This is a genomic window from Psychrobacter sp. NPDC078501 (assembly GCF_044900935.1).
Classification (GTDB): domain Bacteria; phylum Pseudomonadota; class Gammaproteobacteria; order Pseudomonadales; family Moraxellaceae; genus Psychrobacter.
The window spans coordinates 288358-403700 of record NZ_JBJDOS010000002.1; the positions used below are offsets into that span (position 1 = coordinate 288358).

Annotated in this window: 93 protein-coding genes (2 of these 93 only partly in view); 63 read left to right on the forward strand and 30 right to left on the reverse strand. The window is 41.2% G+C overall.

Features of this window, described 5'->3' with window-relative positions:
* Both ACI2IW_RS04205 and ACI2IW_RS04210 read left to right on the forward strand, forming a co-directional pair.
* A protein-coding gene (locus ACI2IW_RS04205; RefSeq protein WP_404692748.1) for a BCCT family transporter crosses the window boundary here: on the forward strand, positions 1-1466 show its 3' portion. Its footprint begins 187 nt before the window's first position; only the last 1466 of its 1653 coding nucleotides appear in the window; its start codon lies off the left edge, out of view; the stop codon is at positions 1464-1466.
* 242 nt (positions 1467-1708) lie between these two features.
* Positions 1709-3361: a BCCT family transporter gene (locus tag ACI2IW_RS04210; RefSeq protein ID WP_404692749.1), complete on the forward strand. Its 1653-nt coding sequence runs from the start codon at positions 1709-1711 to the stop codon at positions 3359-3361.
* A gap of 127 nt (positions 3362-3488) precedes the next feature.
* Here the strand turns inward: ACI2IW_RS04210 and ACI2IW_RS04215 are convergent, their stop codons facing one another.
* The 8 genes from ACI2IW_RS04215 to dnaQ form a co-directional block, all read right to left on the reverse strand.
* The gene (locus tag ACI2IW_RS04215) at positions 3489-3737 is read right to left on the reverse strand and encodes a hypothetical protein (protein ID WP_404692750.1); all 249 of its coding nucleotides are present in this window, start codon (positions 3735-3737) and stop codon (positions 3489-3491) included.
* Positions 3738-4078: 341 nt separating this feature from the next.
* Complete coding sequence (locus ACI2IW_RS04220) at positions 4079-4435, reverse strand: DUF3144 domain-containing protein (RefSeq protein WP_102078350.1); 357 nt, start codon at positions 4433-4435, stop codon at positions 4079-4081.
* 76 nt (positions 4436-4511) lie between these two features.
* Entirely contained in the window at positions 4512-5678 is a 1167-nt protein-coding gene (metK, locus tag ACI2IW_RS04225) for a methionine adenosyltransferase (protein ID WP_057760687.1), read from the reverse strand.
* Positions 5679-6167: 489 nt separating this feature from the next.
* Positions 6168-6863, reverse strand: a complete 696-nt coding sequence (gene nth, locus ACI2IW_RS04230) for an endonuclease III (RefSeq protein ID WP_404692751.1) — start codon at positions 6861-6863, stop codon at positions 6168-6170.
* Between the two features lie 120 nt (positions 6864-6983).
* Complete coding sequence (locus tag ACI2IW_RS04235; RefSeq protein ID WP_404692752.1) at positions 6984-7829, reverse strand: RnfABCDGE type electron transport complex subunit B; 846 nt, start codon at positions 7827-7829, stop codon at positions 6984-6986.
* A gap of 257 nt (positions 7830-8086) precedes the next feature.
* The gene (gene nudC, locus ACI2IW_RS04240; RefSeq protein WP_404692753.1) at positions 8087-9025 is read right to left on the reverse strand and encodes an NAD(+) diphosphatase; all 939 of its coding nucleotides are present in this window, start codon (positions 9023-9025) and stop codon (positions 8087-8089) included.
* A gap of 261 nt (positions 9026-9286) precedes the next feature.
* On the reverse strand, positions 9287-10969 hold the full coding sequence (locus ACI2IW_RS04245; RefSeq protein ID WP_404692754.1) for a hypothetical protein: 1683 nt from the start codon (positions 10967-10969) through the stop codon (positions 9287-9289).
* Positions 10970-11116: 147 nt separating this feature from the next.
* Complete coding sequence (gene dnaQ, locus ACI2IW_RS04250) at positions 11117-12763, reverse strand: DNA polymerase III subunit epsilon (RefSeq protein WP_404692755.1); 1647 nt, start codon at positions 12761-12763, stop codon at positions 11117-11119.
* A gap of 349 nt (positions 12764-13112) precedes the next feature.
* On the opposite strand from dnaQ, the gene ACI2IW_RS04255 reads away from it, so the two are divergent.
* Positions 13113-13658, forward strand: coding sequence for a hypothetical protein (locus ACI2IW_RS04255; protein ID WP_404692756.1), 546 nt, complete (start codon positions 13113-13115; stop codon positions 13656-13658).
* A 116-nt stretch (positions 13659-13774) separates the two neighbouring features.
* A complete protein-coding gene (locus ACI2IW_RS04260; RefSeq protein ID WP_114700242.1) occupies positions 13775-14080 on the forward strand; it encodes a hypothetical protein in 306 nt (101 codons plus the stop codon).
* Between the two features lie 109 nt (positions 14081-14189).
* On the opposite strand, the gene ACI2IW_RS04265 is transcribed toward ACI2IW_RS04260, so the two are convergent.
* A complete protein-coding gene (locus tag ACI2IW_RS04265) occupies positions 14190-14648 on the reverse strand; it encodes a YkvA family protein (protein WP_404692757.1) in 459 nt (152 codons plus the stop codon).
* Between the two features lie 203 nt (positions 14649-14851).
* Between ACI2IW_RS04265 and ACI2IW_RS04270 the strand changes: the two genes are divergently transcribed.
* Positions 14852-16129 (forward strand): LD-carboxypeptidase, encoded by a 1278-nt coding sequence (locus ACI2IW_RS04270; protein WP_404692758.1) that lies wholly within the window; start codon positions 14852-14854, stop codon positions 16127-16129.
* 19 nt (positions 16130-16148) lie between these two features.
* Here ACI2IW_RS04270 and ACI2IW_RS04275 read toward each other — a convergent pair whose 3' ends face one another.
* Positions 16149-17171, reverse strand: a complete 1023-nt coding sequence (locus ACI2IW_RS04275; RefSeq protein WP_114700239.1) for a GlxA family transcriptional regulator — start codon at positions 17169-17171, stop codon at positions 16149-16151.
* Between the two features lie 181 nt (positions 17172-17352).
* Here ACI2IW_RS04275 and ACI2IW_RS04280 point away from each other — a divergent pair, with 181 nt between their 5' ends.
* From ACI2IW_RS04280 to arfB, 6 genes are all read left to right on the forward strand, one after another.
* Entirely contained in the window at positions 17353-19158 is a 1806-nt protein-coding gene (locus ACI2IW_RS04280; RefSeq protein WP_201567559.1) for an acyl-CoA dehydrogenase, read from the forward strand.
* A 22-nt stretch (positions 19159-19180) separates the two neighbouring features.
* The gene (locus tag ACI2IW_RS04285; RefSeq protein ID WP_404692759.1) at positions 19181-20188 is read left to right on the forward strand and encodes an NADP-dependent oxidoreductase; all 1008 of its coding nucleotides are present in this window, start codon (positions 19181-19183) and stop codon (positions 20186-20188) included.
* A gap of 3 nt (positions 20189-20191) precedes the next feature.
* On the forward strand, positions 20192-20974 hold the full coding sequence (locus ACI2IW_RS04290; RefSeq protein ID WP_102078818.1) for an SDR family NAD(P)-dependent oxidoreductase: 783 nt from the start codon (positions 20192-20194) through the stop codon (positions 20972-20974).
* Positions 20975-21131: 157 nt separating this feature from the next.
* Positions 21132-21896: an SDR family oxidoreductase gene (locus ACI2IW_RS04295; RefSeq protein ID WP_404692760.1), complete on the forward strand. Its 765-nt coding sequence runs from the start codon at positions 21132-21134 to the stop codon at positions 21894-21896.
* A gap of 236 nt (positions 21897-22132) precedes the next feature.
* A complete protein-coding gene (locus ACI2IW_RS04300; protein WP_404692761.1) occupies positions 22133-22975 on the forward strand; it encodes an HpcH/HpaI aldolase/citrate lyase family protein in 843 nt (280 codons plus the stop codon).
* Between the two features lie 357 nt (positions 22976-23332).
* The gene (arfB, locus tag ACI2IW_RS04305; RefSeq protein WP_404692762.1) at positions 23333-23746 is read left to right on the forward strand and encodes an alternative ribosome rescue aminoacyl-tRNA hydrolase ArfB; all 414 of its coding nucleotides are present in this window, start codon (positions 23333-23335) and stop codon (positions 23744-23746) included.
* Positions 23747-23881: 135 nt separating this feature from the next.
* On the opposite strand, the gene ACI2IW_RS04310 is transcribed toward arfB, so the two are convergent.
* The 3 genes from ACI2IW_RS04310 to ACI2IW_RS04320 all read right to left on the reverse strand — a co-directional run bounded on the left by ACI2IW_RS04310 (position 23882) and on the right by ACI2IW_RS04320 (position 28850).
* Positions 23882-25783 carry an autotransporter domain-containing protein gene (locus ACI2IW_RS04310; protein ID WP_404692763.1) on the reverse strand — a complete coding sequence of 634 codons (1902 nt, stop codon included), beginning with the start codon at positions 25781-25783 and terminating at the stop codon, positions 23882-23884.
* A 219-nt stretch (positions 25784-26002) separates the two neighbouring features.
* A complete protein-coding gene (locus ACI2IW_RS04315) occupies positions 26003-27280 on the reverse strand; it encodes an MFS transporter (RefSeq protein ID WP_404692764.1) in 1278 nt (425 codons plus the stop codon).
* A gap of 370 nt (positions 27281-27650) precedes the next feature.
* The gene (locus ACI2IW_RS04320; RefSeq protein WP_404692765.1) at positions 27651-28850 is read right to left on the reverse strand and encodes a sugar transporter; all 1200 of its coding nucleotides are present in this window, start codon (positions 28848-28850) and stop codon (positions 27651-27653) included.
* 739 nt (positions 28851-29589) lie between these two features.
* Between ACI2IW_RS04320 and ACI2IW_RS04325 the strand changes: the two genes are divergently transcribed.
* The 5 genes from ACI2IW_RS04325 (at position 29590) to ACI2IW_RS04345 (ending at position 33959) form a co-directional block, all read left to right on the forward strand.
* Positions 29590-30504, forward strand: a complete 915-nt coding sequence (locus ACI2IW_RS04325) for a hypothetical protein (RefSeq protein ID WP_404692766.1) — start codon at positions 29590-29592, stop codon at positions 30502-30504.
* A gap of 37 nt (positions 30505-30541) precedes the next feature.
* Positions 30542-31126, forward strand: a complete 585-nt coding sequence (locus ACI2IW_RS04330) for a YqiA/YcfP family alpha/beta fold hydrolase (protein WP_341609483.1) — start codon at positions 30542-30544, stop codon at positions 31124-31126.
* Between the two features lie 96 nt (positions 31127-31222).
* Complete coding sequence (locus ACI2IW_RS04335; protein ID WP_404692767.1) at positions 31223-31855, forward strand: TetR/AcrR family transcriptional regulator; 633 nt, start codon at positions 31223-31225, stop codon at positions 31853-31855.
* Positions 31856-31936: 81 nt separating this feature from the next.
* Positions 31937-32920, forward strand: a complete 984-nt coding sequence (locus ACI2IW_RS04340; RefSeq protein WP_404692768.1) for an MDR family oxidoreductase — start codon at positions 31937-31939, stop codon at positions 32918-32920.
* Positions 32921-33323: 403 nt separating this feature from the next.
* Positions 33324-33959, forward strand: coding sequence for a hypothetical protein (locus ACI2IW_RS04345; RefSeq protein WP_404692769.1), 636 nt, complete (start codon positions 33324-33326; stop codon positions 33957-33959).
* 174 nt (positions 33960-34133) lie between these two features.
* On the opposite strand, the gene ACI2IW_RS04350 is transcribed toward ACI2IW_RS04345, so the two are convergent.
* Positions 34134-34772, reverse strand: a complete 639-nt coding sequence (locus ACI2IW_RS04350; protein WP_179799292.1) for a TetR/AcrR family transcriptional regulator — start codon at positions 34770-34772, stop codon at positions 34134-34136.
* A gap of 378 nt (positions 34773-35150) precedes the next feature.
* On the opposite strand from ACI2IW_RS04350, the gene ACI2IW_RS04355 reads away from it, so the two are divergent.
* The 7 genes from ACI2IW_RS04355 (at position 35151) to ACI2IW_RS04385 (ending at position 43808) form a co-directional block, all read left to right on the forward strand.
* Positions 35151-36302, forward strand: a complete 1152-nt coding sequence (locus tag ACI2IW_RS04355) for an acyl-CoA dehydrogenase family protein (protein ID WP_404692770.1) — start codon at positions 35151-35153, stop codon at positions 36300-36302.
* 62 nt (positions 36303-36364) lie between these two features.
* Positions 36365-37573 (forward strand): acetyl-CoA C-acetyltransferase, encoded by a 1209-nt coding sequence (locus ACI2IW_RS04360; protein WP_404692771.1) that lies wholly within the window; start codon positions 36365-36367, stop codon positions 37571-37573.
* Between the two features lie 70 nt (positions 37574-37643).
* Positions 37644-39833, forward strand: coding sequence for a 3-hydroxyacyl-CoA dehydrogenase NAD-binding domain-containing protein (locus ACI2IW_RS04365; protein WP_404692772.1), 2190 nt, complete (start codon positions 37644-37646; stop codon positions 39831-39833).
* Positions 39826-40965, forward strand: a complete 1140-nt coding sequence (locus ACI2IW_RS04370) for a CaiB/BaiF CoA transferase family protein (RefSeq protein WP_404692773.1) — start codon at positions 39826-39828, stop codon at positions 40963-40965. The genes ACI2IW_RS04365 and ACI2IW_RS04370 overlap by 8 nt, the downstream gene beginning before the upstream one ends.
* A gap of 296 nt (positions 40966-41261) precedes the next feature.
* Positions 41262-41966: a hypothetical protein gene (locus ACI2IW_RS04375; protein WP_404692774.1), complete on the forward strand. Its 705-nt coding sequence runs from the start codon at positions 41262-41264 to the stop codon at positions 41964-41966.
* Positions 41967-42278: 312 nt separating this feature from the next.
* Positions 42279-43283 (forward strand): 23S rRNA pseudouridine(2604) synthase RluF, encoded by a 1005-nt coding sequence (rluF, locus tag ACI2IW_RS04380; protein ID WP_404692775.1) that lies wholly within the window; start codon positions 42279-42281, stop codon positions 43281-43283.
* 81 nt (positions 43284-43364) lie between these two features.
* Positions 43365-43808, forward strand: coding sequence for an SRPBCC family protein (locus ACI2IW_RS04385; RefSeq protein WP_404692776.1), 444 nt, complete (start codon positions 43365-43367; stop codon positions 43806-43808).
* A gap of 87 nt (positions 43809-43895) precedes the next feature.
* Here the strand turns inward: ACI2IW_RS04385 and ACI2IW_RS04390 are convergent, their stop codons facing one another.
* Entirely contained in the window at positions 43896-44207 is a 312-nt protein-coding gene (locus ACI2IW_RS04390; protein WP_194364083.1) for a DUF1244 domain-containing protein, read from the reverse strand.
* A 991-nt stretch (positions 44208-45198) separates the two neighbouring features.
* Positions 45199-45273, reverse strand: coding sequence for a pyrroloquinoline quinone precursor peptide PqqA (gene pqqA, locus ACI2IW_RS04395; protein ID WP_082894360.1), 75 nt, complete (start codon positions 45271-45273; stop codon positions 45199-45201).
* 453 nt (positions 45274-45726) lie between these two features.
* On the opposite strand from pqqA, the gene ACI2IW_RS04400 reads away from it, so the two are divergent.
* Positions 45727-46155 carry a DUF2231 domain-containing protein gene (locus ACI2IW_RS04400; protein WP_404692777.1) on the forward strand — a complete coding sequence of 143 codons (429 nt, stop codon included), beginning with the start codon at positions 45727-45729 and terminating at the stop codon, positions 46153-46155.
* 578 nt (positions 46156-46733) lie between these two features.
* Positions 46734-47447 carry a PQQ-dependent sugar dehydrogenase gene (locus tag ACI2IW_RS04405; protein ID WP_404692987.1) on the forward strand — a complete coding sequence of 238 codons (714 nt, stop codon included), beginning with the start codon at positions 46734-46736 and terminating at the stop codon, positions 47445-47447.
* A gap of 1592 nt (positions 47448-49039) precedes the next feature.
* Here ACI2IW_RS04405 and ACI2IW_RS04410 read toward each other — a convergent pair.
* A complete protein-coding gene (locus ACI2IW_RS04410; protein ID WP_404692778.1) occupies positions 49040-49537 on the reverse strand; it encodes a GNAT family N-acetyltransferase in 498 nt (165 codons plus the stop codon).
* A gap of 400 nt (positions 49538-49937) precedes the next feature.
* Between ACI2IW_RS04410 and ACI2IW_RS04415 the strand changes: the two genes are divergently transcribed.
* The 9 genes from ACI2IW_RS04415 to ACI2IW_RS04455 all read left to right on the forward strand — a co-directional run bounded on the left by ACI2IW_RS04415 (position 49938) and on the right by ACI2IW_RS04455 (position 62393).
* Complete coding sequence (locus tag ACI2IW_RS04415) at positions 49938-50846, forward strand: LysR substrate-binding domain-containing protein (protein ID WP_404692779.1); 909 nt, start codon at positions 49938-49940, stop codon at positions 50844-50846.
* Between the two features lie 214 nt (positions 50847-51060).
* Positions 51061-52338 carry an aspartate aminotransferase family protein gene (locus ACI2IW_RS04420; protein WP_404692780.1) on the forward strand — a complete coding sequence of 426 codons (1278 nt, stop codon included), beginning with the start codon at positions 51061-51063 and terminating at the stop codon, positions 52336-52338.
* 63 nt (positions 52339-52401) lie between these two features.
* Positions 52402-53850, forward strand: a complete 1449-nt coding sequence (locus ACI2IW_RS04425; RefSeq protein ID WP_404692781.1) for a VOC family protein — start codon at positions 52402-52404, stop codon at positions 53848-53850.
* A 148-nt stretch (positions 53851-53998) separates the two neighbouring features.
* Entirely contained in the window at positions 53999-55489 is a 1491-nt protein-coding gene (locus tag ACI2IW_RS04430) for an aldehyde dehydrogenase family protein (RefSeq protein WP_404692782.1), read from the forward strand.
* A 106-nt stretch (positions 55490-55595) separates the two neighbouring features.
* The gene (gene nhaC / locus ACI2IW_RS04435) at positions 55596-57053 is read left to right on the forward strand and encodes a Na+/H+ antiporter NhaC (RefSeq protein ID WP_404692783.1); all 1458 of its coding nucleotides are present in this window, start codon (positions 55596-55598) and stop codon (positions 57051-57053) included.
* A 17-nt stretch (positions 57054-57070) separates the two neighbouring features.
* Positions 57071-58357 (forward strand): NAD(P)/FAD-dependent oxidoreductase, encoded by a 1287-nt coding sequence (locus ACI2IW_RS04440; protein ID WP_404692784.1) that lies wholly within the window; start codon positions 57071-57073, stop codon positions 58355-58357.
* Between the two features lie 167 nt (positions 58358-58524).
* A complete protein-coding gene (locus ACI2IW_RS04445) occupies positions 58525-59922 on the forward strand; it encodes an FAD-binding oxidoreductase (protein ID WP_404692988.1) in 1398 nt (465 codons plus the stop codon).
* Positions 59923-60014: 92 nt separating this feature from the next.
* A complete protein-coding gene (locus ACI2IW_RS04450) occupies positions 60015-61043 on the forward strand; it encodes an ornithine cyclodeaminase family protein (protein WP_404692785.1) in 1029 nt (342 codons plus the stop codon).
* 96 nt (positions 61044-61139) lie between these two features.
* A complete protein-coding gene (locus tag ACI2IW_RS04455; protein ID WP_404692786.1) occupies positions 61140-62393 on the forward strand; it encodes an NAD(P)/FAD-dependent oxidoreductase in 1254 nt (417 codons plus the stop codon).
* A gap of 228 nt (positions 62394-62621) precedes the next feature.
* On the opposite strand, the gene ACI2IW_RS04460 is transcribed toward ACI2IW_RS04455, so the two are convergent.
* The 10 genes from ACI2IW_RS04460 to ACI2IW_RS04505 form a co-directional block, all read right to left on the reverse strand.
* Positions 62622-63422: an alpha/beta fold hydrolase gene (locus ACI2IW_RS04460; RefSeq protein WP_404692787.1), complete on the reverse strand. Its 801-nt coding sequence runs from the start codon at positions 63420-63422 to the stop codon at positions 62622-62624.
* Positions 63423-63819: 397 nt separating this feature from the next.
* Positions 63820-65439, reverse strand: a complete 1620-nt coding sequence (gene actP, locus ACI2IW_RS04465; RefSeq protein WP_404692788.1) for a cation/acetate symporter ActP — start codon at positions 65437-65439, stop codon at positions 63820-63822.
* Positions 65432-65743, reverse strand: coding sequence for a DUF485 domain-containing protein (locus tag ACI2IW_RS04470; protein WP_404692789.1), 312 nt, complete (start codon positions 65741-65743; stop codon positions 65432-65434). The genes actP and ACI2IW_RS04470 overlap by 8 nt, the downstream gene beginning before the upstream one ends.
* Positions 65744-65770: 27 nt before the next feature.
* The gene (locus ACI2IW_RS04475) at positions 65771-67405 is read right to left on the reverse strand and encodes an AMP-binding protein (RefSeq protein WP_404692790.1); all 1635 of its coding nucleotides are present in this window, start codon (positions 67403-67405) and stop codon (positions 65771-65773) included.
* A 115-nt stretch (positions 67406-67520) separates the two neighbouring features.
* Positions 67521-69425: a sigma 54-interacting transcriptional regulator gene (locus ACI2IW_RS04480; RefSeq protein WP_404692791.1), complete on the reverse strand. Its 1905-nt coding sequence runs from the start codon at positions 69423-69425 to the stop codon at positions 67521-67523.
* Between the two features lie 24 nt (positions 69426-69449).
* Positions 69450-70217, reverse strand: a complete 768-nt coding sequence (locus tag ACI2IW_RS04485; protein ID WP_404692792.1) for an SDR family NAD(P)-dependent oxidoreductase — start codon at positions 70215-70217, stop codon at positions 69450-69452.
* A 10-nt stretch (positions 70218-70227) separates the two neighbouring features.
* On the reverse strand, positions 70228-71388 hold the full coding sequence (locus ACI2IW_RS04490) for an acyl-CoA dehydrogenase family protein (RefSeq protein WP_404692793.1): 1161 nt from the start codon (positions 71386-71388) through the stop codon (positions 70228-70230).
* A 4-nt stretch (positions 71389-71392) separates the two neighbouring features.
* The gene (locus tag ACI2IW_RS04495) at positions 71393-72103 is read right to left on the reverse strand and encodes a histidine phosphatase family protein (protein WP_404692794.1); all 711 of its coding nucleotides are present in this window, start codon (positions 72101-72103) and stop codon (positions 71393-71395) included.
* Positions 72096-72437, reverse strand: a complete 342-nt coding sequence (locus ACI2IW_RS04500) for a hypothetical protein (RefSeq protein WP_102094028.1) — start codon at positions 72435-72437, stop codon at positions 72096-72098. Before ACI2IW_RS04500 ends, ACI2IW_RS04495 begins: the two co-directional genes overlap by 8 nt.
* Positions 72434-73426: a phosphotransferase family protein gene (locus tag ACI2IW_RS04505; protein WP_298807374.1), complete on the reverse strand. Its 993-nt coding sequence runs from the start codon at positions 73424-73426 to the stop codon at positions 72434-72436. The genes ACI2IW_RS04500 and ACI2IW_RS04505 overlap by 4 nt, the downstream gene beginning before the upstream one ends.
* A 483-nt stretch (positions 73427-73909) precedes the next feature.
* Here ACI2IW_RS04505 and ACI2IW_RS04510 point away from each other — a divergent pair, with 483 nt between their 5' ends.
* The 5 genes from ACI2IW_RS04510 (at position 73910) to ACI2IW_RS04530 (ending at position 76950) form a co-directional block, all read left to right on the forward strand.
* Positions 73910-75265: a hypothetical protein gene (locus ACI2IW_RS04510; protein ID WP_298807375.1), complete on the forward strand. Its 1356-nt coding sequence runs from the start codon at positions 73910-73912 to the stop codon at positions 75263-75265.
* Between the two features lie 4 nt (positions 75266-75269).
* Positions 75270-75617, forward strand: coding sequence for a hypothetical protein (locus ACI2IW_RS04515; RefSeq protein WP_404692795.1), 348 nt, complete (start codon positions 75270-75272; stop codon positions 75615-75617).
* A gap of 17 nt (positions 75618-75634) precedes the next feature.
* Complete coding sequence (locus ACI2IW_RS04520) at positions 75635-76006, forward strand: hypothetical protein (RefSeq protein ID WP_404692796.1); 372 nt, start codon at positions 75635-75637, stop codon at positions 76004-76006.
* A gap of 177 nt (positions 76007-76183) precedes the next feature.
* The gene (locus ACI2IW_RS04525) at positions 76184-76501 is read left to right on the forward strand and encodes a hypothetical protein (protein WP_404692797.1); all 318 of its coding nucleotides are present in this window, start codon (positions 76184-76186) and stop codon (positions 76499-76501) included.
* A gap of 134 nt (positions 76502-76635) precedes the next feature.
* A complete protein-coding gene (locus ACI2IW_RS04530; RefSeq protein ID WP_298807379.1) occupies positions 76636-76950 on the forward strand; it encodes a hypothetical protein in 315 nt (104 codons plus the stop codon).
* Here ACI2IW_RS04530 and ACI2IW_RS04535 read toward each other — a convergent pair.
* Complete coding sequence (locus tag ACI2IW_RS04535; RefSeq protein ID WP_298807380.1) at positions 76926-77723, reverse strand: IclR family transcriptional regulator; 798 nt, start codon at positions 77721-77723, stop codon at positions 76926-76928. The genes ACI2IW_RS04530 and ACI2IW_RS04535 overlap by 25 nt on opposite strands.
* Positions 77724-78319: 596 nt before the next feature.
* Between ACI2IW_RS04535 and ACI2IW_RS04540 the strand changes: the two genes are divergently transcribed.
* From ACI2IW_RS04540 to ACI2IW_RS04605, 14 genes are all read left to right on the forward strand, one after another.
* On the forward strand, positions 78320-78631 hold the full coding sequence (locus tag ACI2IW_RS04540) for a non-heme iron oxygenase ferredoxin subunit (RefSeq protein WP_298807381.1): 312 nt from the start codon (positions 78320-78322) through the stop codon (positions 78629-78631).
* Between the two features lie 35 nt (positions 78632-78666).
* Positions 78667-78966, forward strand: coding sequence for a recombinase-like helix-turn-helix domain-containing protein (locus ACI2IW_RS04545; RefSeq protein WP_298807382.1), 300 nt, complete (start codon positions 78667-78669; stop codon positions 78964-78966).
* Positions 78967-78993: 27 nt separating this feature from the next.
* Entirely contained in the window at positions 78994-80037 is a 1044-nt protein-coding gene (locus ACI2IW_RS04550; RefSeq protein ID WP_298807383.1) for an aromatic ring-hydroxylating dioxygenase subunit alpha, read from the forward strand.
* 63 nt (positions 80038-80100) lie between these two features.
* Entirely contained in the window at positions 80101-80859 is a 759-nt protein-coding gene (locus ACI2IW_RS04555) for an SDR family oxidoreductase (RefSeq protein WP_298807384.1), read from the forward strand.
* 49 nt (positions 80860-80908) lie between these two features.
* On the forward strand, positions 80909-81841 hold the full coding sequence (locus ACI2IW_RS04560) for a VOC family protein (RefSeq protein WP_298807385.1): 933 nt from the start codon (positions 80909-80911) through the stop codon (positions 81839-81841).
* 59 nt (positions 81842-81900) lie between these two features.
* The gene (locus ACI2IW_RS04565) at positions 81901-83127 is read left to right on the forward strand and encodes an NAD(P)/FAD-dependent oxidoreductase (RefSeq protein WP_298807387.1); all 1227 of its coding nucleotides are present in this window, start codon (positions 81901-81903) and stop codon (positions 83125-83127) included.
* A gap of 138 nt (positions 83128-83265) precedes the next feature.
* The gene (locus ACI2IW_RS04570; protein ID WP_298807388.1) at positions 83266-84504 is read left to right on the forward strand and encodes an MFS transporter; all 1239 of its coding nucleotides are present in this window, start codon (positions 83266-83268) and stop codon (positions 84502-84504) included.
* An 84-nt stretch (positions 84505-84588) separates the two neighbouring features.
* Positions 84589-85110, forward strand: a complete 522-nt coding sequence (locus tag ACI2IW_RS04575; protein ID WP_197130885.1) for a cupin domain-containing protein — start codon at positions 84589-84591, stop codon at positions 85108-85110.
* 79 nt (positions 85111-85189) lie between these two features.
* Positions 85190-85999 carry an alpha/beta fold hydrolase gene (locus tag ACI2IW_RS04580; protein WP_404692798.1) on the forward strand — a complete coding sequence of 270 codons (810 nt, stop codon included), beginning with the start codon at positions 85190-85192 and terminating at the stop codon, positions 85997-85999.
* Positions 85996-86790: an SDR family oxidoreductase gene (locus ACI2IW_RS04585; protein WP_404692799.1), complete on the forward strand. Its 795-nt coding sequence runs from the start codon at positions 85996-85998 to the stop codon at positions 86788-86790. The genes ACI2IW_RS04580 and ACI2IW_RS04585 overlap by 4 nt, the downstream gene beginning before the upstream one ends.
* Positions 86791-86812: 22 nt before the next feature.
* Positions 86813-87604, forward strand: coding sequence for an aspartate dehydrogenase (locus ACI2IW_RS04590; protein ID WP_404692800.1), 792 nt, complete (start codon positions 86813-86815; stop codon positions 87602-87604).
* A gap of 24 nt (positions 87605-87628) precedes the next feature.
* On the forward strand, positions 87629-89098 hold the full coding sequence (locus ACI2IW_RS04595; RefSeq protein WP_404692801.1) for an aldehyde dehydrogenase: 1470 nt from the start codon (positions 87629-87631) through the stop codon (positions 89096-89098).
* Positions 89099-89168: 70 nt separating this feature from the next.
* Positions 89169-90809: a thiamine pyrophosphate-binding protein gene (locus ACI2IW_RS04600; RefSeq protein ID WP_404692802.1), complete on the forward strand. Its 1641-nt coding sequence runs from the start codon at positions 89169-89171 to the stop codon at positions 90807-90809.
* A gap of 61 nt (positions 90810-90870) precedes the next feature.
* Positions 90871-92070 carry a hypothetical protein gene (locus ACI2IW_RS04605; protein WP_404692803.1) on the forward strand — a complete coding sequence of 400 codons (1200 nt, stop codon included), beginning with the start codon at positions 90871-90873 and terminating at the stop codon, positions 92068-92070.
* A 415-nt stretch (positions 92071-92485) separates the two neighbouring features.
* Here ACI2IW_RS04605 and ACI2IW_RS04610 read toward each other — a convergent pair whose 3' ends face one another.
* Complete coding sequence (locus tag ACI2IW_RS04610; protein ID WP_404692804.1) at positions 92486-98197, reverse strand: UvrD-helicase domain-containing protein; 5712 nt, start codon at positions 98195-98197, stop codon at positions 92486-92488.
* A gap of 401 nt (positions 98198-98598) precedes the next feature.
* Between ACI2IW_RS04610 and ACI2IW_RS04615 the strand changes: the two genes are divergently transcribed.
* The 9 genes from ACI2IW_RS04615 to ACI2IW_RS04655 all read left to right on the forward strand — a co-directional run bounded on the left by ACI2IW_RS04615 (position 98599) and on the right by ACI2IW_RS04655 (position 114092).
* A complete protein-coding gene (locus ACI2IW_RS04615) occupies positions 98599-99471 on the forward strand; it encodes an exonuclease domain-containing protein (RefSeq protein WP_404692805.1) in 873 nt (290 codons plus the stop codon).
* Between the two features lie 52 nt (positions 99472-99523).
* Complete coding sequence (locus ACI2IW_RS04620; RefSeq protein WP_404692806.1) at positions 99524-102007, forward strand: TerB N-terminal domain-containing protein; 2484 nt, start codon at positions 99524-99526, stop codon at positions 102005-102007.
* Between the two features lie 25 nt (positions 102008-102032).
* A complete protein-coding gene (locus ACI2IW_RS04625; protein WP_404692807.1) occupies positions 102033-103346 on the forward strand; it encodes an ATP-binding protein in 1314 nt (437 codons plus the stop codon).
* Positions 103347-103385: 39 nt separating this feature from the next.
* The gene (locus ACI2IW_RS04630) at positions 103386-105725 is read left to right on the forward strand and encodes a DEAD/DEAH box helicase (RefSeq protein WP_404692808.1); all 2340 of its coding nucleotides are present in this window, start codon (positions 103386-103388) and stop codon (positions 105723-105725) included.
* A gap of 125 nt (positions 105726-105850) precedes the next feature.
* Positions 105851-107770: an AAA family ATPase gene (locus ACI2IW_RS04635; RefSeq protein ID WP_404692809.1), complete on the forward strand. Its 1920-nt coding sequence runs from the start codon at positions 105851-105853 to the stop codon at positions 107768-107770.
* 7 nt (positions 107771-107777) lie between these two features.
* Positions 107778-109070 (forward strand): hypothetical protein, encoded by a 1293-nt coding sequence (locus ACI2IW_RS04640; protein WP_404692810.1) that lies wholly within the window; start codon positions 107778-107780, stop codon positions 109068-109070.
* Between the two features lie 638 nt (positions 109071-109708).
* The gene (locus tag ACI2IW_RS04645) at positions 109709-110764 is read left to right on the forward strand and encodes an HNH endonuclease domain-containing protein (protein WP_404692811.1); all 1056 of its coding nucleotides are present in this window, start codon (positions 109709-109711) and stop codon (positions 110762-110764) included.
* A gap of 32 nt (positions 110765-110796) precedes the next feature.
* On the forward strand, positions 110797-111192 hold the full coding sequence (locus tag ACI2IW_RS04650; RefSeq protein WP_404692812.1) for a (deoxy)nucleoside triphosphate pyrophosphohydrolase: 396 nt from the start codon (positions 110797-110799) through the stop codon (positions 111190-111192).
* Positions 111192-114092, forward strand: coding sequence for a DUF3427 domain-containing protein (locus tag ACI2IW_RS04655; RefSeq protein WP_404692813.1), 2901 nt, complete (start codon positions 111192-111194; stop codon positions 114090-114092). Before ACI2IW_RS04650 ends, ACI2IW_RS04655 begins: the two co-directional genes overlap by 1 nt.
* Before the next feature lie 125 nt (positions 114093-114217).
* Here ACI2IW_RS04655 and ACI2IW_RS04660 read toward each other — a convergent pair whose 3' ends face one another.
* Positions 114218-114772, reverse strand: coding sequence for a 3'-5' exonuclease (locus tag ACI2IW_RS04660; protein ID WP_404692814.1), 555 nt, complete (start codon positions 114770-114772; stop codon positions 114218-114220).
* 460 nt (positions 114773-115232) lie between these two features.
* Between ACI2IW_RS04660 and ACI2IW_RS04665 the strand changes: the two genes are divergently transcribed.
* On the forward strand, positions 115233-115343 hold the 5' portion of the coding sequence (locus tag ACI2IW_RS04665) for a hypothetical protein (protein ID WP_404692815.1). It continues 1410 nt past the right edge of the window; only the first 111 of its 1521 coding nucleotides appear in the window; its start codon is at positions 115233-115235; its stop codon lies beyond the right edge, outside the window.

Genomic DNA, 115343 nt, shown 5'->3' on the forward strand with positions numbered 1-115343 from the left:
TCGTTAATGTGGCCTTAGGACTTTGTGTTTATTTGTCTATGAGTCGTTATGGCGATATTCGCCTTGGTGCTCAAACTGAGACACCACAGTACAGTCTATTTTCGTGGATCGGTATGCTGTTCTCTGCTGGTATCGGTATTGGACTTGTCTACTGGGGTACAGCAGAGCCCTTATATCACTTTATGGCACCGCCACTTGGTGAAAAAGAAACGATAGAAGCCGCCAAGCAGGCGATGAATATTACCTTCTTACATTGGGGCTTACATGCTTGGGCATTGTACGCGATTGTAGCGCTATCTTTAGCCTATTTCCATTTTCGCCGTGGCTTACCACTATCGATTCGCTCAACCCTTTATCCCATATTGGGTAAAAAGATATATGGCTCGTGGGGTCATGCCGTTGATATCTTAGCCGTATTCGGTACGATGTTTGGTGTGGTGACGTCACTCGGTCTTGGAGTGATGCAAATTAACTCAGGGCTTGAGAAGTTATTTGGTATTCCTAATACTCTCACAATACAAATCGCTCTGATTGCTTTTGTTACTGTTTTAGCCGCATGTTCTGTCATGATGGGCTTGGATAAGGGCATCAAGCGTCTAAGCGATGTGAACATTGGTCTAACGGCTATTCTGCTTGGTTTTATGGTCGTCTTAGGGCCGACGCTTTTCATTTTTGATAGCTTCCTAGAAAATATCGGCAACTATCTTTCAGTGGTTGTGCCATTAGGTCTGTGGGGGGAGTCTTATGAAGGTGAGGCAAACTGGCAGTCAGCATGGACGATATTTTATTGGGCATGGTGGGTAAGTTGGGCACCATTTGTCGGCGTGTTTATTGCTCGTATCAGCCGTGGCCGTACGATTAGAGAGTTCGTACTTGGGGTATCACTTATCCCTATGACCATATTGTTCTTTTGGTTTTCAACTTTCGGCGGTGTTGCTATCCATATGGAGCTGCTCGCTGCTATTGATCCAGCGTTGGTTAGTCCTGGACTGGTCGAGGCGGTACAAACAGATTTTGGTAGTGCCATTTTTAAATTGGTTGAGTACTATCCATTGGCGCAACCCATCACATTCATGATTGTGATTATGATTGTATTGTGGTTTGTGACCTCATCAGATTCAGCAAGTTTTGTCATTGATATGCTGACCGCAGGTGGTGATACCAATCCGCCAAAGATTCAACGTTTATTTTGGGCAAGCACTGAAGGCGTTATTGCTGCTGTTTTGTTAGCTGCTGGTGGATTGAGCGCGTTACAGGCAGCCGCTATCGTAGCAGGATTACCATTTGCCTTGGTTATATTTGCCATGATGTATGCGCTACTGCGTGGTTTGAGTCGCGATCGACTGATACTATATAGAGCGCAGCAGCACTATATTACTGAAGAGTCAGCAGATCACAACTCGGCAGATGAATTTGCTGATGAGCATCTACTAAAAGGGCCACCCAAGATTGTTAAAGGTGACTAAAAGCAGGTAAAAGTAAGACAGCTACTCAAGCTTTTAAAAGAAGAAGCCCCAATTTATTTTTAAGTTGGGGCTTCTTTATTGGGTGAAGATACTTAAATTTATTCAGGACAAATTCGGATTGTTGAAAATTATTACCGAAATGTTACTACCATTTCTATACATTCGGTAGTATTTACAAGGTGTTATATTTGATAATTCGTTCATACCTTGGTATGGTTACGCACTTTTTTGGGGATATACCTATGGATCATGTAAAAGTTGGCCGATTAGGCCCTTTTCCGCGGGTAAGTAAACCTGTATTTTTGACTTCAGCAATCTTGATACTGGCGTTCATTATTTTTGGCGCTTTATTCAACGAACAAGCAGAAGTAGTATTTAACCAAGCAAAAGCATTTGTCTCTTTGCGCTTCGGCTGGTTCTTTATTGTCGTGGTCAATTTAACATTGGTCATGAGTATATATATGATATTTAGCCGCTACGGCGATATCAGACTCGGTCATCAGAATGAAAGACCAGAGTACAATATGGTTTCGTGGATTGGCATGTTGTTTTCAGCCGGTATCGGTATTGGGCTGCTTTATTGGGGCACCGCTGAACCGCTGTATCACTTCATGGCACCACCATTAGGCGAGGCGGAGACAGTTGCCGCTGCTAAGCAAGCGATGAACATCTCGTTCCTACATTATGGTCTACATGTATGGGCGCTATATGGCATGGTCGCGCTATCGCTTGCTTATTTTCATTATCGAGTAGGTCTGCCATTGGCTATCCGTTCGACACTTTACCCAATATTGGGTAAAAAGATCTACGGCGGTTGGGGACATACGGTAGATACGCTTGCCGTATTTGGTACGATGTTTGGGGTAGTGACCACGTTAGGTCTTGGCGTCTTACAGATTAACTCAGGCCTTGAGACGTTATTTGGTATACCCAATAATATTACGGTGCAGATTATTTTGATTGGCCTTATCACCATGCTAGCAGGGTTATCTCTGTTTATGGGATTGGATAAAGGCATCAAGCGTCTAAGTGATACCAATATATTGTTCACTGTGATATTGCTAAGTTTTGTGATTATCTTTGGGCCTACGCAGTTTATTTTTAATAGCTTCGTAGAAAACATCGGTAATTATTTGCACCAAATCGTGCCGTTAGGTCTATGGACAGAGTCTTATAGAGGCGAAGAAAACTGGCAAGCTTCTTGGACGATTTTCTATTGGGCATGGTGGATCAGTTGGTCACCATTTGTTGGGGTATTTGTTGCACGTATCTCTCGTGGCCGTACCATCCGTGAGTTTATATTAGGGGTACTATTAATTCCTATCACGATACTTTTCTTGTGGTTTACTGCTTTTGGTGGTTCTGCAGTAAATATGGAGTTGGTGGCAGCAGCAGACCCTAACATAGTTAGCCCAGGTCTGATCGAAGCGGTCAAAGCCGATACAGGTAGCGCTATCTTTAAATTGATGGAGTCTTACCCATTAACGGGTGCGGTCAACTTGCTCATCGTGGTGATGATTGTCCTATGGTTTGTTACCTCATCGGATTCAGCCAGTTTTGTCATCGACATGCTGACATCAGGTGGTGATACCAATCCACCAAAGATCCAGCGCTTATTTTGGGCAGGTTCTGAAGGTGTTATCGCTGCTGTATTATTGGCAGCAGGTGGTTTGAGTGCACTACAAGCGGCATCGATTGTCTCAGGATTTCCTTTTGCTATTGTGATCGTCGTGATGATGTATGCTCTATTGCGCGGTCTCAGTCGAGATCGTTTGATACTGTATCGTAATCAGCAATGGTTCACCACAGAAGAGTCGGCAGAGCACAACTCGGCCAATGAATTCCGTGATGAAGAGTTACTAAAAGGCCCACCAGCACTTGAGAAAGATGCTTAAACTTTAGATTTTATTTCTTAGCTACAAAAATACCCAGCTTATATAGGCTGGGTATTTTTATGGATGTTCAATATTTTTAATACAGCAGATTTCAGTACAGTAGATCTCGATACAACCATTTTATAGATTAGCTACATTCGCCTTTTGTGTAACTAACGGCTTCAGGGATATTACAGGCTGAGCAGGCATTACTAGCCGTTCGGTAGCTAACAACTGATCCAACTTTCGTCTTTACACAGACGGGTTCATATTGTGCCGTACAGATATTGTTGGCAGGATTAGCGGGTGGACATTGAGTAAGAGCATCTTCAAACTGCTGACTGATATCAGGGCTGGATGGGGTAGGTGTTTGACCAGACGTGCCTACATCAGACATAGAGCTACAGCCCGTCAAAGCTAGAACTAATATCAATATAAGTGATGATGGTTTGAACGAAGATTGATTAATTTTGGAAAATCGACAATTGGATAGAGTTTGTTTCATAAGAAATGTCCTTATTAATAATATTCGATAGCGTCCTGTTATCGCTGATGGATTTGCCTATTGAGGCTAAACGCTTAAGTATTTATGGTAGCTCATTTATCAATAGCTATCCACTTAAACACCATACAAAAAACCCCAAGCTCAATTAAGCTTGGGGTTTTGTTTTCTGCCATCAAATATTGATACTACGACAGCATGTCTAAATGAAAGACATCTAGACTGACGACATTCGCTTATTCAGCTGGTTTGTCATCTTGGTTTAGCTGCACATACTTGTCAAAGTTTTGAGCATAATCAGTTAAATTATCGCTTAGCATTTGGCGATACTGTTTGACATAAAACTCGACGATATCGTCTTTTTCTTTAGCGAAATCATCACCTTTGACGAAGCCGATAGAGGCAACTGACGCGCTATAGCGTGCTGCAGCATACAATAAAGAAGCACCTACTTGACCTGAATGTGCTTCAGGACCTAGCTGGCTGTTGGCGATACCGATGATAGCGTCAGCACGTTGATAGAATGCCTGCATTTCAGGGGTAATTTCGATGTTAGCATCAGCGTTTTGGTCTTGAATATTGTCTTGAGACATAAGCAACTCCTAATAATAAGTGTCAGTAGTTTTTAGTATATAAAAATGGTTGGCAAACGTTTTAAAGTAATGACTCTTATAAACCAGCGTCTGCTTTTAAGATATCAGCTTTGTCTGTTTTTTCCCACGTAAAGGCAGTCTCTGAGCCTGGACGACCAAAGTGTCCAAAGGTAGCGGTCTGCTGATACATTGGCTGTAGTAAGTTCAACATACGGGTAATGCCGTAAGGGCGTAGGTCAAAGTGAGTACGAATCAAGCGAATGATCTCATCGTTGCTGATTTTGCTAGTACCAAAGGTATTGACAGAGATAGAAGTCGGCTCAGCGACACCAATTGCATAGCTGACTTGTACTTCACAGCGCTCAGCAAGACCTGCTGCTACGATGTTTTTGGCCACATAACGTACCGCGTAAGCAGCACTGCGATCCACTTTTGAAGGATCTTTACCACTGAACGCACCGCCACCATGACGTGCCATACCGCCGTAAGTATCAACGATAATTTTACGACCAGTCAGACCAGCATCACCGACAGGACCGCCAATCACAAATTTGCCAGTTGGATTGATATGATAGCGTGTGCCAGCGTGCAACAAGTCAGCTGGGAGCACTTGCTTGATGATAGATTCCATCACGGCTTCTTGTAGGTCTGACTGCGAGATGCTTGGATCATGCTGTGTTGATAATACAACAGCATCGATGGCGACAGGGCGATTGCCGTCATACTTCAAGGTTACCTGCGCTTTGGCATCTGGACGCAACCATGGCAACTCGCCTGCACGGCGCAGCTCCGACTGACGCTCCATCAAACGATGAGCATACTCGATAGGCGCTGGCATCAGGACTTCGGTTTCATTACTGGCATAACCAAACATTAAACCTTGGTCGCCTGCACCTTGCTCTTCAGGGTCGCTACGATCGACGCCTTGGGCGATTTCAGGAGATTGCTTGCCTAGCATGTTGATGACTGCACAAGTCTCGCCATCAAAGCCTAAATCTGAATGATGATAGCCAATGCCATTTACAGTGTCACGAACCAGACGCTCTAAATCGATATTTGCCGTTGTAGTGATTTCACCTGCAAGTATGACTGCGCCTGTTTTTACTAAGGTTTCGCATGCCACACGTGCGTGCAGGTCTTCACGTAAGATAGCGTCAAGGATAGCATCTGAGATTTGGTCAGCCATTTTGTCAGGATGGCCTTCGCTCACAGATTCTGAGGTAAATAAGTTGTATTCACGCATAATGGGATCGCTTAATTGAATCAATAAGGGTAGGAAAAGCAGCACATCTGGGTGCTGCTCTAATTAATTTTGACCACGCATTTACGCGGCAGATAATCGGTATTTCTCAATTTAAAATCGGTTTTGACTAAAATCTTTGCTAATAAATATGACCAAAGGGTGAGCTGACTATCATTCAATCAATATATAAAATGATACTGCCTCGCTCTAATATGGTCTTGTCGGTAACGAGTTGGGTCATTACTTGCCCTAATAGACAACGCTAATGTGCAGATTGCCTTATCAGAAGCAGAGTAATAGCCAAAATCTCTTAACGCAAAATAGGGTTATTCTACCTTGAAACGTTATAAAACTCTAGTGAGCAACACTTGCTCTACTATAAGAAATGCTCAACAAGCAATTCATTGCAATCAAAGGTGGTTACTGGATAGCGATTTATTTAGCTGAGTGATTAGCTAGCAGCAGTATCTGCTTAAAATGAACAATACGTTACAACTCTAAAAATGCAGCTTTATCTTTGAACATGCATTCTTCATAAACAGGACAGGCGCCGCATTTGGGTGTACGAGCCTGACAGGTATAGCGGCCGTGTAAGATAAGGTAATGATGGGCGTCTACGATGAAGTCTTCTGGGATGCGCTCGACCAGCTTTTTTTCGACGACGAGTACGGTTTTGCCAGTGGCAAGCCCAGTACGATTGCCCACGCGGAAGATATGCGTGTCAACGGCCATGGTCGGCTGGCCAAAGGCCGTATTCAACACGACATTGGCAGTTTTACGGCCCACGCCTGCCAGTGACTCTAAGTCTTTGCGGTTATCAGGAACAGTGCTATCAAATTTCTCAATCAAATCACGGCAAGTTTTGATGACGTTTTTTGCTTTGGCATTATATAAACCAATGTTTTTGATATAGGATTTTAGACCGTCTTCGCCTAGTGCCAGTATTGCTTCAGGCGTGTTAGCTATTGGGTACAATTGCTTGGTAGCAATATTGACACTGACATCAGTTGCTTGTGCGGACAAAATTACCGCGATAAGTAACTCAAAATTACTGTCATAATTAAGTTCGGTGACAGGCTCATCAATAGTCGCTGCCAGTTTTTCAAAGAATGGACGCACGTTACGATTGGGCATTCGTCTAGAGGGCGGCGTGTCAGCTGTTTTATGTTTGACCGTTTTACTCATGGCATTTTGACTATTATTTTGATGAATGGTGGTGCCAAATTATATGCTAGCGCTAGCATTCATGTTAATGATTAAAGTATCAATTTATTAACGAATGAATTGCATAGTCAGCTATTACCATTATAGCGCTACTTGCAATGGCTCAAGCTCGGCTTGTAAGGATTCGAGTTCTGCTTGTTTCTTATCGTTTGCGCGCACACTCAGTTGTTTTTCTAGTTTTTTGATTTTGGTACGGAGCTTGGCTGCTGTAATGGTATTCTTTGCTTGTGACTCACTGATATTTAGAGACTGGCTTGCTGCATTATTGAGCTTAGCCTCTACCATACTAACGACAGGTCTACTATTGCTCGTATCGGCAAGCTGTTCTGTGACACGTTTCAAATGAGTGTGGTAGCGTTGTCTTAGATCCTCTTGCTCTGCTATGCGCTCAGGCTCAGATATTTCCCGCTCAATCGTGACTAAGTCGATGCAATCAACAGGGCAGGGCGCGATACATAGCTCACAGCCCGTGCACAAATCTGTAAAAATCGTATGCATATGCTTGCCAGTACCAACGATAGCATCGACTGGGCAAGCAGGAATACATTTGGTGCAGCCGATACAGTCATCTTCACGGATAACCGCACGAACCTCGGTCGGACGTTCGGAAGTGGCATCTATGGGCCACTGTGAAGGCACTGCCATAAGCGTAGTGTTAGGAGTGTCTATATCGAGAGTCTGAGCAATCGCGTCCGTGACGGGTTGACCACCGGGCACACATTTATTGTACGGCTCGCCATCTAATACAATCGCAGCGGCATATGGCAGGCAACCATCTGGATGCTCACATAGTCCGCATTGCGTCTGTGGCAAACAAGCATCCACACGTGCAATTTTTGCCTGTATGTCAGCGGGCAAGGTATCAATGTGTAATGCATCGAATAAGATAGGTAGATTGACTAAGCGTATATTGGTGCTACTTTGCATTTAATTAAGGACCTTAATACCAGTCGTAAGAATAGGTATTAGTATAAATAGAGATAAAGTATTGAGAAAGCGGTCTTTGTAAAACAGTGTCTATAAGAGCATCTGCTCTGTCAGCGTTTTACTGCTCAGGTTAGCGTGTTACTTATTAAAAAATAAAGTTTAAAGTAAAACGCTTATCACAGGAGCAGCGATTTTAAAGATATGAGATTGAAAATACAATACTATAGCGTAATGTGGTGTTTATAGATAAGGACTGATTATAAATCTATATTTTGTTCTTTAGCCACTTGGTCAATCAAATCGCGAGCGATACTACCCTTTGGTGGGATTCTAGGTAGATTTGAAAGATCAAAGAAATCAGCATGAGCTAGCTCATCTTCTTGCAAGATAATATCGCCACTGGCATACGAGGCTCGAAAACCAAGCATTAAGTTAGAGGGAAATGGCCATGGCTGACTGCTCACATAGCGGATATCTGTTACGCTGATATTGACCTCTTCTGCTACTTCACGTACTACTGCATGCTCCAGACTCTCTCCAACTTCTACAAACCCTGCGATCAAACCATACATTGGCGGCAGGTTCTGCTGTCCATGACGATGATGGTGAGCCAGTAAGATTTGCATCTCACCTGTCACTGGGTTTGGCCGAGTAATAGCGGTGATGACGCACGGTTGCACGCGAGGGTATTGGCGCAATCGACATATTGGACAAACCATGGCACGTTCGCCTTGGTTAGCATGTACGGTAGGGCTAGCACAGCGACTACAAAACTGTGTATCTGCTTGCCAGCTTAATAGTTGTATTGCCTGACTAATCTGATCTGATAAAGCGACTGGCAAATGAGTCATTAGTTTTCGATAAGGAACAAAAGTGTTACCACTGCTTTCAGCAATAATTGGTAGCGTCACGTTATGAGCAACTGCATAGTCATAAGTCATGGCACTCGTCGCTTGAGCGGTAAAGCTATGAGCCATATTGGCATCAACCGTATCATCTGCATGGTTGCCAGTGCTATCGTCTGATAACCAATGATTTGGTGCTAGGCTTTCGTGCAGCGTTACGTGACCAACCTGATAAGCTTGCTCGCTTAAGTCATTACTGTCGGGCGATAGCTGAACTTGCAAAGGCCACCAACCATCTGGCATTTGACGGCATAAGATACTGTCATCACTTAATACAAAAGCATGGGCCATATAAAATTCCAAACATTATAAAGTAAGTCCGCATCGACGTAGACACAGACTGTCTTAGAGTAAAATATCAATAATTCTATGTAACCGGATACCCAGATATCCATATATGTTGTCAGGCTGGTTCAGCCTAATGACCAGGCTAGTTCAACCTAATGACTGTAGCGCTTTCACATGCCTGACTTGTACTTACATTATCTTGAGTTATCTGTATTCAAATGAGATGTCATGGCTAAGAGATAATGACCATGACAATGAGAAAAGTTAAGCAGCAAGTAGGTGGCTCAAGCTTTGCTGACCCACATCAAGCGCTTGCTTGCTAACAGGGCGATTATTCTCAAAACCATCTAAGTGATGATCGACCGCCATAATAACATCAGCGATGCAGGCTAACGTACTGTCTTCGATACGTCGTCCGCCTTCGATACGCTTTTCAATGTAGTTAGCTAACTGACTCAGCATGCTGGCAGGTGTGGCCAGTTGTAAGAAACGTACTGCGCCTGCTACTTGACGCATCATCCCAGGAATATTTTGGATATTGAGCATATCGCGTTCAGGCTCCGCCAAATAATCATTGATGGCTTGCTCAGCACTAGCAATCGCAGTTCGGCTTTCTTGTATCAAGGTGTCATTGGCCGTATTAAGCTGATGCAATGAGATATGCGGATTATTCAGTGGCAGATAGATTGCCCCTGGTGTATGCATCTCTGCCATAGCAATGGTAGCGTTCTCTGCATGCATTAACGCTAGTAGCAAATGATCGAAATCTTCAGGAGAAGGCGCTTGCCAATGGCTCACAGCTTCTGCTGCTTCGCTAAGACTATTGGCTGCGTTGGACAGACCTAACAAACGTAATGCCGAACTTAGTTCAGTCAGCTCTTTAATAATCTGCGCTGTCTGCATATCAATAGGATTGATTGAATCGCCACGTGCATAACTATCGACGTGTTCTTTAATGTTATTGATCTGATTTTGAATAATTGTGTTTAACGTATCGGTAAGTTCGCGGTTAGGACCGAATAAAAAGCGCTTCATTTGTTCTAGCTGAGCACCTTCTAAATGGTTACTGGCATATTGTTCACGTAATTGATGCGCTTGCTCGTTATCACGTTGACAGGCAAAGCTCACTAAATCTGCAAAGCGGGTATCCATGACTGGTAAATAGCTTTGAAACTGCTGTTCTAAATAGATAAGTGTGTGTTTTTGACTTAAGTTTAATGGTAATACTGCTGCGATATCAGTCACGGCAGCAGACGCTGCTTGCCAAAATAAGCTATCAGTATTTGAGGCGATTAATGCACAGGCTGCACTCATGGCATCAAGCTTTTGCTGATCTGCTGAGTCAATGTTGTCATCTTGATTGAGTAGTGCAACCGCAAGGCCACTACGATACGCGTTGGTTAGCAGCTCTGTGTCTAGATTGAGCGTGCTTAGAGATTCAAAGTTTTGTTCAGGATTGGCGATGATGACACTACTGCTACCAAATGCAGAAAAATAGTCTGCTGTAATAGGAGCTTTTTGACTATGTGCATTAAGCTTGTTGATTACAGGTATGAGTAGAGTAGGCTCTACCGATTCAGTCAATAGTACAAACTCGACATAACGATCCAAGGTCATGATGGCTTCTGATAGATCCATGATCAAATCAGTATCGTTGTTATCACCATTGTCATAAAGTCTCTGTAGACCACCAACAATAGCATCATTCAATGCTTCTGCACCGACCAAAGAAATTAGTTTGAAAATACAAGACAGCTGCTTTAATACTTCGATAGAATCTGACAACAAAGGCGCCTGACTACTATCATCATTGAACTCACCTAGATGAATTTCAGTATCTTTAAGCGTTGCTATAACCTCATCATGCAGTAAATGGAGTGATGGTAGGTTAAAATCAGTAACACTAAGCGTTGGGGCGGTTAGCTTCATTTGCGCAGACTGGTCCATAAGTATTTTTCCATAATGTACTGATGAGAATAGCAATAGTGTAAATTTGATTTAGAAAATATTGGTTAGTGATGTTTTAACGCTTTCTATCATAATAATCAAGACTAAATTATACAAATGTCGGTTCAATAAAAATTAAAATGACAATTACGTGCTAGCTTTTAGGGCAGGATAATCTTCTGCCAAAGCGGCATACCAGCTTTGGTCAGCAGTATCATCCGCCGTTGAAGCCAGCAATAAATTCGCTAAATTGGCGAAATTTGCATGAGCGGTTTGTCCGCCATCGGTATCTGTATCCTCTTCGATGGCAAGCGTGACCTGTCCACCAGTCATTGCCAAATAAACTTCGGCTAAAATCTCTGAATCAAGTAATGCCCCGTGAAAAGTACGGTCTTGCTTACCAACATCTAGGCGACGTACGAGGGCATCTAGCGTGTTTTTTTGCCCAGGATATTGCTGCTTGGCCATTGCTAGTGAATCGGTTACTTGCACTCGATTAGCAAAGTCATTCAGACCAACTTTTGCAAACTCCATATTTAAGAAGTTCATATCAAAAGTAGCGTTGTGAGCAATAATCTCAGCGCCATCCATAAAGTCGTACAAAGACTGAGCCACTTGATCAAAGGTCGGCTTATCGGTCAAAAATGCTTCAGAGATACCATGAATACGAATGACTTCATCATCCATACCGCGCTGCGGATTGATATAAACGTGCAGCTTTTCACCAGTAAACTTACGTCCGACCAGCTCCACAATACCGACCTCAATAATACGGTCGCCTTTTAGTGCATCAAGCCCTGTGGTTTCTGTATCCATAATAAGCTGACGATCTGCTTCATGGCGGTGTATCGGCTTTGGTAGTAGCGGCTTGAAATATGGGTTGGCACGGCTAGTATCCCCATCGAATTTAGGTGCGTCAGATTCTACATTTGGCAACATATCATTGTCGACGGTATCATCTAGGTGCGTTTGAATATCTGGCATAGCTTTGGTACTCGTCGGGTTGGATGTATTGTCTTGATGATTGCTAGATTCTACAGCAATGTCTTCATTTATCTTAAGGGTGCTAGCTGTACTCTGACTATCTTCTCTTAGCGGTTCAGGTTCTAAGAGCTCTTCATCACACTCATCGTCCATCATATCTAGACCCAATGGATCGAAACTTAGCCAGTCAGCGCTAGACGATTTTTGCAAGGTATCAGTGTTAGCGTCAGTATTAATAACAATATCAGACGCTATTTGGTCTTTTTTTTTAGTCGTATCTGCTTCATTGAGCATAGCTGAATGCCCGCTGTTTGAGGTGACACCTAAGTTTGCCAGCTCATCTGCTTTTTCGTTACCAGCATGTCCAGCGTGACCCTTGACCCAATGCCAGCTAACATCACGCTGTTGGCAGAGCTTATCCAATTGTTGCCATAGGTCTTGATTGGCGACTGGCTTTTTACTGGCAGTTTTCCAGCCCTTTTTTTTCCAACCCTCAATCCATTCAGTGATGCCTTTTTTGACATAACTGGAATCGGTCCAAATCTCGAGAGTATGCTCGTGCGGGCTCTGGGTCAGGGCTTGTATCGCGCCCATTAGTTCCATACGGTTATTGGTGGTTTCTTTATCGCCGCCGTACAAATCTTGCGTGCTGCCATCACTAAATATAAGATGTGCTCCCCAGCCGCCAGCGCCAGGATTGCCTTTGCAAGCACCATCAGTATAGGCCACAGTGGTATTTGTTTTAGCAGCCAATGGATCAATCGCGTTGTCTTTATGAGTGTTTGGCATTGAATTACGGTTGTCTGACATAAAAGAGTATGGACCTGATAATTGGTAAGCATAGGGTAGTACTAGAGCATCTCGTTTACGCTATTCGAACGATGATGATGACGTTGTGAGTATAGCAAATCTATCATAAATATGGGCAGTCGTGATGCACAAAGTCAGAAAATCGTTACGGTAACTTATAACATAATAGTAACGTCTTGGTTTTCTGTTAAAATAGCGAAGCTCTCTGAAAGGCACTGGTTTTTAATGACAGAGCTGTCTTTGCTACAAAGATGCCCAAGCGCATTTTTTGTATCTGCTATTTGATGGTTTTTTGACAATAGTACACTTAATAAAAGTTTTTAATGCATGATTGCAGGATAACCCCATTATGTCTTTACGCTCGAATTTATTTAATAAGAGACTGACGTATCTGATGCTCAGTGTGACTGCTAGCAGCGCGATTTTTCTAAGCGCTTGTAATGATACTAGCCTTCAAGCAGATACCGAAGTTGCGGCAGATCTGTCTGTCTTTGAGGGTTGTTATACGGTGAGTCAAGATGAACCTGCACAAATAAAAGTCAGCCAGCAAGATGACACTTGGGTGATGCAGATGAAAGAACCCGTCACTGCTAAGCGCGTCTGGGATACACCAGAGCCGTTAGAAGTGATAGACAATAGCGACATACCGCAGTTCTTCTCTATCGATCCAGATAATGTCGATGCAGTCATTGGTCGTCCTGATCGTGTACTTGTACTGGCTCATGTCAAACCAGCCTATGCAAATATTGATCCGCTCTTAGACAGTGAGTACTTGTCGTATATTTACCGAGGTGCCAACACGATCTACCGTGTGGAGTGCGATGAGGTGAATACTGATATTTTAGCCAATCCACATGCCAATCTTGTTATCGATAATGTTGATGACAGTATTTAAATAAGCGTTGACGATAGTACTTGTATAAGTATCAACTATAAATATTATTGTTGGTCGATGATATTTGCATAGACAGTATTTTGTTATAAACAGTCATACCATTAGAGTTAAGCAATATGAATTTTTTCAGTTACGTGGTGTTAGGCGGGTTCTCTTATGCAGCTGGTTGGGCGGTAAGGACGTATGTATTAGACAAACAACCGACGCCTGAGCAGCCTTATAATTTAAAACATCCTGCAATTTTGGCATATTTGGGTGCATTTTTTATTATCATGTTGATCGTCTCGTGGCTGCTTGGTCGCTATGCACTTGGTCATGCTGCGATTGATTTACCTTTCATTATTATCAATAGTCTCGTTGCGACATTCGTCTACTCGTTTGGTCTTAATCCAGAAAAAGCTAATTATGAAGTACCTGATTAAAATATAGTATTGAATGAATTGTAAATAACAAAAGCCACGACCGAAGTATTAATTCGCGGTCGTGGCTTTTTCGATAGTGCAGTTTTTTAATAGTTGAAAGTATTAATATTTATGAGGCTTTCTTCAGATTAGTACCAGTCTCGTCACTATCTTTCTCATCAGGGCTAGTCTTGTCGTTGTTAGCTTCTAATTTATCCTTAGTAGCTGATTGTTCCTGCTTCCATTCTTTGTATTTTTGTAGATCTTTTCTGGCCTGCTTTAAACAAAATTTAAGTACTAGCGCATCATCGATATGGCCGATAAACGGAATAGAATCAGGAATGAGGTCAATTGGATTTAGCACATAGAGCGCACCAATAACGCCAGCTGAGATTGTCTTAAAAGGAATCTTACGGTAGTCACCTTTATAATAGTCTTTGACAAGACTCATAAATAGCATTAAATCATCACTAAACGGCTCAAGATAGCCGCTGTCTTCTAATTTTTCTTTCAGCTTATCTTCTTTGCCCAGCAAGTATTCTAAATTAGAATCAAGTGACTTGTTTTTATCGGTTTTTTTATTAAACATAATTATTACCTTTTGTTTTTTGCGATGAATTTGTATTTACAGTAACAAATCTAATCGACCTATATTGTGTGTCTCAGTAGCGAAAAAGTAAATATCGGTAAAGATTAGGCAACCATCAGTGTCAGAAAAGCGTCTACAATATGCTGCCACAAGGTCTAAAAACACAAGTCATAAAAATAAAAGCGATAAGGTAGCAGCAAGATATGGGGATTAAGCGTCAGGCATGGACAGATGATGAAAATAGTCGTGCAACTGAAACAACATCTGGGCTAAACCGTCGGCAGTTTCTACGTCGAATCGGTGTAAGTGCAGGAACAGCAATATTAGCGAGCCAAGGTATTTCTCAAGCGCTTGCAGCCAGTCCTATCGAGTCTGGTCATAGTACGCAGCTGACCAAGGATGATCTACCAACTTCATTATTGGATAATCGTTCATTAGCACAAACGTCACAGGAATCACTGACGCAGACAGGTTGTATCACGCCTACGATTGAGACGCGACTTTTTGCTAGCTCTAACGTTGGTGGTAGTGATGAGCGTAATCAGTTGGCATTAGATCGCGTGGCTTGTGCTGGGTTTAAAGTAGAAAATCCTGCTATTACCAATCGTCAGTATTTACGCTTTGCGGGAACGGACTCACAGCGTGCTAGCGATTTTCAAAATCTTGCCACTGGAGCAATAGCCGCGCCAAAGCTGCTGCTAGGTGTGCGCGGTGGTTACGGTGCCATGCGTATATTGCCTACGGTGGACTGGTCGACGCTAGGACGGATTATGAAAGAGCGCGGCACGATACTCGCAGGCTTTAGCGATGTAACAGCTATCCAATGTGCGCTATTGGCAAAAGGGTCAATGAGCTCGCTTGCCGCACCGATGCTCTATAGCGAGTTTGGTAAAACTGCGCCTGATAAAGTCAGCTGTCAGCAGTTTGTTGAAGTGTTAACCAATCCCAATCTAACTATCAGCATACAAGATGCTTCATTAACCAGTCAGCAGCTACCTGCCATACTGACAAAAGGTGAGCCAAAACCATTAACTGGTACGATTTGGGGTGGTAACCTAAGTGTCGTGTCAGCGCTGGCAGGTAGTGAATATTTACCGCGTATCGATGGCGGTATTGTATTTCTAGAAGATGTCGGCGAGCAGGCGTATCGTATTGAGCGCATGTTATATGACTTATATCTCGCAGGCATATTTAAAGGTCAACAAGCGATTGTATTTGGAGCATTGTCTGGTACGGGTGAGGACAGCTATGATAAACGTTATGATGTCGCCACAGTCATTCGCCAACTACATGAACTAACAGGATTGCCGATATATAGTGGTATGCCTTTTGGTCATATCGGCAAAAAATACAGCTTTCCGCTGGGAGCGACTTGCCAGCTGAGTCCTAATGCAAATGGCGGCTATCAGTTGGCATTTACCGATTATCCAACCATCAAGGCTGATGCCATTCAAGTAGAAGGCTTGTGGCAGACTGCTTAAACGCTAATCACTGTCCTTTTTAAATAGCTAACCGCGAAAACTTATCTTGATACTCTTTAGGTGTAAGTTCAGTCGCACGTTTAAATAGACGCGTGAATGAAGAGATATCATCATAACCTACTTGATCGGCAAGAGACTTTATCGATACATCGCCCAACTCAAGTAAGCGTTTGGCTTGTTCAATTCTAACGGCCTGAATATACTCAATCGGTCGCATCGCTACGCAGGACTGGAAACGTCTATTTAAAGTGCGCGGGGTAATATTTACCATAGCGGCTAAACTACTGACCTGCAAAGAATGCTGAAAGTTTTCTTCGATATATTCTTGTACTTGTTTAATCAAATGGTCCGAATGCGGTTTGTGCAACGTCACATTAGTGTAGCTATTTTGACTGCCTCTTTTGCTATCAATAATTTGGGTTTTTGCCACCTGTGTAGAGATTTCACGTCCGCAGTAGCGCTCAATCAATAATAGCCCCAAATCATAAAAGGCGCTGCCGCCAGCTGCACAAAATATATTGCCTGACTGGTTTGTTGACTCGCTTCTTGAATGAGTCACAAACTGATTCTCTTGTAAGTCCACCAATGGAAAGTCTGCCTTAAACTTATTGGCATAGCCCCAGTGCGTGGTGGCTATCTTATGATCTAATAATCCTGCCTTTGCCAAAAAAAATGCTCCGCTACAATTGCTTGCTATATCGGCCTTGGTATTCGCAAGCCGTACTAAGTGGGGCAGTAGCTCACTGTTTTGCGTCAATACCTTATCAATAGAGTCGCCAATAGTGGGCACAAGCAATAAATCACATTCTGTCACGTCTCGGATATCACAGTGGGCTTGCATGATTAACCGATTGCTGCACCTAATATCGCCGCCACCCAAGCTGGCGATTTGCACATTAAACCGTGGCTCTACAGACTCATTTGAAAAGCGCTGCCAGCTGACCCCTGTGAATGAAAACAAGTCCAATGCGCCAGAGAGTACACTACCGAGCACACCATCGAAGCCAAGAATAATCATTTTAAAAGGTTTGAAATAGGGCATAAGTCACTCGTTTCCTTGGCTGTGCTTACCAAAATAACCATTGTTTGGTTGATTTTAACTGGTTAGATACTCTGTTTGTGTCTTATTTGACCATAATTATGTCATAAATGACAATACGGACAAGTATCAAATTAGACTAATATCAATTGATAACCACATTTAATCAGTTAATGAGAATACTATGGCCGCAGATACCCTCCTAAACGATTTTGAATTACCTTTCCAATTGTATGATGTACTAGGCACAGAATCACTCACCGAGCACGCAAAGTTCTCAGAACATAGCCGCGAGACATTTGATGCTGTATTAGAGACGGCAAATAAGATTGCGACAGATTTATTTTTACCGCACAACCATATTGCAGATAAGAACGAGCCGCAGTTCGATGGTAAAAAAGTCAGCATGATAAACGATGTAAAAGTCGCTTTTGATGCGTTCCGCGAGTCTGGGTTTATCGCAGGTCGTTATAGTTTTGAAGACGGTGGCATGCAGTTACCTGAGACGGTTATGACTGCTGTGGCAGGCTACTTTATGGCAGCCAATCCATCAACGACTGCCTATCCATTTCTGACCACTGCGGCAATCAACGTTATCTCGCATTTTGCTAGCGATGATATCAAAGCAGCCTTTATGCCGCGCATGCTGACAGGCGAGTTCACCGGCACCATGGCATTGACCGAGCCGCACGCAGGTTCGTCGCTTGCTGATATCAAAACCATTGCGGTAAAACAAGACGATGGCTCGTATCGAGTCAAAGGCAGCAAAATTTATATCTCAGCAGGTGACCATGAGCTGTCTGATAATATTGTACATTTGGTATTAGCAAAAGTACCAGGTGGTCCAGGCGGTGTTAAAGGTATCTCTTTATTTGCCGTGCCTAAATATCGCTTGAACGATGACTTGTCTGTTGGCGAGCGTAATGATGTACATCTGACTGGACTGATTCATAAGCTTGGTTATAGAGGTGCGACTTCTACAGCATTGAGCTTCGGTGATGAAGGCGATTGTCATGGTTATTTGATCGGCGAAGAGCACTTTGGCTTGCGCTATATGTTCAAGATGATGAATGAGGCACGTATCGCTGTCGGTTTTGGCGCTTCTATGATTGGTTATCGTGGCTATCAGTATTCGCTAGATTATGCCAAAGACCGTACACAAGGTCGCATTGCGCCAAACAACAAGCCTGAAGATGATGCAACGGCTATTATTCAGCATGGTGATGTAAAGCGCATGCTATTGGCGCAAAAAGCTTACTCTGAAGGTGGTATCTCATTGTGCTTATATGGCTCAAACCTAATTGACCGTATCAATACCTGTGAAGACGAAACGCTAAAAAATGAGCTAACCGAACTATTAGATTTGCTAACGCCAGTGCTAAAAGCATGGCCGTCTGAATATGGGCCAAAAGCCAATGATTTGGGTATTCAAGTATTGGGCGGCGCAGGCTATACGCGTGAATATCAGGCTGAGCAATTTTGGCGTGACAATCGTCTAAATCCTATCCATGAAGGCACAAACGGTGTGCAGGCGCTAGATTTGTCATTCCGTAAGTTATGGCAAAAAGGTGGGTTAGGTATTCAAATCCTAAAACGTGAAATTACAAAAGATTTAGAAAGCATCACTACGCCTGAGAGCGCGCAACTTGCAGGCAAGCTGATGCCTTATATGGGTCAGCTGCATGAAGTGCTCGTGCATTTGGGCAAAGTGTTGCAGACAGAAGAAGCGCTGACATTGACTGGTAATGCTCAAGCACTAATGAATATTTTTGCCTCAATTGTACTGAGCTGGATTTGGATTCGCCAAGCCAGTAAAGCCGAGCAGCTGCTAAGTACGACGCAAGATGTCGAGCAGCAGAACTTTTACAAAGGCAAGATACAAGCGGCCAAATACTTCATTGATTGGGAACTACCATTAGTTAAACGCGACATCGAATTATTAACCAACACCAACTCGGTTTGCACTGATATGCAAGCGGACTGGTTCTAAGGACAACTCTAAGGAAAGAGACATGACAACGATAAACAAACAATGGCGCCTAAAAGCAAGACCAGTAGGCGAGCCAAGCGCTGAAACTTGGGATTATACCGAGACAGAAATACCGACTATCACCGATGGTCAGCTACTGATTAAGGTTGAGTACATCTCTATCGATCCGGCGATGCGTGGTTGGCTGAACGATGCCAAATCTTATATCGCGCCAGTACAAATTGGTGAAGTTATGCGCGCCGGTACTGTGGGTAAAGTGATTGAAAGTAAGCATGAGAAATTTGCTGTTGGAGACTATGTCGCAGGTCACGACGGCGTGCAGTCCTATGCAGTCAGCGATGGTACAGGCCTGCATAAAGTTGATCCAAGCCTAGCGCCGCTGTCTTACTACTTGGGTGTACTCGGTATGCCGGGTATGACAGGGTATTTTGGTCTGCTAAAAACGGGTCAGCCAAAAGCAGGCGAAACGGTAGTGGTATCAGGAGCTGCTGGTGCAGTTGGTAGCTTGGTTGGTCAGATTGCCAAAATTAAAGGCTGCCGCGTCGTCGGTATCGCGGGCGGTGCTGAGAAATGCAAATTCTTGGTCGATGAGCTTGGGTTTGATGCGACGATTGATTACAAAAACGAAGATGTGAAAAAAGCACTAAAGAAAACCTGTCCAAACGGCGTCGATGTGTACTTTGACAACGTAGGCGGTGATATCTTAAATGACGTGCTTACTCAGATTAATCTACATGCGCGTATCGTTATTTGCGGGGCTATCAGCCAATATAACAACACCACAGCAGTAAAAGGCCCATCGAACTATTTATCATTATTGGTCAATCGTGCTCGCATGGAAGGCATCGTGGTGTTCGATAATATCAAAGAATATCCAATCGCTATGAAGGATATCGCTGGCTGGATTCAGTCAGGTGATATGAAAGTAAAAGATCATATCGTTGAAGGTATCGAGACGTTCCCTGATACTTTGATGATGCTCTTTAACGGTGAAAATTTCGGCAAACTAGTACTTAAGGTAGAGGGATAGGACATGACACTGAATACAAATGGAATTGCATCAGATGTAGCTGGCAAACGAATTTTGATCACGGGCGGTGCATCAGGCATCGGTGCAGCAAGTGCGTTATTGCTGGCTAGCCGCGGCGCAAAAGTTGTCATTGGTGATATGGCAGAAGAGATGGGCGAAGCGGTTGCCAAGCAAGGCCAAGATGCTGGCAACAGTATCGTCTTCAAAAAAGTAGACGTGACCAGTGGTGATGAAGTGCGTGCGTTGTTTGATTTTGCAGTAGAAACGCTTGGTGGCTTAGATGTTGTGGTAAACAATGCTGGTATCGATCACAAGCCTTCGCCAATGCACGAGCTAAGCGATGATGATTTTGATCGCAATATCGCAGTGAATTTAAAAGGTGTTTGGCACTGTATGCGTGCCGCTGTCAATTGCATGATCCCTAATGGCGGTGGTCATGTGATCAATGTCGCCTCTATTGCTGGTCTGCGTTCAGCGCCTATGATTTCAGCCTATAGTGCAGCTAAACATGGGGTTATGGGTCTGACCAAATCTGCTGCCCATGAGTATGCCCGTGCCAATATCCGTTTTAACGCGGTATGCCCAAGCTTCATTGATACGCCAATGGTACGCAATACCATGGCAACGATGGATGAGCGTACACAGCAAGCAACGATTAAGGCCAGTCCACTGCGCCGCCTAGGAAACGTCAGTGAAATCTCTAGTGCGATTGCGTGGCTTGCCAGCGATGAAAGCAGCTTTATGAATGGTCATGCCTTCACCTTAGATGGTGGTATGCTAGCGTAACTGTGATCGTTGAGCGCTCTTTGTTCAGTTCATTAGTGCTCGATAATCGCTGTTAGTTATGACAGCGATTATCTTATTTTAGATACACGTTTTAGATATATGAATTCAGCGCTCAAAAATTATTGAAAATATAAAGTTTATAAAAATACAAGGAATAATGATGAAAGATTTATTTGATTTAACCGGTAAGATTGCTCTAGTAACTGGTGCTAGCCGCGGTATTGGTGAGTCTATTGCCCGTCTATTGGCATCAAGAGGCGCACATGTGATTGTCTCAAGCCGAAAAATCGATGCTTGCCAAGCAGTTGCTGATAGCATCAAAGCTGACGGCCATAATGCCAGTGCTTTCGCTTGTCACGTGGGAGACATGGAGCAAATTGACGCAATTTTTGAGCATATCAAAAGTGAATTTGGTCAAATCGATATCTTAGTCAATAACGCTGCAGCCAACCCTTACTATGGCCATATCTTAGATACGGATTTAGCCGCCTTTGATAAAACGGTTGAAGTTAATATCCGTGGTTACTTCTTTATGTCGACGGCCGCTGGCAAAATGATGAAAGAGCAGGGCGGCGGTGTCATCTTAAATACCGCGTCGGTCAATGGTTTAGTAGCAGGCGACAAACAAGGTATCTACTCAATCACCAAGGCAGCAGTCATCAGCATGACCAAAGCCTTTGCTAAAGAGTGTGGCCCACTTAATATCCGTGTCAATGCGCTATTGCCAGGTTTGACGGATACTAAGTTTGCCTCTGCATTGACTACTAACGATAAAGTCTTAAAAATGGCGCTACACTCGATTCCGCTAGGACGTGTGGCTGAGCCTGATGAAATGGCTGGTACCGTATTGTATCTAGTGTCGGACGCCTCAAGCTATACCACAGGCGCGACTATCGTTGTCGATGGTGGCATGCTAGCTTAATTAGACAATCTATAAGACATAGATTAGATAAGAAAGTAATTGTTTAAAACTGCATGAGACTCAAGAACCGCATGAGATTAATTTTCATGCGGTTTTTTTGATTTGGTTTTTTAATAGAATGTCTAAGTAATCTTGGTTTTGCACTATCGAATAAATTGCTAATTTTAAATGAACATCAGCTGTATAGTGGCATAATAAATATGCTAATAGCTACTTGAATAATATAGGAATTAAGCATGGATTCAGTTATCAAAAATAAAATAAAAACGATTTCTCAAAATAAAACATGGCTGTTTGTGCCAGCGACTCGTATCGATAGAGTAGCGAAAGCATTTGCTAGTGGTGCAGATGCGGTTATTGTCGATTTAGAAGATGCCGTTGCGCCAGAAGATAAAGCATCGGCACGTGAAGCATTGCAGCAATATCACGACAGTGCAGGTTATCAGCCGATTTGGGTGCGTATTAATAAGGCAGGTAGCAAAGAATTTTTCAAAGACATAGTGCTCTGTCAGAAAATGTCTAATTTGGCTGGCGTGTTATTGGCCAAAGCTGAGCAAGCAGAAGATATTAATAACGTACATCAGCTTACCAATTTACCTGTTATTGCATTGATCGAGAGTGCGATGGGATTGTATCAAATCGATAGTATGGCAAAAGCAGTTGGGCTAGCCGCGTTTAGTTATGGATTTTTAGATTTGTGCAATGATTTGCAAGTGCAAGTAGGAACGCCTGCCGCTGATATCATCGCCAATCAAATCCGCTATCAACTAATCCTAACGTCAAAAGTGCACCAATTATCGCCGCCCATCGATACCATTTATCCTGACTTCAACAATGAAGTTGGACTGAGCGATCGAGTACAGTTATGGTCACAAATGGGGATGTCAGGAATGCTGTGTATTCATCCCAAACAAGTGGCTGTCGTCCAGCAGGCATTACAACCAACAGACGAAGCATTGTCATTTGCGCAGCGTGTGGTCGAGGAGTATGAGCGCAGTGGACAGGCAGTATTCAAAATAGATGGCGAGATGGTAGATGCGCCAGTGATTGAGCGTAGTCGTCAACTGTTGGCAAAGTAGCAGGCCAATCCATATTCAGTTAAATGTGAGTAGTCGGTTCAATATAATTTAGATACTAGGGCGTGGCCTCAATTCAATCGATAGTTATCTAAATGAGTTAAAAATGGCTAAATCTTGCCAAATGGCGTCAAATAGCTGACTAATATCTCGATATTATCTGCGCTATTTTCCTTGTTTGACTGCGATTTATCTCATTTTTATCCCCATTCTTAAAATGAGGACACGCCCTAGAAAGCCGAGTGAAAGTATTACAAGCAGTATACTAAGCGAGACTGACACCGTACCTAGTTTATATAGGATTGACTATATAATGCTTTATCATGAACCATATCCATTCACATTCGATAAAAGCAAACTATGATTTTCATTAATAATAATATTAGCCTCAACGATAATGAGGTAGAGATCAGCGCCATACGAGCGCAAGGCGCAGGTGGGCAGAATGTCAACAAAGTATCTTCTGCCATTCACCTGCGTTTTAATATTAACGACTCAAGTCTGAGTGATGAGTACAAGCAGCGACTGTTAAATAGCAAAGATGGCCGAATAACAAAGGAAGGCGTGCTGATTATCAAGGCGCAGCAGTTTCGTACGCAAGAGCGCAATAAAATGGATGCGCTTGAACGTCTGCAAAGTTTTATCACCAAAGCTACTTACGTTAATAAAACGAGAAGGCCGACCAAGCCAAGCAGAAATGCCAAACGTAAACGGGTAGATAAAAAAACCCAGCGCGGTAAGACAAAGGCTTTACGCGGTAAAGTAGATTTTTAGAGAGTTTGTGATAGTAGGTTTTACAAGAAGAAAGGTTAGAGAACAAAAACCGTAGAGGTTATGGCAGTTTTTGAATTTATTATGGTATAGGCGATTAATTATAACCTATACCATTTTTCTAAGTTAACGGCTTATTTAGAATGCACCATTAAGTCCAACGAATAAGCTGGTTGAGTCGTCGTCATTACCTTGTGAATGTGTGACACCAGCATTAGCATTCAATAGACCAAAGCGTCTAGATAGGCCAAGTGTCATAGCAACGTTATCATCATCAGTTTCGACCATAGGCGTCTCAAAGCTGATATTTGGTAGCGTATTTAAACGTGCGGTTACCGCTTCGCGATTGTCACTCAGCTGCTTTTGGTAATGAATATCACCAAATAAGTTTAGGTTCTCCATCAAGCTATGATTGGCTTTGAGGCCAAGCTTGCCATATGTCGTAGAGTATTTCTGCTCATCGAACTGCATAGCAATGCCAGACATCTCTTTTTCTTTGAGTCCGTCAATTTTTACGCGGCTCGCTGTTGCACCGATATAAGGCGTAACGGCAATATTGCTCACTTGCATTGGGTAGCCTGCCTGCAAGTTGGCATAAAAGCGCTTGCCATCAGCATTTGACTTAAACTGTTGTTGGTTACTGCCAAGTGTGACAGCACGTGTGACATCGACATCCATGTTGCCAAATCCTGCAGCACCATTGATCTGTAAACCGCCAAACTTGTTGCTATGATAGACACCAAAACCAACTTCTCCCAGATCAATATCACTCAAACCTGTGCCAACGTCTGAGTTCTCAAAGTCTTTTTGAGTGATGTTGCCGTATAAGCCTGTCACTGCATTTGCTGAGTTAGGATGAGCAAAATCTACACCAAGCAATACTTGGGTATTATTATCACCATCAAACCCTGCAATTTCTTGATTAGCGACTTCACCAACGGCCCATAGTGTACGAGCAGGTTTTTGCTCACTGCTTTGGATTTGGTTGACGTGTGACTGTAAGCGCTCATTGGTTGCAAGTCCGGTGGTCGTTGCAATATGAGGCAGTACACCGATTAAGCTAGGCGCAGTGACAACAGCGTTTGCATAGTCAGCGATCAGTTGATGCGCTTGACCAGTCGGGTGAATGCCATCAGCGAAGAAGTAGGTTTCGTTGGCATTTGTTTCTATAAGAGTATCACGGCCGCAAGTGAGAGAGCTGGCATCTCCACAAGCCTCATCGGTGACATTAGTAAAACCATACTGAGTAGGTGACGCAATTATCGCTTTTGATAAGCTAAACACATCGAGCGGTATGATATTTGCCCCAGTACCTGCGACGCCACTAAGCATAAACTGATTGTAGAGACTGGCTGCACCAGTTGCAGATGCTTGGGCTGTCAACGCATCTATAAGATCTTGACCTTCAAGACCAGGGTCTGGAGTGAATCTAGGGGTTAGACCGACATCAGGGATATTAGGTACTAAAATATATTTGGCACCATTGTCCTTTAGTGCCTTAATCGTTTCGGTTTGGCTAGCTACTGCACCTAGTATGGTCGCTTGGGCACTAGCAGGATTTTCAGATTCACCTGCAGCAAGCAGGTCATTTGCCCCTGCCCATACGATATAGAGTCCATTAGGGTCTACTTTGTTATTAGCGAGATAACTATTCACTTGGCTATTGGCAGAAGCTACTGGAATACCGAAAGCAGCAACATCTACGCCAGCTCTTGCACCGCCAATGGCATAATTATTCCCAGTTTGACTACCGTCATAAGTATTGGCGACAGAGGTTGTACCCAATTGCTCAGCGAATGAGGTCGCCCATGTATTATCAGGATTGGTAGTAAACTGACCTGACTCTGGAATCCCAAAATTATTTTGAGTTAGAGGACTAAAGTATCCGCCATCGGTCAGGCTATCACCAAAAAAGGTGACACTGTCATAAGCATTTGCGTGAGTAATACCAGCGATAGATAGGCTGACAGCCAGCATGCTTTTGGTAAAAGTTTTGAGAGTGGTATGGCTAATTTTAGAACGTGAGGTATTACGAGGCATAGCGACTTCCTTGTCATCAATGTAATAGTTTGTCAACCGAGTGTAACCACTTTTTAGAAAGCTAGCAATCGTTTTGATTGCAAAACTGCAAGAATATCTCCTTATTTAAATAAGTTTTTAGAGCACTAAAAAATGGCAATAAGTATTAAAAAATCATACAGACGTCACTGGTGACAAGAGTAAGTATAGTTAGCAGTATCAATACTATAGAAAATGGAATTAAGCTTGTTTTTGTGGACGCAATAATAAGGCAAGCCCAAGTGCTACAAAAGCGGCGATACCAGATATCATATAACTGATACTAAAGTCCCCAGTGATTTCTGCAAGATAACCTGCGGCTACTGGCCCAAGAGCCTGTCCACCTGAAAAAGCAAAAGTCAGTGCCGCAAGTGCACTTGCCGCCGCTGCAGGACCGAAATAGTCGCCCGCCGAGGCAGCCATAATGACAGGCACACTCCAAACCACTAGGCCAAACAGGATAATTGATAAATACAGTCCTAAATGCCAATCAGTGAGTCCGACCAACAGATAAGCGATGGCAAGGAAGAAAAAAGCTAGCGCCAGACCAAGGCGTCTACCAATATGGTCAGAAATCCAGCCAAACAACATGCCTGAGAACATGCTCAGCAGTCCAATCCATGCCCAAACACCACCAGCAGTCGCTTCACTTAGTTGATACGAGCCAACCATACTGGTGACAATGAAGGTGACGTAAACCATATAGGTGGCGCCATAAATAGCAAAGATGACACCTAGATGTACGAGTAGCTTAATATTGCTACGTTCTAGCTTTTTCTTATTTTTAACAGGTAAGGTAGGTGCGCGCCCAAAAGGGCTTTGTCTGACATCGTCTGGATGGTTGCGAATCAAAGTAAAGGTAAGCCAAGCTACCGCAATATTAATTACGGCAAAAATTAGCCAACCTGTTTGCCAAGACAGTAGAGTGGAAATGGGTAAGAGTTTGGGTACGACAAATCCCGATAAAATGATACCAAATCCAGGCCCAGCCATGACTAGTCCTAGAGCAAGCCCGCGGTGTGAAGGAAAAAACCAATGCGACATGACGCTCATCGTTGGTAAGACCACGCCGCCGCTACCGATACCTGTCAGCACATAGAGTGCGCAAAGTATTGGAAAACTGGTGGTAAAAGCCATACCGAGCATAGAAACAGCAATGAGGAGGAGGCTTGCCGTCGCAGTCGTTCGAGTACCCAACCGAGGCAGAATAAAAGGGCTTAAAAGCACCGCAACGAGATATCCTATCAGGTTGGTGAATCCCAAGATTCCGCTTTGGGTATAGTTTAAGCCTAAAGAAGATGACATGGATGGCAGTAACATGCCAAATGCGAATCGTCCTAATCCAAGTCCGCAGAACATTGCTACAGAGCCTGTAGTGGCAACGATCCAAGCATAATGCAATTTACCCAATCTAAGGGGCGCAGTGTTATCTTGATTTCTTTGATCTGGACTGTCTTTTTGAGTCATTCCATCAGCCATCACGAATCTCCAACAAGTTGAAAATTCGCAATATATATCGTTACTAAATTTAGATCGTAGGTAATGACTTCCTTGTTTTGAATAGTATCCATTTCACACTCATCCTTTTGTGCTTAATCCCTATCAGTCCTTTATTGAGTATACTTATAGCCTAAGCATACTTATGTCCAATGAAATTAGTATAACTGCACCTGAACGTTCGTTCAATGAGTATCTAAGCAATCATCGTTATGATTCATAGGCTACAGTGTTATATTCACAAACAAAAAAAATGCCAGCCCATTTATATGGCTGGCATTCTGCTTATTGTTCTCTGACGGTTCCTTCCCGACTACTATTTTTTGGCTATCTTTTAATATCGACTTATTAGCTAGCCAAGTCGTTTACTCAATTCAGGAAAGCGTTTAATCATAAATAGCATCAAGAGTAACGCCACAACTGCGATAGCCGCACCTGTGTACCCTACGCTAGATAGTGAAATATGCGTGACGGCATAACCACCGAATAGCGCACCCGTACCAATTCCCAAATTAATAATACCTGAGAACATCGACATCAGCATGTCTTGCGCATTGACATCGACCATGATGACTTTGGCCTGCATTGAGATAATCAGTAGCATGAGCGCCGCGCCCCAAAGTAGAGCGATAAAACTGAGCGCCCATACAGAGGTCACCGCTAGCAACAGCGCAAGCATAGACACGAGCATCAGTATGGTCGATATCAGCATCAATCTGGTATTGAACCGATCTCCCCAACGACTGAAAATAATACTGCCTACAATTCCTGCTGCACCGAATAGTAACAGTACAAAAGTTGCAGCGTTTTCACTGATATTACCGACTTGGCGCATGAATGGTTCTATATAAGAATAAGCTGTGTAGTGCGCTGTAAAGACCAATAAAATAAGCAGGTACAAACAGACTAATAAGGGATTTTTGAGGAGCTCTGGAATCTTTCTAAAAGACCCTTCAAACATACTCGGTAGCGTCGGTAAGAGTCTCGCTTGTAGGATAAATACGATTAAGGCGAGGACGCCAATACCGCCAAAGGTCGCTCGCCAGCCAAACCATTGCCCAACCAAACGCCCCAGCGGCACACCCAGTACCATTGCTAACGACGTACCCGTTGCTAGTACACTAAGCGCCATGGCTTTTTTGCCTTCAGGTGCGACGCGTATCGCGATTGCAGCTGTGATCGACCAAAATATCGCATGAGATAACGCAATTCCAACTCGGCTAATGAGCAGCACGTCAAAGCTCCAGGCAAATACGGACAGTACGTGACTGGCAATGAATACGGCAAAAAGACCCAAGAGCAAGCGTTTGCGCTCAAATCGACTGGTTAGTAGCATTAGTGGTAATGACATCGCTGCGACAATCCAAGCATAGAGTGTCAACATCCAGCCAGTCTCTGCCGTCGTAATGGAGAAGTCTTGGGCAATGTCGCTCAACAGCGCCACAGGGACAAATTCTGTGGTGTTCATAATAAAGGCACTAACGCCCATCAAAAATACTTGAAAATACTGAGTTCGGCGAGCGTTTGAGCTGGCCTCAAGGTTATGTGTCATAAAATCCAATACAGATGCGAATACTACGTGTGATAGGTCAAAGTGGGGCAGGCTTAATTAGAATACAAGGTTTGCGCGGCAAGATAGCAAGCCCACGTCGATCGTGAAAGGTGTTTTTTGATAAGGATTGTTAATTGAACGTTTATTGAGGATGCTTGAGCAATATGAAACTGTCGCTAATGATACTTATTGTGTTGGGATACTTGCTAATGACTAAACTACAACTCATTTAAAGAGAGGCGACACCAGTTGTCGTAGAAGGTTTTAAACAGCTTTATTTTTATGTGAGCTTATACTATAGTTATTAAGTCAGGCAAAATAACATGAGATAAAAACCAGTTAACCCTCGGAGCGCAACGCTTCACTTCTTAACTGAGTTTTTAAAACGCTATCTTAGCGAAGTCTTTCTAGTAGTGTTATTTACGTTTAATCCTAAACTTTTACGCCTGTACAAACCCAAAAAACCATATTTATTAATAAACAAAAAACCTAGCAGAAAAAAGCTCGTTGGCGTTGCAAAAATATTAGCAATGTAACAGCGAAAAACTGTGGCTAAAAAGCCTATCAGAATCAAAGGCTACTACCTTACCAAGTCGATTAATTTACTTAACTTTATAGATAATGACGTCATTTAAACAATGGCGAATAGGCTCGGCTGACTTGAAATCGGCATTCAGAATATAACAACAAAGAAAAACTGCAGCGAAAAAACCAAAAACAAAATAATAAGGATATAACGATGACGACATTAACGTATCAGTTTGAGCAAAAACGGTTAGATAACTTTAAGTGGTCGGATGGCTCAAAGCTATCTGGTATAACGGCACTAGCAAATGATGAGAAAGGCCGAGTACGAAAACAGCCATTGTTTTACCTCGAAACGGTTTCTATAGACAGTTATGAAGATGATATTTATTTCGTGAACAATACTGATGAGACGCTCAGATGGGTAGCACCATTTAAACCCTATCGAAACATAACTGAAGCACGAGCAAAGTTGGGCGATACCAGTGATGAAAACTTACGTAAAGTGACGCTCTATAGTGATGATATAAATAGCGTATATCAGGATGTACTACCTAAGCAGGGCGTGCGGATAGGTAGTACTCATATCATGTATGACAGTGATGCGATGATGCAGTGGTTCATACATGTGCCCTATAAAGGGCCAGATACTCATTATGCGATTTGGCAATTTAATGTAGTGGAAAAAGGCGGAATTCGCGGAATTTATCCACTGCTGTGGGATGATTTTAGTCAACCTTCGCACATGGTGAGTTGTGATTGTCTGTTTGAGCAGGCTGATATGCCGATAGAGGTCAGTATTTATGAAGAGCGCTGTGCAATGCTTGACAGGCTTATCGGTCCATTTGGGGTGTCCAATGCCATATTCATACTGGCGATTAATGACGTGCTTTATCGTTATGGCGTGGGCTGGAGCGCGCCCTATAGCGAGTCGGATATACAAGCGCAAGACATTGCGATGAAACTAAAAGAACAAAAGCCAGAAAATACGGAAGCGGTGAAAGCCATTGTCCAAGCGGTTTATGATTTTTGGTTTAACGAAGGTTTTGCAAAAAATATCTCAATGCAGGCTTGTGAGGAGATTTTGAGTTTGTATCAAGCGCAGGTTGCTAGCCAAAAACCAGTTTGATTTATAAACTAAATTACAATTAAAAAAGGAGAACCTTATGATGTTTCCTATTGAAAACAATGATACGTTTTTACTGTTTTTTCATGGTCTCGATTCTAGCAATGAGACCAGTAAATATACCTGTATCACACGTGAGCCTAAATATTGCCAAACGGTCAACTATCGAGAGAATTTTGCAGAAATATTTGAGATTTATGATGCTTTGATTCGCGAGAAAATCGCACAGTACCCGCAAGTAGTGTTGGCAGGGCATTCGCTTGGTGGCTGGTTTGCCAATCATTTTGCCCATAAATACAACTTGCGGGCACTGTTGATTGCGCCTTGTATCTATCCAAGTGAGGTATTGGTTGACCGTATCCCTGACGTAGTTGATATGAAGCTGTCTTTTCCCACGACCAATACCGAGATGGTACGAGTTATGGTAGAAGTCGACGATGAAAGCTTAGACGTAGCAGTCGCTAGACGAACCTTAGTGAATCTGCCTGACAGCTGGGAAGTTGATTACTTTGCAGGCGGTCATCATCGTATCGCTCGTAGCAGTGATATCTGGTATCACGTAACGCATCTGTGCGAAGATCCCATCGTTTGGATGGATGAGGCAACATATCATGGTGAAAACTAATAGCAAGGGCAGTCAAAAACTGTCGCGACTGATGGATAAATAGACCACTAAAAATAATTGATTGACATTAAAGACGATCGGTCATAATATTTATGCATGACGATTACTAAGCCAAAAGCCCGTCGAGGGCGTCCACCCAATGTTGAACGAGAGTTTACGGATACCCGTGAAGCTCTTTTGAGATCTGGGATGGAGATGTTGACAGAGCAAGGTTTTGCGACCACTGGTATCGATGCCGTACTCAAACGTATCAATGTGCCTAAAGGCTCTTTCTACAATTATTTCAAAAACAAAGAAGCATTTGGACAGGAAGTGTTGCGGCAGTACGCGTTGTATTTTGCTCGCAAGCTAGATCATTGTTTTCTGAATGAGCAAGTATCTCCTATGCAGCGTATTAGTGACTTCGTTGAAGATGCTAAGTCGGGAATGATCAAGCATGAATTTCGACGCGGCTGTTTGGTAGGCAACTTGGGCCAAGAGATTGTCGTGTTGCCTGAGAGTTTCCGTTGTGAGTTAGAAGGTATATTACTTGATTGGCAAAAGCGTTTAGCGGCTTGCTTGCGTCTGGCAGTACAACAAGGACAAATACATTCTCATAGTGATTGTGATGAGCTTGCTGCTTTCTTTTGGATTGGTTGGGAAGGTGCGGTTCTGCGTGCTAAGTTAGTACAAGATGTCAGTCCATTAGATACTTTTTTCCGAGGTTTTGTAGCAGGAATACAGAAGTAATTTTTTTATCTATATTTTTAGACGACTGGTCTAAATTATTTTTTACTCATTTATAGACGATTGGTCTAAATAGGAGCTGCTATGTTTAATGCAATATTAATTGAAAAGAATGACGATGTTTATCAGTCCAATCTGACTGAGATACAGGACACGCAATTGCCAGAAGGGGATGTCACGGTTCGTGTGGCATATAGCACGCTCAACTACAAAGATGGATTGGCTATTACGGGTCGTAGCCCTGTGGTACGCACATTTCCCATGGTTCCAGGAATCGATTTAGCGGGTACCGTCGAAACAAGCAGTCATCCCCGCTACAAAGCTGGCGACAAGGTGTTGTTAAATGGTTGGAGTGTGGGTGAGAAGTATTGGGGCGGTCTATCACAAAAAGCGCGATTAAACGGTGACTGGCTCATCCCGCTCCCTGAGTCGATGACTGAACGTCAGGCGATGGCGATAGGTACAGCAGGGTATACTGCAATGCTTTGTCTAATCGCATTAGAGCGTAATGGACTCACACCAGAGCGTGGCGAAGTATTGGTGACTGGTGCTAATGGCGGCGTTGGTAGCTTTGCCATTGCACTTTTAGCAAACCAAGGTTACTCTGTCACTGCCTCTACGGGACGTCTGGAAGAAGCCGAATACTTAAAGAGCCTTGGTGCAACGACGATCATTGACCGAGCGGAATTAAGCAGTCCGGGACGCGCGCTTGGTAAGGAGAGATGGGCTGCCGCAATTGATTCTGTTGGTAGTCATACGCTGGCCAACGTTTGTGCTAGCACGTGTGAAGATGGTTTAGTCGCTACTTGTGGATTGGCTCAAGGCATGGATTTCCCTGCTACTGTCGCGCCATTTATTTTACGCGGTGTCAGTTTGCTTGGTATCAATAGTGTGACGCGACCTTATAATGAGCGTGTAGAAGCATGGCAGCGTTTGAGTACAGGTTTGGATATGACGCAATTAGATGCAATCACCAGAGAGATTGGTCTAAGCGAAGTCATTCCGACAGCAAACGAGTTATTGGATGGCAAGGTTCGTGGTCGAATAGTTGTTGATGTCAATCGTTAGGCTATCAAGCATAACTTTTAATACTTCAACACTAATGTTTCGATGCTAAGCTTCTTTTTAATACATGAACAAATGATGCATCGAAAGGTCCAAGATTGAATCATCAAAGTGAAAAAGAATTATTCACAAACGGTCACAAATATCGGTATTTATTTTTTATCATCTGATGTGCTATCATCGTTGAACGATCTATCGTGGGTTTAACAGTTTTGTTATTGCCGACCATGACAATAGTCTAATGGTGGCGCGACAAACCTTGCAACTTCCAGCACGATATAAAACAACTCTGGTAAAGCGCATGAGCCTGTACTCCGACAACCTCATTTGTGCCTGATTTTTTGCCTATTTGGGCGTATATCATACTTTTTCGTCGGAGTAACAGGAGTCTAAGGTGTTCAATATCATGAGCCACATTGCTAACCCATCTAAATATACCCGTCGTTATCACCCACGCCATCCTCTAGCGCAATATATTATCAATCAAATAGAGTCGCTTGAGCTGCGCCCGCAAGATATCGTCAAGCAAATGGGCTATCCTCTTAAACACACTATACCTGCCTATGACCGCCTGCGCCATGTACTGTCGAGCAAATTCCTTGGGCTTGATGGTAGCTATATGGACAAGCACTTTACCGCTGATGAGTTTTTAGCAAAACTGTTTGCCGTACTTGAGATACCGTATCAGCCATTCGCAGAAGATATTGCGCAGATCAAATATGACTTGGCGAATCACTCTAATACGCTACCCAGATATAGCTTACGAGCGGAAGTAGATTTCACATTTACGAGTGCTGATAACTGGATGTCTCGTGGTGCGGCTTCACGTTTTGCGCAAGTACATCTGCCTAGTGGTTTTGCCAAATTAGACGATGCTGCACGTAAATCAGTGATTCAAGACAGCATCTGCGAGCATTATCAGCAGTATGAGGGCAGTTTGCCATACGATGGTATCATCAAAGGCTATCGACTGACTATTGAACAAAACACCCATGTGGTCGACCATGCAGAGTATGGATTGCCAAAATCTAGCAGTATCTAAAAAACTTTGAATGTATAAGCAGTACGAGCTGTTCATTACATTGACTGCATAATCACATTGACTGAAAAGTAAACACCAAAAAGCCTCACTTTATCGTGGGGCTTTTTAGTGTTTAGCTTAGTGTTTTATTCTAAGAGTCAAACACTGCTAAATATCAGTTTTATAAAATTCATTTTAAGCTTCAGGTTTAGAGATGGCGCGCCATAAAATCACAAATAGCGCATCAAATTCTGCATTTAACGGTGTTTCTGTTTGGCGAATGGTATGCATTAATCCAAGTCGACTGATAAACCCCATAAACACATCGAAAAGTATGTGCAGTGGGACAGTGTCATTTAGCACACCGCGATTTTGACCATCTTCTAGTACCGCCAAAAACGCGCCAATTAGCTCTTTGTTCTCATAGATCGCGATATTACGTATACGCGAGGCCGATACAGAAGACAGCACCATCACCGCATCTGGATGCGAGTCGACAAAATCAAAGCAGACCCACAGTGTCTTACGTAGACGATCTTGTACGCTATCAATCCCTTGCAGATGATCCATAATCCGAGCGGCTAATCTGCCGAGCACAATATCCATAATGGTATAAAACAGCGTTTGCTTGTCCCCGAAGTACTTGTAGAGTGTTTGCAAAGAGACGTTTGCAGACTTTGCAATCTGCGCCATCGTCACCTCATTGGCGTCAAATCCTGCAAAGACTTTACGAACGGCTTGTTCAATTTTATCCAAAGTTGCGGGCCGCATATCGGATAAGGGTGCTAGAGATCGAGTTTGTGTGAGGCTATCTGACTGACTAAAGGTTTTCATATTTATCGCTTCTTAAAGTATTGGCTATTTGATACGCCCTATCAGTTAAATGATTTGCTCGATAATTTAACGTAATTAAATTAACAAGTAATGTAAATTACCATTTTTATTTAATTGATTGCGAAGTGGTTTTTCGTAGCCTAGTATAAGACTCATATATTAATAAATACAAAGAATTTATAGTATATCTATAACGGTAATATAAATTACCATAATTTACAAAATGGCTTAGATATAGTCAGTTCAATATAATTTCGATACAAGGAAACCGAGTGCAAGTTATACATTAGTATGCTTAGCGAGGATGACGATGTAGCGGACTTATATAGACTTGACTATATAGTTGTTATTCACTCCACCTTGTCAAGGATAGACATCATGAGTATCGAAAAGTTCACCCCAAACTGGATGACCGAAGAGCATCAGATGGTGCACGACAGCGCCTTAAAAATGTTTCAATCTTGGGATCCTAAAGATGAGCAATGGCGCAAAAATGGCATGATTGATCGCGATGCATGGGAAGAAGCAGGCGAGATGGGGTTTTTATGTGCGGCGATACCAAGTGAGTATGGCGGTGGCGGCGGTGATTTTGGTCATGAAGCCGCGCTCATCTACGCTCAAACCGAGGCCAATCAGTCAGGATTTGGGGGTATGGTGCATTCAGGTATTGTCGCGCCTTATATTTTAGACCACGGTACTGAAGAACAAAGACAAGCGTGGCTACCAAAAATGGCAACGGGCGAATATATCGGCGCTATCGCCATGACCGAGCCTGGTACTGGCTCCGACCTGCAGAACATCAAAACCTATGCGGTAAAAGATGGTGATGACTATACTATCAATGGTTCTAAGGCTTTTATCACCAATGGTCAGCATGCCAATCTTATCCTATTAGCGTGCAAAACAGACCGTGAAAAAGGCGCACAAGGCGTCTCACTTATCATCGTAGAAACGGACAAAGTAGAAGGGTTTGAGCGTGGACGTAACCTAGATAAGATTGGTCTGACATCTCAAGATACCTCAGAGTTGTTCTTTAGCAATGTACGTGTGCCGCAAACCAACCTATTGGGCACGGTAGAAGGTATGGGCTTTATCCAAATGATGCAAGAACTACCACGTGAGCGCTTAATCATTGCGCTATCAGGGGTTGGCTCAATGAAACTTGCTATCAATCTAACCCTAGATTACGTAAAAGGCCGCGAAGCCTTTGGCAAACCTATTTGGAAGTTTCAAAATACGCGTTTTAAGATGGCAGAGTGCTATGCTGATTATCTCGCTGCCAGTACCATGTGTGATGCGGCAGTCGATGCGATGTTAGATGGCAAACTGTCTGTACCGCATGCCTCATTAATCAAATATTGGGTCACCGAAAAACAGTGCGAAGTCATCGACGAGTGCGTGCAGCTGTTTGGTGGCTATGGCTATATGACAGAGTATCCTATCGCACGTTTATATGCCGATGCGCGCGTGCAAAAAATCTATGGCGGTACCAATGAGATTATGAAGGAACTGGCTTCACGCTTTATGTAGACGCTTATATTATAAGACTACGATAATTGTTGTTTATTTAAAAAATAAAAAAAGGATTTTTTATGACTGAGACCGCTTACATTTATGACGCTATCCGCACGCCACGTGGCAAAGGCAAAAAGGACGGTTCGTTGTATCAGGCATCACCGATTTGGCTGACGCGAACTTTGTTAAAAGAGATGCAACAGCGTCACAACTTGGATACCAGTTTGGTCGATGATGTGGTACTTGGCTGTGTGACACCAGTGGGTGAGCAAGGCTCTGATATCGCCCGCATTGCTGCTATCGATGCTGGCTGGGCACAGAGTGTGGCAGGCCTTACCTTATCTCGTTTTTGTGCCTCTGGTCTGGAGTCTATCAACCTAGCAGCGGCCAAAATCATGTCAGGTATGGAAGACATGGTAGTGGCAGGCGGTGTTGAGTCTATGAGCCGTGTACCGATGGGCTCAGATGGCGGTGCTTGGTACATGGATCCGCGAGTCAATGAAGCGACGCATTTCGTACCGCAAGGAGTAGGTGCGGATACCATCGCAACGCTCAAAGGCTTTAGTCGTACGGATGTTGATGCCTTTGCCACCGAGTCGCATCGCCGCGCTGCACAGGCATGGGAGAAGGGTTATTACGATAAGTCTGTTGTCCCTGTCACCGATATCAATGGCATGATGCTGTTAGATAAAGACGAAACCATCCGTCCTAATACCAATGTCGAGACCTTAGCTGGGCTAAAACCTTCTTTTGTTATGCCGGGTAAAATGGGCTTTGATAGCGTTATCTTGGACAGATACACCACGATTGAAACCGTAAATCATGTGCATCATGCGGGTAACTCCTCTGGCATCGTCGATGGGGCTGCCATTTGTTTGGTCGGTAGCGCGGCGGCTGGTCAAAAAGCAGAGTTAAAACCACGCGCCAAAATCACGATGGCGTCAGTCATTGGCTCAGAGCCTGCCATCATGCTGACAGGCCCGACACCAGCTTGCCAAAAAGCCCTCGCCAAAGCGGGCATGCAAGCCGCTGACATAGACCTTTGGGAAATCAACGAAGCATTTGCTGCTGTGCCGATGAATACCGCTGATGATTTTGGCATCTCGCTTGATATCGTCAATGTAAATGGAGGTGCAATATCCATGGGTCATCCGCTTGGAGCGACAGGCGCGATGCTAATGACGACTGTCCTTGATGAGTTAGAACGACGCGACCTAAAGACCGCTATGATTACGCTATGTGTAGGCGGTGGTATGGGGATTGCCACCATTATCGAGCGTGTTTAACTTTTTCTAAAATAGACTGAAACCAATTAGACTAAAACGCAACATACAAAGAATCATTTAAGGGATAAAAATGATGACAAATAACCAGACAGCAGATAGCGTAATAGCAATTAACGAATTAGAAAACTTCTTTGCCCAGCGTGATGCCGACGGTATCGTCACTGTCACAATTGACCAAAGCAAACGCAAAATGAATGTCATCGGTGATGGCTTTACGGAGTCGTTTGCCACGATGGTGGATAGTTTTATCAATGATGATTCAGCTACAGGCTTGATTCTCACATCGGCCAAGGAAACCTTCGTGGTTGGCGCAGATATCGATCAATTGAACCAGATAAAGACAGCCGAGCAAGCATTTGCAGTTACTGAAGAATTGAAAAGTAGTTTGCGTACGCTTGAAACATCAGGTAAACCTGTCGTCGCTGCTATGACAGGAACCGCATTAGGCGGCGGTTTAGAGTTGGCACTTGCCTGTCATTATCGTATTGCGATTGACACGCCTAAGACCAAGCTAGGTTTGCCTGAGGTGAAACTGGGCTTGCTACCTGGCGGCGGTGGTACTCAGCGTTTACCGCGATTGGTCGGTATTCAAATGGCACTAGAGTTGATGACGCAAGGTAAAGAATTACGCCCAGCAGCGGCAAAAGACATTGGACTTATTGATGCAATAGCCACTGATCAAGCAGATATGCTGAAGCAAGCAAAAGACTGGATTCAAAATAATCCAAGCGCTCAGCAGCCATGGGATAAGAAAGGTTTTAAAATTCCTGGCGGCGATAGCAAGCATCCAAAAGTAGTTCCTATATTCTCTATCGCCCCAGCCATGGCTAATCAAAAGTCACATGGCAACTATCCTGCGATTACCCATATTATGTCTTGCGTGTTTGAGGGGTGCTTAGTAGACATCGATACAGGGCTTGAGATTGAGTCACGTTATTTCGCAGCTTGTGTACTATCTGCTGAATCTAGAAACATGATCAATACCCTGTGGACTCAGCTCAATAGCATCAAAAAAGGTCAGTCTAGGCCCCAAGGGTTTGAGCGAACCCAAATTAAAAAGGTCGGTATCTTGGGCGCTGGCATGATGGGCGCTGGCATTGCTTATGTCACTGCCAAAGTAGGTATAGACGTTGTCTTATTGGACACAGAAATTGCCAATGCAGAAAAAGGCAAAGCGTATTCTGCTAGTATTTTGGATAAAACCATTAGCCGAAAGCGCGCTACCGAAGAGAAAAAACAAGCCCTCCTAGAACGCATTACGCCAACAGTTTCTTACGATGATTTGGCAGATTGCGATCTTATTATCGAAGCGGTATTTGAAAACCGAGAAATTAAAGCCAAGTGTACCCAGCAAAGTGAAGCAGTGATTACAAACACGGCCGTCTATGCTTCTAACACCTCAACACTACCAATTACAGGATTGGCAAAAGCCAGCACGCGACCAAATCAGTTTATCGGTCTGCATTTTTTCTCGCCAGTAGACAAGATGCCGCTCGTGGAGATTATCATGGGCGAGCAAACCGACGATGCGACATTGGCCAAAGCATTCGACTATGTTGTGCAAATAGGTAAAACGCCTATCGTCGTCAATGATAGTCATGGCTTTTATACCTCGCGGGTATTTGGTACCTATGTATCAGAGGGCATTGCGATGCTAGGGGAGGGTGTGCATCCGCGTAGTATCGAAGTCGCCGGTATGAAAACAGGTATGCCGATGCCACCGCTAGCATTGCAAGATGAAGTGTCGTTGAGCCTTGCATTGCATGTCAGCGAACAGCAGCAAGCGGATATGGCAGCCGAAGGTAAGCCAATCGTAGTGCGTCCTTCTTATGACATACTAAAAACATTGGTTAATGAGCATGGGCGCGAAGGTAAGAAAAATGGCAAAGGATTCTATGACTATCCAACAGAGGGCGATAAACATCTATGGCCTGAGCTGGTAAATTTATATCCGCCAAAATTGGAGCAACCCTCGCAGCAAGATTTGGTCGATCGCCTGATGTTTATTCAAGCCAATGAATCCGCTAAGTGCTATGAAGAAAATGTTGTGCGCTCAGTTGCCGACACCAATATAGGGTCTATCTTTGGTTGGGGGTTTGCACCGCAACACGGTGGTACGCTACAGTTTATCAATGCAATGGGCGTGAGTGCGTTTGTTGAGCGGAGTCGTGAGCTGGCTGCGAAATATGGCGAACGTTTTGAGCCAGCTCAAATCTTGTTAGATATGGCAGCCAAAGGCGAGGCGTTCTCCGATGACTGACATGCATGTATCAAATCATGATCAAATGGCGGACTGTCTACAAGGATTACGAGTGGTCGATCTGACTCGTAATCTACCTGGGCCATTTGCCACGCGTTTGCTTACGGATTTGGGCGCGGACGTCCTTAAAATCGAGCCCAAACAAGGCGATCCTGCTCGGGTATTTGGTGAATTATTCGCAGCTCTAAACCATGGTAAGACGACCGAAAAGCATGACTTTCATGATCCCGAAGCGATTGAAGCTATAAAAGCACATCTTAAAGAAGCCGATGTGATGCTAGATAGCTTTCGCCCAGGTGTCTTGGCAGAAATGGGACTAGATGCTAAGACCCTGCATACCATCAACCCAAAGCTAGTAATAGTGTCAATCACTGGCTATGGCGTAGCAGGCAATTACGCAAAAGAAGGTATTTACTTAGAAGGTGCTTACTCAATAGATGGCTCTCAAGTGAATCATGACTGGTCTGATAAGGCCGGTCATGATATCAATTTTATGGCTATGAGCGGTGTACTAGATCAGCTAAGAACAGCGCAGGGTGAGCAGGCTATGCCTAATATTCAGTTTGCGGATTTGGCAGGTGGTAGTGACACAGCTGTGATAGCACTGTTGGCTGCCGTATTTGCCGCCCAGCGTACGGGCAGGGGACGACACATTGCTATTAGCATGACGCACAGCCTTTATAATCATATGGTCATGCCAAAGGTCACAGGCAAACTGATTAATAGCCTTTCAGGAAAGGGCTTGAACGACACTCTACTGCCGCAGCATGACTTTTTGGGTGGTGCATTGCCATGCTATCGATTGTACCAAACCGCTGACCAGCGCTATATGGCCGTTGGTGCATTGGAGCTGAAGTTTTGGCAAGGTTTATGTGAGGTATTGGATTTACCCGAACTCAAAGGGGTACATTGGCAACTTGGTATTATGCCTAATAGGCCTGAGAGTCAAACAGCGATTAAAACAATAGCGGCAAAATTCGCTAGTCAAACGCTTGAGCATTGGCAAGGCGTATTTGCGGCAACAGATGTCTGTGTGACCCCTGTGCTGAGTTTGCAGGAAGCCAAGGCTCACCCTTTGTTTGCGCATCAAAATGAACATCAGGCAACCTCAGGGTGGCAGCAAGTGAATTAGTATGTAAGTAGCTTTAGAGAAAAGTGAAAATTGGATTATCACTTGAAGGCTATCTTAAGATACTGCTGGCTAGTATCGTCTTTTTAGTCTGTATTATTCTGACTGCCTGTCTAAACCAGAATAATTGAACTTGTATATTTATAACTGTCTATCTAAAATTGCCTGAATAAGAGACAATACGCCCATAAATCATAAAGTCTTACGGTACTGAAAAATAGTAGCACGTTCAAAAGCTCTTAGAGATTGAGCAACACAGACATTTAATAAATTTGACTTAAGCAAAAAGGCAGTTCTGAATGACCAAACATAACCCGTATAATTTTTTACCTTTGCAGCCAACAGGTAGAAACGAGACCAATACTGCTAATACTTATGCTCCTGAAGATATGATTAAAATATACGAGCAGCAGTTTCTCATTCAAGTGCCTGAAGAAGAGCTGACAGAGTTTTTGCCAGCGTTAAAAGCATTCTATGATATCGATAACCATACCTTAGACGTCAGTGCCATTATTTTCGATGCAATTGCAGACTCTGCTATCATTTATAATCATAAAATCAAAGTCGGCGACTATCAGATATTAGGTGAGTTGATAGAAGAGGCGATTGAATATGATGAAGGCAACAAAAGTGATGAAAGCGCTGAGAGTGAAGAGATTCAAGCCTATACATTAGAGTGTCAGCGTACTTTCTTCATTAATGATGTAGAAATACCTTATCATTTCAACCTATTTATTTATGGCGATGGTTATTCTACTTTGACCAAAAAAGAAACCGTACTAGAAAAAATGTACTGGTTTGTCAGAGGTAGATTTGAAGAGGATTTGCTAGATGATGCTGAAGATAACGACAGCTTAGAGTCTATTAATGCGCAACTAGCCAGTTTAGGCATTCGTGAAATGGATCTGACGACTGTAGATGAGATAATCAGCTATGTAGAAGGCAGTATCATTGATGATCCAATGGTGGAAGAGCTTAATAAACTTTTAGATGATGCTGAGTAGTGTGGAGGATAAGTTAGTAGAGTAATCAGCAAAAGAGCAGCTTCGAAAAATTATATAGCTGAACAACTAGAAAAAAGCCTCACTGCTCGTATGATGAATGGTGAGGCTTTTTAAACTCACAACCTCATAAATAAGTTCTTTCGTCATCATCCAAAATTACATGACGCTATACATTTCTAGGTTTTTACCCATCTCCCCTCAAAGGGTCAGTCGATTTCCTATATAATGTGAGCTATTTCGTTATTGTTGATCCATTCAATTTAGGCTTTTTTCTTAGCAAAAAACGCTTCTTATCAGGTAAAACGGTGCTTTATGTTCAACGCTTCCTCGACTCGTTTAAATAAATACATCAGCGAAAGTGGTATTTGCTCTAGGCGAGACGCTGACCGCTTTATTGAACAAGGTAATGTATACATCAATGGCAAACGTGCGTCGGTCGGTGATCAGGTGGTTGCTGGTGATGCAGTAAAAGTTAATGGTCAGCTTATTGAGCCGCGAGAGCCTGATGATTTTATTTTTATTGCGTTGAATAAGCCAGTAGGCATTGTGAGTACTACAGAAAGCTCTGAGAAAAATAATATTGTCGATTTTGTGCGACATAGTTTGCGTATTTTTCCGATTGGTCGTTTGGACAAAGATTCTCAAGGTTTGATCTTTTTGACTAATAATGGCGATTTGGTCAATAAGGTACTACGTGCTGGCAATAACCATGAGAAAGAGTATCTAGTTACAGTAAACAAGCCGTTAACGGATAGTGTTATCGAAGGTTTGGCGGGCGGTGTGCCGATGCTTGGCAAGATGACCAAAAAATGCCCAGTGACTAAAGTAGCGCCTAATGTATTTAACATCACGCTCGTTCAAGGCTTGAACCGTCAAATTCGTCGTATGTGTGAGCACTTTGGCTACGAAGTCGTCAAGCTTGAACGTACGCGGATTATGAATGTAAGTCTCAAAGGTCTTCCCGTTGGTGACTGGCGAGACTTAACCCCAAAAGAGCTGTCTGTGTTACTTAAATCTGTAGAAGATTCCTCTTCGCAAGACAATCATGCGGGCAAGAAATCTCGCAATGCGCCACGAAAAAAACCTCGTGCTGATACTTCGTCAAAATCAAAACCATCTACGAAATCGGTAGGGGCAGCAAAGGGGCGTAACAAATACGCCAAGGACGATGCTAGAAAACCAGCAGGTTCTAAAGGTAGGGATGGACGTCCTACTGGTCGTGGTAAGCCGTCAGGCATTAATGGTAAATCTGGAGGCAATGGTAAACCTACTACCAATGGCAGGCGTCCTTCGAAAGGTAGAGGTTCTTCACGGTAATAATTTTTCACAATGTGACGGCTATATTTATTTCTAAAATGGCAGTAAGCTAAATAACTTTAATCTTAATGAGATCATATTATGTTTAAAATAAAAGTAGAGCGCATTGTCAAAAAACCGATTGATGAGGTGTTTGAAGCACTGAGTGACCATGCCAGTTATGGCTCATTTAAAGCGGTGGGGGTTGCTAAGTTAATAGCTGAAGGCAATGAAGAGCGCAATGGCGTTGGGGCTTTACGTAGCATTCAAACGGGACCCGTTAAGTTCTGGGAGCGGATTACGGCGTTTGAGCGTCCTACTCATATGCAATACCAAATCGAAAAATCTAAACCTATAAAAATGCGACATGATAAAGGTATCATTGATTTAAAAGACTTGGGCGATGGCACCACACACGTGACTTGGGTATCTGAGGGTCGATTGATGGTACCATTGCCATTAGTCGGTCGACTATTTGACCGTCAAATGCAGAAACAAGGAACCATAGGGTTTAGTAGCATACTCAAATCTATCGAAAGCCGCTAATCTAGCGGCAATGTTGGGTTTTTTGATATAGTTATTTAGGACACGCCCTAGTGATGGCTTATTTTATTTGAGCCATCACTGTCAGTTTTAATCCGCTTTATTCTTAGCAGCTTCAATCTCGTTAAAACGTGCTAACTGCTCTGGCGTTGCTTTCTGCTGATACTTTTCTTTCCACTCAGCATAAGGCATACCATAAACAAGCTCGCGCGCATCCTCGTATTCGATTTCAATACCACGCTCTTCACCAGCCGCTTTATACCATTTGGATAAACAGTTACGACAAAAGTCGGCAAGGTTCATTAGCTCAATATTTTGTACATCTTTACGTTCGTCTAAATGAGCTAGTAAGCGACGAAATGCCGCCGCTTCTAACTCGATGTTTGATTCTAATTTTGCCATAATATTTTCCTAGTTATAATTGAGCCACTTTCAAACCAACATGATACTAACGACATAAATATTGCGCAACCTATGTCGTTGACTAGAATGCACTATAGTGAGAGTCAACTCTAATAGTACTATGTATTCTTCTAATATCAATCACGACTTGTCATCAATTAAATTAAAAAATACAAGAAGCCAAATGGATAGAGCTTCCAAAACAAAGGCCTGATCTATCATATTAAGTACAAAATGTGTGATATAGCTTCATCTTTGCAAAGAAATTCTAAGTTAATTAGCGTGCTTTATAAAGCTATCTATTCAATTTTTGGCTGAGGTAATTGACATACTTGGCTAATAGGCTTTGCAACATATTGTGTTGTGCTCTTTAGAAATATAAACCCCTATTTGTTATATGGATCATTATGGTAAGTAGAGTAGAGTGATGCATAGTTTCTAATCACCAGAGTCGTCAATTTTAAATTGCCAAACCTTTCAATCTTAAAAGCTTTTTTTGGATCGATTTGACGGCATTGCAAATCGTCGTGCCAGTGCTTCAACATGTTAATAAAAGGAGTCTTGTCGTTAGATCTTGATAGACCATGTTAATGTGCCAAACAAGAATCGAACAACCTTCACATAGAGTTAATAACCCCCGTCGCATGATCAAGCTGACTGTCTATCAAGACCACATTGGTGATGCCAGTATTTCTCAATTAACGTGCTAGCTGTAAAGACTTAAATCCGAATATTTGCTGACTAATGTCAACCTATAGGTTGAATGAAATCCAATCTATATGATTTTATGATATAGTTATCTAAGATTGGGTGCAGGTCTTTTTTTGTATGGTTCCTAGCCGAATACCGTGATAGTTATGGCAATTGCAACTCTGGGGCGAAAAAAGAATATCAGCAGCAGAATCTAAAACATAAGTATAAATAAATCAGTATTTCCAAAAAAAAGCCCTAGTGATCTAGGGATTTTTAATGGATGTAAGTTTAGTAAATTTTAACGGGCTTCGAAATACATAGTAACTTCAAAACCGATACGGATGTCTTGAAAAGCTGGTTTGGTCCACTGCATGAGATTGCTCCTGAATGATGTTACTAGTTGATAGACAGTATTAATAAAGGGAATAACTCATGCTATTACAACCTGACCCCTGCTGTCAATTCATTAGATGTTAACTTGAAATATTTTAGCTATGAAGTTTAGCGGCAACAGTAAAGTTTACTTATGTTTATAAATAACCCCCTAATTGTGAAGTTAGTATTTGAAGGTTGTCGATGGAGTACGCTAATCGGGGACTTCAGGCTCGGTAATTTAAAAAAGACTGTAGCTAATGCTTATTTAAGAAATAATAACCAGCTTATGTTCATTAAATAACCAAAAAAAGATTGAAGAACTCTCTTGGCTTTGGTATGTTTCAAGCCATGCTTTCATTTCATGTAATTTAAATTCTATCACGCGTAGTTCGGGCCAGTACAATCAGTACGGTCGATCGAATCCTCATTTACTATCAACAAGGAAACTGCCATGACTAGTGCTGTTGCCCGACACTCCGGCACCGCGCTGCACCCGCTGCATGCGTTTTTTTTAGCCGGAATGGTGCCTCTGTTTATCGGAGTCTTACTTAACGATTACGCCTATTGGTCCAGCTACGAGCTGCAATGGAAGAACTTCGCTTCTTGGATGCTTATAGGTGCGCTGGTATTCAATGGTTTGGCCATGCTAGGCTCAGTTTTATCTCTAGTTCGCGCTGATAAGCGCATGGGTACACCAATGGCTTATTTTCTGTTGCTACTGGTCACCTTTGTACTAGGTATCCTCAACTCATTTATCCATGCAAAGGATGTCTGGGCCAGTATGCCGACTGGGCTTATTCTATCTGTTATCACTGTCATTCTGGCCTGCATTGCAACCTGGATTGGCCTCACAAGCTGGCGCATTGGAGGTGCAAGATGAAATCACTCAATATCTTATCGATATCTTTTTTAGTTGCTGCTCTCTTAAGCGCATGTGGCGAAAATAATGTAAACGATGCAGAACAGTTAGGTGCCAATCCAACCTTGCCCGAAGCCCAACGGGGCCTATTACCCACTTTGAAAATAGCTGAGCCAGCAGGTTGGGGAGATAACCGCCCTATAGTGCCGTCAGGTTATAAAATCACAGCTATTGCCACTGACCTTCAGATTCCACGGCAGACGCTGGTCTTACCTAATGGCGACATACTGATTGCTGAGGGCAAGGGTGGTGGTGCACCCAAGCTACGTCCTAAGGACATTATTGCTACTTATTTCAAGGCTAAAGGTACTACATCCGTTAAAGGAGGCAACCGTCTGACTCTTCTGCGCGACAGTAATGACGACGGCACTTACGAGACACGTACTGTATTCGCCGAGAATCTGAATGCGCCTTATGGTCTTGCACTAATCGAAGACCAACTGTACGTTGCCAATCAAGATGCGGTAGTGCAATTCGATTATCAGCCCGGACAGACCACCGCTAGTGGACCGCCACGCAAACTCACCGACCTGCCTAGCATGGTCAATCATCACTGGACCAAGGCGATGACGGCCAGTCCGGATGGGCAATTCCTGTACGTGGGCATTGGTTCCAACAGCAATATTACTGAAAACGGACTGGATGTAGAGGCGGATCGTGCCATGATCTGGGAAATCGATGCCAAAAGCGGTGCTCACCGACCTTATGCAACCGGTCTGCGTAATCCAACGGCGTTAGCTATCCTGCCTGGTACTAACCAGTTATGGGCCGTGATCAACGAACGTGATGAGCTCGGTCCACGACTGGTACCTGATTACTTGACCTCAGTTCAAGAAGGTAAGTTTTATGGTTGGCCCTACAGCTATTGGGGACAAAATGTCGATCCACGGGTCAAGCCAGAGCAACCTGATATGGTAGCCGCCGCGATTGCTCCAGACTACAGCCTTGGGTCGCACAAAGCTCCTTTGGGTATAGCGTTCTCAACGACAACCATGGGCAGCAAGTTCAGCGAAGGCGCATTCATCGGTGAACATGGCAGCTGGAACCGCTCAGACCCAGCGGGCTACGACGTAGTGTTTGTCCCTTTCAGCAACGGGAAACCAGCTGGGGACCCAGTTAACTTTGTCACTGGATTTCAGGGCGAAAATGGTAAGACCTTTGGTCGACCAGTAGGCGTGACAGTGGATCCAAAAGGGGCACTCATCGTTGCCGATGACCTTTCTAATACCATTTGGCGGGTGACACCAAATTGATAAGCAGCATGTAGCAAACCCCCTACGTGGGTTGCTTTTACCCATGTAGAGTTATCAAATAATAGCTCTCCTATCATTAGCAGAGCGAAATAGACTATAGCCATGCCGGAGGTGTTTTCAGAAAATCGATACCTCCATTGCTTTTCGCTTGTATAAAGGTAGGAATGGGTAGTCGTCTTCTACTTCTATAAATATGCGTACAGCGCGTTCCTTATTATCAAGAGTATAGGTGACTTTTCATTATAGTTTGAGTGGTCAATAAGATATAAAAACGCTGTAGCCCTTGAAAATTGAATAAAAAAAAGCCTCACTGTTAAGTGAGGCTTTTTAAGTATTTGGAGCGGAAAAAGAGATTCGAACTCTCGACCACTACCTCTGGCGTATCTATGGTGAAAGTCGAGTTTGATATGCATACAGAGGTTCGAAGTGATATCTATAAGTACTTAATTGATGAGTAGAAAAGTAAGATTTATTGCTTGAAAGTTCTAATGGTTTTGAATAGATTATTTTAATCTGCTAAGCCTATTCTACAATAAGCTTAGCTGCCTAGATTTTTTTAGTGATAACGAGTGTAGTGGCATAATAGGCCTTGATAAACATGAGGAGTTTAGTAGTCTGTTATAAGTAATTCCATTATACCAGTCTGTTTTAAGTGGTCTATTAATAGGTTTGAAGGGCAAAATAACTGGTTACCTTGGGGTATACCCTAATTTACAATCTTTACTTTGAATCGATAAGTACAAAAATATTTACTGATAATTTTTAGATGATTTACAAGACTCCTTGTAAAGGTGCCATTTTATTGACTTCCAATGGATAGAGCCAACTTATGCAAGAGATCTATTATAATATGAAATATATTCAGCAACTCCGGAACAAATAATACCAATGAAAAAAGTCATTAACCTAAAGCTCGAACTAGAGTAAGGAAGTACTATCAAAGTGAATAACATAGATGCTATTCCTCCAAAAATTAAGATCAGTCCTACTTCTGTTGCTTTATTATTAAATTTTAAAAAGAATAACAATTCTGAAAAAATATAAGTTATAAAAGCTGGAACACAATAGACTAAACCTAAAACAGGTGACCCAAGTAAAGGAAATAAAAGACCACTCCATAAATCATTATGAATATAAAAATCTTTATTCATTTGTATTGTGAGCAACATATACAATATAAAAATAAAGCCTCCTATACTTGGTACAGTCAAACAATAAACGACGAGCTTATTCCTAAATATTTTCCTCATCATTTACATCCTTATGAGCTATGCTGAAGGAACCGTACAAGTAAACTTGGTAAACTAAGCGTATTAATCGGAGTTTATCATGACCAAGAAAGTAAGAAACTACAGTGACGAATTTAAAGTAACCGCAATATAAAGTAAATATTGAGTATGGCTACTATGTAGCGCACTGACCGTAGACAGAACATGTATGATAAGTACACCATGAAGTACACTGTGGCTATATCAAAAAGTTAAAACCTTGATACCACTAACCTACAGCCTTATTTTCAAGTCCTCACTAGGGTACCGAACTAGTTAAAGCACCTGATTGGCTCGCCATAGGTATACTTAAAATAACAGATATTAGAGTGATTTTATCATTTTGATATCTGTTATTTTGGTGCCCTCGTATAGCTCTTCATGACATTGGCCGTAAGACTCAAAACCAAATTTTTCATAGAAACTAATCGCAGATAGATTGGTTTGTAAAACCCATAAAGATAGACTAGAGCAGCTATTACACTGAAAAGCATCAATTAAAGCTGCATTCATTAACTTAGTGCCTATCCCTAAATTCTGATATTGAGGTAAAAGATATAGAGTGGTTATTTCACACTCATGATCTTTCTCAAAGTAAGAAATAAACCCTACAGTGGTATTCTCAGTATCATATGCTACCCATGTGTTCACACCAGAGCTAGATAATATTTTACCCCACATCTCCATCTTTTGAGATAAGTTATTTTCTTTGTTTCTATACGTTTCGGGTAAAAGGTTCGAATACGTAGCATTCCAACTTTCAAAGTGTATATGAGCAATATCTGCTGCATCGTTCTGGTCTGCTTTCCGTATAAAAAACATGTGGCACTCCATAGTTAAATATTATAGTAATACCACAGCGTAGCAAAATGCATCATCTGAGGTCTCTAAATAGTTTTGAGATTATCAAAGACTAAAGCTTATTCATCGAATCGTATAACGGACGTTATGGTAAATGGGTTTAGAACCAAAAAAATCCGTTCATAACAGTGGACCGCCCCGGGGCTGTCATATTCTCTCAGAATGTTCGAAGTGGAACTAGAATGCAGATAAGTTTTAGCTATAAAACGCCAAGACAAGTATGGTTTGATTATTATCGCTAGGCTGCGTCAGTAAAATTTCCCAAGCTAATGACTAGAAGATTGACCGCATAGGTCAACCCGAGTAAAACAGAATATGTTTTTACACTCTAAATCATATGGTACACAAGAATAAATAAATTATGAAAACTGAAATCAAAACTCCACTAGCTTTTAGGAAGTATCCTTCAACGACTGCTTTACAGTGCTTTGAGACGGCAGCTCGACATTTAAGTTTCACTAATGCTGCGCAAGAAATGCATATGACTCAAAGTGCCGTTAGTAAGCAGGTTTCTCAGCTAGAAGAGATGTTAAATCTTTCTCTGTTTTACCGTACACCTCAACGAATATCTTTAACACCTGCTGGAAAAGCTTATTACATCGAAGTTCTAGGTATTCTTAAGCATATTGAATTTGCGACTACGAACTTGATGTCACATAGTAGTAATACAGAGGTACTTAAAATAGTAGCACATCCAACTTTTTGCTCGCGTTGGTTGATTCCTACATTGAAGGGATTTAGCAAGGAATACCCGTTAATTACATTAGATATTAAGGAAGAAGTTTGTCCATTTTTTCCTGAAGATCAAAATATCGATATCGCTTTTTTGTATGGCGATGGTGTTTGGGGAGGAATGGAAACTATCAAATTGTTTGATGAATATTGTGTTGCAGTTTGTCAGCCCGAATACCTACAGGGTAAGACCTTGTGTCTCGATAATTTAGATGCATTTACATTATTGCAATTAAGCTCTCGCCCTAGTGCATGGTATGAGTATTTTAAACAGCAAAGTATCAGTGTTGATGGAACATTTAGAGGGCCAAGGTTTGATACTTTTCATGCCTGTATTGCTTCCGCTTTACTTGGATATGGTATTGCCCTCGTACCGTTACGTTTGGTAGAACCGGAGCTGAAACTAGGAACATTAGTAACGGTGTGGGATTATGAATCAAAGGGTAGAGGAGCGTATTATATGTCTTATCCTTTATCATTAGGCAATTCACATAAAGTGAAGGCTATTTCAGAATGGATTACAGAGTCTATGGCTTGATATTCTCGTCTGATTCAATAAAGGCTGGCTTTTTCAGTTAAATAAATGCTGCTTAATTCTCACACAAAAAAATCTAGGTTTATGCCTAGATTTTTTGATTCAAACAACAATCGTACTGACAAAAAGGAATGAGAGCATAACTATTATTCGTTTGCTGAACGTATCAGGTTTTGCTGAAATGAGGGTCACACTTAAGGAAGATAAGAGACTCTTAATGGATAAGTTATACAATGTCACTGATGCTTTTACGATGGTGCATCCCATCACCTTAACTAAAGGTAAAAATGCAAAAGTTTGGGACAATAACGACCAATGCTATATTGATTTTGTGGGTGGTATTGGGGTCTTAAACTTCGGACATTGCCACCCTCACATCGTGACAGCCATTATCAATCAAAGCCAATCGCTCATTCACTATGCTTACAATGCAGCTGCTCACACTCCCTATCAAACCTTCATGCCACGATTGTGCGAGCTCACTCCTATCAGTGGTGAGCTATCGGGCATGCTCACCAATTCTGGTGCGGAAGCCACAGAAAACGCCATAAAAATTGCCCGTCTCAAAACCCAGCGCGTCGGTGTCATTGCGTTTGATGGTGGGTTCCATGGACGGACGCTCGCTGCTGTCAACTTGAATGGTAAAGTTGCTCCCTACAAGCGAGGGTTGGGACCGTTAGCCGGTAGTGTCTATCACATTCCTTTCCCTAGTCCAGATAATGAGGTGAGCGACCAACAGGCAATCGATGCATTAAATCGTTTGTTTGAAGTAGAAACTGACATCAGTAATATTGGTGCGATTATCGCAGAGCCTATACAAGGGGAGGGTGGGTTTCAGTTAATGTCGCCCTCTTTTGCTCAGTACCTGCGCGCCTTTTGTAATGAGCAAAGTATCTTGTTGATTATGGATGAGATTCAATCAGGCTATGGACGTACTGGCTCACCATTCGCCTTTTCACATTTAGGCATTGAGCCAGATATGATACTGCTTGGCAAAAGTATTGCAGGCGGCTTGCCCTTAGGTGCGGTTGTAGGCAAGGCCAGTGTCATAAATGGCCTGCCTAAAGGCAGTTTGGGCGGTACATACTCTGGTAATCCAGTGGCATGTGCAGCGGCAAATGCCACGATAGACATCATGCAAGAGGATGAGATATGGGCATCTGCTAAGCACTATGCGCAAGAGATTGAAACAAGTATCGCGCAATGGCAGGCGGAAGGCGTTTCCCCTTGGCTATATGGTCTCACGGGTATTGGAGCGATGCGTGGTATTGAGCTGCGTCATGCTACGTATGGCTCGCATCCTAGTGTGATGACTCACGTACTAACCCAAGCGCGAAAGCGAGGCTTACTGCTCATGCCAAGTGGTAAATACCGTCATATCATTCGATTGTTACCACCGCTGACCATTGAGCCTGAAACGCTACAAGATGGCCTTGATATTTTAAGAGACGTATTAAGTACGATTCCTAATCAAAATCCAGTCGAGTGGTCTTAAATATACAGATTAATTATTAATGGGATTCAAGCCCGCCGCAGATGTAAAAAAGGATAAATATCTATGAGTAATAACAGCTTTATGAGCAGTGATGACATTCGCCATGAGTTTTCTATGGCCATGTCAGCGATGTATCAAGCAGAAGTTCCGTTATATGGGGATCTAATTGATTTGGTCAGTAAAGTAAATGCTGAGGTCTTGGCCACGCAACCTGAGATCAAATCTCAATTATTACATACTGGAGAAATTGAGCGATTGAATATGGAGCGGCATGGCGCGATTCGGTTGGGTACAGCATCAGAATTGAGTATGATGCGCCGTCTTTTTGCTGTTATGGGTATGTATCCTGTGGGCTACTATGACTTAGCTCCTGCTGGAGTGCCAGTGCATTCGACGGCATTTCGAACACTAGATCCTCATTCGTCGCATAAAAGCCCGTTTCGGGTATTTACCTCATTATTGCGTCTAGATCTCATTGGTGATGAGGCTCTTGAAAGAGAGGCAACTGCGACACTGCAAAAGCGTCGTATTTTCACCGATGAAGTGATTGGCCTTATTGAACGTTTTGAGATGCAAGATGGATTAATACCTGAGGATGCTCAGTGTTTCGTAAAAGAAGCGTTGCAGACTTTTCGGTGGCATGACGAAACTCCTGTGACAAAAGAGCTATACCAGCGGTTATTACATCAGCATCCTCTGATTGCTGATGTGGTGGGTTTTAAGGGCCCTCATATCAATCATTTAACACCCAGAACATTGGATATTGATGCGGCTCAACAGAAAATGCAGGCAGGAGGTATACCATCAAAAGCCATTATCGAAGGACCACCTCGAAGAGCGTGCCCAATCTTGCTAAGACAAACAAGTTTCAAAGCGTTAGAAGAGGCTGTGAGCTTTAGAACTGCCTATATAGGTGACTCAGATGAGTGCTGTGATGGCTATGAGCAAGGGTCTCATACAGCACGCTTCGGTGAAATTGAGCAACGTGGAGTAGCGTTAACGCCAAAGGGTAGAGTGTTATATGACCAGTTGCTTAGCGAAGCTCGTAACCAGTTAGGGGTAACACCTAATGAAGACAATGCGTCTCAGTACTATCAGATTCTAGACGAGACATTTAGCAAATTCCCTGACAACTATCAAACCCTACATGATGCCGATCTAGCATACTTTTATTATCAGCTGACGGATAACATCCATGACTCTTGTAAAGATCGAGCATTGTTAGCAGCAGCATTTGACAAGGTTGATTTGAATGCAGTATCTCGTGCTGAGATCAGCAAACTCATTGATGATGGAGTCATTCGTATTGAGCCAATTGTTTATGAGGATTTTTTACCTGTGAGTGCAGCAGGAATTTTTCAATCTAACCTCAATCAGAGTAAAAACAATAGCTACGATAACGCTTCAAACCAGCAGGAGTTTGAAAAAGCGTTAGGGTCTAAAGTCTACGACGAGCTCAAATTATATGAAGAAATACAGGCTCAAAGTCTGAATCAATGTCTTGCTGTTTGAAGTTGACAGTAATATTAACGCGTACATTTAAGGGCCATTCCTAAATGGAATGACTGCAAGAATTTTATTATTTTGCAAGTTATTAGGTTGCGAGGTAATTTAATAAGTGTGTTGAGAAACTAATAAACCATTATACAAAGGATTGATTATGATTAAGCAATATATGTCTGCAATGGGCGTACAAGAAGAGCACTATCAAAATGGTGACTTTGAAATAAATACCCCGATTGATGGCACTGTTATTGGCAAAATTACATTAGACAGCATTGCCGAAGTTAATACCAAAATTCAAAACGCCAAAACTGCTTTTCAAGCATGGCGCACGGTTCCTGCGCCAAAGCGTGGTGAGCTGATTCGTCTGTTAGGTGAAGTATTGCGTGAGCATAAAGAAGATTTGGGTTTCTTAGTATCGCTAGAAGCTGGCAAGATTAAAGAAGAAGGTCTTGGCGAAGTACAAGAGATGATCGACATCTGTGACTTTGCAGTAGGGGTGTCACGTCAATTATATGGTTTGACCATCGCATCAGAGCGTCCGGGTCATCATATGCGTGAAACTTGGCATCCACTTGGCGTCATTGGTGTTATCTCGGCCTTTAACTTTCCAGTGGCAGTTTGGGCTTGGAATACAGCACTTGCTATTGTCTGTGGTAACCCAGTTATTTGGAAGCCATCAGAAAAAGCACCGCTTGTCGCATTGGCTTGTCAGGCGATGTTTGAAAAAGCATTAGCGAAGTTTGGTGATGCGCCATCTCATTTGTCGCAAGTCTTGTTAGGTAAGACAGATGTTGGTAATGCTTTAGTCGAAAGTAAAGACATTGCATTGGTCAGCGCGACAGGCAGTACACGCATGGGTAAAACGGTTGGACCTAAAGTTGCTGAGCGCTTTGGTAAATGCTTGCTAGAGCTTGGTGGTAATAATGCAATGATCTTGGCCCCAACTGCTGATTTAGATTTAGCACTCCGCGGCATTCTATTTTCGGCAGTGGGTACAGCTGGTCAGCGCTGTACTACATTACGCCGTTTGTTTGTTCATGAAACCGTCAAGGGTGATATTTTGCCACGGGTTAAGGCCGCATACTCGACAGTCAGTATCGGGCACCCATTAGAAGGAAATCTAGTAGGTCCACTGATTGACCAAGACAGTTTTGAAAATATGCAAGAAGCATTAGAAAAAGCAAGAAATGCTGGTGGTAAAGTCACAGGCGGCGAGCGTGTATTGTCAGATAAATACCCCAATGCTTACTATGTAACGCCTGCTATTGTCGAATTTGATGAACAAAACGATGTCGTACGAACTGAAACCTTTGCACCTATCCTATATGTCATGACTTACAAAAACTTTGATGATGCACTAGAGATGCAAAACGATGTTCCACAAGGATTATCGTCATGTGTTTTCACCAACGATTTACGTGAAGCTGAAATATTTTTGAGTGATCGTGGCAGTGATTGTGGTATTGCCAACGTCAATATTGGTACTAGTGGTGCTGAAATTGGTGGAGCATTCGGTGGTGAAAAGGAAACAGGCGGTGGCCGCGAGTCAGGCTCAGATGCTTGGAAGAACTATATGCGTCGTCAGACTAATACCGTTAATTATTCAACAGAGTTGCCACTTGCTCAAGGTATTAATTTTGGCTAAGCGATATAGAAGCTAAGCATTGATGATTCTGACTATTGATAGCTATAAGTACTGTTATCAATAGTCAGTACTAACAGTAGTTATTACTAAGGAAGGTAGAACTATCATGATTGATGACACACAGCACGATCCTGCTAAAGATGGCTATGGTGCCTCTTCTAGCTTCTTACTCGATATCGCCCCACTTGTCTTGACCGCCATGATTTTAATGGTACAGTTTTTTGTGTTTAAAGACTTTACTCCCCACATTCCATTGGCTTGCGGTATTCTAATCACGGGCTTGTTTATGAAGCTGCGTGGCCGAGACTGGGCTGGCATGGAAGAGCGATTTTTAAAAGTGGTAAAAATAGGCTTACCCGCAATGATTATTCTAATGGGCGTGGGCATGCTGATTGGGTCTTGGATTATAGCAGGGACAGTGCCGACCATTCTTTATTATGGATTTAGCATTTTTTCGCCGTCTTCATTTTTGGTCTCTGTCTGTCTTATTTGTGCCATTATCTCGGTTGCTACCGGTACATCTTGGGGTACTGTGGGCACAGTAGGGCTTGCCATGATGGGTATTGGTATGGGCCTTGGTATTCCGGCACATTTTACAGGCGGAGCTATTGTTTCTGGCGCATTTTTTGGTGACAAAATGTCGCCATTGTCTGATACAACCAATTTAACCCCTGCCGCCGCTGGTGTGGATCTTTGGGACCATATCAAAGGTATGTTACCGACGACAATTCCTGCGATGCTCACAGCATTAGCTCTTTATGCTTGGATTGGCATTAGTTACGGTGATGATAGTGTCGATCTGTCTTCTATTCAAGCATTGCAAAGCACACTAGCGGATAATTATAGCTTAAGTATTATTACTCTATTACCTGCTGTAGTAGTAGTTGGTGCTGCCATTATGAAAATACCCGCTATACCTACGGTGTTAAGTGGTGTAGTGGTCGCCTCATTAGTAGCTTTTTTCATGCAAGGTATTGGTGTTAGCGAAATTTTCAATGTTTTGCAAAACGGCTTTAAGAGTGAGACGGGTTTTGAGGTTGTTGATAAATTATTATCAAAAGGTGGCCTAATGTCGATGACATGGGTTGTCACTCTAACTATTTTTGCACTAGCGTTTGTGGGTTCGCTTGAGCATTACGGTACGCTCAAAGCCATTATGGTAAAAGTAGATAAAATAGTGAAATCGCGTTTAGGCTTGATTCTCACAACCTATGCCAGTGTTCTTGGAGTAGGAACGATTATTGGTGATGTCTATACCACGTTGGTACTCCCAGGACGTCTGCTCAAAGATAAGTATAAGGAAATGGGTTATAAACGAACCACACTGACACGATCTATTGAAGATGCGGGTACGCTATTATCACCGCTAATTCCTTGGAACATGGGTGGTAGTTTTGTCGCCGCCACGCTAGGTATAGCAACATTAACCTATGCACCTTTTGCCTTTGCCTGTTGGTTGTCTCCTTTATTTGGTTTGCTATGGGCTGTGTTGGATAAATTCATACCGCGTGACGAACCTGTTGCGGCTACAGATACCACAGTACCTTCTCTCAATAAATTATAACTTCACCGGAGTACGAAATGTTGCAAGAGCAATGTTTGTGGAGCGTAACTGCGCCCAAAATTCATCCCTATGATGAGCTTCGTAGCGATACCCAGACCAGTGTTTGCATCATTGGTGGCGGTTATACAGGATTATCAGCTGCTATCCATTTAGCAGAAAAAGGGGTCAAAGTCACCCTGTTAGAGAGCCAGAGTATTGGTAGTGGTGGCTCTGGGAAAAGTGTTGGTCTGGTCAATGCAGGCACTTGGGCACGTCCTGATAATTTAAATATAGCTTTGGGCGAAGTTGAAGGTGAGCGTTTGACAGAAGCATTAGGACATGCGCCCAGTCTCGTATTTGACTTGATTTCACGCTACGGAATTGATGCCCAAGCCACCCAAAATGGCAATATTCATATGGCTCATAATGCTAAAGGTGAAGCTGATGTTGATATTAGATATGAGCAATTGCAGCGCCGCGGTGTGAATGTAGAAGTGCTAACGGGTAGCCGTTGCCATGAATATTGCGGTACTACCAGCATTAATAAGGCGCTATTAGATCACCGCACAGGCACGTTGAACCCATTAGCTTATGTAAACGGTCTTGCAAAAGTAGCAACTGAATTAGGAGTGACGATTTATGAGCACTCTACGGTTAATACTTTAGAAAAATCTGATGGAGAGTGGTATGTAAGAACGCCTAAAGCTAGCGTAAAAGCAGAGCGCGTCATTATCGCAACCAATGCTTACACTGAAGGTGAATGGACCGAAGTATCCAAGACTTTTTACTTTGTTTCCTACTATCAAATTGCTTCTGAACCTCTGACGGGTGAGTTGGCCGATCGTATCTTGCCTCATAAAAATGGGGCTTGGGATACCCGCTTGGCCTTGTCTAGTTTTCGCCGCGATCATGATGGCCGTCTGCTACTCGGTACAGTAGGTGGTAGAGCTTGTAAGCCCAAATCTTTTTATCAGTCATGGGCAGATTGTGTGCAAAAAAGCTATTACCCCGATTTACCTAAGTTTAATTGGCAATATGAATGGTATGGAAATTTTGGCTTTACGCAAGACCATATTTTTCGGGTATTAGAGCCTGATGAAGGCATTCTAACAGCCACAGCTTATAATGGCCGTGGTATCACTACTGGTACACTAATGGGCAAATGCTTTGCTGATTATATTCTAACGGGAGATAGAAGCAGTATCCCACTGCCTTTTAAAACGCTACAGGAATCCAAAGTCGCTTTATCGAGCATGAAGTCTGTATTTACCGAGGTAGGCCTTACTTTATATCATGCAGGGCAATGCTTAAAAATTATTCGCTAACGTAAATATCAGGTAGCAATAATAGATATTTCATTAAAGGTCTCACTGATAATTATCAATATAAACACCATTGGTATGGTACGTGGTAATTAGGTGGTCTGTTTTATCTTTCATCATAGTAGGGAATACATCTGGTGCATGAACTTTTAGAATCATCTCAAGTCGTTATCAATACCCTAATACAGTCGCTATTACATGATTATAAATACGACGCTAGCCAAATCAAAACCGATGCTGAGAGTTTAGAGCATTGGGGTAAAGACTGGACCAAGCACTTTGCCCCTGCTGCTGCTGCCATCGTTTTTCCAAAGACCACTGAACAAGTACAGACTATCGTCCTGCTGGCCAATGAGCACAACGTCGTCCTCACCCCAAGCGGTGGTCGTACTGGTCTATCTGCTGGTGCCGTGGCTGCTAATGGCGAAATCGTGGTTAGCATGGATAAAATGAACCAGATCGTACAGTTCTATCCTGCCGATCGAATAGTTGAAGTCGAAGCAGGTGTGGTTACTCAGCAGTTGCAAGAATTCGCAGAGTCTAAAGACTTATACTACCCTGTCGACTTTGCCTCAGCAGGCTCTAGTCAAATCGGTGGCAACATCGGTACCAATGCTGGCGGTATCAAAGTCATTCATTATGGCATGACCCGTCAATGGATTATGGGGCTGACTGTTGTCACTGGTAAAGGCGATATCTTGCAGCTGAATCGCGGCATGGTAAAGAACGCCACCGGCTACGACTTGCGCCAATTGTTCATCGGTAGTGAAGGCACGCTTGGCCTTGTCACTCATGCACAAATTAAGCTTGAGCGTCAGCCACAAGACTTAAACGTCATGGTACTTGGCATGGACAGCTTTAATGACGTTATGAACGTACTCTCTGCTTTTCAAGCGCAGATTGATTTGACGGCATTTGAGTTCTTTGACGATGTAGCCATTGATAAGCTGATGGCACATGGTCAAGTACAAGAACCTTTTGAATCTCGTACTAAGTTTTATACGCTGTTAGAATTTGAAGCACCCTATGAGCCAATCATGGACAAAGCCATGGCCATATTTGAGCACTGTATGGAGCAAGGTTGGGTCGTTGATGGGGTAATGAGTCAAAACCTCACACAAGCGGCAGAGCTGTGGAAGCTGCGCGAGTATATCTCTGAGACCATCTCAGTCTTTACCCCTTATAAGAATGATGTATCAGTACTAATAAGCCATGTACCGACCTTTATCGAAGAGATTGATCATATTGTCAGCAGTAACTATCCAGACTTTGAAGTCTGTTGGTTCGGTCATATCGGTGATGGCAATTTGCATCTCAATATTCTAAAGCCTGAGAATATGAGCAAAGACGATTTCTTTGCTGAGTGTCAGGTCGTCAATAAATACGTGTTTGAGACAGTACAGAAATATGGCGGTTCAGTGTCTGCTGAGCATGGGGTTGGTATGACAAAGAAGCCGTATCTGCACTATAGCCGCAGTGAGACTGAGATTGATTATTTACGAGAAGTCAAAAAAGTCTTTGACCCAAATAATATTATGAACCGTGGTAAGATTTTTGATATTGAATAAAAAAACTTAGGTATTAACAATGTTTAATTTTTATGCTCTATAACATTTTATAATCCGTAATAACAAATTCACAGGGCAGTTTGGGGATAATTATGCAAATTTTAGATATTAATACGGTGAAAAAACAACTGACGATGTCAATGGCAATCAACGCTATTGAGGATTTACTAAAAGTACAAGGCGACCATCCAACATGGATTAAGACACCTGAGCGCCTAGTGATTCCTACTTTTGAGGAAAGTAACAAAAACACATCTGGCTCACATCTATCTATGCCCTCAGTAGTTTTTGATGGTGATAACGAGTATGCAGTGGTAAAGCTGGTAAATATCTGTCCAGACAACCCTAAACGTGATAAGCCAACAACCATGGCAGTCATTACCGTATCAGACAATGAAACAGGAGAGGTGCTGACATTTTTGGATGGCATATATATCACCCAAGTACGAACAGCAGCATTATCCGGAATTGCGACTAAATATTTAGCGAGTCCAGCTAGTAGTGAGGCAGCGGTGATAGGTACTGGAGGAATGGCATATGAACAACTCAATGCGATACTCACTGTGCGTCCAAATATTAAACAAGTAAATATTTGGAACAGGACGCCTCAAACGGCACATGAATTTCAGAATAAATTTGAGCAAGAATATCCACAATGGCAAGTCGATTTTAAAGTTTATGAAAGTGTCGAAGAGGCTATTAAAAACGCTGATATTATTAATCTTGCAACAAGAGCGACGACAGGACTTTTTGAAGCTTCACAAATAAAGCCGGATGCTCATATCAATGCAGTTGGTGCTTATCAAGCAACGATGAAAGAAGTCAGCAACTCGGTTATAGAAGCCAGTACTGCTATTATTATCGATGATGCAGAAGGTGGTTTACATGAAGCAGGTGATTTAATACAAGCTCATAATGACATTCAGAGCACTTGGACATGGGATCAACTGACAGGTACGTTAAGTGATCTGGTCAATAAAAAAATCAGTATTGATGCGAATGAGGGTAAAGGTATTACGCTATTTAAATCAGTGGGCGCCGCAAGCTTTGATGCAGCAGTTGCCATAAAGATTGCCCAAAAAGCTAAAAAAGAAGGTTTAGGCCAGTCTATTGAGCTATAAAAATAAGCCACCAATAATTTAGCTTTCTTATGAAAATCTATGTAAAGGCAATCACTTTAAATTAACAAAATTGGCTTGATACTTAAGGGCATTCATATGCGCTATGACGTGATCGTTATTGGTGCAGGCATAGTGGGAACCTCTATAGCCTGGCATCTTCAAAAAAGCAACTCTCAAGTTCTCTTGCTCGATAAAAAGCAACCAGGAGAAGAAACGTCATATGGTAATGCAGGTATTATCACAAGAGAAGCCGTAAATATTAAACCATTTCCTAGAAGTTTTAGAGAAGTTTTCAGAGTATTGCCGAATAATAGTACCGATATTCGATACCGTTGGTCTGCTATCTATAATCTTCAGCGCCCCTTATTACAATACTGGATAAATTCCAGTCCGAAAAAGGTTGAAGAGATAGATAAAGAATGGTCTACGCTCATTCAGCATTGTACAAACGAGCATGACCCTATGATTAAGGCATCAGGCGCTGATGAGCTAGTTAGAAAAATAGGCTGGATTGAGCTGCATCGTTTCCCCAGTAGCTTTGAAAAAGCCATTGGTAAAGCAAAAAAAGCGGTTGATCAAGGCGTAGAGTATGAAGTTTTATCATTAGTAGAGCTAAAAGAGTTAGAGCCAAACATAAACTTTACAGACTACATCGGTGGTATCCATTGGAAAAATTCTTGGCAGATAAAAAGCCCTGGCAATCTTGTCAAAGCATATGCTGAAAATTTTGAAAAAATGGCTGGGAAGATAAAGCAGTCAACGGTAAACAGCGTTATACAGACGGAAGAGGGTTGGCGGGTTATGACGGATGGCGAAACCTATTCATGTCAGAACCTAGTAATTGCTGCAGGTCCTTGGTCAGCTAATCTCATCGAGCCATTGGGTTATAAGATTCCATTATTTCCTATGCGTGGTTATCATCAACACTTTCAAATGACTGATAAAAACGCATTTTCTCACAGCTTATTTGATGTAGAAAAAGGCTTTGTAATAGGAGCAATGGATCAAGGCATTAGGATTACGACTGGAGCTGAAATGGCAATGAAAGATGACCCAAAAAACTTTGATCAGTTAGAATCAGTATTGACGTATGCACGCAAGGTTCTACCACTTGACGTAGCTGTAGAGTCTGAAGCATGGTGTGGCACAAGACCTTGTATATCAGATATGAAGCCAGTTATTGGGCCTGCATTAAAACACACCAATTTGTGGTTTGCTTTTGGTCATGCGCATCAAGGCTTAACGCTTGGGCCAGTGACAGGGCGTCTTATTGAAGAGATGATTAATGGCAAGCCACTGTTTATTGATGCGCAACCATTTAGTAGTGAGCGCTTTGCACTTGGCCTGTAATTCTATTAAATTAAGTAAACACCATCGTCGTAAGTAAAATTTTTTTGAAAAACTGAAGAGACAAGCTGAGTTATCTAATAAGTAATAAGTTTCAATAGCTATTTCAGTGAAGCTATCAAACAATAATAAGAAATGGCATATAGTACTCACTTCTTATTATTGTTCTGTACTTGTAGAAACACTGAATCAAAACCTAGAAGCCTTACCGATTAAGCATGATTGATAGCGTTATGAGTGTGCTGAAATGAAATCTGCAATATATCTATTAACGATTTCCGGTTGCTCAAGTGCTACCGAATGGCCAGCCTTTGGAATCACAAACATTTGGCCATTTGCTACTGTTTTAGTAATATTTTTTGACAGAGGTACTTCATACGCATGATCCTGTTCGCCTGCCAATACTAGCGTAGGTACTTTGCACCCTTTAATCTCATCTAATATGCCAGTGCGATGAATAACGCCATTAGCACTGCGCGCGATGTCTGGTCCTAGTTTTAGCATATGATCACGCCAGTACTCACGCTCGCTTGCTCGAGAGGCATCTGCTAAATAGTCATCGCCAAACATGATATACATGAGCGTATCGATAAATGGCTCAGTACCTTGCGCACCTAAGCCCTCAACCAAAGGCGAAAAATCGGCCAGTTTGTATTCAAGCTCTCCGCTAGACCCAAGTACAATGCAACCCTTTAGTAAATCGGGACGGCGAGCGGCTAAACGTAGCGCAATAAACCCGCCCATAGAGTTACCAGCAAAAAAGCAAGGTCCTAGATCGAGTTTCTCAATTAATGCTATCGCATCGTTGGTATGAGTATCCATATCAACGCTTTTCACTTCTGATCGGGCACTTTGCCCTTGATCCCGATCATCATAGCTCACCACTCGAATGGTTTTAGATAGATGTTCTATTTGATGCGTGAACATTTTATGATCAAAAAATAGCGAGTGACTTAGCACCAAAACCGGAGCGTCTTTATGCCCTTCGTCACTATAAAACAGGGTAGTTCCATTCACGTTAATATTTGGCATGATCTTTTTCCTTGTGTAAACACTATTGATCTTTATGGCTCTTACAATGTAAAGAGCATGATATTTGCCTTAACTTTTATACTTTTATCAGAGTTTCTGAGTCATTAAAAGCAATAAATTATGAGATTAGATTTTATGAACATATTTAGCATTGTTGTCTGCTAGACAGCTTAGTATTCCTCTGTGGTGTAGTGACTTTAATGCTTGATGATAGAACTATGAATGTTTGAGAATATAGAGAAGTTCGAAAAATTTTAAAAATTATTGGTACAGAACTTAGACTAAGGTTTTTCTCAATATAGATAAAAAATTAAAGGTCTGTTATAAATAAAATTAGCTAGAACAGACCTTATTGTTAGAAGCTGATTTAAAGTATAGCTTACCTACAAATAAGTTTTTAGTTACCAAGCTCAGACATTACTAATTGAGCTTCAAACCCAGCTCTATCAATTTTAGCGCGATCACTATGATCTGTTAGTGATACAACTATACTTACTAAGAAAGCTAATGGCATTGAGAATAATGCTGGATTGTCATATGGAAAGAAAACGCTCTCATGACCTAAAACAGTTACCCATACGGTAGGTGATAAAATCACAAGAACTACCGCAGATACAATTCCTACAAACCCTCCCCACATTGCTCCTCTAGTAGTTAAGTCTTTCCAGTACATAGATAAAATGAGTACGGGAAAGTTTGCAGAAGCTGCTATACCAAAAGTCAGGCCCATTAGAAATGCAATATTCATATTCTCAAATAATATGCCACATAGAATTGCTACAATACCTAAAACAACTACCGAAATTCTAGATACTAGCATTTCTTGCTTTTCTGAAGCGTTACCATTCTTGATCACTTTTTGAAACAGATCATGAGAAATGGCTGATGCACCTGCCAGTGTGAGACCAGCAACAACTGCTAAAATTGTAGCGAATGCGACTGCAGATAAGAAGCCTAGAAGCAAATCTCCTCCAAGTGCTTTAGCCAAGTGCATTGCAACCATATTAGTACCCCCGATGAGGGCGCCACCAATGTCGCCATCAACAAAGTAGTCTGAATTGGTACCAACAATAGATATCGCTGCTAAGCCTAAAATACATACGAGAATAAAAAAGTAACCAATATATCCTGAGGCATAGAATACAGATTTCCTTGCATCAGCTGCCTTTGGAACAGTGAAGAAGCGCATCAGGATATGTGGCAAACCTGCTAGACCGAATATTAGACCTATTGAGGTTGATAAAGTATTAATTGGATTGGATAGCATCATTCCTGGCTCTAAAACCTGCTTACCTAGATCATGTGCGATAATAGCCGACTCTGCCATACTATTTAAACTAAAATCGAATTGACGAAATGCTAGAAACAATAAAACTGTACCGCCACATAGCAATAGAATTGCTTTAATTATTTGTATCCATGTAGTAGCTAACATGCCCCCAAAAATAACATATACTAGCATTAAGCAACCAACGAGTATGACTGCTGTACTATAGCTTAATCCAAACAACAATTTAATTAATTGTCCTGCGCCCACCATTTGCAGTATTAAATAACAGAGCACCACTGTTAAAGAGCCTACAGTAGACAAGATACGTGTTTTCTTTGGTTCTAGACGATAAGAAACAATATCTGCAAATGTATATTTACCTAAGTTCCTTAATTTCTCTGCCATAAGAAATGTTAGAACAGGCCAGCAAACAAAGAAACCAATAACATAGACGAATCCATCGTAGCCTTTAAAGAACACCATGCTTGAAACACCTAGCAATGTAGAAGCAGACATATAATCACCTGCAATTGCTAAACCATTCTGCCTAGCTGAAATTGAATTTCCAGCAGTATAGAAATCTTCTTTTGAAATGGTTTGTTTGGCTGCACGAAACGTAATGAACAATGATAAGCCAACCACTGCTGCAAACATGGCAATTGCAGTGAAGTTCGTTGGGGTACCATCTGCGGCAAAAGCCGCATTACTTCCTAAAATAAGTAGTAAAAAAACTATTCCCTTAGTCATTGTGATATTCCTTCTTGATTTCTTCTACTTTTTTATCAAAATACTGATTGGTTACATAGACATAGCAACCTGTAATCAGCCAACAAGCAACGATTACTAGAGCTGCAGCTGGAATGCCAATTGTTATATTTGAACTACCTACTGATTGCGCAAGAATATGCGGAGCGAAAGTGGCTATAGCCATAAACACTGCATATATAATAAGTACGATAATAGTTAGTATTACGGCAAATCTTTTTTTTACCTTTACCATATGAATAAAATTGCTATCTCGAACAATATCTTTATAGTTTTGTTGATTCATATCAAAATCCTTTTGATTATGCCGCTTTTATTGGTTTTCCATAAAATAGTCGTAGTACTTTTCCCTCAAAGACTTTTTGCTAATTTTCCCTGTACCTGTGTAAGGCATTTCGCTTATTAAGATAGTTGCTGAGGGAATCGACCACTTATGTAGTCTATTGGCTAAATATGTTTCTATTTCTATATGTTTGATATAGGCTTTAGGTTTAGCGACTAAGATCAATAGTGGCCTCTCTCCCCATTTTGGGTGATTAGCAGCAATTACTGCAGCTTCAGCAACTTTTTCATGACCCAACATGGCATTTTCAATCTCCACACTACTGACCCATTCTCCACCAGTCTTAATCATATCTTTTGCACGATCAGTAATATTCATATAGCCTCGTACATCGATTGTTGCTATATCCCCTGTGTCGAACCAAACTTTCATGTTACCAGTTGTCTTATCAGTCGGCTGGTCACTACTATTGCTGTTATAGCTTTCTGCAACGCTATGTCCTCTAATTTCTAATAATCCTTCAGAAACACCATTATGCGGAAGAAGCTCATTATTTTTGCCTTTCAACCGCATTTGCATACCAAAGATAGGTCTCCCACATTTTAGAACTTGAGATTTAGACAGACCATTTAGATTATTTATTCTATTACAAGCACCCATAGAGCTTGTTTCAGTCATTCCCCAAGCATTTTCAAGGGCAATACCATGATAGCTAAGACTTTCAATTAAAGAGTAAGAGGCTGAAGAACCACCAGAGATTGCTCGTTTCAATGTGATTTCAGTAATATTATTTTCTTGAAGATAGTTTTTAAGGGCTGTCCAAATAGTGGGTACTGCCATAGAAACATCTACTGCTTGGGTTTGTATCAAGTTGTAGATTTTTTCAATATTTCCGGCAAATGAGTTGGGCCATACAATTTTTGAACCACATAACACAGCATTGAAAGGTATACCCCAAGCACTGATGTGATATAAAGGTACAATTGGCATAATGCAGCTGTTTTCGTCTAACCCTACTACGTTGGCCATACTTAATGTTAAGGCATGCAAAACCGTACTACGATGTGAATACAGGACACCTTTTGGGGCACCTGTCGTACCTGACGTATAGCAAAGACCACTTGCACTTTGTTCAGCGATATCAGGCCAATCATAAGTGATTGACTCTTTAGCAATAAGCTCTTCATAGAATATAAAATCCAGTGATGACTCTAATGTTTCGTCTATCTCACCTAGTACAATGAAATATTTCACGAAAGGTTTAAGATGTTCATGGAGGGATTCGATAATGTGCAGACAGTCTTGCTCAACAACAATAACTTCATCTTGAGCAGATGTGATAATTTGTATTAATTGCTCATGGGGTAATTTTGGATTGATAGTATGATAAATGCGTTCTGAACAAGGAATGGCATAGTGGAGTTCAAAATGCTGGTAAGTATTCCAAGCAATCGTTCCGACCTTAGCACCTTTACTAACTTGAAGTCGGTCTAAGCTATTAGCAAACTGGGCAACTCGATCAAAAGCATCTTCATAGGTATACTCATGTGTAGTCACACCATCTGATTTTAGAGTTACGATTTTCTGCTCAGAATAGAGTGCTAAAGCATGCTGCATGATAGAAGTGATATTTAGATTACAATGCATCATCATTCCATTAATCATCTTTCTTTCCTTAGTTAAGATGGTCGATGTTAATGATGATGCAACTATAATGCCAAATATTTTAATTATATAAATCAATAACTTAAATACAAAAAGATATTTTCATTTTGAAAAATCATTTCATATTTGAAACATCACTATTCATAGTTTTCATTTTTCGCCATAGTGTTGTACGACTAATACCGAGATTTTTGGCAGCCAACTCTAAATTTCCATCAACCTCCTGTAGTGTCTGCTCTATTAGTAGTGTTTCTTGATTTATTTTGGCTTTCTTTAACAAAGAAGTGTTATTTTCTTTTTGGGTAGATGAAAAAAGCTCTGGCAAATGCAGAGACAAGAAATCAGGCTGACTATGACTTTTGTCAAAATAAAACAGTACCTGTATTCTCTCTATAATATTTTCTAGTTCACGAATATTTCCAGGCCAGCTGTATTTCTTTAACAAGTGTGGAAGGGCGTCTGGTAGGTCTTTAATCGACTTTCTATACTTCTTTAGAAAACTATCAGCCAATGTCAATATGTCTTCTGGTCGGTTTCTCAAAGGTGGTATGGATAAACGAAGAATATTGAGACGATAATATAAATCCGCCCTAAAATTGTCATTGGCAACCAAGTTTTCTAAGTCGGCATGTGTGGCGGCGATAACGCGAATATTGAGATGATGACTAGCAGTTGAACCTAGCCGGCTAATTTGTCTTTCTTGTAACACTCTTAAAAACCGTGTCTGTAAATGCAGAGGCATGTCACCAATTTCATCTAAAAATAAAGTTCCATTATGTGCAGACTCTATTAACCCAATCCGGCCATTTTTTTTGGCGCCAGTAAATGCACCTTCGGCATAACCAAATAGTTCACTTTCTAATAAGCTTTCTGGGAAAGAGGCACAGTTGATAGCTACAAAAGGTGCTTTACTACGACTACTATGATTGTGAATACTCTGTGCTAAGACTTCCTTACCTGTTCCACTCTCACCTGTAATTAACACAGTACTGTCAGTTTTAGCATAGGCTTTAGCTAAGGTTAAAGTGGTTTTGAAAATGGCGTTTCGAGTAGAGAGTTGGTTGAAGTGGTAGCGGGTATTAACGTTTCTAGAAGATACTTTTCTAAACTCGCTGCTAGAATATTCTAATGCGTTGAGTTCTTGAGCACTTAAAATATAGCCATTGATATAATCGTTGTTCATCTCTAAAATATGAACCGCCAACTGGTAATTCTCGATATCAAGTAGCTGACGTGGATTATGATGGCTTATATCTAGATCTAAGTTGCCAAAGACATCTGCAGGCGATTTATTTAGTACGTCAGCGGGAGACTTTTTAAGCAGTTCGGCCATAGATGTATTGATAAAAGATATTTTTTTATTTTTGGTGATAAAACAAACACCTTCATTTAGATGGTTAAATATCTCTGTAAGACGGTTAATTGTGGATTGTTCTCTTCTTATCTTCTCTAAGCTGCTTAACGCATTCGTAAGTAAATCTTTAAGTGATACAACCGTCATAGTCAATTGTCCGACCAGTCCTTCACTGATGGCCAGCTCTACTGATATAGGTGAACCAATGACAGCATCAAATTTTTCTTTTTTAATCAGTTGAATGGTTCTTTTAGCATCAAAATAAGAGTCATAGGTGAACTGTTTTATATCTAGTAAAAAAATTTCTGAATAATCTTCGAGACTGACTGTAGTGGTAGATTTTCCGAGTAAAGCAATACGTTTGTATTGCTTCAAACTAGAGATGGCTTGGATAACATCAAACATACCTGTTCTAATGACCTGGATTTCGATGCTCAATATTTTTTGTAGATAGCTAGCTGTTGCCCCTGTACACAAAATAATTTGGCAACCATTTACAGTTAATTGTTGTGCTACGTCCTCAACATCAGAAATATGACATTCAACAAAACCTATATCTTGTGAATTAATTTCCGATATTGCTTGTTCGACCAAAGAGCGAATCCCATTAATGTTCGGGGTGTGGAGATAAGTAAACAAAATATTAATGGGCTTATTATGGGGCATTTTTTATATCCTTAAATAATCGTATTATATGGGGACACAGCTGTGCCCACCATCTACCTTGATCTCTATGCCAGTGATTCCTTTACCTGCTTTTGATGCAAGCAATAATAATGCACCGTCTAACTCTTCAAAATCAACAAATTTACGGCTTGGAATGCGTTTTAGCAACTGTTGTCCTAGATCACTCATTAGGTACTCTTCATTAATATCCGTAACCATATACCCAGGAGCAACGGCATTCACATTGATACCGAATCGGGCTAGTTCAACGGCCATCACTTCTGTCAAATGGCGCAAGCCAGCTTTAGACGCACAGTACGGGCTAACACCCAAGTTGACCGACTCGGACAAAATAGATGTGATGTTAATGATAACCCCTCTAATGTTTGAATTGATCATGTGCTGAGCAATTTCTTGCGAGCATTGCCATGGAGCTTTTAGATTCGTATTAACAATTTTATCCCAGTCGTCATCATCATAATTCAAAAAGCTTTTGGTATCACTGACGCCTGCATTGTTGATAAGCACATCTATGTTGATACCGTTGCCTTCTAGACTGCTGATCATTTTTTTGAATGCATAACGGTCATTTACATCTAATACAAAGCTATGAACGTTGATACCAAAGTCTTGTTCAAGACTTACTTTTAGATGCTGCAATTTGTCAGCACTTCTGGCGCAGATAATAACATCTGCGCCTTTTCGGGCAAACAAAGTAGTAATATGTTTGCCTAAGCCACCAGAAGCGCCTGTAATAAGTACATTTTTATTGTTAACATCAAATAAGCTCATTGTTATCTCCTTAGTTTTTCTTTCCTAATAGCTTTCTAGCAATACTCATTCTATGGACTTCGTTTGCGCCATCATAGATTCTAAAGCCACGAGCATCTTTAAAAATTTTGCAGACAATAGATTCATCTGTCATGGCTTGTCCACCAAGAATCTGGACGCTTCTGTCAATAACTCGCCAAATACCTTCAGAACTGATAACTTTGGCTAAACTTGACTCATAGTTACCTCGTTGTCCTGCATCTAATACTTGAGCACAATAATGGATGGCCAATCTGGTATTTAATAAATCTATTTCATTATCCGCCAACATAAAACCAACGCCTTGATGGTCACCCAATCGCTTACCAAAAGACTGACGCTCTCTAGCATATTGTGTGGCAATGTCATGCGCTCGTTGTGCTTGTCCAAGCCAGCGCATACAATGGGTTAGGCGAGCAGGTGCTAATCGAACCTGAGCATATTTAAAGCCTTGTCCTATTTCACCTAGCACATTTTCTTTTGGGATTCGTAGGTTGTCGAACGTTAATACGCCATGACCGCCTGCAAAGCAAGAATCCATGGCATTCATGTTTTTTTCTAAAATAAATCCTGGTACGTCGGTATCTGTCAAAAACATGGAAGCACTACCATCCTCCATCTTTGCCATAATGATAGCAAATGCCGCACCATCGGCACCTGTAATGAGCCATTTTCGGCCATTGATAACGTATTCATCACCTTCTAGCACAGCAGTGGTTTGCAACATGGAAGGGTCTGAACCAGCACCTGGACTAGGCTCCGTCATAGCAAAACAAGAACGCGTCTCACCACTCACCATTTTTCGTAGCCAACGTTCTTTTTGTTCTGCATTAGCGACTAAATCTAACAAATGAATATTACCCTCATCTGGGGCATGAATATTCATAGCGATAGGGCCTAATGCAGAATAGCCTGCTTGTTCAAATGCAATGGCTTTTTGCATGTGTGACCAACCCAGTCCACCCATCTCAACGCTGGCATGCGGTGTGAGCAGTTTTGCCGCTTTAGCACGGCTAACAATATCGTCACGCAGCTCAGTACTTGGACCGTGGCTGTCCTGACGAAGGTCCTGCTCAAAAGGAATGATTTCTTTGGCGATGAAATCTTTTACCTGTTGTTGTAACGCTAATAAATCGTCTGATAATATAATCATATGTTTATTCCTTAAACCCATTGTTATTGACATACATGTTATAAACATCGTCCATGGCACTATTGAATAACCCATTTTTAAGCGAATTATAAATAGTAAAATTTTGGAGCTTTATACGTTTGTGCAAAATTTGATTGTTTTTAACCTTTATATCTAAAATGTTTAAACACCCATAATCTTGCTCTTGGGTATAAATGTCTGCTAAGTGATGGTTATACATCCAGTTAATTATCACTCGGTTGACTGCATCGTGAGAAGATATCAAGATGTTTTGACGGCTTGGTTTAGACAATATCGTCTGCTCGAACCAATCACTCACTCGATGGCTAAACTCTTTCCAGCTTTCGCCTTGAATAAAATTTTCAAGCTGATTGGTCTGCAGTAGATACGCCTCTTTCAACGCTGTTTCAGATTGATCGTTAGGTAAGTCTTTGAGTCTCCCTGACTTAATCTCTCTAATAGCATCTACTGCCAATACCTTTTTTGAAGGTTGATATTGGGTTAATATTTCCGCCGTTTGTATAGAGCGGGGCATAGTAGATGAGTAAACGCGTTCAAAAGATATGTCTTTTAAACACTCAGCGAGTAAGCTAATTTGCTCAATACCTTGTGGCGATAACTGAGCATATTTTGGGTTTATGGGCTTATTATTTTCATCAAAATAAGCCACATGACCATGCCGTACTAGAAAAATACGTAGCCAAGAATCAGTCATGATTTGCTACCTTAGGATCAGTTATCTTTAATACCTCATTGTTTAATGATTCTAAAACCGTAGAAAGGTTAGAGATTTTCTTACCTTCTCGAATGTTCTGGCTCAACAATGCTAAGGCTTGTTCATTATCTTCAATTGGCATATCGGATACTGGTTCTAATATCTTATGAATATTTGAGGCATGATTTTCTTGTTCTAAGAGATAGCTTTTCAATAATTCAAAGCTTTTCATAACCATCAATAAGCTGTATTTATTGTCAGAGGTAGGCAAGAGCTCATTTTTGATAACAGTTTGACTGGTTTCTATTAAGTCAATGAACGTTTGCTGTTTCATACTTTATCTCCCAAGATATCTAGAATGTTTTTCTCAAGCTTAGGTACCATAAACTCGGTTAAAGCCAGTTCTAAAGAAGGTATTTCCATATCATCATTGCGATTTGACTGCTGCATAGCAATGATCGCCCAACGTACATGAGATAGTATGTGCCAAAACTTTAATTCGGTCTTTGGCACATCAGCACCACAAACATCAGTATATGCTTGAGAGAAATCTTCATAAGAGCCAATGCCACCAGCAATATTCTTATTTTGACCAAAACGCCAGCACTTAGCCGTGAACCAACCAATGTCTTCACGGCGATCTCCCCATTGGGTAAACTCCCAATCAAGAATGCCTGAAATATGATTGTTTTCAATCATGATGTTGCCCGTACGAAAATCTCCATGTACCAGCACCAACTCATCAATACTAGGTAAATTATCAGTCATCCAACTAATTGCATACTCTAAAATAGGGTTAGTTGCTTGCAGCAAATCTAACTGCGCTCGAAAAGAATGAATTTTGTCTGCAAGATATTGATCTTTATTAGGTTTAGGTAAAAATTCCGTTAATTCATCACCAAGAGGTACTTGATGAATAGAAGCCAATGACCTACCGATATCTTGCGTGATGTTTTTTCGGATATTGGCATCGGCCAGCCGAACCAGTTTATGGCCTTCAGCCACTCCGTTGATTTTCTGCATAATGAAAAAATCACTATTCAAAAAATTTGGGGCTTTTTTAAAATAGATTGGTTTAGGAACCTTAATTCCTAATTGGTATAAACGTGAAAGTAATCGATATTCTTGTTCGCGGTCAGAGCTGACCGAAACAGCAGCTTCTGAGTTTTTTCGTAGGACTAATGCAAAATCGTTATCTTGAATCAACCAATTTTCTTGGATAGCACCACCGCTCATTTTTACCACTTTCAAGTGTGCTGTTACTTTCAAATTAAGCTGATCTACGAGGAGTTCTTTTAATTGATTAACTCTATAAATATTCATGACTATCCCTGTGTTAAATCTACTATCTTTTAATCAGCAAATTATATGCCAGTATTTTTTTATATATAAATCAAACACTTAATTATTTAGTGCCTTTTCATAAATGAAATATATTTTCATTTATGAATTTCGATAGTTTTATTCCAGGTTGGTAATACGCTTGTCTAGCTCATATAAATCGATTTTCAAAGTATGAGGCCGAATACTTCCAACAGTTATTTAGTACTAGAAAAAATAGTGCCATTATTTCAATAAGCAGACCTTATTATTCGAATCATATAGCTGATCATTAAACAAAAACTGAGCAGTACTATAAGAGAGCACTATGTATTAGGCTAAAAGCTTGGATGCTGCTAATATGCATATAACTCGACCTATATTTGGTCTTAAATTGAACCGTCATATAAGCATGTGTTAAAGCCAACAACCATTGGAGTTGTATGGATATCAATCAATGATCTTGGTAATAGGTAGATAGTATTAATGAATTGGGAACAGTGGATAGCAGAAAATAGAAAACAAATTGAGCACGTTGTGGGATATGAAGAAAACTTTGTCAGAAGTATTTTAGCTAAAATTCCCGAAATAAGCCCCGAGGATGTCACTGCACAATTTCATTTTACTGATTCAAATGGAGGTAACAGATATATTGACTTTATGATTGTGAATGAGGTAAAGGGCTATCGATTACCTATTGAGTTAGATGGGTATTGGAAAGTAACTAATTATCACGATTTCAACGATATGTTGGAAAGGCAAAATGATCTAGTACAGATATACGGTGTTCTGCTCAGATATACCAATAATAAAATGAATCAACAGCCTGATAAAATAGTTAGAGAAATTAGAAAAACATTAGAGTTACAAGGTAAGAACCAATTGAGCCAAGAAATGCTAGAAAAGCAAGAACAACAGCGTGTTGCTGAATATCAACAAGAGCTCAACCAGCTAAAAGATGAGCTGATACAGCAGCAAGAAACACATATGCAGTCTTCATCTACGATTGCTAAAAGTGAAATTGCAAGCATTCAAGCAACGATTGCTGATCTACAATCTAAGATAGAACAAAATAACACTCCAGCGAAAGTAGAAGTAGCAAGAGACAATATTGCTGTCAAGCACTCTAAAGAGCCTGTAAAAACTAAAGTTACAGCCAATCAAATGTTAGTAGCAGGTTCTGCTGGGTTAGTTATTGTCGCTCTAGGAGCTAATGCATTCTTTAGCAAAAACAAACAAATTAGTTTTGAGACGACTGAGAGTAGCTCACTGTTGCTGTTGGCCAATAATAACGAAGAAGATGAATCAGAAGACGTCAATACAGAGTTGATGGAAGGAACTCCATCACTTCAAAACACTGTTAGTGCTGAGACGGATACTACAATAGTAAAGAGGCAAAAGCCTCAAGCTAATACTATTACCGTTGAAGAGGATTATTCTGAAGTATCATACAAAAGTGTGGCACAAGAGTCTGCTGTTATTAAAAAAGAAAGTGAGGAAGTTGAGGTTCACCAACCTACGTTTGAGGAAGTGCCAAAGAATAACTATGAAGTAGCTGTCTCTAATACGGTAACAGCTGCCCAAGCCTATCAGCACATAGGTGATTACCGTATCGTTTGTGGTTACGTGTCACAAGTTACAGGATTCAGTAAGGGAAAATATTTAAATCTTGGTGCTACATATCCCAATCAAGATGCCACTATCGTAGTGTGGAACTCTGATATGGAAAAATTCGATAATCTAGGTCAATACGAAGGTCAGGAACTATGTGTACAAGGCACAGTTAGTTCTTATAAAGGAACACCTCAGATCAAACTATCTTCTATGAATCAGGTTAAATAAATTTATGTGGACCTTTTTTTCTATTATTGCAGGTTTTTTTTTCCTACTGTTACTGCCGGCTCTATCGTCACTGTATGACCAAGAATATAGTGAACAAGCGAGAAAACGTAAACAGGAAGAAGAGAGGATTAATGAGGATAAAACAGATATCGCTGCTGAGAGAAAGAAAGTCGAGGCTGATAGAGCATGGATTAGAGATCAAGAATTAAAACTGATTTCTAAAGAAAAAAAGCTCGAAGCAGATAGACGTCAGAGATATCTTACAGTAAAGCAGTTAGTAGTAAGCTGCTCTATATTTATAATCATCGCTGTAACTATCATTATGTTTTTCAAAAACTTAAATACAATTTAACTACCACTAGGGTCATTATGTTTAAAAAAATTGTAGTTATCGCAAGTGCTGTATTGTTTAGTATAACATTGTCTCATGCTACCGAACCGAAAATAGAAGCCTACAAAGCACCATTTCATGTTGGAAAAACGGTAATGGCATGTGGAATACTAGCCGAGACAAAGCATTTCCCCAATAGACATTATCTTAACTTGGACAAAAAGTACCCTAAACAATCGCTAACAGTATTGGTATGGAACAAAGACTATCGTTGGTTTGAACAACGCTTTGGTGAAATAGATAGTTACGTCGGTAGACGCTTTTGTGCAAGAGGTAAGATTGAGGAATATAAAAACAATCTACAAATGAAAGTCACTAATCCACAATTTTTGAGATTGATGGATAAATAATATATTTAAGAGGTTGTTAGGTGCTTTGATAACATGCTGTTGAATGTAAGATGCTGAGGTAAAAACGCTTTGCAAGTTAATAATATTAGACTGTTAGTTGGCCTCCCATTTTTGGCATTAGTGGGATGTACTCCATCACCATAAGATGATGTATTGTATGGTGCAGGATTTATTAAAGTGAACCAAACATTATGGTCCGAAAAATACACTAAACCTTATCCGTTTTCTGTCGCTGGTGGTGAGATTTCATGTGGGTCACATCCGAAATTTGGTCGAGAGGTATATTTTGAGCCCGAAGGCTTTACTAATGAATCCTATATTGGTACACCGTTAAACCAAGCTGCTAGAAATAGTCTTGAGCAAGATAATATGGCATCTAATGTACCTTATAGTATACGAGCAGGCGCTGACCTAAGTGAGGCTATAAAGATAGGTTTACAAGTATGCGCTGACTACCAAGATAGGCTAACATCCAATCTTTATTCTACGCAATGAAAATAGTGGGTCTGCGGTTTTCAAAATAGTGTCTCTTACTGAAAAAATATTTATACAACTTCCAAGAATATCTGATAATTTATAAATAAGTATAGTAACGTTAGACTTTACTTTATTAAAAGAAGATTTTTAACATGAGTTACGGAAGACCAAAAGACTGGGTAGAAATGCGTCATTTAGCTTCCGAGTACGGGCTGACACTCAGACATTATCAAGAAGAAAAGCCTCATCTTTTTGAGCTAGTTGTTGTGAGAACGTTCGTAGGCGGAGAATCCATTCTCACTGCCATGACACATGAAGATGTTGAAGGTAACGGTAAGCTCAGTAATAATAAGACATTGGAGCAAACTATTCTTGATAATGCTGTTCGTTCTAAGTTTTATGAATATTTAGTATTGTGTCATAACAATAGATTTGAATCTAATTACCAACTCCCATCAGGTTTGTAAATTTTACTAAGATTGTTTGCTGCACCAACAATAGCGGGAACTATATGTTGTTCAAAGTGATCTGAGGTAAAGGCATGTACTGGAAAACTAACAGATAGTGCATATACCATTTTGTTGGAGGATAAATCCTTAATAGGGGCGGTACATGCAACCATATCATTGTTAAACTTTTGCCAACTTGTAAGATGGTTTTTACCACGACTGTTCTTTACTGCCTGTAGCAATTCATCAAGGTTTGTCGGCGTTGCGTCAGAGTAAATTTTCCACTCTGGAAAATCATTAAACCTGCTTTTAACTTCTTCATCCGACAAATCACTCAAAAGCATTTGTCCAATGACGGTGGCGTAAGCTGGCCATCTTAGTCCAGGCAATATATTGGAGGTAAAGCTTCCTAAAGGTTGAATATTCTGCAAATTGACAATTTCTGTTCCATCTAACGTGAAAAGGTGTACGGCAGTGCCAGTATCATCTCTCAATTTTTCCATGACTGCATAGGCTTCTTGTTTAAATGAAATAGACTTGAGATAAGAGTGGGATAAATCAACCACTTTAATATCTAACATGTAGTTTTTATTGTTGTCTTTTTTGATGTAACCCATCTGTTCCAAAGTAAATAACAGCCTATATGCACTGGATTTATTGATGCCTAACTGTGTCGCTATTTCTGATAATGACATCTCCACGATCTCATTTTTATTAAACAACTCCATCAACAAAAGCCCATTTTTTAGGCTGTTCACCATATATTTATCATCAGGTAATGATTCGGACATTATATCGATCTCAAAAATTGGTTAGAAATATTCTATCATACAAGGTAATTTATCGCGTAGTCCATAAGACCTGATAATAAATAGACAATGTTGAGCAGTTTATTGACCTATCCATTTTATCTCAATTTATATCCTTCCTGCCTCTACGCTTATCAGTAGTATTTTCTAACAAATTCTATAGATCAGTCGTTTAAATGATGTGGTTCATTAGTTTTAGTCGTGCATCTACCAAGCCATATCATCAATGTCGTCTTTATTGTCTAAATCATGACTGCTTATTTTCTAAATTATATTTCATGAAGCGACCCTATTCATCGCAGTTACATTCTGCCTTTCTATGTCATTTTGACAGTTTTTATCCTGCAAAAATGACGCCTGTTATTCGCGCCTTGCATCAAATACCTATAAATATTTTATACATTAAAACTTTGTAAGCACAGATAATCGCAGATAAGTAACAGATTATAAATATTATTATTTGGATTTTATTCGCGTATTGGCTATTTAATTTGCAGTTGACAAGTGCAGAAAGTCTAAGTTATATTAAGTTTTACACATTAAACAGTGTTTCATATACAAAACTAAGGACGGTTTACATGGACTGGTTACCCATATGCGATTTATCAGATATTAATGAAGATGAGCCAAAATCTGTAGAAGTCAATGGCAAGAAAATTGGGGTTTTTCAGATTGAGGACACTTATTTTGCACTAGAAAATGTATGTCCACATGCTTATGCCTTGTTGACTGACGGTTTTATCGAAGATGAGACCGTAGAGTGTCCTTTACATGAGGCTATTTTTGATATTAGAAGTGGCAAATTATTGAGTGGCCCTGCTGATCGAAACCTATGTACGTACGCTTTAAAAATCGAAGCGGACAAAATATACCTTCAAGACAAAGCTTAAAAGACTAAAGCAATGCGCCAAAAAGGAGAAAGAGGATGCAGCAATACAACGAAAGCTTGATCCGTTGGAAGCAACACAGTCCTAGTAAGGATGCGGGAATCAATAATATTCAAATGCCAGGACAGTCAACATTGATGGTCTGGCAAACCCGCGATCACGAACCGACAGATTATGAATTGTCTTTAGCAAAAAATTTAATTACTGCGTTTTCGTCTGGCGCTGAGACTGTGGAAGAAGTCGTCAACGCTCTGAATGAGCAAGGCATGCTTCATGGAGATGGCAGCGCTTTTACCACTGAGTCGTTTGAACGAGAAATGGCACGATTGGGATACTAAAAACCATCAAATAGGGAGTGTAAGACGATGAGACAGTTTCAGTCATTAGAAGAGTATTTGTCATTAGGACTAAGAAATCGCTGGCATCCAGTGTTGTCTTCTTGGGAAATAGAAGCGAATCCAGTCGGTATCACGCGCTTGGGTGAAAACCTTGTGTTATGGAGAGATGAAGCTGGCGAAGTCCATGCCCTCGAAGACAGATGTCCGCACCGCGGTGCCAGATTGTCTTTAGGCTGGAACTTAGGTAGTAAGGTTGCTTGCTGGTATCACGGGGTAGAAGTCGACAAAAAGGGTACCGTCGTCGATGTACCTGCGGTTAATGACTGCCCAATGAAAGGTCAGTCTTGTGTACGTAGTTATCCTGTCCAAGAATCAAACGGAGCAATCTTTGTTTGGTTTGGTTTAGAAGATGGTCAAACGCCAACGCCACTTGAGTTGCCAGAGCAGCTAGCAAGTGATGATTGGAGTAGCTTTTTGTGCATGGCTGATTGGGAAGTCAACTATCAGTATGCCGTTGATAACGTGATGGATCCAATGCACGGCGCTTTTTTACACGCGACGTCTCACTCTATGGCAGAAGGCGATAAGCAATCTGATATGGAGTTTAAAAAGACCAAAGATGGCTTCGTATTCGAAAAAACAGGTCAAAAAGGTGTGAACTTTGATTGGGTAGAATACGGCGATACGGGTAGCCCTTGGTTAAGATTGTCTATTCCTTACAAGAAAGATTTTGGTCCCGGCGGTGTGTTTTGGATTGTCGGTTTTGCCACACCGATTGATGAGCACCATACCCGTGTCTTCTTTTGGCGCTGCCGTGAAGTGCAAGGCTGGCAACGTGATACGTGGCGCTTTATGTACCGCACCTATCTTGAAAAACTGCACTGGGATGTCTTAGAACAAGACAGAATTATTTTAGAAAATATGGCGCCACAGGCTCAGGCTCACGAGTTTTTGTATCAGCATGACGTGGGTCTTGCCCGTTTGAGAAGAATTTTTCAAAAAGAAGGCAAAAAGCAATTTAACCAGCTGCAAGCGTTAAAAGAGCCTAAAGAAGAGAAAGTCAACGCTTAACTGGAATGCTTCTTAAAGGTGGCATACAAGCAAAATACAAATTGAAAGGGAGTTCCAGCACTAATGAACAATTTACTACTCAACAAGAGAATCGTTATATCAGGCGCGGCTCGTGGGCTGGGACTGTCTTTTGCTATCGCTTGTGCCAAGCAAGGCGCAGACGTGGTCATGTTGGATATCTTGACAGATGAAGTTCATAGTCAAGCCAATTTGTTAAAAGAGCAGGGGTTAAAGGCAACTGCTTGGCAGATAGATTTGTCAGATGCATCCAACATCAAATCGACAGTTGATGACGTAATTGCTCAGAGTGCTCAAATTGATGGCCTTATCAACTGTGGGGCTTTAGCGACTGGGGTTGGCGGTAAAAACATGATGGATTATGACGAAGATCTTTGGGATCGTGTAATGCAAATTAATGTCAAAGGTACGTGGCTATTGAGTAAAGCATTGGTTCCATATCTTAAAGCGTCTAGCGCTGGAAAAATCGTCAATATTGCCTCTGATACCGCGCTTTGGGGTGCACCAAACTTGATGGCTTATACCGCAAGTAAAGGTGCCATCATCTCTATGACTCGCTCCATGGCGCGTGAGCTTGGTGAAGACAATATCTGTGTCAACTGTATTTTACCCGGTCTTACCATCGTTGAAGCAACTGCTTATGTACCACAGCAACGCCACGACCATTATGTCAATGGTCGCGCGCTCAACAGAAAGCAATATCCAGAAGACATAGATGGTACAGCAGTATATCTCTTGTCCGATTTGGCGTCATTTGTCACAGGTCAAAATATCCCAGTAAATGGTGGCTTTGTATTTAACTAGGAAGCTTGCGTCACAGCGAGTAACCAAAGCATTCCAATAAGGATTTCACATGATAAACGGAATTAAAACCTTAAAATTCGGTGTTGAAGACCGAAAAAAATGTCAGAACTTTGCGATTGATTTTGGGTTAGAAGAAGTCAGCTCAGACATAGAAGGCACGACAAAATTTAGCATGGACAACGGTAGTGCCATTTATGTCTACGACAAAGATGACACCAGATTGCCGCCTGCTTTTGAAGACGGCTCGACGCTAAGAGAAGTGACTTGGGCAGTAGATGATCAAGAGAGTTTTGACAAGCTAAAGGATAGCTTACAAGGTGTCGATAGTTATAAAGCAGAGACAGATATTTTATATTGCCGTGATCCAAATGGGCTGACATTGTCTTTTGAAATCAGTGTCATGCAAACCAGTCTCGATAAAGCAAGCGCGGGTATCAATCAGTATGGTTCTATTAATAGAATCAATGAAGCCAGTCCAGTGTATGAAAAAGCAGCACCATTAGGCGTCGGTCATGTTGTCCTCTTTAGTCCCAACCTTGTAGCGGCACAAACATTTTACGAGGATAAATTGGGCTTTTATCTATCAGATGCTTATAACAATCGAGGGGCGTTTTTACGGTGCTCCGCGGAAGGCTGGCATCACAATCTGTTTTTATTAAAGCTGCCTCACAGAGATGCGCCTGGGTTAAATCATGTGGCCTTTATTGTTAGAGACATACATGAGGTCATTGGCGGCGGTCTGCACATGAACCGAAAAAAATGGGATTCGTTTATCGGGCCTGGTCGCCATCCTGTGTCCTCTGCGTACTTTTGGTATGTGCATTCACCATTTGGCGGGGCATTTGAATACTACACCAACGACGATTACTTAACGCCTGAATGGCAAGCTCGTCATTATGATTATTCACTTGATTTATTTACAGAGTGGGCAGTCGAGGGCGGTATTGATGATACCACGAGACGGCAAATCAACAATATGTGAATGATTAAAGCTGGATGAGTTATATAGAAAGAGATGGCACACAAATAAGGAGGTTTACCATGAATCAGATAGTCGTAATGGGTGCAGGTCAGGCCGCAATATGGGCGGCAAAAACCCTAAGATCCGAAGGTTATACAGGTCTCATCACGATTGTGGGTGACGAAGATCATGCCTTTTACGAACGTCCTCCTTTATCCAAACAAGTGCTATTGGGCGAAGCCACTCATGAGTCGTTACAGATATTTAAGGATGAGGTTGTTGCTGAGCTTAATATCGTGCTATTGAAGCCAGTCAAAGTAACTCGTATTGATCGTCAGAATAAGACGGTCTATACCAACACTGACCAAGCAATTCCTTACGATAAATTATTGATTGCCACTGGCAGTAAGGCAAAAATCCCTGTCGAACAATGGGCGTCTTACGACAACGTTGTCAGCCTTCGCAATATTAAGGACAGTCTACGTATTGAAGAAAAGATCAATAAGGTAGATAAAGTTGGCATCATCGGTGGCGGTTGGATTGGTTTAGAAGTTGCCGCTTCTTTATCCAAAAGAAACATCGACGTGACTCTATATGAGATGAATGACCGATTGTGTGCCAGAAGTGTGAGTCAGGAAGTATCAGATTATCTGTTAAACCTTCATGATCAGCATGGCGTCCATATCAGACTGTCTTGTAAACACCTTGACTTGAATCAATCAGATGAGGATCAAAGCGTCACCATTCATGTTAATAGTAGCAATGACAACGATACTGCTGTTTATGATTTGGTATTTTTGGGTACAGGGGCGCACATTAATAAAGAGATTGCGGAAGTATCAGGATTAGAAACAAGCGATGGTATTGTCGTCAATGAATACTGCCAAACCAGCGACCCCGATATATATGCTGCAGGTGATGTAGCTATTCATCCCAATCTAGGTTTTTGTATTCAGTCTTGGTCAAATGCTCAGCATCAAGGCGTCATTGCTGCTCAATCCATGTTGGAGCACAGAATTCCTTATGAAGAGACACCGTGGCTCTGGTCGGATCAATACGATAAAAACATTCAAATATTAGGCTCGCCTGTCGATATTGAACACTGTCAATTGGTGGTTAGAGCAGACGAAGATGGGGATCATTGCTTTTTTTATCTCGATCGCGAGAAAAAACTGCGTTACCTAGTCGCCGTCAACAACAACAAAATTGTCAAAATGGCCAAAAGGTGGATAAAAGCAGAATGGCCACTTGATCCAGATGTGTTAAAAGATCAGTCATTCAATCTTGTGAAGATAAAACCCAAATAATCTGTACGGGGAAATAAGATTTTTGAACATTTAATACCATTTTTTGTATAAAAAAGCCACTGCTACCAAACGATTTGAATGCTATTTAATCACTGATTGAATCATCAAATTCCAAGCCAATTATCAAGGATGACGGAAATGGATACAACCGTAAACAATGTCGATGCTGTAGGTGTACAAAGAAACAGACCGGGTGGTTTTAGATACTGGTTGCCCGCCATTGTATTGATGATAACAGTGATATTGGCATTTTTTGACAAAATTAGTATCGCTGTCCTCTTCTCAGATCCTGCTTTTTTGTCTGATTTTGGGATTGAGGGGGACAAAACCAAATTGGGCTGGTTGATGAGTATTTTCTTATTAGCCTATGGTCTCTCATCTGTTTTTCTTAGCTTTGTAGGTGATATTTTTGGGCCAAAAAAAATCCTACTCTGCGGTATTGCCAGTTGGGGGGTGTTGATGCTCCTGATGGGTTTGACCAACAATTTTTACATGCTCTTGTTCTACCGCGTTTTGCTTGGCATTGCTGAAGGGCCGTTACTGGCGCTTTGCTACAGCATTGTTAAGCAAAATTATACGGAATCCGAGCAGGCACGTGCGTCTACCTTATTCTTATTGGGTACACCGCTGGGTGCGGCGCTTGGATTTCCATTGACCGCCCTTATTCTACAAAACTACCACTGGGAAGCCACTTTCTTCTTTATGTCGTTCATCACCATATTCCTATTCATCCTCGTATTCTTTGGCTTAAAGGGTATTACGTATGTGAAAGCGAATAGAAAGAGTGTTGACCATAAAACGAACTTCACAACACTGTTAAGTAGTAAGCCATTTTGGTTGGTTACCTTCTTTAATGTCGGGACATTGGCCTACCTATGGGGTCTAAACAGCTGGATACCGACTTACCTAATAGAAGCAAAAGGTTTTGATTTAAAGCAGTTTGGTAGCTTATCTATGATTCCATTCTTAGCCATGCTTATTGGCGAGATCATTGGTGCATTTAACTCAGACAGGTTTCCAAATAAGAGAGCGTTACAAGTCTTTGGTGGACTATTTGGCGCAGGGATTACGATGTTTTTATTGATTTATCAAGAAGGTGTAGTGAATGTTCTCATCTTCATGTCTGCCAGTGCTTTTTTATGGGGCTTCAATGTTTCAGCGATTTTCGCTTTGCTTGCTAACACGACTGCAAAAGAAGTGGCGACAACAGCAGGCGGCATCTTTAATGGATTTGGGAATTTCGGTAGTGCCTTAGCACCCGTTATCATCGGCTATATTGTTGTTTATACAGGCAATATTGACTACGGAATTATGTTTTTAGCAGGTGTGGCTATCGTATCCTCTTTCTTCTTATTGCCATTGCTTAAGAAATACTAGATTTAAAAAGAAAGAGCGTAAACAGCACGAAATTTTGTTAAATCAACCGATTAAATAGTGAGTGAAACCACAAGGAGTGCAGTTATGAATACTAAAAATACTGAAACTTGGAAAAGACCAGAAGGCAGTACGCTAAAAGATTGGATATCAACCCGTGTTGCAAGATTTGAAAATCGCGAATACGACTTTAGCGCACTGAAGTTTCAAGCAGATTTTGATCCTAAATACAGACGCGCTCAAATGCGTTATATGGGAACAGGGGCGACCGGTATTTCTGGGGATACCAATACGGTGCCAGCTGAAAACTTTACCTTTTCGACAATGCTGTTACCAGCAGGGTGTGAAGGCCCGCCACATGTGCACACTGATGCTGAAGAGGTTTTCTTTATGCTGCGCGGCTCTATTGAGTTGACGGTAGAAGAGAACGGTGAAGAAACCTCTTTGGTTTTGAATTATAGAGATTTGATCTCGATACCACCCAATGTGTATAGAGGGCTTCGCAATCATACGCAAGAAGATGCGCTGATGTGCGTCATGATTGGTAATCCAAAACCTGTCATTCCGACTTACCCAAATGACCATCCGTTGTCTAAGATTAAACGTTAGGTTTTGCGAAAACGTTTTTGTTTCATCGATGGTAACGAGATGAATCGACTCTGATTTTTGGATACATAAAGGAATCTGTATGAAAAATTTTGACAAGGAATATGACTCCATCAGTCGTATTGAGTTTATTCAAAATGATGGGCTGGGTGAGGAGACGATTGTCTTTTTACATGGTATCAGCTCAGGTTCTGATTCTTGGTCAAACCAAATAGATGCCTTGGCAACTAATGGGTCTGTTTTAGCGTGGAATGCGCCTGGATATGGTAACAGTAAGCAAGTTGAACAAGAGGTGCCTACTGCGCTTGACTACAGCCAGCGTCTATTGGTGCTTCTCGAATCAAAAAATATTGATCGTATCTATCTCGTAGGCCATTCCTTAGGTGCGCTTATCGCTGCAGGTTTTGCCTCTGAATATCCAGGCAAGATAAATAAACTGATCTTGGTCAACCCTGCTCAAGGCTACGGAGAGTTTAAGCAAGCAAAGCAAGATGAGGTTGCCAATGTGCGTCCAAAGCTTCTGCGTGAATTGGGTGGTACAGAGATGGCAAGGCAAAGGAGTAGTGCCTTGTTATTCGATGCTAGCAATGACAAGGTTGCGCTGCTCGAAAAAGTAATGGAGGACATTACGATAGAAGGGTTTGAAAAAGCATCACGGTTATTGGCGCATGACAGTATCCACCATTATCTAGCAACGATAGACAAACCTGTCGACTTAATTTATGGCACTGAGGATGGTATTACCACCCCCAAGATTATGTTTGAGATTGCAGCACGGCATAAAAATATCACCTTGCATGCTATTGATGCCGCCAGCCATTTATCGTACTTGGATCAGCCAGAGCGTTTTAACCAAGTACTTCTCTCCATTATTAAAGGTGATGATTTATGAGTTTTAAAGTAAGAGATAAGGTAGTCATCATCACTGGTGGCTCCTCTGGTATAGGACTTGAATTGGTCAAGCTATTCCTAGCAGAAGGTGCCAACGTCGCTTGGTGTGGTAGAAACCAAGAAAAGCTTCAATCAACCTTCGACGCGTTGAGTGTAGAATACGACGCAAACCAGATGTTCATTCATCAATGCGATGTGCTCGACAAAGAGCAGGTAGCAGATTATGTCGCGTTAGTGATCGAAAAATTTGGCGCAATTGACATGCTTGTGAATAACGCCGGACAAGGCAAAGTAGCAGATTTTTTTGCCACCGAAGAGCAAGACTGGGTTGATGAGCTTAAATTAAAGGTTTTTAGCGTGGTGAATATGATTAATGCGACGTTACCACATCTAAAGCAGTCCGATATTGCGTCGATAACCAACGTGAACTCTTTACTAGGTCTAAAGCCAGAAACGCACATGGTAGCAACCTCAGTCGCCAGAGCAGGCTTATTGAATCTAAGTAAGAATCTCGCTAATGAGCTGGTCAAAGAAAACATTAGAGTTAATTCTATATTGATTGGGTTGGTGGAGTCTGGGCAGTGGCGCAGACGTTTTGAGGAACGATCAGACCAAAGCAAAAACTGGCAAGAATGGACGGCCCACGTCGCTACCAAAAAGCAGATTCCACTTGGCCGTCTAGGTAAGCCCGAGGAGGCAGCTTACGCACTTCTGTTTTTGGCATCGCCATTATCCTCTTATACCACAGGATCAGTTGTTGATGTCTCTGGTGGCTTGAGCAAAGAAATATAAAAGATATAAACAGGAGTAAGGCATGAAAAGCGTGATGTTCATAGGCTACGGATCAATGGCAAAAAAAGTACATGAGATGTTGCCTCAAAATATCGTTTTATCAACGGTAGTTGCCAGTCCTAAAAGCGCAGAGAGTATCAAGGCGGAGATAGGCGACTCTATCGAGGTGATTACTTGCGTTGATGATTTAACTAACATGCCTGATTTGGCCATTGAGATGTCAGGACAAAATGGACTCAAAGAACATGCCATCAAGATTTTAGAGAAGTGCATACCCCTTGGTATTGTCTCTGTCGGGGCGTTTACCGATGAGACGTTTGCCGTCGCACTTGCTGATGCTGCACAAAGAAACGGGGTGAATATTCGTATCTTAGCGGGTGCCGTGGCTGGCATTGATGGTATCAATGCGGCAAGTTTTGCGGGACTGGACCGTGTAGTGTATCAAGGCAGAAAGCAGCCAGACAGTTGGAAGGGCAGTCATGCTGACCAGCTTATTAATTACGATCATTTAAAAGAAGCAACGGTTTTCTTTACAGGCACTGCGAGAGAAGCGGCGGCTTTATTCCCAGCCAATTCAAACGTTGCTGCCACCATTGCGCTGGCAGGTGTTGGTCTTGATCATACGACAGTAGAGCTAATCGCTGATCCAGCACTTGAACACAATATTCATCATATCACCGCTGAAGGCGTATTCGGCAAGCTTGAGATCAGTATGACTGGATTACCCTTAGCCGAAAACCCTAAGACTTCAAGTTTAGCAGCCTTTAGTGCTTTGCGCTTGTGCTGTCAGATTGACCAAACCTTACAAATATAAAGCGCCATTAATGTGAGAAACCTTATGAAAAAAATATTTATTGCAGGTAAGTGGAAGCTTGGTGGTGGGAAACCGTCAAAAAGTTATTACCCAGCCGATCATTCAGAAAATGCGGAAATATCAACCGCAAGTGTGGATGATGTCGATGAAGCCATTTTAGCGGCTGATGCTGCTTGGAGACACTCAGACTGGCGCGACACATTACCCTCAGAAAAGGCCACCATTTTATTTAAAGTGGCAAACCTATTAGAAGATAAGAAGACATTTTTAGCCAAACTGCAAACCCGAGATAATGGTAAGCCGATCTCCGAAACCATGGGTCTGGTAAATAGTGCGATTGCCACGACTCGATATATCGCCAGTTGTCTTGAAACCTTAGACAACGAGCTGACCAATCAGCGCATCAAGTCTGTCTTGACGTTCACCACTTATGAGCCGTTAGGGGTAATTGCCGCGATCACACCATGGAACTCTCCAATTGCATCAGAGATACAAAAAATCATACCCGCGCTGGCAGGGGGCAATGCCGTTATCCTAAAACCTGCTGAAGCAACCTCTCTTATCGCCCTTGAGTTGGCGACGATACTTGAAGAGGCCGGCTTACCAGCAGGTTTATTTAGTGTGTTGACTGGTAAAGGCTCTGTCGTTGGAGAAGCGATTGTCAAACATCCGCTGGTACAAAAAATTTCTTTTACTGGCAGTACCAGTACGGGTAGACACTTAGCGCATGTGGCAGCTGAAAAGCTTATTTCTACGTCCTTAGAGCTGGGTGGTAAATCCCCTACGATTGTCCTTGAAGATGCCAACGTTGATATTGCAGTAAACGGTGTGATTTACGGCATTTTCAGCTCATCGGGCCAAGCTTGTATTGCAGGCTCAAGACTATTTATTCATCAGAGTATTTACGACAAGTTTTTAGATGCTTTGATTGAGAAAACTAAGAAAATCATCGTAGGTGACCCAGAAGCACCCAACACACAAATGGGGCCTTTAGTCAGTGAAGCGCATCTTAATACGGTTGATGACTACGTCAAAATGGCTAAAGAAGAGGGCGGTAATGTCGTGACTGGCGGCTACAGACTCACTGGCGAAAACTTTGACAAAGGCTCTTACTATGCACCAACTATCATCACCGGGTTAACCAACCAAGCCCAAATCTGCCAAGAAGAGATATTCGGTCCTGTGCTGGTTGCAATGCCATTTAGTGACGAAGACGCATTGGTGGCTGAAGCGAATCAGAGTGTCTATGGTCTTGCCGCTGGTATATGGACAGAGGACTATCGAAAAGCGCTTGATATGGCGAAACGTCTTGAGGCCGGAACAATATGGATCAATACGTATAAAAAATTCTCTATCGCTACCCCCTTTAGTGGGCACAAAGAAAGTGGCGTCGGTAAAGAAAAAGGAAGACTGGGTATTTTAGATTATATGCAAACAAAAAGTATATTTCTAAACCTTGATGAAACACCAAACCCATGGTGTGAAGTCAAATAGTTATATATCAAATAACTATATTTAATACATGTATTAAACAACCAGATTATTAACATACAGGGATGAGATTATGACAGTCAAAGTAACCGTCGGTGAATTAGTAGCGAGAGTTTTGGAAGAACATGGTGTGAGCGATGTTTTTGGCTTGATTTCTATTCATAACCTACCGATTGCCGATGCCATTGGTAGAAGAGATAAAATCAGATTTATTTGTTCACGGGGAGAAGCGGGATGCGTCAACATGGCAGATGCGTATTCTCGATTCAAAGGGTTAGGTGTGGCCATCACCAGTACGGGTGCAGGTTCAGGCAATGCTATTGGCTCTTTGGTTGAAGCATGTAATGCGGGTAGCCCAGTTATTCATATCACAGGACAAGTTGAAAAAGAATACTTGGATCGTGATGCAAGCTTTATCCATGAAGCGGCTGATCAGCTTGGTTACTTAAAGTCCAGTAGTAAAGCGGCTTTTAGAATTTTGAGTCCTGAGCACGCGGTTGGCATGGTGAGAGAGGCGATTCGGGTAGCGACTACTGTGCCCAAAGGCCCCGTCAGTATTGAAATACCGATTGATGTACAAGCGACAACCATTGAGCTACCTACTGAGTTATCGTATGTGGGCGCTATGCAATTACCTGACGCCCATAAGAAAGATGTGGATTTTGTTGCTGAGCAAATCCAATCTGCCAAAAACCCTATTTTATGGATAGGCGGCGGCTGTATCAAAGCGAGTGCTGAGATCGAAAAATTGGCTGACATGGGCATACCTGTGGTGTCTTCCACTCATGCGCGCGGTGTCTTAGCCGATACGCACCCAAGAAGTTTAAATGCGTTTCATAACTCATCCGCAGTCGAAGCGCTCATTACAGAGAGTGATGCTTGCATCGTTATTGGCTCTCGCTTACGTAGTAATGAGACAAAAACCTACTCACTAAAATTCCCAGAAAACCTGATACAGATTGATGCAAGCCCAATGGCGCAGCAAAGAAATTATTCGGTCAAACACTTCTTTTGTGCTGAAGCAAAATCTTTTTTGCAGAATGTCATCCAGAGGTTAGGAGACACATCCAAAATAGATGCAGACTATGATCAGCGTATCAAATCGGCAAAGGAGTTTGCCATTAATGCATTGGAGACTCAGCTAGGGCCGTATGCTGATCTGTGCTACTTGTTGCGTAAAGCCTTGCCAGAAGACGGCATATTGGTGAGAGACATTACGATGTCGGGCAGCACGTGGGGCAGTCGATTGTTCCCAGTCAATAAGCCATTACAGAATATTCATTCTTTGGCGGGCGCGATTGGCCTTGGTCTATCACATGGGATTGGCACGGCAATCGCCAATCCAGACAAAAAAACAGTGGCGTTAGTAGGTGATGGTGGTTTGATGCTAGGTGTAGGCGAGATTGCCACAGCCATACAAGAGAACGCTAATATGGTTTTACTAGTGATGAACGACGGGGGTTATGGTGTCATGCGCGGTATTCAAAAAGAGTACTTTGATGGCAGACAATACTATAACGAACTGCATACGCCCTCCTTTATTGCCCTTGGTGAGGCAATGGGTTGCAAATCTTTCAAAGCCGATTCTTTAGAAGAGTTTGATATCAAGATCAATGAGGCTATGAAACAAGACGGTATGTGTCTGGTTGAAGTCAACATGAATGAGATTGGTCCGCTCAAGTTCGCAGGGCCACCACAGAAGAAATTGTACTAAGCATTGATATCGGTTGGTTTTATAAAAAGGATTTTTACGTCCAAGATAATAGGAATGTGTCATGACCAAACTAATTTTCAAATCATTAATATTGTTAGCGCCAGTGTTATGGCTACCGACCATTACTAGCGCTCAGGCTAAAGTCCTTGAACTCAAAAGCGAGGACGGCAGCAAAGAACTAAATGTTGGAGGCGTCATTCGATTCAACCAGCGTTATCAGAGCTGGGGTGACGATAAGTACAACTCTGGCTTAGGTGATCCTGATTTTGATATTTTTCGCTTGGATGTGGACGGAAAATACGATGATTTTTATTTAAATAGTAGTTACATCTTTCAAGACGATGATAAAACCTCAATCGAGAAGGCTTACGTGGGTTACAACGTTGATGAACAAAATAGCGTTGAGGCAGGTTTGGTGTATAAGCCTTTTGCGATTTATCCTTATCCACAAAATGGCTGGACCTATCATCTACCTTTCTTTTTGGGTTACGGCAACAATATTGCCCCGGGTGTAAATCTAAATCATGAAAGCAAAGATTGGGATATCAAGCTTGGATATTATCCTGAAATGTTGGCAGAAGATTTACGGTATTCGCCTGAAAGCGGCGCTTATAGTGAATTGGACAATACGTTTCCGTCTATGAGTCAATATGAGAATGAGAAGAAAAACCAAGTCAATGCGCGTGTCGCTCGTAAGTTTGAAACGACATCAGGCAAGCAGGAGATCGGCTTATCAGGCGCTTATTCTCAGCTAGAGAATGGTTTAACCAATGATGATGGCGACTATTATGCAGTTGGTCTTCATACTAATAATAATTTTGACAAGTTCAATGTGCAAAGCTCGCTTATTCATTATGACTATGATGCCAAAAACCCGAGCGGTGTTGATGATAGTATGACGCTGATGGGTGCAAATGGATTAACGCCAGCCTATTTTATTGCCTCAGAAGGTACAGTGGGTAGTGTAAATTTGGCATATACCATTCCGATGAAAGATATGGGCGCATTAAAAGCAGTCAAGGTGTACAACGACTACAGTTATCTTAAAAAACATCATGGTGACTGGTCTGACTCACAAATGAATACCACAGGTCTGATGTTTATTGCGCCACCATTTTTGGTTTGGTTAGATCATACTTATGGTAAGAATTCTAATATCATTGGCGGTGCAACCAATAGCACTGGCTTTACGTCAACGACGTCTGAAAATAGTGATAAATGGCTATCGCGGGTAAACTTAAATGTTGGGTTTAGCTTTTAAAGATTCATATGAATGTTATTACATTTTAAATTTATTGATATAACGTGTGAGTGTCATGACAAAAGTTGTTCACGCTACATATAGCATGAACAACTTTTTTAGTATTCCTTTTTCCTTCTGGGTAACATTAATATTACGTTTGAGAATTTTGTCTTTTCTTATTATTATAAGTTTAGGACTATGTTGCTTATTATCGACAAGCTTGGCTTTATTCATTTTGTGCTATTAACAACTATAAAGTGTTTGCATCATTCTTCCTAAATGTTGTGCCACTACACTAAGATTATCTTTGTTGTTTGCTAGCTTCTTAACGGCTTTTGCTTTAAATTCTATTCTACAAGTACTGATTTTTCTGGTCGTTGTAAACTATTCATTAAAACGTTAGTTTACTCCACGGGTTCTTCAACACAGTTCGTTACCTACACTGCATATTAAATTGAACATAAGGCACAATTAGATAATGGCTACCTTCGCTGCCATGATAACCCGATTTTTCATACCAAGAGATATCCTGCTGATAAAACAGGGTAGTTGTAAAGCCAGTCATCAATAGATGTTGATTACCTTGCCCTTGAGAAGAATATTCTTTAGAAAAAGCTGTTGAAAATTGAGCAACTTGTTGACCTTTAGCCGAGTAAAAGCCATCGCTTTTCCTATCTTGTTTATAGCAAGCGACATCAAACAATCCTAGAATATCATCTCGTGTTTTCGTCCAGCTATCATGGCAAAACGTCTGTTCTACAAACTTGCGACCTGAGTCATTGACCAGTGCGCGCGGCGTCAATACCAGCTCATCCAAACGCATAAATCGATGAAAAGTTAGCATTGAAGGTGGACTAATCACAGGTAAATCAATTTGCTCAGCATGAGTAAGCAATATATTGGCTAAGGTAGGGTGATACGTTTTATGATGGAGTAGTAAGCTCAACGTTTGCTTCGCTCGCGTCAGTGCTACATATAACGGTCTATCATGACTATGATCTGCCTGAGCGTTTGAAGATGAGTTTGAGAGTTGATCATCAATGACATAAACATGATCAAACTCCATCCCTTTCGCACTATGATAAGTGATTAATATAACCTGTGTTTTATCATCGTATAGAATAGACTCTATCGCTTGTAATACCTGCTCATAAGTCACATTTTCCATATCTTGAGTGCAACTGATAATTGCTTCCCAAGCTTTATCTAAATGGTTTAAGCCTCGCTTGGCCCGCCAGCATTCCAAAAATTTAGCAACATTACCCTCAATAAAGTCTAAACGTTTCGCGCTCAAATCTTTAAATAGCGCTTGTCCTATAAAGCTATTTATGGGAGTAACTTGCTCATTTTCATTATAGCGCTGACTACTAATATTTAGAGCTTCAAGGTAATGCTGTATGGCATCGAAATATGACCATTTAGGGGCTAGTACGGCTATGGTTTCTGGCGCTGCATTTTTTTGTTCATTACTTGCTAAGCGCTGCTCAATATCAGACGCGATCCATGCTGCCATGTCAACGCCTTTGGTCTGCTGGTAGTAACCATAGCGAATAGGACTACTAGGATAGGGTTTAGTCGCCTTGATGCTATGCTCAGCCTGCTTTAGACGCTCACCACTTGGCAATGTAGTAGCTATAAATTCATTGGCAAGCTCGACTATATTATTAGCACTACGATAGTTATTGAGCAGATAGTATTTTTGCTCAGTATTAACATGGTAGTTGTCTGTAAACTGCTGGATATATTGAATGCTAGCGCCACGAAAGGCGTATAGGTTCTGGTCGTCGTCACCAACCACCATCAAATAGCCGCGCTGCTCAAAGTTATCATCAGTAGCATCACTATCAGCATCTATAGCAATATAGCTATCATCGGTGTCGCTATTATTGTCATCTTGTGTTTGTAGATCTGCTAATAGCCCAATCATTTGATACTGATATTCATCGATATCTTGAAACTCATCGACCATGATGTACTGAAAGTGTTGCGGCCGCTCTTGTAGTTGACTGATGGCCTGCTCAATCATCCACTGATAGCGAGCATTATCACGGCGCTTTTGTAAGTTTTTCTCTTGGTTTAAATGCTCAATGCGCGTGGCAATCTCATCAAGCGCGGCATCGGGTGCGTCTTTTTCACTCAGTCCTGTGATTTGCCGTGCCAGCCCATGGAATGTCTGAATGGTAACATTGATCGCATGATAACTAATCAAAGCCAGTAAGCGCGATCTTAGTTCGGCTACTGCCAAACGGTTATAAGCCAATATCAAAATTTTCTCAGGTTTGATTTCTTCTATCATTAATAGATAAGCGACTCTATGTACCACCACGGTGGTTTTTCCAGATCCTGGACCAGCCAGTACCATGGCCGCACGGCTTGTTTCTTTGATAATTTGTACTTGAGTGTCACTAAAATATTTAGGCAAAATCTCTTTTTCATAATCTTTGATATAAGGTTTATGCACATCGATATCGTTGTTAATATAGGTTTTGATGACTTCCGATAGAGGCTTAGTAAAGTAGTCCTCAATCAACGCTTTTTGGACATCAGCGTCTGCCTGTAACCAAAAGCTCAGCATATGGATGCGAGCGCAGCGATCTTGATAATGGGTTTGCAAATATTGATAGGCGTTTTCATGATACTTTGAAGTGGATTTTCGGTGTTTGCCAATAAAGAAAATAGCATCTTGCGTGTCGTCTAAGCGGCTAAGCTCAATCAGCTCCAAGCGCTGTAATTGCTCAAGTTGGGTTAAGATAGTATCAGGATCGCGCTGTAGCTTCTGGGCTAAAGTATCTAGATTGAATTCTTTACCATCACCATCTTTTTTATCAGGTAGGGCAGGTAGCAAATACTCTTCATATAAAGGTGTCAAATTTTCTACGAGCACTTTTGCATAGCGAACCCAGCTCTCCCAATTGTCTGGCAGATCCTCATCAATTTGCCATAACTTAGTCCTATTTGTAGAGGAGACAAACACTTGGGTTGTACCATGATTGCGCGTTTTCAAGATACCTAGTGCTCGAAACATAGGTAGAATATGACGTTTACTAGATAAATTATGGCGCTGCTGAATCAGCCAGTTGTCGAGTGCTTTGGTATTGAGCTGGGTAGCGCCTTGCATTTCTATCGCTTCAATGCCACTTAGCGCTCCATAGCTGCTATTTAGACATTCCTCTAAAGCAGTAATAATACGGCTTAAGCGATTAAGTTCACCTTTTAAATAGCGGTGTGTATATTTTAGTCGTACACGCACCACAACTTGCCACTGAGCATGACCTTGATTGACCAACTCACGTAGCCCTTTTAATAGTGACTTAACAGAATAGCCAAGCGCCAGTGCCAATTCAGGTAAATGATAGCGAGTCAGGCCAGTATTGTTGTCATTGTTAAAGCCTTCGTCACTGCTATTCTTATCACTAACTATGTTTGTTGTCGCCGTGTTTAAGGTATCATCTGCAAGCTGCTGTAATTGAGCATAGAGCTTAGACATATTGGTATGTTGGCTGGCAGGCGGTTGGCTTGAAAGTTTGATACTGATCCAAGCCGGTTGCTGGTCTTTTTCAGTCAGCAATCCGTAACGCTCGAGCGCCAATAAAGCTACTCTTACTTGGGTATTAAGTTGTTCAGTCTCGTCATCTGGTGCAAGTATAGGCGCTAGTACACTGCTAGGGAACCATTGATCTTGCATGGGTTTACTGAGAGCTGGACGTATGGCTGCCCAACAGTCTCTTAAGGTATTTGTATTTGGTATGCGTGACTCACGCTCTTGGAAAAACAAAGCTTCAATATCTCTTTGACCCCATAGCATATATGCTGCGCCGACCTCGTACGACTTACGTGCTGCACGGCCAATCTCTTGAATATAAGACTCAAGGTTATTCGGCGGCCCGCTATGGATAACGGTATGGATGCCCTCTTTATCAATGCCCATGCCAAAAGCATTGGTACAGACCACTACGTCTAGTTCATCATTTTTAAATTTTTCAAGTACACTCTTTTTCTGCCCCTCATTTAATTTAGAATGATAGGCGGCGGACATTAAGCCTTTTTGGGCGAAATCGTCAGCATATTGATCACAGCCTTTACGGTTACGCAGATAAACTATAGCCACGCCTTTTTCAGGATGTTCTGGATATTGGTTTTCGTACCAAACTTTGCGCTCATTTATAATGTTATAGATATGTGCTTCACGCTCGTCCTTGGTTGCTTCTATAAAATGCGCAGTAATATCGTCACGCCAAATCTTAAGGCTTTCGATAGGGGTGCCATACTGTACCAAAGGTTTATTGTCAGTTAAGGCAGTAAGCTTATTTACCAGTTCACTCTCTAAATCATCTTTGACACGTGTGGAGGCTGTAGCGGTCACTAAGCTTATGGTGGGTGGTAAGAATTCCGACGCGTTACTGCTAATATTTGTTCTAGATGCGTTAGTATGGTCCTGATCAGATATCACTTCTAACATATCAAGCTGAAGTTTACCCTCTTTAATGTCTTTTTGGCGCTCAAGCTGCTTTGTAAAGTGTTCTCGAAGCTCGTCGCTATAACACGCCATCATGTGATCGGCGATACGCAAAAAGTCTGGCCGAAAATCAGTGCCCCATTGGCTAAGCGTATGCGCCTCATCTAATACCCAAAATGCTGGTGGGCGATTTTTGAGTAGTTGACGAATACTATGTGTACGTAGCCGCTCTGGACTCATATAAATAATATCGATATCGCCTTGCCAAATACCGTCTAAAATGTCTTTTTGGGTGTCTATGGACTGCCCTGAAGTTAGATAAGCAATACGATTGGCGTAGTCTGGCAAATCAGTATGTAAGTTGACAACTTGGTCTTCGATTAATGCCTTTAAAGGCGATATCACTACGGTCAGCTGACGTTGGTACCTACTTAATATCAGTGCAGGTAGCTGGAAGGTCAAGCTTTTACCGCCACCTGTTGGTAATATGCCAAGAGGAATGTCTTTATTCATCAGCACTGCTTTGACAATAGACATCTGTCCTTCGCGCAAATGCTCAAATCCAAAAAAGTGATGACACTGTTGATTAATCCAATCTTCACTCGGCTCATGCAAATGCCAAAAAGTATTTTCAGCTTGGCTAAAACTATGTCTGTGGAAAGGATGCTTGATAAGCCATACTGGACGGCGTGCTTGTGGCTTATCAAAATATCTTAGCCAGTTAATAAAGGTGGCTAAACCAAGATGTTGCCATAGTGTTGAGTGCGCTTTGTCATTATTGCTCACATGATTATTGCCCATACAACCCTCTAATAGGTTGATAAGATCAGTTCGATTTCCTGTGGGCAAGTTGTCAAAGATAGCCTCTATATCAAAGATATTGTCTTCATCTATAGCAAAGTAGTTTTGACGGCTGAGCGTATGCAAATGCAAAAGCTGTGGTAATAGCTTGTGCAGTAGTATTTGCATATTGGTAGGTAGGATTTGCCACGCTTGTGTGCAAAGCCCAAATACACAGCGACTTTCTAAGCAGTCAAGGACCGGGTTATTATAATCGACATTGGCTTTGTAGAGCTTAGCTAAGGCGTGGCTAGGCTGGTGCGGAATAAATAGGCAGCTCAGTATTAGTGTATCCCAAGCTTTCGCTTGCCAGCCACGCAGTTTGTCAGAACCGTCAAGCTGGTTTGTTGATAATGTATGTTTATAGCTAGTGGTCGATAATGCGTCGTTTAATAGCGAATATAGGTGAGGTAAATCAAACTCAATTAGATGATGGCCACCTAAAAAATCAGCTTTGTTTAATAGCTCATAAACGACATCTGACTGCTGTCGAAATTGCTGAGCATTAAAGTGCCAATAGTAGTCGTTGATTAAGAAAGCACCATCTATTAATTTCTCATTTTCGGGGTTAATTTCCAAATCAAGCCAGAGAGTTTGTTGTGGGTTCAACTTTGAGAGTAGTTCAGAGGCACTCTGAACGGCTGTCAAATCCTCTATATACTTCGTTGCATTGAGACGTAGAAACTCCGGTAGGCTGTTTGGCTTTGATGTTTGTATATCTACCGGAGATGGAAGTGCGCTACTGATGGGATCAGAGATATTGTTATGACTGTTTTGAGGACTCATCTGCCCAAATATTTTGGAAGGTGAAAAAGAAGTAGGCTGGATAAAATCTGGTAGGTCTGACATGCTTTCAGCTTCTAAGTAGTATGTAAATAAACGAACTATAGTATACAATTTTATTTATCTTAGCCAGAGTCATAGTGGGCGAGCACTTGCAAGTATTATCATCTTCTTAATAAACCCTAATATTAATAACAGTATCTAAGTAAAAATCAAAGCACTAACCCTATACAGTACTAGTACTATATAGGGTTAGTGTTATATTTTTTCGGTTATTAAAAATATACTTACTGTTAATGCTTAATCCGAGAGTCCGAGCGTTAGCTGCGCCCCTAAATGAGCTTTTTGATAATGAATTATTGCATTCAAACTTACATCGGTATCCATCAATCAGATATGTAAAAATATCAATTTTAGTTTATTATTATTCATAACTGATATATTACATACCATTTGCACAAGGACAGATGATGAATTTTGTGGCTATCGACGTAGAAACTGCCAACTCAGACGTTGGCTCTATTTGTCAAATAGGTATGGCGAAATACATAAAAGGTAAGCTGATAGATACCTACTGTAGCTTTATAAGACCACAGTCTAGTTTTAGCCGAACGAATATAGATATTCATGGTATTGATAATAACCGAATAAAAGATGCACCTTCAATATTTGATATCTATGGCAATATTCTTCAATTTATCGGTAATAATGTTGTGGTCAGTTATACCGATTTTGATCAAAGAGCGATAACGAAATGTTTATTAGATCATGATTTGCCACTACCGTCTTGGCAATGGGCAGATGCCTCTGTCATGGTACGCGATACCTGCCAGCGGTTTAGTACATCAGGATATAATCTTGCCAATGTATGTAAAGAATGGCGGTATGCGTTTGATCATCATGATGCACTAGAAGACGCCAAAGCGTGTGGATTTGTGACGACCACCATTCTTAGAGAAAATAATGCTTCAATCAAAAAATGGTTAAATGCTCAGCCATCTCTTCCAAGAAATAGCAATAATAGGACACAGCGCTTCACTCAAAACCGGTCTATAGAAGGTAATGAGCAAGGGCGGTTTTTCGGATTAAACATTTGCTTTACAGGCGAGCTGTCTATAAAACGCGCAGAAATTGCTGATATCGCAGCAAGGCAAGGTTTTCATGTTAAAGCTGGTGTATCTAAAAAGCTCAATTATTTAGTTGTAGGTACACCAGATTTAACATTATTAAATGGACATGATAAAAGCAGTAAACAACGTAAGTCAGAGACGCTGATTGCAGAAGGCATCGACATCGATATTATTACAGAACATGATTTTCTTAAAATGCTCAAACTCTAATCTTGCTATACAGCTTTTTTAGCTAATTCTCTTGGAATGGGTTTTATAGATAATGAAAAACTTTATCGAAAATGTATTGGCGCTATTTAGAGAGAAATATGACGATAAAAAAGATGAGGCGAAAACTCATTTTATAGATTTGCCGCCTGATATAAAGCCGTCTAAAATTGTTGTAGAGACCGAAGTTGATTCAGACGTTGCAAACCATAATAACTTTACTAATCCTAGCACCCAAAATCGTTATGCGAAACAAAGCAAGACGAGTAGGTATCGTGATGAGCATTTAGATGATGTGGGTGAGCTGGCAACCTTTGTTATCTCGTCGAATAAGCAAAAACATGATACTACTTCATCGAATCGCAAACTAGGGCGCTGGGTATCAAGGTATGAGTCTCTAAAGATACAGGGACGTATCATTGATAAGGGCTTTTTTTATTTTGGTGGTAAGCTTGAAACTTTGATTGGGTACGGTACTGAGCCTTCGTTAATAAATGATAGCTTATCGGTCGGTTCGCCAAAGGTTATTTATAACACCTCACACATCTATAGTGATGAGTCACTTGGTTACTGGCCAAGTTATGCAGCTCTATCACCCTCGTGCCGCGGGGCTTATTTGGATTGGTTGGCCTCGGATCGGGCGAATCCTAATACACCAATTGGATATGTTTTCATTTACTTTGGTGGGTTTGAACGCAGAGTGATTGAAGGTATTAGTAACGATAGCGTGTCTGATGATGAGTTCGTTAATATTTATAATGAGGTGTTACGGCTGCATGATATTTATGGCAAACAGTCCTCATTTAGTAACTACTCAGCGAATTTTTTAGAGTTTATGACACTAGTACGCTCGCCACTATTTGAAGAAAAAATACAAACAGCACAGCTCTTACCGCCGCCAGCTAGTAGTCAAAACCTAACCTTTAAAATGCAATTAGCAAAAATGGTAACCTTAAAGTTACCTATTCCTGCTACCTTATCATGGGAATGGCTCATTTTTTCTAATGAATATAATTTCAAAACACCTGCGAGGCGCTGTGAATCAGAGTTCAAAGATCTGTTTGAGATTTTATACCAAAAAGCCTATCCAAATGGATTTATCGTCCCTCCTAATAAAACCAAATTAAAAATTAGCTACCATGCTGCGAGCCAATCAATTGTAAGTGTTGACCTTACCCTCGATGATTTGCAAGACCCAAGCGCCTTAAGATCACCCATTAAAAAACTGATCGCTATTGCCGAACAATGTAACGAGGCTTTGGATGCTTACAGTCGCTATCTAGGGAGAGAGGATAACTCTGCAACAGACATAGACGCCATTATGTTACTGCCAAAAGTGCTTATTCAGCAGCAAGCATATCGAGAAAAATATCCAGTCATACAAAACTTTAAGGCATGGGCAGAATCTGTTACTCAAAACGATGAAGGGCTGACGACAGTTAAAGAGCTATGGAGATATTTGGATGAGCGGTCGTCACATACTATGCCCAAATCATTTGCTAAAAAACATAGTGAGATGATAACCAATTTAGCTGAGTTGGCTGGCTTCGGTGTTGTACCAGATCAGCGTTATCATCAGACCAGTCTTAAACCGGATGAATATGTGGTTTTATTTGATGGTGGTCATAGTCAAGACTTTGAACCGAGTACGTCATTTTACCAAATCAGTTTGGCGCTTAGATTGGGTGCCATGGTTGCAACCATTAATGGCTATGTCGATAAAAGAGAGGTGGATACGCTACTGACGATTATTGAGCAAGACACTCAGCTTACTACTATTGAAAAGGCGTCGCTAAAAGCTTATCTGCTATGGCGCTTAAATAGCCCCTCTAATATGGCGGGTCTAAAAGCAAAGCTTGCAGTACTTGATGAAAAGCACATTAGCTTTATCAGTCGTTTTATCATCTCAGTTGCCTTAGCTAACGGTAATGTAGAGCCAAGTCAAATCAAACAAATTGAAAAGTTATATCAGGCTTTAGGTCTTGATAAAAACTCAGTAGTTAGTGATATTCATCATTTAACCAGTGCTAAAAAGAGCATGCCAACGTTTAGTGATGCGACACAGCAAAAGACGACCAATGACAATAGTATTGGGGCTAATGTCGAAGTCTCAGATCGTAATAGTAAGCCGTTTATTTTTAATACAGAATTATTAGCTGCGTATGAAAGTGAGACAGGCGACGCTAAAGCAATGCTAGCAAGTATATTTGCAGCAGATGATGACGATATGGAAATGGATAATGAATCACTATCAGGTGGGCAAATAAATAATGACACTGAAGCTGATAGGGCTAAAGAATCTGTTGTTAAAGGTTTAGATACTATTCATAGTAAGCTGTATCAGCAGCTTATTAGTAAAGAGGTATGGCAACGAGAAGAAGCTGAAGTGTTATGTGAGTCCTTAAATCTAATGATAAATGGGGCTATCGAGACTATCAATGATTGGTCGTATGATAATGTCGATGCCCCAGTGTTGGAAGCTGAGGATGAGATAGTGATTGACTATGAGATTGTCGAAGAGTTAAAAGTATTGGACTAAATATAAGAATCAGTAAGGATGAATAATGACCAGTAAAAAAATTAGAGCAAAAGAGCGTGATGCTATTATTCAATCATTGAAGGCGGGAGTCACGCCCAAGGTAGGGGTTCAGCATATCCAAGTGGGGCGTATGAATGAGCTCAAAGCGCTCATAAGCGATATTGAGCGCGTCGCTGATGGCGGTTCGGCGTTTCGTCTTATTATTGGTGAATATGGTTCAGGCAAGACCTTTTTTTTAAGTGTGGTAAGGGCGATTACGCTCGAGCGTAAACTGGTCACTGTTAATGCTGATTTGTCGCCCGACAGGCGTATCCAAGCATCGTCAGGACAAGCAAGAAACTTATATTCTGAGCTCATGCGTAATTTGTCTACTCGTAATAAACCAGATGGTAATGGTTTGGCCAGTGTAGTAGAGCGTTTCATTACAGAAGCACGCAAACAAGCAGACAGTACTGATGAGGCTATTAACGAGGTTATCCAGCACAAGCTGGCTGAATTAACAGAATTGGTTGGCGGCTATGATTTTGCCAAGGTTATTGAAGCTTATTGGCAAGGTCACGAAGAAGGTAATGATGAGCTGAAAGTCAATGCGATTAGATGGTTACGTGCAGAGTACTCAACAAAGACCGATGCTAGACGTGATTTAGGCGTACGTACTATTATATCTGATGCCTCTTTTTATGATGCGCTTAAAATAATGAGTTTATTCGTACGGCAGGCAGGCTATCAAGGATTGTTAGTCAATCTTGATGAGATGGTCAACTTGTATAAGCTTAATAGTACACAAGCACGCCAAGCCAATTATGAGCAGATTTTACGTATTCTAAATGACTGCTTACAAGGTACCGCTGAGCATCTGGGTTTTTTATTGGGCGGTACGCCAGAGTTTTTACTCGATCCGCGCAAAGGTTTGTATAGCTATGACGCCTTGCAAACGCGATTAGCAGATAATAGCTTTGCCAAGCGGGCAGGTGTCATTGACTATTCCTCACCTGCATTGCATTTGGCGAGCCTCACACCAGAAGAGTTATATATCTTACTTAAAAACCTGCGTCATGTTTATGCAGGTGGTGATGAAACTGAATATCTAGTACCTGATGAATCCTTACAAGCTTTTTTACAGCATTGTAGTCAAACGATAGGTGATGCTTACTTTAGAACGCCTCGTAATACTATTAAAGCGTTTTTGGATATGTTAGCTGTCATTGACCAAAACCCAGACATTTCATGGGATCAACTTATTGAGTCAGTAACTATTGAATCTGAAATGCCATCCGATATGGATATTGACATGAGTGGTATGGATGAAGAAGACGAGCTTACTGATTTTAGGTTATAGGTCACTAATAATATTAATAAAAAATATGAGAAACTACCTTTGAGAGACGCTCATCTCCAGCTCGACTTCCGTATACAGCGTTGGATATTTAACCAAGGTTGGAGTGGATTGCGCGAAGTGCAGGCTAAGGCGATCGCGCCAATTTTGTCTGGAAAAACCGACGTACTGATTAGTGCGGCGACTGCTGCTGGTAAAACAGAAGCGTTCTTTTTGCCAGCGTGTAGCGCCCTTATCAAGTCATATGATGGCCAAAATGTAGACAGGTATGAAAAAGAGGGTCAGGGCAACGGAGTAGGCATTCTATATATAAGCCCACTAAAAGCGCTAATTAATGATCAATATCGAAGGCTTGAGAGTCTTGCAGATCTGCTCGACATGCAAGTGACGCCATGGCATGGCGATAGTCCACAGAGTAAAAAGAATAAACAAAAGAAGTCACCATCCGGAATTATTTTGATTACGCCTGAGTCGCTTGAATCTTTGTTGGTTCGGGATGCAGGTTGGGTCAAACAAGCCTTTAGTAATCTAAAGTATATTGTTATTGATGAGTTTCATGCTTTTTTAGGTAGTGAGCGTGGTCAGCATTTACTATCACTTTTGACGCGGCTTGAGCATGTCACTGAACGTTTAAATTCACCTATCCCAAGGGTAGCGTTGAGTGCAACGTTGGGAGAACTTAAAAGCGTACCGCAGTCACTAAGACCTAATCAGTCATTGCCTTGCTTCATCATTGAAGAGGATGAAGCAACAGCTAGCATTAAGGTGCAGATAAAAGGTTACATAGAGCCCAGTCAGTTAGCACTTAGATCAAATAATGAACACGTTAATTTTGAAAGTTTTGGCTCTAAAAATTCTCTCTCTAAAGATACTGACTCTGAAAATATGGGTATTCAGCATCCCTATACTGCCGAAGCACAAGTCTGTGCTGACCTATACCGTTTATGTCGTGGCGGTAGCCATCTGGTATTTGCTAATAGCCGCAATCGTACAGAAATGATTGCTACAGAGCTGAGCGAGCTATGTGAGCGTAACATCATGCCCAATGAGTTTTTCCCTCATCATGGCTCACTCTCAAAAGAGCTTAGAGAAAGCTTGGAAACACGACTACAGAAAGAAGCGCTGCCAACCACCGCTATATGTACCATGACCTTAGAGCTAGGAATTGATATTGGTAAGGTTGATACGGTGGTACAAGTGACAGCGCCGCATTCTGTAGCCAGTCTTCGACAACGACTCGGACGCTCAGGTAGGCGTGGTGGTTCAGCCGTACTTAGAATGCTCATTACCGAAAAAGAAATCAGCAAAGATACCAGTCTCATTGATGATCTACGTCTTGAGTTAATACAGTCACTAGCGATGATAAGACTGTTGATTGTCGATAGGTGGTTTGAGCCGGCGGACACTTCGTTATATCACTTCTCAACGCTATTGCATCAAGTACTAGCGACTATCGGTCAATGGGGCGGTATTCGTGCTGACCAGCTTTATATACTGTTATGCAAACAAGGACCTTTTCAAAAAATACAACCGATTCATTTTAAGTCACTGCTTAGCCAGATGGGAAGTGCTCAACTGCTTACCCAACTCGGTAATAATCAATTAGTGTTAGGTATTGTTGGTGAGCGTATTGTTGGTCATTATACTTTTTATGCAGTATTCAAAACCCCAGAAGAATATCGTATTGTGGCGGGTAATAGGACGCTTGGAACGCTACCAATCGAGACTATGTTACTACCTGAGCAGTACATCATTTTTGGCGGTAGACGCTGGCAAGTTAAAGATGTTGATATAGATAAGAAAGTGGTGAATGTTATCTCTGTCAAAGGCGGTGGTAAGCCTCCAGCTTTTGGTAGTGGTAGTATGTCCATACATGACCGAGTACGCCAAGAGATGTATGAGATATTGAATAACGGCGATTATCGTATTGCAGTTGGCGCGCATCATCTAGATTTCGCTGATACAACGGCCAGACACTTATTTGTTAAAAGTATTGATACTTTTAACAAATACGATTTAAGTAATAGATCTATTGTAGATAGAGATGGCAATAGTTACATATTTATGTGGCGTAGCGATAAAATCGTGAATACTTTAAAAATCTTTCTTATGCTAGATGGATTTTTTGTTGAAGCTTATGCAGGTGTTATCCGTATTGATAAGGTTGATTCTATCCAGGTTTCTCAATGTTTACAAAAGCTTGCCAATCAGACGTTGCCCACCGCCACTGAGCTTGCACAAACTGTACCTAACAAGATGATCGAAAAATTCGATGAATACTTACCTGATGATTTGCTCAATATTGGTTACGGTGCCCAAATGTTTGATATCGTTGGATTGAAAGAGTGGTTGGAGCATTTTAAAAATAAACTCAGCTTTTAAGTATGACTCAGAGGTTAAGCTAAAAACTAATCATTTAAAAAAAGTTTGTCCTGAAGGGTCGAAGTATGAATATAAAGACTATAGAAAAAAAGCCACTAGCTATTTGATAAAAATAAGGGAATAGAATGAATTTTTGGCACATGCAGCTGCATGAAGATAATATAAATTGGCAACGTGAAAAAGAAGTTCTCGAAAAAGTTGGCTACATTGGTATGGGTGTTTGGACAGAAACAAACCCTTCTAATCCCCAACAAACGAATTTTGAGCATACAATGAAAATTGGAGACATTGTTGCAATAAGAAGAGGTGCTAAATGGATAGCTCTTATAAGAGTTCTAGGTAAGTATGAACTTCTAAACGATGAGCAAACTACAGAATTAGGTTGGTTTAAGAGAAGACGTCAAGTTGAAATTCTTGATTGGTATCAACCTGATATTTACTCAGTTGAAAAGTGTGGTAATCATCAACCAACTTTAAGTATATGTGCCAGCTCGACAGCAGACACTACGATAAACATTAAAAAATGGTATGAAAAAGTTATGAGTGAAAATCAGATAAATGAGGTATCGGAACTCTTAAAATACAAGCATCAAATCATATTACAAGGACCTCCAGGCACAGGTAAAACCAGATTGGCTAAACTGGTTGCTAAACAGTTAACACAGATTGAACGTAAAGGAACACCTCAAGACATAATTGATAGCTTGGTTAAGAGCTTTGATACACAGTCTAATGAAACGAAGTTAGCTAGAACAAAAAATGATAAATTGCTATCTAGATTCTATGAATCCTTTCCTCAAGATAAATTAAGCAGCCTTTCATTGCCAGAATATGCCATTGGACATGGAGATCAAGATTCACTTTGCTGGTGGTTAGAGGTAGGATTAGAGAGCTTAGGAAGATTTTCTCCAGGATTCTCGAATAACTATCCAATATACTGGAGCAAAAGTAATAATAAATACATGCTTAACAATAAGGTTGCAGGTGCAGCCGATGCTGAATCAGCAATGGAATTAGTTTCAAATGAACTATCAAAGCTAATCCAAAGAACCGATCTTGATAACTCAATCAAGTTTTTTGGCCCATGTTTTACTCTTAAATTGCTGCATAGTTATTTTCCAGATGAATACTTTCCTATTAACAGTGTAGATGCGCTTAATAATGCTCTGAAATTATTGGGTAGCTATAATAAACAAATGGGAACCATTGAAAAAAATATAAAGCTCAAGGATATCTACCTCGATAAAAGACAGTTCAATACTGATCTCACTCTCATCGAATTTGCGAGCATCATTTGGGACAACTTTAATTTAAAAGATGGTGAGGAGTTATCTGAGAATGATGAAGTTATGACTCATGGAGAGTTTGAAATCATTCAATTCCATCCTGCTTATACCTATGAAGACTTCGTGCGAGGAATCGTCGTCAAGACTAATGATTCTGGCAATATCAGCTATGAAGTTGAGAATAAGAATCTCGCCAAGTTTGCAAAAAAAGCTATTGATAACCCTAATGGTAATTACGTTCTTATAATTGACGAGATAAACCGCGCCAACCTACCATCTGTCCTAGGTGAGCTTATTTATGCGCTTGAATATCGTGGTGAGAGCGTTGAATCTATGTATGAGTATGAAAATACACTAGATATTAAACTCCCTAAAAACCTATATATAATAGGCACAATGAATACGGCTGATCGCTCGGTAGGTCACATTGATTACGCCATTCGTAGACGTTTTGCATTTTATGACGTATTGCCATCAAAAAAAGTAATCACATTTCAAAAAGCTACAAAGCTATTCGAATCTATTGAGAAATTATTCAAAGGTGATAATGCTCAAATTTCTTCTGACTTTGATGCTGATGACGTTCAGTTGGGTCATAGCTACTTCTTACCATCTCAAAAGGATATGTCCGAGGAAGATTTCTATAAAGAGCTTTCTATAAAACTGAAATATGAGATTAAACCCATTCTATACGAGTACATAAAGGACGGTGTTTTATTAGATAGCGCTAGAGAGGTAGTCAAAAACCTTCATGTCTAAGCTAATAATGTCAAACCACTTAGAAACTGTGCGCGAACACAAGCAGATAGACTTGGCTTGTGAGAGTTTAGAGGTTTCAGATATATTTTTTCAAGACAATAAGAAAAATGAGCGCTGTATTCAGGTTCTTTATGGCAGAGAAAGTCTTTCGCTTAAAATGTCATATTTTATAGGCGCAGATTGGCTTGTTAAGAATCAACAGGCCATTTATGTTGCACCGAAGATTAATAATAGTGTTCAGGAAGTTGATTACCTTGGCATGCTTCAATCATGTCTTACGCATGGTAGCATTGCTAAGAATACCAAAGACTTATACCACATTAAGCTAAATGAACCTTTTATCGAGATTAATCAGCAGATGGATTTATTAACGCCACTACTGATTATGCAATTTCTTCAAACTCTAAAAATCTTGGTAAAGAAAGGCTTAAAACAATCGTATTATAAAGTCGAGCGTAATCTTAATGGCAGAGTTAAAGGTAAAGTCTTAATTACTCAAAACATTAAAAAGAATATAGTTCGAAATAAAGTTACGAACACCTTTTGTAGTTACGAAGAGTTTGGCTTTGATAGCATTGAGAATAGAGCTTTAAAGCATACGCTAAGCTTTGTTAGGCGTTATTTGTCTCAATACCCAGAATATCTTGGATCAATAAAATCTTTAATTGACTATTGCACACCTGCTTTCGAGAGAGTTAGTGATGAAGTCAATTTACATGAGCTTAAAGCAGTCAAGCGTAACTCTTTTTATAAAGAGTATCAGGAAGCGTTAAGGCTCTCTAAGATTATTCTTAAGCGCTTTGGTTATCATATCAGTGAAATCGACCAGAATACCGTTGAAAAGATATCAGTACCGCCGTTCTGGATTGATATGTCAAAGCTCTTTGAATTGTATATATTGGGGCTTCTGAAAGATAAATATGGAGATAAGATACTTTTTCAAGCAAAAGGTAGCTACGGGTACCCAGACTATTTACTAATAGATGACATGCAACCGCTTATTATAGATGCCAAATACAGACCAACTTATCAACAAGACGGGCTTCTAAGCTATATCATTGATGATATTAGACAGATAAGCGGTTATGCAAGAGATGTGGGTATATTAGATAAGCTAGGCTACCATACGGTAGAGGAGCAGTCATCAAAGGTTGTTAGTTGCGTTGTTATCTACACTGATCAAGATGAGGACGATAAGCTGCCAAACAGCTTAACCGCTGGCAAATCGATTGAAGGCTTTACTAAGTTCTATAAGGTGCCAATCTCTGTTCCTGTTCTTAAAAATCAAACAGCTGAATAAGCTCTATCAAACGGGATCGTTTGCCATAACTAACTTTTAACAACATTGGTAACGAAATGGTCACCGTTTGGTCACCGAGCACTGGTCACCGATTTTCAAAAGGCAGAGTGCATGCAAGCAGACTTATAGAAAGTACATTATTAAAGAGTAGAGCATTTCGTAAAGGTCAACATAGGTAAAACATCCAACCCTTATAAACACAGGCTTCTAGAATAACTTCAGGCACAAAAAAACCTCAAACAATCTAATGTTTGAGGCGAAACTTGCTTAAACTTAACAGTTTAAATTCGTTTTAAATATGGCGCAGCGGACGGGACTCGAACCCGCGACCCCCGGCGTGACAGGCTAGTAGTCTAACCAAGTAGTGGACTGATACTGATTATTTACTAAAATAATGGTGGGTGATGACGGGTTTCGAACTACTGACATCCTGCGTGTAAATCAGACACTATAATAACTGCGCTAATTAAATATTACTGTAAGTGCTGTTGTATATAAGAAGAATAATTTAGGACAGGCAGTCTCAAGAACTCGTATTTGATGATGCTCTACTAACTTGATATAGATATTTTTGATAGCATCAGTGCTAATTTTATTAGGATGAGCTACTGTATTTTTAAAGGATTGTTATAGCGCCCATGGCAGAATTCCAGCTCAACTTTTTAAGACGTATTCAGTGGCTACTTGAATCTAGCTCATATACCTCGACCTATAAATTTGCCTTATTGATGGCAATGGTTAATCTGTCTATAGAGTCTGGAATTAATGATGATAGTGAGCACAGTATTTCTTATGAGCAGTTAGCAGAGCAATTTATACAGCTTTACTGGACACAAGCATTACCATACTCAGATCAAAGTAGTGATTCTGTACTAAGACAAAGCAGTACAACAGGGCAGGCTAGTGTTATTAATAGCATTCTAGATTTGCAGCATAAAACTAAGACAACCAGTTTAGCTATAGCTCACACACAAAATATCAAACTATGGCAATCCACTATCAAAGATATTTCCTCGACTATCAAAAAGTACCCCGCAAGATATCTGCAAAGTGCGGAGGATAAAGTTAGTCGTGAGTTCTTATATGTTTATGACTCAAAATCAAAGGTAATAACTTTAAATCCTGGTATTGCATACTGTTTTACACGCTTTAGTAAAATAATTAACAAGCTATGCCAGCAATACTGGACAGAGTTCGTACGTAAGAACAGTCGTAACCAAATACATTTTAGTGATGATATTGATTTGCAGCAGTTCTTGTTCAATCAATCGCGCCAAAGTCTAAAAGTATTAATACCTATACTGATTGATACTCAGCAGGGACAGTGCTTCTATTGTCATAAACCCTTGGTAAACAATATCGAAGTTGATCACTTTATTCCTTGGTCGAAATATCCAATTGATACGACTCATAATTTCGTACTTACGGATCATAGCTGCAATAATAGTAAGCGTGATTATCTGGCTGAAGAGCTATTTTATGAAAAGTGGTTAGAACGTAATCAAAAACACGGTCATACGATTGAAAGGGAAGCGAAGTTGATAGGTTTTACGACCAATCAACTTCGCTCTGAAACAATCAGCCAGTGGGCTTATCAAATAGCGGTGGAACATGAAGATTTAGTCTGGTCACCAGAATCAAGTATAAAACTACGAACTATTAACCCTAGTTTACTGCCTAGGCTTAGGGGCTGATAAGTAAACTTATTATTATCTACTGGACTAAAATGAAGACTATAGAAGTTGTTGCCGCCATTGTTGTTAATGATGGGAAAATACTGTGCGCTCAACGTAGCAAAAATAAGCTGGATTATCTTTCTGAGAAATTTGAGTTCCCAGGAGGTAAGTTGGAAAGTGATGAAACGCTAGAACAGGCATTAGCTCGTGAGATAAGGGAAGAGCTTAATATGTCAATTAGTGTCGACCGCCTATTACTAACAGTTGAGCATGTGTATCCAGACTTCAAAATTATTATGCACAGCTTCATTTGTTATACGCACAGCCGTGTTTTGTTATTGAATGAACACTTACAAGTACTTTGGTTAGGTATAAACGAGCTTGATTCGCTGGATTGGGCTGCTGCTGATCTTCCAATTGTAGACCAGCTAAAGGCTACTATGTAATGAGCAATAAAATTCAAGAGTTACAAAATGCGCTGATCTCTGGCTTTATAGATCATACGCGAGCTTCGAAGCATACTTTTAAACCAGAATTACTAGTTAATGATGGTCAAGGCAGAAAGGTTCTAACTTCAATTAATACACATTTGCAATTCTGCGATAAGTTTTGGTTCTCTGTTGCATTTGTCACAACCAGTGGTATCGCTTGTCTAAAGCAAGAGTTGATGGAACTTGAAAGAAAAGAGATTCCTGGACGTATACTTGTTTCGCAGTACCTCAATTTCACCCAACCAGAAGCATTACGTGAACTACTGAAGTTTAAAAATTTAGATGTGCGAATTGCAACAGATTCTAATTTCCATGCGAAAGGATATCTATTTAGCTCATCCGATATCCATCATTTAATTATTGGCAGCAGCAACCTAACAGCGAATGCTTTGACATCAAATAAAGAATGGAATTTGAAAGTAAGCTCTAGCAATATTGGCTCTCTTTCTCAACAAGCCATACGTGAATTTACGCAAGAGTTCGACTCTGCATTGCCTGTAACATCCGACTTTATTGAGCGTTACGAACTAATATACCAGCAAGCCAAGGTACTCTCTCAGCAAATAAAACAAGAGCACAGTCAGGAGTATGAAAACTCTATTGAACCAAATAAAATGCAGCAAGAAGCACTGGGAAACCTGACAGCGTTGCGTGCAGAAGGTAAGAAAAAAGCATTATTAATTTCTGCTACTGGGACCGGGAAGACATACCTGTCTACTTTTGATGCACTGAATGTCAATCCTAAACGCTTACTGTTTGTCGTTCATCGCGCAAACATAGCTAAGAAAGCTTTACAGACCTATCAATCCATTTTTAAAAATGACAAAACATTTGGTTTATATAGTGGTCAATCAATGGACTCTGAGAGTGATTATATATTCTCAACCATACAAACTCTCTCTAGAGAAAATCATTTAGCAAAATTTTCTCCCGATGCATTTGATTATATTGTCATTGATGAGACTCATCGTGCTAGCGCCTCATCGTATCAAAAAATATTGGATCACTTTACCCCTAAGTTTCTTCTAGGCATGACGGCAACTCCAGAGCGGACCGATGATAGCGATGTATTTGAGATTTTTGATCATAACATTGCCTATGAAATTCGCTTACAGAAAGCATTAGAGATGGATATCTTAGCGCCGTTTCATTATTACGGTGTGACAGACCTAAGTATTGATGGCGAATCTATAGATGACACTTCAATGCTCAATCTGCTTATCAGAGAAGATCGTGTTAAGCACATCCTTCACTATATCGATCGCTATGGCTGTGACAATGGTGATGTTCGCGGCCTTGTGTTCTGCTCTAATATTCAAGAATGTAAGGCTTTGGCTGATATCTTTAATAGGCATGGTTTACCATCTATTGCATTGACTGGAGAGAACTCAGAAGAACAACGTGACCTTGCAATAGAACGTTTGGAATCCTGTAATCCAGTAGATAAGCTTAATTATATTTTTTCTGTTGGTATTTTTAATGAAGGAATCGACATTCCTTGTATCAATCAGATTGTAATGCTGCGTCCAACAGAGTCGGCAATCATTTTCGTTCAGCAGCTAGGTCGAGGTCTAAGAAAGGCACAAGATAAAGACTATCTTACCGTCATCGACTTTATTGGTAACTATAAAAACAATTTCATGGTACCTATTGCCTTATATGGTGATGAATCCTATAACAAGGATACACTGCGTCGCTTATTAGCTAGAGAAAGTTGTTTCATTCCAGGCTCGTCCACAGTAAGTTTTGACAGAGTTGCAAAAGAGCGTATCTATCAAGCGATTGATATTGCGAATCTACAAACCAAAAAAGATCTACTGAAAGACTATAACTTACTTAAATATAAGTTAGGTTACGCACCTATGATGATGGACTTTATTCATCATGGTTCCCGCGATCCTTTCTCATATGTGGAGTATGCCAAATCTTTTTATCATTTTGCCAAACAGCAAGAAAAAGATACCTTACCGGCTTTAAATGATAACGAACTAAAACTAATTAGCACCTTTTCAAAAGACATTAATAACAGCAAGCGTATTGAAGAAAGTTTGGTGTTACGTGCTCTTCTTGCAGACGAAGTGATTACGGTTGATGCTTTGGCATTGACTATAAAAGAGCGATACGGTTATAAGATGAACTCTGAAGTTGTATCGTCAGTGATTAACAACCTCAACTTAGGCTTTGTGACCGAAAAACATGAAAAAGAACTAAAACCTGTAGGTGAAATTTATGGTTTTAATGTGGTTGAATTAGAAGAGGGTACGTTCTGTTGGCATCCTGACTTCTTAGTTTATTTAGCCAACGATACATTCGTACAGTTTCTAATAGATAATACAGATTATGCTATTCATCAATTTAGTGAGCAGTTCAAGCTGTCTGACTTTATCGATGGTTTTCAGTTATATCGCAAGTATTCACGTAAAGATGTTTTTAGGATTTTAAACAAGTCAGTTAATCCTCTCGCTCAGAACGTTGGTGGGTATATGGTTAGCCAAGATAAAACCAATTGTCCTATCTTTGTGAACTATCATAAATCTGAGGACATCGCTGACACTATAAAATATGAAGATGACTTCATTAATGAGTCTGTATTTAGTTGGATGTTTAAATCGAGACGAACGTTAAACAGTCCGGAAGTACAGTTATTTAAAGCTCATAATAGTGGATTTCGTATTCCTTTATTTATTAAGAAGCACAATGACGAAGGAAGTGACTTTTATTATATGGGCGACATGTCACCGAGAGCTGAAAGCTTTGAACAAACCACTATCTCTGGCGTGTCTGTGGTGAAAGTCGAGTTTGATATGCATACAGAGGTTCGAAGTGATATCTATAAGTACTTAATTGATGAGTAGAAAAGTAAGGTTTATCGCTTGAAATTTTTGGTGATTTTGAATAGATTATTCTAATCTGCTAAGCCTATTCTACAATAAGCTTAGCTGCCTAGATTTTTTTAGTGATAACGAGTGTATAAGTAATTTTATACTAACCCTAACGCCTGCTCACATGCTTCAGCTAAATAAGGGTCAACCGTATCCTGTTTCAGTAGCCACTTTAGATATCCAGCTCCATCTGAATGAGTGGCTAAATCTGCAATAGCCTCACCCTTATGTTTACCAAAACTTAGATGTGTAGGTATACGAGCTATTTGACTAAACTCATATAAGCTTTCCATATTACTTATCTCATGACCTTGACTATTAGCCAAATCAATCAGACTACCAAGTACCAGCTGAGTAAAGTAAACATCAGCAATGGCAGCATGTGCATGCCTTGCTTGAACGCGGGCTATATCTCGATGAAAGTGATAGAGAAGAGATACCAACTTATGGCTCCCTAGTGTGGGAAGAAGGAAGTTAGCCATAGCATTGCTACATATCAACTTAGGCGTATGAGATACGCCTGCATTTTTGAGAACTGCCATATCAAAATCAATATTGTGACCAATCAAGTACTCAACATTGTTAGGCAGTCTGAAGTCTGTATGAGGTGGCTCATCTGCCACATCATCATCACATATATGTGATATCGCCATAGATCCCAAGCTGACTTCTTTCAAAGGGTTAAAACGCTTAGCTCTTGGGTCTTGTAGTACATCTACCTTGCTGTTATTAATCTCAACAATAGAGCAGCTGCCTCAGTCATGTGTGGCTCAACAAGCCCTGTTGCTTCGGTGTCTAGTATGTACGTAGTCATAATTAGTTTTGATAAATATTAGAATTTTAGCAGTCTGTTATAAGCGGTTCTATTGTATTAGTCTATTTTAGATGGTCTATTAGTAGGTTTAAAGAGTGAGATAAATGGTTCCGTTGGGGGTATGCTTTTGGATACATATATGTGAAATGGGAGAAAGCATGAATTAACCCATAAATTAGTTGCCTACAATCAGATATAAGTAAACAAAGTTTCTATTCGTACTTGTAAAAGTATATATAACCCTCATTACGTTAATAATTATATTTTAACACTTAAAGAAATAAATGAGTAACTAAAGTATGCTAACAAATAGCTGTATTCTTTTGGCAGGTAGTATTTCTAATTCCACAGACGATGCTAAAATAGACAAAGCACATACCTTTATTGATGCTTTGGTCAAAGAAGTGATA

Excerpts from the sequence above, each read along its gene's own strand:
- ACI2IW_RS04210 (WP_404692749.1), top strand. The coding sequence starts at position 1,709 with ATGGATCATGTAAAAGTTGGCCGATTAGGCCCTTTTCCGCGGGTAAGT.
- ACI2IW_RS04215 (WP_404692750.1), bottom strand. The coding sequence starts at position 3,737 with ATGTCTGATGTAGGCACGTCTGGTCAAACACCTACCCCATCCAGCCCT.
- ACI2IW_RS04220 (WP_102078350.1), bottom strand. The coding sequence starts at position 4,435 with ATGTCTCAAGACAATATTCAAGACCAAAACGCTGATGCTAACATCGAA.
- metK (WP_057760687.1), bottom strand. The coding sequence starts at position 5,678 with ATGCGTGAATACAACTTATTTACCTCAGAATCTGTGAGCGAAGGCCAT.
- nth (WP_404692751.1), bottom strand. The coding sequence starts at position 6,863 with ATGAGTAAAACGGTCAAACATAAAACAGCTGACACGCCGCCCTCTAGA.
- ACI2IW_RS04235 (WP_404692752.1), bottom strand. The coding sequence starts at position 7,829 with ATGCAAAGTAGCACCAATATACGCTTAGTCAATCTACCTATCTTATTC.
- nudC (WP_404692753.1), bottom strand. The coding sequence starts at position 9,025 with ATGGCCCATGCTTTTGTATTAAGTGATGACAGTATCTTATGCCGTCAA.
- ACI2IW_RS04245 (WP_404692754.1), bottom strand. The coding sequence starts at position 10,969 with ATGGACCAGTCTGCGCAAATGAAGCTAACCGCCCCAACGCTTAGTGTT.
- dnaQ (WP_404692755.1), bottom strand. The coding sequence starts at position 12,763 with ATGTCAGACAACCGTAATTCAATGCCAAACACTCATAAAGACAACGCG.
- ACI2IW_RS04255 (WP_404692756.1), top strand. The coding sequence starts at position 13,113 with ATGTCTTTACGCTCGAATTTATTTAATAAGAGACTGACGTATCTGATG.
- ACI2IW_RS04260 (WP_114700242.1), top strand. The coding sequence starts at position 13,775 with ATGAATTTTTTCAGTTACGTGGTGTTAGGCGGGTTCTCTTATGCAGCT.
- ACI2IW_RS04265 (WP_404692757.1), bottom strand. The coding sequence starts at position 14,648 with ATGTTTAATAAAAAAACCGATAAAAACAAGTCACTTGATTCTAATTTA.
- ACI2IW_RS04270 (WP_404692758.1), top strand. The coding sequence starts at position 14,852 with ATGGGGATTAAGCGTCAGGCATGGACAGATGATGAAAATAGTCGTGCA.
- ACI2IW_RS04275 (WP_114700239.1), bottom strand. The coding sequence starts at position 17,171 with ATGCCCTATTTCAAACCTTTTAAAATGATTATTCTTGGCTTCGATGGT.
- ACI2IW_RS04280 (WP_201567559.1), top strand. The coding sequence starts at position 17,353 with ATGGCCGCAGATACCCTCCTAAACGATTTTGAATTACCTTTCCAATTG.
- ACI2IW_RS04285 (WP_404692759.1), top strand. The coding sequence starts at position 19,181 with ATGACAACGATAAACAAACAATGGCGCCTAAAAGCAAGACCAGTAGGC.
- ACI2IW_RS04290 (WP_102078818.1), top strand. The coding sequence starts at position 20,192 with ATGACACTGAATACAAATGGAATTGCATCAGATGTAGCTGGCAAACGA.
- ACI2IW_RS04295 (WP_404692760.1), top strand. The coding sequence starts at position 21,132 with ATGATGAAAGATTTATTTGATTTAACCGGTAAGATTGCTCTAGTAACT.
- ACI2IW_RS04300 (WP_404692761.1), top strand. The coding sequence starts at position 22,133 with ATGGATTCAGTTATCAAAAATAAAATAAAAACGATTTCTCAAAATAAA.
- arfB (WP_404692762.1), top strand. The coding sequence starts at position 23,333 with ATGATTTTCATTAATAATAATATTAGCCTCAACGATAATGAGGTAGAG.
- ACI2IW_RS04310 (WP_404692763.1), bottom strand. The coding sequence starts at position 25,783 with ATGCCTCGTAATACCTCACGTTCTAAAATTAGCCATACCACTCTCAAA.
- ACI2IW_RS04315 (WP_404692764.1), bottom strand. The coding sequence starts at position 27,280 with ATGGCTGATGGAATGACTCAAAAAGACAGTCCAGATCAAAGAAATCAA.
- ACI2IW_RS04320 (WP_404692765.1), bottom strand. The coding sequence starts at position 28,850 with ATGACACATAACCTTGAGGCCAGCTCAAACGCTCGCCGAACTCAGTAT.
- ACI2IW_RS04325 (WP_404692766.1), top strand. The coding sequence starts at position 29,590 with ATGACGACATTAACGTATCAGTTTGAGCAAAAACGGTTAGATAACTTT.
- ACI2IW_RS04330 (WP_341609483.1), top strand. The coding sequence starts at position 30,542 with ATGATGTTTCCTATTGAAAACAATGATACGTTTTTACTGTTTTTTCAT.
- ACI2IW_RS04335 (WP_404692767.1), top strand. The coding sequence starts at position 31,223 with ATGACGATTACTAAGCCAAAAGCCCGTCGAGGGCGTCCACCCAATGTT.
- ACI2IW_RS04340 (WP_404692768.1), top strand. The coding sequence starts at position 31,937 with ATGTTTAATGCAATATTAATTGAAAAGAATGACGATGTTTATCAGTCC.
- ACI2IW_RS04345 (WP_404692769.1), top strand. The coding sequence starts at position 33,324 with ATGAGCCACATTGCTAACCCATCTAAATATACCCGTCGTTATCACCCA.
- ACI2IW_RS04350 (WP_179799292.1), bottom strand. The coding sequence starts at position 34,772 with ATGAAAACCTTTAGTCAGTCAGATAGCCTCACACAAACTCGATCTCTA.
- ACI2IW_RS04355 (WP_404692770.1), top strand. The coding sequence starts at position 35,151 with ATGAGTATCGAAAAGTTCACCCCAAACTGGATGACCGAAGAGCATCAG.
- ACI2IW_RS04360 (WP_404692771.1), top strand. The coding sequence starts at position 36,365 with ATGACTGAGACCGCTTACATTTATGACGCTATCCGCACGCCACGTGGC.
- ACI2IW_RS04365 (WP_404692772.1), top strand. The coding sequence starts at position 37,644 with ATGATGACAAATAACCAGACAGCAGATAGCGTAATAGCAATTAACGAA.
- ACI2IW_RS04370 (WP_404692773.1), top strand. The coding sequence starts at position 39,826 with ATGACTGACATGCATGTATCAAATCATGATCAAATGGCGGACTGTCTA.
- ACI2IW_RS04375 (WP_404692774.1), top strand. The coding sequence starts at position 41,262 with ATGACCAAACATAACCCGTATAATTTTTTACCTTTGCAGCCAACAGGT.
- rluF (WP_404692775.1), top strand. The coding sequence starts at position 42,279 with ATGTTCAACGCTTCCTCGACTCGTTTAAATAAATACATCAGCGAAAGT.
- ACI2IW_RS04385 (WP_404692776.1), top strand. The coding sequence starts at position 43,365 with ATGTTTAAAATAAAAGTAGAGCGCATTGTCAAAAAACCGATTGATGAG.
- ACI2IW_RS04390 (WP_194364083.1), bottom strand. The coding sequence starts at position 44,207 with ATGGCAAAATTAGAATCAAACATCGAGTTAGAAGCGGCGGCATTTCGT.
- ACI2IW_RS04400 (WP_404692777.1), top strand. The coding sequence starts at position 45,727 with ATGACTAGTGCTGTTGCCCGACACTCCGGCACCGCGCTGCACCCGCTG.
- ACI2IW_RS04405 (WP_404692987.1), top strand. The coding sequence starts at position 46,734 with ATGGTCAATCATCACTGGACCAAGGCGATGACGGCCAGTCCGGATGGG.
- ACI2IW_RS04410 (WP_404692778.1), bottom strand. The coding sequence starts at position 49,537 with ATGTTTTTTATACGGAAAGCAGACCAGAACGATGCAGCAGATATTGCT.
- ACI2IW_RS04415 (WP_404692779.1), top strand. The coding sequence starts at position 49,938 with ATGAAAACTGAAATCAAAACTCCACTAGCTTTTAGGAAGTATCCTTCA.
- ACI2IW_RS04420 (WP_404692780.1), top strand. The coding sequence starts at position 51,061 with ATGGATAAGTTATACAATGTCACTGATGCTTTTACGATGGTGCATCCC.
- ACI2IW_RS04425 (WP_404692781.1), top strand. The coding sequence starts at position 52,402 with ATGAGTAATAACAGCTTTATGAGCAGTGATGACATTCGCCATGAGTTT.
- ACI2IW_RS04430 (WP_404692782.1), top strand. The coding sequence starts at position 53,999 with ATGATTAAGCAATATATGTCTGCAATGGGCGTACAAGAAGAGCACTAT.
- nhaC (WP_404692783.1), top strand. The coding sequence starts at position 55,596 with ATGATTGATGACACACAGCACGATCCTGCTAAAGATGGCTATGGTGCC.
- ACI2IW_RS04440 (WP_404692784.1), top strand. The coding sequence starts at position 57,071 with ATGTTGCAAGAGCAATGTTTGTGGAGCGTAACTGCGCCCAAAATTCAT.
- ACI2IW_RS04450 (WP_404692785.1), top strand. The coding sequence starts at position 60,015 with ATGCAAATTTTAGATATTAATACGGTGAAAAAACAACTGACGATGTCA.
- ACI2IW_RS04455 (WP_404692786.1), top strand. The coding sequence starts at position 61,140 with ATGCGCTATGACGTGATCGTTATTGGTGCAGGCATAGTGGGAACCTCT.
- ACI2IW_RS04460 (WP_404692787.1), bottom strand. The coding sequence starts at position 63,422 with ATGCCAAATATTAACGTGAATGGAACTACCCTGTTTTATAGTGACGAA.
- actP (WP_404692788.1), bottom strand. The coding sequence starts at position 65,439 with ATGACTAAGGGAATAGTTTTTTTACTACTTATTTTAGGAAGTAATGCG.
- ACI2IW_RS04470 (WP_404692789.1), bottom strand. The coding sequence starts at position 65,743 with ATGAATCAACAAAACTATAAAGATATTGTTCGAGATAGCAATTTTATT.
- ACI2IW_RS04475 (WP_404692790.1), bottom strand. The coding sequence starts at position 67,405 with ATGATTAATGGAATGATGATGCATTGTAATCTAAATATCACTTCTATC.
- ACI2IW_RS04480 (WP_404692791.1), bottom strand. The coding sequence starts at position 69,425 with ATGCCCCATAATAAGCCCATTAATATTTTGTTTACTTATCTCCACACC.
- ACI2IW_RS04485 (WP_404692792.1), bottom strand. The coding sequence starts at position 70,217 with ATGAGCTTATTTGATGTTAACAATAAAAATGTACTTATTACAGGCGCT.
- ACI2IW_RS04490 (WP_404692793.1), bottom strand. The coding sequence starts at position 71,388 with ATGATTATATTATCAGACGATTTATTAGCGTTACAACAACAGGTAAAA.
- ACI2IW_RS04495 (WP_404692794.1), bottom strand. The coding sequence starts at position 72,103 with ATGACTGATTCTTGGCTACGTATTTTTCTAGTACGGCATGGTCATGTG.
- ACI2IW_RS04500 (WP_102094028.1), bottom strand. The coding sequence starts at position 72,437 with ATGAAACAGCAAACGTTCATTGACTTAATAGAAACCAGTCAAACTGTT.
- ACI2IW_RS04505 (WP_298807374.1), bottom strand. The coding sequence starts at position 73,426 with ATGAATATTTATAGAGTTAATCAATTAAAAGAACTCCTCGTAGATCAG.
- ACI2IW_RS04510 (WP_298807375.1), top strand. The coding sequence starts at position 73,910 with ATGAATTGGGAACAGTGGATAGCAGAAAATAGAAAACAAATTGAGCAC.
- ACI2IW_RS04515 (WP_404692795.1), top strand. The coding sequence starts at position 75,270 with ATGTGGACCTTTTTTTCTATTATTGCAGGTTTTTTTTTCCTACTGTTA.
- ACI2IW_RS04520 (WP_404692796.1), top strand. The coding sequence starts at position 75,635 with ATGTTTAAAAAAATTGTAGTTATCGCAAGTGCTGTATTGTTTAGTATA.
- ACI2IW_RS04530 (WP_298807379.1), top strand. The coding sequence starts at position 76,636 with ATGAGTTACGGAAGACCAAAAGACTGGGTAGAAATGCGTCATTTAGCT.
- ACI2IW_RS04535 (WP_298807380.1), bottom strand. The coding sequence starts at position 77,723 with ATGTCCGAATCATTACCTGATGATAAATATATGGTGAACAGCCTAAAA.
- ACI2IW_RS04540 (WP_298807381.1), top strand. The coding sequence starts at position 78,320 with ATGGACTGGTTACCCATATGCGATTTATCAGATATTAATGAAGATGAG.
- ACI2IW_RS04545 (WP_298807382.1), top strand. The coding sequence starts at position 78,667 with ATGCAGCAATACAACGAAAGCTTGATCCGTTGGAAGCAACACAGTCCT.
- ACI2IW_RS04550 (WP_298807383.1), top strand. The coding sequence starts at position 78,994 with ATGAGACAGTTTCAGTCATTAGAAGAGTATTTGTCATTAGGACTAAGA.
- ACI2IW_RS04555 (WP_298807384.1), top strand. The coding sequence starts at position 80,101 with ATGAACAATTTACTACTCAACAAGAGAATCGTTATATCAGGCGCGGCT.
- ACI2IW_RS04560 (WP_298807385.1), top strand. The coding sequence starts at position 80,909 with ATGATAAACGGAATTAAAACCTTAAAATTCGGTGTTGAAGACCGAAAA.
- ACI2IW_RS04565 (WP_298807387.1), top strand. The coding sequence starts at position 81,901 with ATGAATCAGATAGTCGTAATGGGTGCAGGTCAGGCCGCAATATGGGCG.
- ACI2IW_RS04570 (WP_298807388.1), top strand. The coding sequence starts at position 83,266 with ATGGATACAACCGTAAACAATGTCGATGCTGTAGGTGTACAAAGAAAC.
- ACI2IW_RS04575 (WP_197130885.1), top strand. The coding sequence starts at position 84,589 with ATGAATACTAAAAATACTGAAACTTGGAAAAGACCAGAAGGCAGTACG.
- ACI2IW_RS04580 (WP_404692798.1), top strand. The coding sequence starts at position 85,190 with ATGAAAAATTTTGACAAGGAATATGACTCCATCAGTCGTATTGAGTTT.
- ACI2IW_RS04585 (WP_404692799.1), top strand. The coding sequence starts at position 85,996 with ATGAGTTTTAAAGTAAGAGATAAGGTAGTCATCATCACTGGTGGCTCC.
- ACI2IW_RS04590 (WP_404692800.1), top strand. The coding sequence starts at position 86,813 with ATGAAAAGCGTGATGTTCATAGGCTACGGATCAATGGCAAAAAAAGTA.
- ACI2IW_RS04595 (WP_404692801.1), top strand. The coding sequence starts at position 87,629 with ATGAAAAAAATATTTATTGCAGGTAAGTGGAAGCTTGGTGGTGGGAAA.
- ACI2IW_RS04600 (WP_404692802.1), top strand. The coding sequence starts at position 89,169 with ATGACAGTCAAAGTAACCGTCGGTGAATTAGTAGCGAGAGTTTTGGAA.
- ACI2IW_RS04605 (WP_404692803.1), top strand. The coding sequence starts at position 90,871 with ATGACCAAACTAATTTTCAAATCATTAATATTGTTAGCGCCAGTGTTA.
- ACI2IW_RS04610 (WP_404692804.1), bottom strand. The coding sequence starts at position 98,197 with ATGTCAGACCTACCAGATTTTATCCAGCCTACTTCTTTTTCACCTTCC.
- ACI2IW_RS04615 (WP_404692805.1), top strand. The coding sequence starts at position 98,599 with ATGATGAATTTTGTGGCTATCGACGTAGAAACTGCCAACTCAGACGTT.
- ACI2IW_RS04620 (WP_404692806.1), top strand. The coding sequence starts at position 99,524 with ATGAAAAACTTTATCGAAAATGTATTGGCGCTATTTAGAGAGAAATAT.
- ACI2IW_RS04625 (WP_404692807.1), top strand. The coding sequence starts at position 102,033 with ATGACCAGTAAAAAAATTAGAGCAAAAGAGCGTGATGCTATTATTCAA.
- ACI2IW_RS04635 (WP_404692809.1), top strand. The coding sequence starts at position 105,851 with ATGAATTTTTGGCACATGCAGCTGCATGAAGATAATATAAATTGGCAA.
- ACI2IW_RS04640 (WP_404692810.1), top strand. The coding sequence starts at position 107,778 with ATGTCAAACCACTTAGAAACTGTGCGCGAACACAAGCAGATAGACTTG.
- ACI2IW_RS04645 (WP_404692811.1), top strand. The coding sequence starts at position 109,709 with ATGGCAGAATTCCAGCTCAACTTTTTAAGACGTATTCAGTGGCTACTT.
- ACI2IW_RS04650 (WP_404692812.1), top strand. The coding sequence starts at position 110,797 with ATGAAGACTATAGAAGTTGTTGCCGCCATTGTTGTTAATGATGGGAAA.
- ACI2IW_RS04655 (WP_404692813.1), top strand. The coding sequence starts at position 111,192 with ATGAGCAATAAAATTCAAGAGTTACAAAATGCGCTGATCTCTGGCTTT.
- ACI2IW_RS04660 (WP_404692814.1), bottom strand. The coding sequence starts at position 114,772 with ATGGCGATATCACATATATGTGATGATGATGTGGCAGATGAGCCACCT.